This is a genomic window from Jeotgalibacillus terrae (assembly GCF_016908195.1).
Taxonomy (GTDB): domain Bacteria; phylum Bacillota; class Bacilli; order Bacillales; family Jeotgalibacillaceae; genus Jeotgalibacillus; species Jeotgalibacillus terrae.
This window is the reverse complement of the sequence record NZ_JAFBDK010000015.1, coordinates 1-91,949: the sequence shown is the minus strand read 5'-3', so window position 1 is coordinate 91,949 and position 91,949 is coordinate 1. Positions and strand designations below refer to the sequence as shown.

General features: G+C 40.0%; 102 protein-coding genes, 2 riboswitches and 2 other annotated features. Of the genes, 54 read left to right on the top strand and 48 right to left on the bottom strand.

The genetic code is table 11. From position 1 onward, the window contains the following. Nucleotides 1-243: 243 nt before the first annotated feature. On the bottom strand, nucleotides 244-864 hold the full coding sequence (gene lexA, locus JOD21_RS14475; protein WP_041122487.1) for a transcriptional repressor LexA: 621 nt from the start codon (nucleotides 862-864) through the stop codon (nucleotides 244-246). Between the two features lie 159 nt (nucleotides 865-1,023). Between lexA and yneA the strand changes: the two genes are divergently transcribed. The 5 genes from yneA (at nucleotide 1,024) to JOD21_RS14450 (ending at nucleotide 4,851) form a co-directional block, all read left to right on the top strand. After that, nucleotides 1,024-1,356, top strand: coding sequence for a cell division suppressor protein YneA (gene yneA, locus JOD21_RS14470; protein ID WP_204730300.1), 333 nt, complete (start codon nucleotides 1,024-1,026; stop codon nucleotides 1,354-1,356). A 12-nt stretch (nucleotides 1,357-1,368) separates the two neighbouring features. After that, nucleotides 1,369-2,022, top strand: coding sequence for a YneB family resolvase-like protein (locus JOD21_RS14465; RefSeq protein ID WP_204730299.1), 654 nt, complete (start codon nucleotides 1,369-1,371; stop codon nucleotides 2,020-2,022). 67 nt (nucleotides 2,023-2,089) lie between these two features. Further along, nucleotides 2,090-2,323: a DUF896 domain-containing protein gene (locus JOD21_RS14460; protein ID WP_204730298.1), complete on the top strand. Its 234-nt coding sequence runs from the start codon at nucleotides 2,090-2,092 to the stop codon at nucleotides 2,321-2,323. A 120-nt stretch (nucleotides 2,324-2,443) separates the two neighbouring features. After that, nucleotides 2,444-4,450, top strand: a complete 2,007-nt coding sequence (tkt, locus tag JOD21_RS14455; RefSeq protein ID WP_204730297.1) for a transketolase — start codon at nucleotides 2,444-2,446, stop codon at nucleotides 4,448-4,450. A 179-nt stretch (nucleotides 4,451-4,629) separates the two neighbouring features. Further along, nucleotides 4,630-4,851, top strand: a complete 222-nt coding sequence (locus JOD21_RS14450; protein WP_039809078.1) for a YneF family protein — start codon at nucleotides 4,630-4,632, stop codon at nucleotides 4,849-4,851. A 116-nt stretch (nucleotides 4,852-4,967) separates the two neighbouring features. Here JOD21_RS14450 and JOD21_RS14445 read toward each other — a convergent pair whose 3' ends face one another. Next, nucleotides 4,968-5,159 carry an aspartyl-phosphate phosphatase Spo0E family protein gene (locus JOD21_RS14445; protein WP_204730296.1) on the bottom strand — a complete coding sequence of 64 codons (192 nt, stop codon included), beginning with the start codon at nucleotides 5,157-5,159 and terminating at the stop codon, nucleotides 4,968-4,970. A gap of 255 nt (nucleotides 5,160-5,414) precedes the next feature. Between JOD21_RS14445 and JOD21_RS14440 the strand changes: the two genes are divergently transcribed. From JOD21_RS14440 to JOD21_RS14430, 3 genes are all read left to right on the top strand, one after another. Continuing rightward, a complete protein-coding gene (locus JOD21_RS14440) occupies nucleotides 5,415-6,122 on the top strand; it encodes a cytochrome c biogenesis protein CcdA (RefSeq protein ID WP_204730295.1) in 708 nt (235 codons plus the stop codon). Between the two features lie 137 nt (nucleotides 6,123-6,259). Further along, complete coding sequence (locus tag JOD21_RS14435) at nucleotides 6,260-6,622, top strand: response regulator (protein WP_204730294.1); 363 nt, start codon at nucleotides 6,260-6,262, stop codon at nucleotides 6,620-6,622. A gap of 85 nt (nucleotides 6,623-6,707) precedes the next feature. Continuing rightward, on the top strand, nucleotides 6,708-7,190 hold the full coding sequence (locus JOD21_RS14430) for a CcdC family protein (protein WP_204730293.1): 483 nt from the start codon (nucleotides 6,708-6,710) through the stop codon (nucleotides 7,188-7,190). Nucleotides 7,191-7,227: 37 nt separating this feature from the next. On the opposite strand, the gene JOD21_RS14425 is transcribed toward JOD21_RS14430, so the two are convergent. Then, the gene (locus tag JOD21_RS14425) at nucleotides 7,228-7,659 is read right to left on the bottom strand and encodes a DUF2621 family protein (protein WP_204730292.1); all 432 of its coding nucleotides are present in this window, start codon (nucleotides 7,657-7,659) and stop codon (nucleotides 7,228-7,230) included. A gap of 127 nt (nucleotides 7,660-7,786) precedes the next feature. Beyond that, the gene (locus JOD21_RS14420; RefSeq protein WP_204730291.1) at nucleotides 7,787-7,936 is read right to left on the bottom strand and encodes a hypothetical protein; all 150 of its coding nucleotides are present in this window, start codon (nucleotides 7,934-7,936) and stop codon (nucleotides 7,787-7,789) included. 171 nt (nucleotides 7,937-8,107) lie between these two features. On the opposite strand from JOD21_RS14420, the gene JOD21_RS14415 reads away from it, so the two are divergent. From JOD21_RS14415 to JOD21_RS14350, 14 genes are all read left to right on the top strand, one after another. Then, entirely contained in the window at nucleotides 8,108-9,244 is a 1,137-nt protein-coding gene (locus tag JOD21_RS14415; protein ID WP_204730290.1) for an exonuclease SbcCD subunit D, read from the top strand. Next, nucleotides 9,241-12,348: an AAA family ATPase gene (locus tag JOD21_RS14410; protein WP_204730289.1), complete on the top strand. Its 3,108-nt coding sequence runs from the start codon at nucleotides 9,241-9,243 to the stop codon at nucleotides 12,346-12,348. The genes JOD21_RS14415 and JOD21_RS14410 overlap by 4 nt, the downstream gene beginning before the upstream one ends. A gap of 106 nt (nucleotides 12,349-12,454) precedes the next feature. Next, nucleotides 12,455-13,027, top strand: coding sequence for an SCO family protein (locus tag JOD21_RS14405; protein WP_204730288.1), 573 nt, complete (start codon nucleotides 12,455-12,457; stop codon nucleotides 13,025-13,027). 15 nt (nucleotides 13,028-13,042) lie between these two features. Beyond that, entirely contained in the window at nucleotides 13,043-14,473 is a 1,431-nt protein-coding gene (locus JOD21_RS14400; protein WP_204730287.1) for a phospholipase D family protein, read from the top strand. Between the two features lie 16 nt (nucleotides 14,474-14,489). After that, nucleotides 14,490-14,915, top strand: coding sequence for a hypothetical protein (locus JOD21_RS14395; protein ID WP_204730286.1), 426 nt, complete (start codon nucleotides 14,490-14,492; stop codon nucleotides 14,913-14,915). A 213-nt stretch (nucleotides 14,916-15,128) separates the two neighbouring features. After that, entirely contained in the window at nucleotides 15,129-16,664 is a 1,536-nt protein-coding gene (locus JOD21_RS14390; protein WP_204730285.1) for a glycine betaine uptake BCCT transporter, read from the top strand. Between the two features lie 330 nt (nucleotides 16,665-16,994). After that, the gene (locus JOD21_RS14385) at nucleotides 16,995-17,441 is read left to right on the top strand and encodes a MarR family winged helix-turn-helix transcriptional regulator (RefSeq protein WP_204730284.1); all 447 of its coding nucleotides are present in this window, start codon (nucleotides 16,995-16,997) and stop codon (nucleotides 17,439-17,441) included. An 87-nt stretch (nucleotides 17,442-17,528) separates the two neighbouring features. Then, nucleotides 17,529-18,167, top strand: coding sequence for a lytic transglycosylase domain-containing protein (locus JOD21_RS14380; protein WP_239581615.1), 639 nt, complete (start codon nucleotides 17,529-17,531; stop codon nucleotides 18,165-18,167). 12 nt (nucleotides 18,168-18,179) lie between these two features. Then, entirely contained in the window at nucleotides 18,180-18,824 is a 645-nt protein-coding gene (locus JOD21_RS14375) for a thermonuclease family protein (RefSeq protein ID WP_204730283.1), read from the top strand. A 15-nt stretch (nucleotides 18,825-18,839) separates the two neighbouring features. Further along, the gene (locus JOD21_RS14370; protein ID WP_204730282.1) at nucleotides 18,840-20,285 is read left to right on the top strand and encodes an amidase; all 1,446 of its coding nucleotides are present in this window, start codon (nucleotides 18,840-18,842) and stop codon (nucleotides 20,283-20,285) included. 234 nt (nucleotides 20,286-20,519) lie between these two features. Further along, nucleotides 20,520-23,231, top strand: a complete 2,712-nt coding sequence (gene acnA / locus JOD21_RS14365) for an aconitate hydratase AcnA (RefSeq protein ID WP_204730281.1) — start codon at nucleotides 20,520-20,522, stop codon at nucleotides 23,229-23,231. Between the two features lie 121 nt (nucleotides 23,232-23,352). Continuing rightward, the gene (locus tag JOD21_RS14360; protein WP_204730280.1) at nucleotides 23,353-23,487 is read left to right on the top strand and encodes an FbpB family small basic protein; all 135 of its coding nucleotides are present in this window, start codon (nucleotides 23,353-23,355) and stop codon (nucleotides 23,485-23,487) included. Nucleotides 23,488-23,588: 101 nt separating this feature from the next. After that, nucleotides 23,589-24,032: an acyl-CoA thioesterase gene (locus JOD21_RS14355; RefSeq protein ID WP_204730279.1), complete on the top strand. Its 444-nt coding sequence runs from the start codon at nucleotides 23,589-23,591 to the stop codon at nucleotides 24,030-24,032. After that, nucleotides 24,032-24,337, top strand: a complete 306-nt coding sequence (locus JOD21_RS14350) for a hypothetical protein (RefSeq protein ID WP_204730278.1) — start codon at nucleotides 24,032-24,034, stop codon at nucleotides 24,335-24,337. Before JOD21_RS14355 ends, JOD21_RS14350 begins: the two co-directional genes overlap by 1 nt. 19 nt (nucleotides 24,338-24,356) lie before the next feature. On the opposite strand, the gene JOD21_RS14345 is transcribed toward JOD21_RS14350, so the two are convergent. Continuing rightward, on the bottom strand, nucleotides 24,357-24,650 hold the full coding sequence (locus tag JOD21_RS14345; RefSeq protein WP_204730277.1) for a HesB/YadR/YfhF family protein: 294 nt from the start codon (nucleotides 24,648-24,650) through the stop codon (nucleotides 24,357-24,359). A 99-nt stretch (nucleotides 24,651-24,749) separates the two neighbouring features. On the opposite strand from JOD21_RS14345, the gene JOD21_RS14340 reads away from it, so the two are divergent. Beyond that, nucleotides 24,750-24,998 carry a hypothetical protein gene (locus JOD21_RS14340; protein ID WP_204730276.1) on the top strand — a complete coding sequence of 83 codons (249 nt, stop codon included), beginning with the start codon at nucleotides 24,750-24,752 and terminating at the stop codon, nucleotides 24,996-24,998. Nucleotides 24,999-25,028: 30 nt separating this feature from the next. Here JOD21_RS14340 and plsY read toward each other — a convergent pair whose 3' ends face one another. Further along, nucleotides 25,029-25,613 (bottom strand): glycerol-3-phosphate 1-O-acyltransferase PlsY, encoded by a 585-nt coding sequence (plsY, locus tag JOD21_RS14335; protein WP_204730275.1) that lies wholly within the window; start codon nucleotides 25,611-25,613, stop codon nucleotides 25,029-25,031. A 180-nt stretch (nucleotides 25,614-25,793) separates the two neighbouring features. On the opposite strand from plsY, the gene JOD21_RS14330 reads away from it, so the two are divergent. The 7 genes from JOD21_RS14330 (at nucleotide 25,794) to JOD21_RS14300 (ending at nucleotide 34,955) form a co-directional block, all read left to right on the top strand. Beyond that, nucleotides 25,794-26,765 carry an ABC transporter ATP-binding protein gene (locus JOD21_RS14330; RefSeq protein WP_204730274.1) on the top strand — a complete coding sequence of 324 codons (972 nt, stop codon included), beginning with the start codon at nucleotides 25,794-25,796 and terminating at the stop codon, nucleotides 26,763-26,765. Further along, a complete protein-coding gene (locus tag JOD21_RS14325) occupies nucleotides 26,762-27,409 on the top strand; it encodes an ABC transporter permease subunit (RefSeq protein WP_204730273.1) in 648 nt (215 codons plus the stop codon). Before JOD21_RS14330 ends, JOD21_RS14325 begins: the two co-directional genes overlap by 4 nt. Before the next feature lie 14 nt (nucleotides 27,410-27,423). Then, a complete protein-coding gene (locus JOD21_RS14320) occupies nucleotides 27,424-28,338 on the top strand; it encodes a glycine betaine ABC transporter substrate-binding protein (protein WP_204730272.1) in 915 nt (304 codons plus the stop codon). 12 nt (nucleotides 28,339-28,350) lie between these two features. Then, complete coding sequence (locus tag JOD21_RS14315; RefSeq protein ID WP_204730271.1) at nucleotides 28,351-28,761, top strand: CoA-binding protein; 411 nt, start codon at nucleotides 28,351-28,353, stop codon at nucleotides 28,759-28,761. Nucleotides 28,762-28,979: 218 nt separating this feature from the next. Continuing rightward, a complete protein-coding gene (gene parE, locus JOD21_RS14310) occupies nucleotides 28,980-30,932 on the top strand; it encodes a DNA topoisomerase IV subunit B (RefSeq protein ID WP_204730305.1) in 1,953 nt (650 codons plus the stop codon). 3 nt (nucleotides 30,933-30,935) lie between these two features. Next, nucleotides 30,936-33,359: a DNA topoisomerase IV subunit A gene (parC, locus tag JOD21_RS14305; RefSeq protein ID WP_204730270.1), complete on the top strand. Its 2,424-nt coding sequence runs from the start codon at nucleotides 30,936-30,938 to the stop codon at nucleotides 33,357-33,359. A gap of 180 nt (nucleotides 33,360-33,539) precedes the next feature. Further along, complete coding sequence (locus JOD21_RS14300; protein WP_204730304.1) at nucleotides 33,540-34,955, top strand: alanine/glycine:cation symporter family protein; 1,416 nt, start codon at nucleotides 33,540-33,542, stop codon at nucleotides 34,953-34,955. An 85-nt stretch (nucleotides 34,956-35,040) separates the two neighbouring features. On the opposite strand, the gene JOD21_RS14295 is transcribed toward JOD21_RS14300, so the two are convergent. Further along, nucleotides 35,041-35,277, bottom strand: a complete 237-nt coding sequence (locus tag JOD21_RS14295; protein ID WP_204730269.1) for a hypothetical protein — start codon at nucleotides 35,275-35,277, stop codon at nucleotides 35,041-35,043. A 70-nt stretch (nucleotides 35,278-35,347) separates the two neighbouring features. Between JOD21_RS14295 and JOD21_RS14290 the strand changes: the two genes are divergently transcribed. The 4 genes from JOD21_RS14290 to JOD21_RS14275 all read left to right on the top strand — a co-directional run bounded on the left by JOD21_RS14290 (nucleotide 35,348) and on the right by JOD21_RS14275 (nucleotide 39,846). Beyond that, nucleotides 35,348-36,196 (top strand): gamma-glutamylcyclotransferase, encoded by an 849-nt coding sequence (locus JOD21_RS14290; RefSeq protein WP_204730268.1) that lies wholly within the window; start codon nucleotides 35,348-35,350, stop codon nucleotides 36,194-36,196. Between the two features lie 317 nt (nucleotides 36,197-36,513). Then, nucleotides 36,514-37,362: a pyrroline-5-carboxylate reductase gene (proC, locus tag JOD21_RS14285; RefSeq protein ID WP_204730303.1), complete on the top strand. Its 849-nt coding sequence runs from the start codon at nucleotides 36,514-36,516 to the stop codon at nucleotides 37,360-37,362. A gap of 48 nt (nucleotides 37,363-37,410) precedes the next feature. Next, nucleotides 37,411-38,532 carry a glutamate 5-kinase gene (proB, locus tag JOD21_RS14280; protein ID WP_041122572.1) on the top strand — a complete coding sequence of 374 codons (1,122 nt, stop codon included), beginning with the start codon at nucleotides 37,411-37,413 and terminating at the stop codon, nucleotides 38,530-38,532. 54 nt (nucleotides 38,533-38,586) lie between these two features. Continuing rightward, nucleotides 38,587-39,846 carry a glutamate-5-semialdehyde dehydrogenase gene (locus JOD21_RS14275; RefSeq protein ID WP_275579604.1) on the top strand — a complete coding sequence of 420 codons (1,260 nt, stop codon included), beginning with the start codon at nucleotides 38,587-38,589 and terminating at the stop codon, nucleotides 39,844-39,846. Nucleotides 39,847-39,881: 35 nt separating this feature from the next. On the opposite strand, the gene JOD21_RS14270 is transcribed toward JOD21_RS14275, so the two are convergent. The 4 genes from JOD21_RS14270 to JOD21_RS14255 form a co-directional block, all read right to left on the bottom strand. Next, a complete protein-coding gene (locus tag JOD21_RS14270) occupies nucleotides 39,882-41,348 on the bottom strand; it encodes a dihydrolipoyl dehydrogenase family protein (protein WP_204730267.1) in 1,467 nt (488 codons plus the stop codon). After that, on the bottom strand, nucleotides 41,348-41,728 hold the full coding sequence (locus JOD21_RS14265) for a DUF1499 domain-containing protein (RefSeq protein WP_204730266.1): 381 nt from the start codon (nucleotides 41,726-41,728) through the stop codon (nucleotides 41,348-41,350). The genes JOD21_RS14270 and JOD21_RS14265 overlap by 1 nt, the downstream gene beginning before the upstream one ends. Continuing rightward, nucleotides 41,715-42,143 (bottom strand): hypothetical protein, encoded by a 429-nt coding sequence (locus tag JOD21_RS14260; RefSeq protein WP_204730265.1) that lies wholly within the window; start codon nucleotides 42,141-42,143, stop codon nucleotides 41,715-41,717. Before JOD21_RS14260 ends, JOD21_RS14265 begins: the two co-directional genes overlap by 14 nt. Nucleotides 42,144-42,232: 89 nt before the next feature. Further along, nucleotides 42,233-42,553: a hypothetical protein gene (locus JOD21_RS14255; protein WP_204730264.1), complete on the bottom strand. Its 321-nt coding sequence runs from the start codon at nucleotides 42,551-42,553 to the stop codon at nucleotides 42,233-42,235. Between the two features lie 214 nt (nucleotides 42,554-42,767). On the opposite strand from JOD21_RS14255, the gene JOD21_RS14250 reads away from it, so the two are divergent. The 4 genes from JOD21_RS14250 (at nucleotide 42,768) to JOD21_RS14235 (ending at nucleotide 47,011) form a co-directional block, all read left to right on the top strand. Then, complete coding sequence (locus JOD21_RS14250) at nucleotides 42,768-44,066, top strand: homoserine dehydrogenase (protein WP_204730263.1); 1,299 nt, start codon at nucleotides 42,768-42,770, stop codon at nucleotides 44,064-44,066. Then, a complete protein-coding gene (gene thrC, locus JOD21_RS14245) occupies nucleotides 44,066-45,127 on the top strand; it encodes a threonine synthase (protein ID WP_204730262.1) in 1,062 nt (353 codons plus the stop codon). Before JOD21_RS14250 ends, thrC begins: the two co-directional genes overlap by 1 nt. Next, nucleotides 45,124-46,044, top strand: a complete 921-nt coding sequence (gene thrB / locus JOD21_RS14240; protein WP_204730261.1) for a homoserine kinase — start codon at nucleotides 45,124-45,126, stop codon at nucleotides 46,042-46,044. Before thrC ends, thrB begins: the two co-directional genes overlap by 4 nt. 97 nt (nucleotides 46,045-46,141) lie before the next feature. After that, a complete protein-coding gene (locus JOD21_RS14235) occupies nucleotides 46,142-47,011 on the top strand; it encodes an SDR family oxidoreductase (RefSeq protein WP_204730260.1) in 870 nt (289 codons plus the stop codon). A gap of 36 nt (nucleotides 47,012-47,047) precedes the next feature. Here the strand turns inward: JOD21_RS14235 and JOD21_RS14230 are convergent, their stop codons facing one another. Further along, a complete protein-coding gene (locus JOD21_RS14230) occupies nucleotides 47,048-47,209 on the bottom strand; it encodes a hypothetical protein (protein ID WP_204730259.1) in 162 nt (53 codons plus the stop codon). Nucleotides 47,210-47,302: 93 nt separating this feature from the next. Next, the gene (locus tag JOD21_RS14225) at nucleotides 47,303-47,503 is read right to left on the bottom strand and encodes a hypothetical protein (protein ID WP_204730258.1); all 201 of its coding nucleotides are present in this window, start codon (nucleotides 47,501-47,503) and stop codon (nucleotides 47,303-47,305) included. A gap of 146 nt (nucleotides 47,504-47,649) precedes the next feature. Between JOD21_RS14225 and JOD21_RS14220 the strand changes: the two genes are divergently transcribed. The 5 genes from JOD21_RS14220 to queE all read left to right on the top strand — a co-directional run bounded on the left by JOD21_RS14220 (nucleotide 47,650) and on the right by queE (nucleotide 50,459). Next, on the top strand, nucleotides 47,650-47,949 hold the full coding sequence (locus tag JOD21_RS14220; RefSeq protein WP_204730257.1) for a hypothetical protein: 300 nt from the start codon (nucleotides 47,650-47,652) through the stop codon (nucleotides 47,947-47,949). 286 nt (nucleotides 47,950-48,235) lie between these two features. Then, the gene (locus tag JOD21_RS14215) at nucleotides 48,236-48,436 is read left to right on the top strand and encodes a cold-inducible protein YdjO-related protein (RefSeq protein WP_204730256.1); all 201 of its coding nucleotides are present in this window, start codon (nucleotides 48,236-48,238) and stop codon (nucleotides 48,434-48,436) included. Between the two features lie 74 nt (nucleotides 48,437-48,510). Continuing rightward, nucleotides 48,511-48,555, top strand: a riboswitch (PreQ1 riboswitch). An 85-nt stretch (nucleotides 48,556-48,640) separates the two neighbouring features. Next, a complete protein-coding gene (gene queC, locus JOD21_RS14210) occupies nucleotides 48,641-49,294 on the top strand; it encodes a 7-cyano-7-deazaguanine synthase QueC (protein WP_204730255.1) in 654 nt (217 codons plus the stop codon). Then, a complete protein-coding gene (gene queD, locus JOD21_RS14205) occupies nucleotides 49,295-49,738 on the top strand; it encodes a 6-carboxytetrahydropterin synthase QueD (protein ID WP_204730254.1) in 444 nt (147 codons plus the stop codon). It begins immediately after the preceding gene. Then, the gene (queE, locus tag JOD21_RS14200) at nucleotides 49,725-50,459 is read left to right on the top strand and encodes a 7-carboxy-7-deazaguanine synthase QueE (protein ID WP_204730253.1); all 735 of its coding nucleotides are present in this window, start codon (nucleotides 49,725-49,727) and stop codon (nucleotides 50,457-50,459) included. The genes queD and queE overlap by 14 nt, the downstream gene beginning before the upstream one ends. A gap of 210 nt (nucleotides 50,460-50,669) precedes the next feature. Here queE and msrA read toward each other — a convergent pair whose 3' ends face one another. Continuing rightward, on the bottom strand, nucleotides 50,670-51,197 hold the full coding sequence (msrA, locus tag JOD21_RS14195) for a peptide-methionine (S)-S-oxide reductase MsrA (protein ID WP_204730252.1): 528 nt from the start codon (nucleotides 51,195-51,197) through the stop codon (nucleotides 50,670-50,672). A 172-nt stretch (nucleotides 51,198-51,369) separates the two neighbouring features. On the opposite strand from msrA, the gene JOD21_RS14190 reads away from it, so the two are divergent. Next, nucleotides 51,370-52,299, top strand: a complete 930-nt coding sequence (locus JOD21_RS14190) for an LCP family protein (protein ID WP_204730251.1) — start codon at nucleotides 51,370-51,372, stop codon at nucleotides 52,297-52,299. 38 nt (nucleotides 52,300-52,337) lie between these two features. On the opposite strand, the gene JOD21_RS14185 is transcribed toward JOD21_RS14190, so the two are convergent. Continuing rightward, complete coding sequence (locus JOD21_RS14185; protein WP_134379865.1) at nucleotides 52,338-52,493, bottom strand: lmo0937 family membrane protein; 156 nt, start codon at nucleotides 52,491-52,493, stop codon at nucleotides 52,338-52,340. Between the two features lie 169 nt (nucleotides 52,494-52,662). On the opposite strand from JOD21_RS14185, the gene JOD21_RS14180 reads away from it, so the two are divergent. After that, nucleotides 52,663-53,292: a metal-dependent hydrolase gene (locus JOD21_RS14180; protein ID WP_204730250.1), complete on the top strand. Its 630-nt coding sequence runs from the start codon at nucleotides 52,663-52,665 to the stop codon at nucleotides 53,290-53,292. A 106-nt stretch (nucleotides 53,293-53,398) separates the two neighbouring features. Beyond that, entirely contained in the window at nucleotides 53,399-54,235 is an 837-nt protein-coding gene (gene speD / locus JOD21_RS14175; RefSeq protein WP_204730249.1) for an adenosylmethionine decarboxylase, read from the top strand. A gap of 190 nt (nucleotides 54,236-54,425) precedes the next feature. Here the strand turns inward: speD and JOD21_RS14170 are convergent, their stop codons facing one another. The 5 genes from JOD21_RS14170 to JOD21_RS14150 all read right to left on the bottom strand — a co-directional run bounded on the left by JOD21_RS14170 (nucleotide 54,426) and on the right by JOD21_RS14150 (nucleotide 57,153). After that, nucleotides 54,426-54,617, bottom strand: coding sequence for a hypothetical protein (locus JOD21_RS14170; protein ID WP_204730248.1), 192 nt, complete (start codon nucleotides 54,615-54,617; stop codon nucleotides 54,426-54,428). Between the two features lie 14 nt (nucleotides 54,618-54,631). Further along, nucleotides 54,632-55,054: a hypothetical protein gene (locus tag JOD21_RS14165; protein WP_204730247.1), complete on the bottom strand. Its 423-nt coding sequence runs from the start codon at nucleotides 55,052-55,054 to the stop codon at nucleotides 54,632-54,634. Beyond that, the gene (locus JOD21_RS14160) at nucleotides 55,051-55,929 is read right to left on the bottom strand and encodes a CvfB family protein (RefSeq protein ID WP_204730246.1); all 879 of its coding nucleotides are present in this window, start codon (nucleotides 55,927-55,929) and stop codon (nucleotides 55,051-55,053) included. The genes JOD21_RS14165 and JOD21_RS14160 overlap by 4 nt, the downstream gene beginning before the upstream one ends. A 134-nt stretch (nucleotides 55,930-56,063) precedes the next feature. Next, a complete protein-coding gene (locus JOD21_RS14155; protein ID WP_204730245.1) occupies nucleotides 56,064-56,444 on the bottom strand; it encodes a PadR family transcriptional regulator in 381 nt (126 codons plus the stop codon). Nucleotides 56,445-56,553: 109 nt separating this feature from the next. Beyond that, a complete protein-coding gene (locus JOD21_RS14150) occupies nucleotides 56,554-57,153 on the bottom strand; it encodes an alpha/beta hydrolase (protein ID WP_204730244.1) in 600 nt (199 codons plus the stop codon). A 165-nt stretch (nucleotides 57,154-57,318) separates the two neighbouring features. Here JOD21_RS14150 and JOD21_RS14145 point away from each other — a divergent pair, with 165 nt between their 5' ends. After that, nucleotides 57,319-58,923 carry an ABC-F family ATP-binding cassette domain-containing protein gene (locus tag JOD21_RS14145; protein ID WP_204730243.1) on the top strand — a complete coding sequence of 535 codons (1,605 nt, stop codon included), beginning with the start codon at nucleotides 57,319-57,321 and terminating at the stop codon, nucleotides 58,921-58,923. Between the two features lie 39 nt (nucleotides 58,924-58,962). On the opposite strand, the gene JOD21_RS14140 is transcribed toward JOD21_RS14145, so the two are convergent. The 4 genes from JOD21_RS14140 to JOD21_RS14130 form a co-directional block, all read right to left on the bottom strand. Further along, on the bottom strand, nucleotides 58,963-59,415 hold the full coding sequence (locus JOD21_RS14140; protein WP_204730242.1) for a YkvA family protein: 453 nt from the start codon (nucleotides 59,413-59,415) through the stop codon (nucleotides 58,963-58,965). Nucleotides 59,416-59,493: 78 nt separating this feature from the next. Further along, nucleotides 59,494-59,622, bottom strand: coding sequence for a hypothetical protein (locus JOD21_RS19510; RefSeq protein WP_275579603.1), 129 nt, complete (start codon nucleotides 59,620-59,622; stop codon nucleotides 59,494-59,496). Between the two features lie 139 nt (nucleotides 59,623-59,761). Beyond that, nucleotides 59,762-59,962, bottom strand: coding sequence for a cold-shock protein (locus JOD21_RS14135; RefSeq protein WP_039809180.1), 201 nt, complete (start codon nucleotides 59,960-59,962; stop codon nucleotides 59,762-59,764). Between the two features lie 208 nt (nucleotides 59,963-60,170). Then, nucleotides 60,171-60,449 (bottom strand): YkvA family protein, encoded by a 279-nt coding sequence (locus tag JOD21_RS14130; protein ID WP_239581613.1) that lies wholly within the window; start codon nucleotides 60,447-60,449, stop codon nucleotides 60,171-60,173. Between the two features lie 94 nt (nucleotides 60,450-60,543). Here JOD21_RS14130 and JOD21_RS14125 point away from each other — a divergent pair, with 94 nt between their 5' ends. Next, entirely contained in the window at nucleotides 60,544-61,665 is a 1,122-nt protein-coding gene (locus tag JOD21_RS14125; RefSeq protein WP_239581612.1) for an AI-2E family transporter, read from the top strand. A gap of 15 nt (nucleotides 61,666-61,680) precedes the next feature. Here the strand turns inward: JOD21_RS14125 and JOD21_RS14120 are convergent, their stop codons facing one another. Both JOD21_RS14120 and JOD21_RS14115 read right to left on the bottom strand, forming a co-directional pair. Continuing rightward, nucleotides 61,681-62,037, bottom strand: a complete 357-nt coding sequence (locus JOD21_RS14120) for a DUF1033 family protein (protein ID WP_204730239.1) — start codon at nucleotides 62,035-62,037, stop codon at nucleotides 61,681-61,683. A 79-nt stretch (nucleotides 62,038-62,116) separates the two neighbouring features. Then, on the bottom strand, nucleotides 62,117-62,449 hold the full coding sequence (locus JOD21_RS14115; RefSeq protein ID WP_204730238.1) for an ArsR/SmtB family transcription factor: 333 nt from the start codon (nucleotides 62,447-62,449) through the stop codon (nucleotides 62,117-62,119). Nucleotides 62,450-62,716: 267 nt separating this feature from the next. On the opposite strand from JOD21_RS14115, the gene JOD21_RS14110 reads away from it, so the two are divergent. Further along, the gene (locus JOD21_RS14110) at nucleotides 62,717-63,334 is read left to right on the top strand and encodes a 5-bromo-4-chloroindolyl phosphate hydrolysis family protein (protein WP_204730237.1); all 618 of its coding nucleotides are present in this window, start codon (nucleotides 62,717-62,719) and stop codon (nucleotides 63,332-63,334) included. Nucleotides 63,335-63,349: 15 nt separating this feature from the next. Further along, entirely contained in the window at nucleotides 63,350-64,528 is a 1,179-nt protein-coding gene (locus JOD21_RS14105; protein WP_204730236.1) for a toxic anion resistance protein, read from the top strand. Between the two features lie 264 nt (nucleotides 64,529-64,792). Here the strand turns inward: JOD21_RS14105 and JOD21_RS14100 are convergent, their stop codons facing one another. From JOD21_RS14100 to JOD21_RS14080, 5 genes are all read right to left on the bottom strand, one after another. After that, nucleotides 64,793-66,706 (bottom strand): vWA domain-containing protein, encoded by a 1,914-nt coding sequence (locus JOD21_RS14100; RefSeq protein ID WP_204730235.1) that lies wholly within the window; start codon nucleotides 66,704-66,706, stop codon nucleotides 64,793-64,795. A 9-nt stretch (nucleotides 66,707-66,715) separates the two neighbouring features. Then, nucleotides 66,716-67,588: an ATP-binding protein gene (locus tag JOD21_RS14095; RefSeq protein WP_204730234.1), complete on the bottom strand. Its 873-nt coding sequence runs from the start codon at nucleotides 67,586-67,588 to the stop codon at nucleotides 66,716-66,718. Between the two features lie 93 nt (nucleotides 67,589-67,681). Continuing rightward, nucleotides 67,682-68,077 (bottom strand): Rok-like winged helix domain-containing protein, encoded by a 396-nt coding sequence (locus JOD21_RS14090; protein WP_204730233.1) that lies wholly within the window; start codon nucleotides 68,075-68,077, stop codon nucleotides 67,682-67,684. 9 nt (nucleotides 68,078-68,086) lie between these two features. Continuing rightward, a complete protein-coding gene (locus JOD21_RS14085) occupies nucleotides 68,087-68,290 on the bottom strand; it encodes a DUF6501 family protein (RefSeq protein WP_204730232.1) in 204 nt (67 codons plus the stop codon). 58 nt (nucleotides 68,291-68,348) lie between these two features. Then, nucleotides 68,349-69,410, bottom strand: a complete 1,062-nt coding sequence (locus JOD21_RS14080) for a C45 family autoproteolytic acyltransferase/hydrolase (RefSeq protein ID WP_204730231.1) — start codon at nucleotides 69,408-69,410, stop codon at nucleotides 68,349-68,351. 184 nt (nucleotides 69,411-69,594) lie between these two features. Between JOD21_RS14080 and JOD21_RS14075 the strand changes: the two genes are divergently transcribed. Beyond that, the gene (locus tag JOD21_RS14075) at nucleotides 69,595-69,729 is read left to right on the top strand and encodes a sporulation histidine kinase inhibitor Sda (protein WP_204730230.1); all 135 of its coding nucleotides are present in this window, start codon (nucleotides 69,595-69,597) and stop codon (nucleotides 69,727-69,729) included. Nucleotides 69,730-69,819: 90 nt separating this feature from the next. On the opposite strand, the gene odhB is transcribed toward JOD21_RS14075, so the two are convergent. The 12 genes from odhB to dapF form a co-directional block, all read right to left on the bottom strand. Further along, nucleotides 69,820-71,094 carry a 2-oxoglutarate dehydrogenase complex dihydrolipoyllysine-residue succinyltransferase gene (gene odhB / locus JOD21_RS14070; RefSeq protein WP_204730229.1) on the bottom strand — a complete coding sequence of 425 codons (1,275 nt, stop codon included), beginning with the start codon at nucleotides 71,092-71,094 and terminating at the stop codon, nucleotides 69,820-69,822. 14 nt (nucleotides 71,095-71,108) lie between these two features. Continuing rightward, nucleotides 71,109-73,928 carry a 2-oxoglutarate dehydrogenase E1 component gene (locus JOD21_RS14065; protein ID WP_204730228.1) on the bottom strand — a complete coding sequence of 940 codons (2,820 nt, stop codon included), beginning with the start codon at nucleotides 73,926-73,928 and terminating at the stop codon, nucleotides 71,109-71,111. Between the two features lie 209 nt (nucleotides 73,929-74,137). Further along, complete coding sequence (locus tag JOD21_RS14060) at nucleotides 74,138-75,523, bottom strand: HAMP domain-containing sensor histidine kinase (protein WP_204730227.1); 1,386 nt, start codon at nucleotides 75,521-75,523, stop codon at nucleotides 74,138-74,140. Next, nucleotides 75,520-76,191 carry a response regulator transcription factor gene (locus tag JOD21_RS14055; protein ID WP_204730226.1) on the bottom strand — a complete coding sequence of 224 codons (672 nt, stop codon included), beginning with the start codon at nucleotides 76,189-76,191 and terminating at the stop codon, nucleotides 75,520-75,522. The genes JOD21_RS14060 and JOD21_RS14055 overlap by 4 nt, the downstream gene beginning before the upstream one ends. A gap of 83 nt (nucleotides 76,192-76,274) precedes the next feature. Further along, nucleotides 76,275-77,051: a tryptophan synthase subunit alpha gene (gene trpA / locus JOD21_RS14050; RefSeq protein WP_204730225.1), complete on the bottom strand. Its 777-nt coding sequence runs from the start codon at nucleotides 77,049-77,051 to the stop codon at nucleotides 76,275-76,277. Continuing rightward, the gene (gene trpB, locus JOD21_RS14045; protein WP_204730224.1) at nucleotides 77,051-78,250 is read right to left on the bottom strand and encodes a tryptophan synthase subunit beta; all 1,200 of its coding nucleotides are present in this window, start codon (nucleotides 78,248-78,250) and stop codon (nucleotides 77,051-77,053) included. The genes trpA and trpB overlap by 1 nt, the downstream gene beginning before the upstream one ends. A 1-nt stretch (nucleotide 78,251) precedes the next feature. Continuing rightward, entirely contained in the window at nucleotides 78,252-78,851 is a 600-nt protein-coding gene (locus tag JOD21_RS19380) for a phosphoribosylanthranilate isomerase (RefSeq protein ID WP_239581611.1), read from the bottom strand. Continuing rightward, nucleotides 78,841-79,617, bottom strand: a complete 777-nt coding sequence (trpC, locus tag JOD21_RS19375; RefSeq protein WP_239581610.1) for an indole-3-glycerol phosphate synthase TrpC — start codon at nucleotides 79,615-79,617, stop codon at nucleotides 78,841-78,843. The genes JOD21_RS19380 and trpC overlap by 11 nt, the downstream gene beginning before the upstream one ends. Next, nucleotides 79,617-80,636: an anthranilate phosphoribosyltransferase gene (gene trpD, locus JOD21_RS14035; RefSeq protein ID WP_204730223.1), complete on the bottom strand. Its 1,020-nt coding sequence runs from the start codon at nucleotides 80,634-80,636 to the stop codon at nucleotides 79,617-79,619. Before trpD ends, trpC begins: the two co-directional genes overlap by 1 nt. Next, the gene (locus JOD21_RS14030; protein WP_204730222.1) at nucleotides 80,637-81,218 is read right to left on the bottom strand and encodes an aminodeoxychorismate/anthranilate synthase component II; all 582 of its coding nucleotides are present in this window, start codon (nucleotides 81,216-81,218) and stop codon (nucleotides 80,637-80,639) included. After that, nucleotides 81,215-82,591, bottom strand: coding sequence for an anthranilate synthase component I (trpE, locus tag JOD21_RS14025; RefSeq protein WP_204730301.1), 1,377 nt, complete (start codon nucleotides 82,589-82,591; stop codon nucleotides 81,215-81,217). The genes JOD21_RS14030 and trpE overlap by 4 nt, the downstream gene beginning before the upstream one ends. A gap of 66 nt (nucleotides 82,592-82,657) precedes the next feature. Continuing rightward, nucleotides 82,658-82,843: a binding site (T-box leader), on the bottom strand. 25 nt (nucleotides 82,844-82,868) lie between these two features. Beyond that, nucleotides 82,869-83,098, bottom strand: a binding site (T-box leader). Nucleotides 83,099-83,184: 86 nt separating this feature from the next. Continuing rightward, the gene (gene dapF / locus JOD21_RS14020; protein WP_204730221.1) at nucleotides 83,185-84,171 is read right to left on the bottom strand and encodes a diaminopimelate epimerase; all 987 of its coding nucleotides are present in this window, start codon (nucleotides 84,169-84,171) and stop codon (nucleotides 83,185-83,187) included. An 85-nt stretch (nucleotides 84,172-84,256) separates the two neighbouring features. Here dapF and JOD21_RS14015 point away from each other — a divergent pair, with 85 nt between their 5' ends. Further along, nucleotides 84,257-84,535, top strand: a complete 279-nt coding sequence (locus JOD21_RS14015) for a hypothetical protein (protein WP_204730220.1) — start codon at nucleotides 84,257-84,259, stop codon at nucleotides 84,533-84,535. 56 nt (nucleotides 84,536-84,591) lie between these two features. Here the strand turns inward: JOD21_RS14015 and JOD21_RS14010 are convergent, their stop codons facing one another. From JOD21_RS14010 to ribD, 5 genes are all read right to left on the bottom strand, one after another. After that, on the bottom strand, nucleotides 84,592-85,881 hold the full coding sequence (locus JOD21_RS14010; protein ID WP_204730219.1) for an NCS2 family permease: 1,290 nt from the start codon (nucleotides 85,879-85,881) through the stop codon (nucleotides 84,592-84,594). A gap of 159 nt (nucleotides 85,882-86,040) precedes the next feature. After that, the gene (ribH, locus tag JOD21_RS14005; protein ID WP_204730218.1) at nucleotides 86,041-86,511 is read right to left on the bottom strand and encodes a 6,7-dimethyl-8-ribityllumazine synthase; all 471 of its coding nucleotides are present in this window, start codon (nucleotides 86,509-86,511) and stop codon (nucleotides 86,041-86,043) included. A gap of 11 nt (nucleotides 86,512-86,522) precedes the next feature. Further along, a complete protein-coding gene (locus JOD21_RS14000; protein WP_204730217.1) occupies nucleotides 86,523-87,716 on the bottom strand; it encodes a bifunctional 3,4-dihydroxy-2-butanone-4-phosphate synthase/GTP cyclohydrolase II in 1,194 nt (397 codons plus the stop codon). Between the two features lie 19 nt (nucleotides 87,717-87,735). After that, entirely contained in the window at nucleotides 87,736-88,371 is a 636-nt protein-coding gene (gene ribE / locus JOD21_RS13995; protein WP_204730216.1) for a riboflavin synthase, read from the bottom strand. Continuing rightward, the gene (gene ribD, locus JOD21_RS13990) at nucleotides 88,372-89,466 is read right to left on the bottom strand and encodes a bifunctional diaminohydroxyphosphoribosylaminopyrimidine deaminase/5-amino-6-(5-phosphoribosylamino)uracil reductase RibD (protein ID WP_204730215.1); all 1,095 of its coding nucleotides are present in this window, start codon (nucleotides 89,464-89,466) and stop codon (nucleotides 88,372-88,374) included. Nucleotides 89,467-89,586: 120 nt separating this feature from the next. Further along, a riboswitch (FMN riboswitch) is annotated at nucleotides 89,587-89,721 on the bottom strand. Between the two features lie 151 nt (nucleotides 89,722-89,872). Between ribD and JOD21_RS13985 the strand changes: the two genes are divergently transcribed. Both JOD21_RS13985 and JOD21_RS13980 read left to right on the top strand, forming a co-directional pair. After that, nucleotides 89,873-90,994, top strand: a complete 1,122-nt coding sequence (locus JOD21_RS13985; RefSeq protein ID WP_204730214.1) for an amidohydrolase — start codon at nucleotides 89,873-89,875, stop codon at nucleotides 90,992-90,994. 292 nt (nucleotides 90,995-91,286) lie between these two features. Further along, entirely contained in the window at nucleotides 91,287-91,838 is a 552-nt protein-coding gene (locus tag JOD21_RS13980; RefSeq protein ID WP_204730213.1) for a GNAT family N-acetyltransferase, read from the top strand. The last annotated feature ends 111 nt before the right edge of the window (nucleotides 91,839-91,949 follow it).

Here is a 91,949-nt window from a genome sequence, read left to right as displayed (position 1 = left end):
AAGGGTGGATCTCTCTATGGCAGAGGTGGTATAAAAACGTGTCACTAGTGGATCAAAAAGATGGCAAAGGTGGGTCAATCTAATGGCTGTATTCATTCCAACACGCACATGTTCGAAAGTGGGGGGCACATGCTGCCTATCGAAATACCCGATCAGGTTTCAGAATACATAAAATCTGTGCTGAAAAATGATCAGAACAAATGAAAACCGAACATATTGACTCAGTCAATATGTTCGGTTTTTTTAGTGTACCTGTCTATAGACACCTACAACTTTACCCAATATAGATACGTTATTCAGAATGATAGGAGACATTGAAGAATTTTCAGGTTGCAGTCTGACATAATCTTTTTCTTTGAAAAAGCGCTTAACCGTTGCTTCGTCTTCATCTGTCATAGCCACAACGATATCACCGTTATTTGCAGTATTTTGCTGTTTAACAATTACTAGATCTCCGTCTAAAATTCCTGCTTCAATCATAGAATCTCCCATGATCTCCAGCATAAACACTGCGTCATCAGATGAAGCGAGTCTTTCAGGAAGTGGAAAGTATTCTTCCACATTCTCAATGGCTGTAATTGGAGAGCCGGCAGTTACCTTACCGACGAGCGGGACATTTACCACACGCTGGGTTGGGATCTTATCTTCTTCAAGAGAAATGACCTCGATGGCTCTTGGTTTAGTGGGATCTCTTCTGATTAGACCTTTGCTCTCAAGCCGGGCAAGGTGACCATGCACTGTGGAACTTGAAGCGAGTCCGACTGCCAGACCGATTTCACGTACAGACGGTGGATATCCTTTATCCTGAACTTCGCGCTTAATAAAATTCAATATATCAAGCTGACGTTTTGATAATTTCTTCATACTGCAGCACCTCATTTCATATTGAAACTTTTCTAAATTGTAGCACAGAGACTTTAAAAATACAAACATAAGTTCGAGTTTTTACAGTTGACCAAAACAAATGTTCGTATTATACTCAAATTAATAAAAGCGAACGCACATTCTATGGAGGCGATTTTAATGACTGCATTGTGGAGAAAATATTCTTTTGTTATTCTATTTGTGGTAACTGCACTTTGCTTTAGCCTGTTCCTGGTATTTACTAATACCGCTGACAGTCACTCGGAATATGCAGAGGTTACGGTAAGTGAGGGAGATACATTATGGTCATACGCAGAGAAATATGCTGAACATACAGCAATGACACCTGAAAGTTTTATCGAGTGGGTTAGCGAAAATAATGATCTTTCATCTCATCTTATTGTTACGGGTGATACGCTCAGGTTACCGGTTAAAGAAGAAGTTTTCCGTTATAGTGAAGACACGATTCATTTGGCGTCTGATAACGAGTAGGGAGTGAACGTGTTGAAAGTCATTATTTACTGCAGGGTAAGTACTGAAAAAGAATCTCAGGAGTCATCTTTATTAAGGCAGGAAGATGAATTAAGAGCGCTTGCTGATAAAATGAATTATGAAATTGTGTCAGTCATCAGTAAAAAAGAGAGCGGGTTTGAACTTGATCGGGAAGGAGTTTTCGAACTGCTTGAAAATGTCCGGGAATCAGGAGCAGGCGGGATTTTAATACAGGATGAAACCAGAATTGGCAGAGGGAATGCAAAAATCGCGCTGCTTCATACTTTACAAAAAGAAGGGATTAAAATATTTACGATTGCACACGACGGCGAGCTGCAATTGTCTGAATCAGACTCTATGATCCTTCAGATTGTCAGTATGGTGGAAGAGCATCAGAGAAAACTGCATAACCTGAAAATTAAAAGAGGAATGAAGCGGGCTATTGAACAGGGATTCAAGCCTCAGAAAAACCTTAAAAACCGGGGAAACAAAGATGGCAGGGACAAAATTGAAATACCTATAGATGAGATTATACGGCTGCGCAGAAACGGATTAACGTTTAATGAAATATCTTCTGTTCTCAGAGGGCTTGGTCATCCAGTTTCTAAAGCCACTGTTCACAGAAGGTATGTAGAATACATGGCATCCATTTCAGAAAAATCTTAATGCTTGTCAAATTTCTCTCTTTCTTTTAACATACATAGAAGCATACCTGAAAGAGAGGTTGAATAAAATGTTGTCTGAAGACAAGATCAAAAGAATTAATGAATTATCTGCTAAATCGAAGGAAGACTTACTTTCAAGTGAGGAAGCTAAAGAGCAACAGGAACTCAGACAGGAGTACCTGCAGGCATTCCGGGGCTCAATGAAGCAGACGATCGAAAATGTCACAGTCATCGATCCGGAAGGAAAAGACGTGACACCAGATAAGTTAAAAGATGCTAAAAAAAGGAACAAAATGAATTAATATAACATTAAACAGATAAATTAATCAGTAGTTTTGTTTTTTCGGGGGAGATGTTTGTACATCTCCTCTTATTTTTTGTACAATAAGACGTATCACGTGTGAATAGAAAGGATGTATTTGATGTTTAATAAGACAGATGATTTAGCAATTAACACAATCAGAACGCTATCAATTGATGCAATTGATAAAGCGAATTCAGGACACCCGGGCCTTCCAATGGGAGCTGCACCGTTCGCTTATACGTTATGGACTCAATTTATGAACCATAACCCTAAAAATCCTGACTGGTTCGACCGTGACCGATTCGTATTATCAGCAGGGCATGGCTCAATGCTGTTATATAGTCTGCTTCACTTGTCAGGGTATGATCTGAGTCTGGATGAAATTAAAAACTTCAGACAATGGGGATCAAAGACACCAGGTCATCCTGAATATAAACATACTAAAGGTGTAGAAGCAACTACCGGTCCACTTGGTCAGGGGATTGGCATGGCTGTAGGAATGGCCATGGCTGAAAAGCACTTAAGTGCAAAATATAACCGTGAAGGTCATGAAGTGATTGACCATTATACTTATACGCTTTGTGGAGACGGAGACCTGATGGAAGGCGTATCTTCAGAAGCTGCTTCACTTGCAGGACACTTACAGCTCGATAAATTAATTGTACTTTATGACTCAAATGATATTTCTTTAGATGGCGATTTGGATCGCTCATTTTCAGAGAGTGTGAAAAAGAGGTTTGAATCTTATAATTGGCAATATATTCGAGTAGATGATGGCAATGATGTAGCAGAAGTTGCTGAAGCGATTAAAGCAGCAAAAGCTGATTCAAGCCGTCCTGCAATGATTGAAATTAAAACTGTGATCGGATTTGGTTCTCCAAATAGAGCAGGTACTTCAAAAGCGCACGGTGCACCACTGGGCAACGATGAATCAATCCTGGCTAAAGAGGCTTATCAGTGGGAAGCTGAAGAGTCATTCTATGTACCTGACGAAGTTTATCAGCGCTTTGAAGAACTTGTAGGAAAAAACGGTTCTGAAAAAGAAAATGAGTGGAATGAGAAGTTCGAAAACTACAAGAAAGCTTACCCTGAACTGGCTCAGGAGTTATCAGATGCGATCGAAGGCAGGCTTGCTGACGGATGGGATCAGGATCTTCCAGTATATGAAGATGGGAAAACACTTGCCAGCCGTGCTTCTTCCGGGGAAGTATTAAATGCAATTTCGAAAACAGTCCCAACCTTATTTGGAGGTTCTGCAGACCTTGCAGGTTCAAATAATACAATGATGAAAGATGAGGCTGATTTCACGGCAGAAACTCCTGATGGACGAAATATCTGGTTTGGTGTACGTGAATTTGCAATGGGTACTGCACTTAACGGTATGGCTTTACATGGCGGTCTACGTGTCTATGGAGGTACATTCTTTGTATTCAGTGATTATGTACGCCCTGCTATCAGACTGTCAGCATTAATGGGGGTTCCAGTCACTTATGTCTTTACACACGATAGTATTGCTGTCGGAGAAGACGGACCTACGCATGAACCGGTAGAGCAGCTTCCTTCACTTAGAGCAATGCCTGGGCTTTCTGTTGTGCGTCCTGCTGATGGAAATGAAGTCTCAGCAGCATGGAAGCTTTCAATGGAAGCAACTGATCATCCGACTACGCTGGTATTGACGCGTCAGGGACTACCAACGCTTCCTGGAACAGCTGAAACAGCGTATGAAGGAGTTAAAAAAGGTGCTTATACAGTATCTCCTTCTGAAAAAGATGTAGCTGATGTTCTGCTGCTTGCCAGTGGATCAGAAGTAAGTCTTGCATACGAAGCGCAGCAGCTTCTACGTGAAAAAAATATTGACGCTGCAGTAGTATCAATGCCATCATGGGACCGTTTTGAGAAGCAGTCTGCTGAATACAAACAGTCTGTACTACCTGCTAACGTTAAAAAGCGATTTGCTGTTGAAATGGCATCCCCACTTGGTTGGGAACGCTACACTGGTATTGAAGGTGATGTCCTTGGTATTGACACTTTCGGTGCATCAGCACCGGGTGGAACAGTACTGAAAGAGTACGGATTTACACCGGAAAATGTTGTGAAACGTGTTGAAGCTTTGATTAAAGGTTAATTAAATGATAAAACTGGTGGGAATGATATCCCGCCAGTTTTTATGCATTAAAACGCTGTAATAGATATAATCAGAACGAATCAAATGTAAAACAGTGTTTTTATGTAATAAATCATTGTATAATGTTCTGTGTTCTTGTACACTTTTATATGAAAGTAACAAATAGGAGGCAATACGAAATGGAATTATGGCTTGCAATTGTATTAATTGTTGTTGCTTTGCTGGCCGGAGTCGCACTTGGATTTTTCATCGCGCGTAAATATATGATGACTTATCTCAAAAAGAACCCGCCAATTAATGAGCAAATGCTTCGCATGATGATGATGCAGATGGGGATGAAACCGTCGCAGAAGAAAATCAATCAAATGATGAGCGCTATGAATAAGCAACAGGGTAAATGATAAATTGACAGCACTTCTTTAAATAGAAGTGCTTTTATTGTGTATTTTTTTAAAAGAGTTATTTTATTACCAGATTTTCATATAATAAAAAAGACTTCTTGAAACAGAAGTCTTTTTTATTTAGCAGGCATTTCAAAAGCAGCCGATTTGTAAGCATGTACTTTTTCAAATTCGTTTAACAGGTCATCCAATTCCTGAGAATAACGTACAGCAGTAGGAGAGGACAATCCTTCTTTAGCAGCGGTATGAATTAAAACCTGCCGCTTATTCTCAATGGCTTCAAGTAGCTTCTTTTGTTGATCCCCCATTCAGAGTCTACCCTTTCATCAGGATCCTTAAAAGACCCTATACATTATTTGTCATTCTATATACTTAGGGTCTAGTATACAGAAAAATTAGGAGATTGAAAAGAAATTAATCCCTTATTCCAATCTTTTTACAAGTTTATTTGTGTCAGAATTATAACGTTTCTTCAAATGTTACATGAAGAATCTCGATATGGCAATGTGAAACAGCATCCAATTTGTTAAAATAACATTATTGAAACTGATCGGGGTGTTTGAATGACAGATTTAAATATACTTTGGGCAATTGGAGCGGGGTTTCTCAGCTTTATATCTCCCTGTGTTCTGCCGCTATATCCTGCCTTTTTATCTTATATCACAGGAATGTCTGTAGAAGATCTTTCAAAGGGTAGAGGGATGAGACAAAAAGCCAGTCTGCTTCATACTTTATTTTTCTTATTGGGTTTTTTACTGGTGTTTATGGGCCTTGCATTTACGTCAACATGGATAGCGGAAGTATTTGTCCAGTATAAGGATGCAATCCGCCAGGTAGGTTCAATATTAATTGTTGTTTTTGGGTTAATGATAATAGGCGTATTTTCACCGGAGTTTTTAATGAAGGAAAGAAAGGTTAGTTTTAAAAACCGTCCTGCAGGATATGCTGGTTCATTATTTATCGGTCTTGCTTTTGCAGCAGGTTGGACACCATGTTCTGGTCCTATTCTTGGCGTTATTTTTACTCTCTCAGCAACAAATCCAGGTTCAGCTTTTACTTATATGTTTGCTTATTTCCTTGGTTTTGCTTTGCCATTCTTTATTTTATCATTTTTCTTAGGTAAAATTTCCTGGATAAGAAATAAAAGCATGATGATCATGAAGGTTGGCGGATCATTGATGATTGGAATGGGTATTATATTATTTTTTGATGGATTAACATGGATTATTAATTTATTATTGCCTATCTTCGGTGGATTTAAAGGGTTTTAAATTATTGATAGAGCAAATTGCACTTAAACCGGTGGGGTAACTCCACCGGTTTTTTTAAAAGTTTTATGCGTTATTTCTTGAAGGACTTTTAGTTTGGTTGTATAGTTAATATTAACTATAATATAAGGGTGATACATATGACAAAAGTTCTTGTTGTCGATGATGCGAAGTTTATGAGAATGACATTAAAGAATGTATTGGAAAATTCCGCTTTTGAAGTTGTAGGAGAAGCTGAAAATGGTGAAGAAGCTGTAGAGAAGTACAAATCTTTGAATCCAGACCTTGTAACGATGGATATCACAATGCCTGTTTTAGATGGAATTTCCGCTGCTAAAAAGATCCTGAAAGAAGATCCTCGTGCCACAATCATTATGTGCTCAGCGATGGGACAACAGAAAATGGTGATTGAAGCAATTGAAGCAGGCGCAAAAGACTTTATTGTTAAGCCATTTGACAGTAATCGTGTAGTGGAATCTTTAAGCAGAGTCATTAACAAGTAGAAATTCTCCGGCTCCTTTTACAAAACAGGTAATCTCCATTATACTTAGTGGAGGTTTATATGTTTTGATTTAAGGATGGGTGTATATGCTTGTTTATCTTTCAACAATTGCTGCTATTTTTATGGGGGCTGCTGTTTTTATTATCAGGTTAAAGGCTGCTAAAAAGCCTGTAACAGCAAAAAAAATATTTTTACCGCCAATCTTTATGAGTACGGGTGCTTTAATGTTTATATTTCCGTATTTTCGTGTTACTCCTCTTGAAGCATTAGAAGCACTGGTTGTAGGTGCTGTATTTTCGGTTGTACTAATAAAAACTTCAAAGTTTGAACAAAGGGAAGATGGCATATATTTAAAAGCATCTAAAGCTTTTCCGTTCATCTTAATCGGTCTTTTAGTGATCAGAGTGATTATGAAACTTGTTTTGAGTACGAGCATTGATGTCGGTACATTAAGCGGAATGTTCTGGATTCTGGCTTTTGGCATGATCGTTCCATGGAGAAGTGCAATGCTGATTCAGTTCAAAAAAATGGAGAAAAGCGAATCATCACGATCTGCTCAGTTAGTTTAAATCATAAAAAAACATCACTTGAATTGAGTGATGTTTTTTATACTGCAAATAAATCTTCATATTGTGTAATATCAATATTTAATTCGTCCAGTTTTTTTCGTAAAAATTTATGGTCCCGCTTCGGAGTAGCAACGATATAACCCCTGATGATTAAGTCCAGTGTGATTTTACTGGCATTTTCATCAATTGCGATTTTTCCTATATGACCTGCTATTTTCTGCTTAGCCACATCACGGAAAAGGTCAGGAACAGGGGTGACGAGTTCATTTAACAACTCTTTTTCTTCAGGCCCCCAAAGGTGAATTGTTCTGTCTATATAATGTTCTTCCCAATCAAGATCAGACTTCCCATCTTCTTTAGGCATTCTCTTCAGAAACTTTCTGAACATGAAAAATCCGCCGATTGCAAACAAAGAGACAAGTACGACGACCCAAAAAAGAATAAACCATAAAAACCAGCCTTCAAGCACATCAGTCACTCCGTTCAGTTAATCTATAAACATTATAAAGGAGTTTAATGATGGCATCAAGAACCGGCTTTATTTATGGTTAATTGTATATACATTGTATTTATATGTGACAGGAAGGAATCAGTTATCATTTTACCTGACGATAGCCAAGAGAGAGTAGCTGGTGAAGGTTTTCACGGCGGACTTCATAAATATTTTCGTTGTCAGCAGTTACGCGGATATAATCTTCTGATTCAATTTCATGATGTTCAACATATTCTGTTTCAATTTTTCTCATAGCAGGTCCTCCTTTCGGTTGTATATACAATAATATCTGAAAATTCAAATTAATAAATCAGTCAAAAGTATGAATTTTTATTCATTCTGTAAATACTGGAAAAGATTTGGACTTATAACAAACGCCTGTTCTGTTATAATGGTGAGATCAATGATTGACGGGGGAATTAAAATGAAGTTTTTACATACAGCTGACTGGCATTTGGGTAAGCTTGTTCATGGTGTATATATGACAGACGATCAGGCGTATATATTGGATCAGTTTATAGAAATTGCCGATCAGGAAAAGCCTGATGCAATTATTATTGCAGGAGACCTTTATGACCGTTCTGTACCACCGGCAGATGCTGTCAACCTCCTGAACAAAACGTTATATACATTGAATGTTGAAATGAAAATACCGGTTATCGCCATATCAGGAAACCATGACAGCGCTGATAGAATTGCATTCGGTTCCGAGTGGTATAAACATTCAGACCTTCATGTGACAGGAAAATGGGGGCCCGATAAGCTCCCGGTCGAAATAAAGGGTGTAAGATTCCATTCAGTTCCTTATGCAGAACCGGGTGTAATAAGGGAGTTATTAAAAAATGACTCAATTATATCTCATCATGATGCGATGAAAGAAACGATTAAAGTCATTTGCAAGGACAGCGAATTTGGAAAGTGTCCTGAAGTTCTGATTGGCCACTCGTTTGTCAGTGGGGGTATGAGCAGTGACTCTGAGAGAGCTTTATCTGTCGGGGGTGCCGGTACTGTGGGTAAGGAATTATTTGCACCTTTTACTTATACCGCCCTGGGACATCTGCACAGTCCGCATGCGATTAATGACAAAAAAATTCATTATGCAGGTTCTCTTCTAAAGTACTCATTCTCAGAGGCAGGCCATAAGAAAATGGTCAAATGCGTTTCTATTGAAAACGGTGAAGCGACCGTCAAAGAAATCCATTTAAAGCCTGAAAGAGACCTGGTGATTTTGAAGGGTTCTCTGGAGGAAATGCTCCAGGGGGATTTCTATCATAATAAAAATGATTTTATTAAAGCTGTGCTGACTGATGAAGGGTCGCTAATTGATCCGATAAATAAGCTGAGATCTGTGTATCCTAATGTTCTTCACCTTGAAAGGGAAAGAGCAGTCCGTGATAGTAAACGTGAAAAGCAGATCAGGAAGAAACATGATCATTTATCGGATACTGAATTATTTAAGCGTTTCTTTGAGTATGTGACAGAGGCTGACTGGACAGATGAGATGGAAGCTGAATTAATCCGCACGATGGATTTATCTATTAAAGGAAGTGATCAGACGTGAGACCGCTAAAACTCGTTATGCAAGCATTCGGTCCCTATGCAGGTACAGAGACAATTGACTTCAGTGAACTTGGATCAAAAACAATGTTTGTGATTTCCGGTAAAACCGGTGCAGGTAAGACGACAATTTTTGATGCAATCGCTTTTGCTCTTTACGGGAAGACGAGTGGAGAGGAGCGCTCTGCACAGGATTTACGGAGTGATTTTGCTGAAGAAAACCTTCAGACAAGTGTAGATTTTACATTTTTATTAAAAGGTAAAACGTATCGTATACTCAGGTCCCCAATTCAACAAAAGAAGAAATCGAGGGGAGAGGGATTTACAACCATCAATGCAAAAGCTGAATTTTATGAAAGTATTGATGGAGAAGAACAGTTACTCGCCTCAAATATCAGTGAGACTGAAGATCAAGTCAATAGATTAATGCAGCTCGACTTCCATCAGTTTAAACAGATTCTAATGATTCCTCAGGGAGAATTCAGAACCTTATTAACTTCAGACAGCACGGATAAAGAAAGAATTCTTCAGAAATTGTTTCATACCGAATCATACCGTTTTTTTCAGGACTATTTAAAATCAAAGTCTAAGGAACTAAGAAACGATGCAGAAAAATTTTCACATGAAAGAGACCGACTCTATGAATCTATTAATCCGATTGACCATAAAGAACTTGAAGAAGCCTTAAATCAGGAAAACAGACATGTTCAAAAAGTTTATTCACTAGCAAAAAACTTAGTAGTAACTCAGAATGAAAAATTAAATAAACTAAAAAATACCATAACAAAACAAAGAGAAGAATATAAAAATGTATTAATAAAAATTGAAAATGCTCTTTACATTGATCGGGCATTTAAAGAGTATGATCAGGCAGTTAATGATTTAAGAGAACTGGATAATCATAAGGAAGAGATCGCAAAATATAAATCTGACATTTCCGTTGCAAAAGAGGCAGAGGTCATATGGCCATATTTCCAGGAAATCAGTTATAAAAAAGAAGAACTTGCACGAAGGATTCAATTTAAGAATAAAACTGATAATGAGCTTTCAGAGATAAATAAAAAACGTGATCAGTATGAGCAAAATCTTCAGGTTTTATTAAAACAAAAGCCTGAAATTGAATCAAAAGAAAATAAGATGTCCGAGCTGGAGAGTTTTAAAGCTAAAGCCGAATCTTATCAGCTGAAGTCAAAGGAGTTAAACAACCTGGCAAATGATGGGGTAGGGGAAAAAGAAAAACTGGATAAACTGAAAAACGAGCTGAGTGATAACGAGAATAAAATTGAAAAACTTTTGAAAGAGCAGCAGGATTGGCTTGAAGCACAGCGGACATTTTCTGAAAATAAAGTTAAGCTGCATCATGTAAAAGCAATTATTAATTTGTTTAAGAAACTGAACCAATACAAGTCGGCAGAACAGCAGTTGAAAGCAGACTTAATTCAAAAAGAGAAAAATTATTCAGAAGCTGTTGGGAATCAAAAAAAAGAGCAGTCAGCGCTTGATCAGGCGTTAAATGAACAGTCTGCAAATTTTGCAATTGAGCTTTCAAAGCAATTAACACATGATGAACCCTGCCCGGTATGCGGCTCTATACATCACCCTGCACCTGCAGTGACAGGTGGCGATACAAAAGCGGATCCGGCTGCACATCAAAAAAATCTTCAGTCTTTACATTCTGAAGTGATCAGGCTTGAAAGTGCATGTGATCACTTGAAACAAAAGATGGAAGAAATCAGAATGGATATAGATGGAGTATCTCAAGATATTCAGGCCTCAGAAGTTTTTCATGAACAGAAGAGTCTGGATGATTATCAATCGTCTGAAAACCAGCTTGAAAATCAGCAGCTATTATTATCAAAAAAACTGAACGTGGGTGAACCTTCTGCCAGAAGAGAAGCGTTTGAACAGGAAAGGTCTGTTATTAAGCAGCGCATCGAAAGTGCTGAAGTGGCAGTACAGAAAAAGAGGGATGATTATATCAGCTGCAGGAGCCAGGTCACACAATTAAAAAATGAGATACCAGAAAAGTATTTCAATGTGTCTGTGTTGCAAAAAGAGCTCGCGTTATTACAGGAGAGCATTCGTCAGTACAGCACTCAACTGAGTGAAGCAGAAAAGAAGTACTATGAAGCTGAAAATGAATTCAGTGCTTTAACAGAGCGATTAAAAAGTGCAGCAAATGAGGTCGCTGGTGCTCAGGATACATTAGAACATGCAAAGCAGCAGTTTGATACAGCTCTTGAAAATTCCGAATTCAGTCAGCCGGAAGAATTAAAAGCCGCGAGACTCGAACCTCAACAGTTAGCCAGCCTTGAAAATAAGGTGTCTCAATATGAAAAGAAAAAGTATGCACTGCAGGAATATACGGAAAAACTCTCAAACGATCTAAAGGGTGTTTCAAAGCCGGATATAAGCATTTATCATGCTGAGAAAGAAAAAATTGAAAATGATATTGCAGTTTTTGAGGAAAAAGTTTCAACCCTCTCTGGTTATGTTCATCATCATGAACAGATCCTGATGCAACTTGAACAAAATATCTCAGCTTCCTCAGAAATTGAAAAACGTTACAAACTCACTGGCTTTCTATCTGAAATGGCCAACGGGCAGAATGAATTAAAGTTAACGTTTGAACGCTTTGTTCTTGCATATTATTTAGAGGATATTCTTATTGTTGCAAATGAGCGGCTTCTTAAAATGACTTCCGGCCGGTATGAACTTCACCGGAAAGAAGACCGGTCAAAAGGTAATAAGCAGGGGGGGCTTGAACTCCTTGTTATGGATCACTATACCGGGCAGCAGAGACATGTAAAAACACTGTCAGGAGGGGAAGCATTCAAATCTTCACTTGCACTTGCGCTTGGCCTTGCTGACGTTGTTCAATCATATGCAGGGGGAGTATCTCTTGAAACAATGTTTATAGATGAGGGATTCGGTACGCTTGATCCTGAGTCACTTGATCAGGCGATAGAATCTCTTATGGATATTCAGGCAGGCGGACGACTGGTGGGTGTTATTTCTCACGTTCCGGAATTGAAAGAGCGGATTGATGCGAGACTTGAAGTCTTTTCATCAAAAGGGGGAAGCAGTACCAGATTTATTTTAGAATAAAGACTAACTGTCACAATATATACAAGTAAATTGAAAAGGTCTTATTGTAACGGCTCGGGTAGTTTTGTAGCATTAGGATCATAGTGTTATATAAAGGAGTACGGTTATGAGAAAAATGATCTTTCTGATTGCTGCAATCATGCTTATATCAGCATGTTCATCTGATTTTCAAGGTAATATGGAGAGAGAACTTAAAAGTTTTGAATATATAAACCAGGATGGAGAAGAGGTGACGAATAAAGATCTGGAAGGCAGCCCTGTGATTGCCAACTTTATCTTCACAAATTGTGATACAGTATGTCCACCAATGACGTATAATATGACCGGTCTTCAGCAATCCATTGAAGATGAAGGGATCAGTAATTACAAAATCGTGTCATTCAGTGTGGACCCTGAGCAGGATACCGAAAAAGCCTTGAAGGAGTTTATGGGTAGATATGAACTGAATAAAGAAAAGTGGGATTTCTTGACGGGTTATGAATTTGAAGAGGTCAGCGAGCTTGCTCTGGAGTCATTTCAGGGTCTGGTAGTTGATGATCCTAATTCTGATCAGATGAGTCATCCTACAAGTATCTATCTGATCAGCCCGGATGGAACGGTTGTGAAAAGCTATGATGGATATCAGGAAGTCCCTGAGGATGAAATTATTGCTGATCTCAAAGCCCTGGGTGACAGTTAATTCGGAGGAATTCGATTGAAAAAGAAATGGTATAAGAAAAAAAGATGGTATATTCTATCACTTTTACTAATTTATTTCACAATAATGGTCTATCATCAATACAAACCACTTCCGGAAGGGATATCTTACAGAAGTGACAGCATTAAATCGGAATCTGTTACTTTTTACAGAGATCTTACTTATATGGAGGGTGATCAGAGACAGTTGGATCATCAGATTTTTAACAGAGTCTATGAAATGATCGATGAGTCCCGAAAATTTATCGTGATTGATATGTTTATGATGGATGGGAGAGTCAGCGAGGATAAAGGTTATCCTGATATCAGCGGCGAGCTGATGGATAAGCTCGTGGACAAGAAAAATAAAAACCCTGATATGCCAATCATATTTATTACCGATCCTTTTAATACAGGCTACGGTTCATATGAAGGAGCCTGGCTTGAACCAATGAAGGATGCAGGTATTGAAGTGGTTATAACAAACCTTGACCCCCTGAGAGATTCAACACCGATTTACTCGTCAGCTTGGAGGATGGGCCCTAGATATTTGGGACAGGAAGGGACAGGATGGATCATGAATCCATTTGTTGATGGAGGCCCTGAGATGACGCTCAGATCATATTTGTCACTCGCAAATATAAAGGCTAATCACCGAAAGGCTGTTATCACAGATCAGAGTGCCATGATACTTTCAGCAAACGCACACAATGAATCTGGGTTTCACAATAATGTGGCTTATGAAGTGACGGGTCCTATCATCTCAGATATGTTAAAAGCTGAAGAAGCAGTAGCTGACATGTCAGGAAGTGATATTACATTTCCTGAGTATACAGCACATGGTAATCCAAGCGGAGAGCTTGATCTTGTGTATACAACTGAAGGAGAAACCAGGAAACAAGTACTTGATGCCATATCAAAAGCAAAGCCGGGAGATGAGATCTGGCTTGCTATGTTTTATCTTTCGGAACCTGACATTGTTGAAGCTTTAGAAACTGCTGCGATAGAGGGAATTACAGTATCATTTATACTCGATCCAAATGAAACTGCTTTTGGTAATAAAAAGACAGGGCTCCCTAACAGACCGGTTATCAATGAGTTGAATGAAAATACAGATCATGCAATTAATATACGCTGGTACAATGTGGATATAGAACAGTATCACCCTAAAATGATGTTTGTTAAATCAGGGAACGAAGGAATTATTATCTCCGGGTCAGCTAATTTTACCATGAGAAATATGAAAAATTATAATCTGGAAAATAACCTGACGATCTCAGGTCCTTTGAACAGCCAGGTGATGCAGGATACTGAGCAGTACTTTAATCAGCTTTGGACAAATGATGGTGCAGAGTATACAGTACCGCTTGAAGAATTCCAGGGGAGTTTATCGTTTTGGCAAAGAGGAGTTTATTGGATTCAAAAACAATTGAAGCTGACAACTTATTAATCAGAGGAGGATCAATTTGAATCGCAGACAGTGGATATTACTCAGTACAATGTCAACCATGCTGATGATGAGTGCAGTTTTAATTGGTCTAATTATTCTTTCTGATCACAATGACAAATTGCCTGATATGCCTGCTCAAGAACAGGAAAACACACCAGGGACTGAAAATATTTCAGAAACTGAAATTGATGAGGAAGATGATTCAACCGGTACAGTTGCAGAAGAGTTTTCTGAATCAAACACTGATGAAGGTATAGCTGATCAAGACATAGGCCAATATAAAGAGAACAAGCAGCCTTTACCGGATATGAAAAAAGAATCTAAGGATCAGCAGCCTCGAGAAAATGAATCATTATCAAAAGATGAAGGTCAATTTGAAACCGGAATAACCGGTCCAGACATGCCAATCGAGCCGGTTGTCGAAGATTCTTTTGAAAACTAGATATTTTTTCCTAAAACACCTTTTTCCAAAAAAGGTGTTTTTTAAAAACCAATATTACTTGTAACCCATCAGAATAGTATGTTACGATCAAAAACGTGTTTTCAATAGCTTGGTAAGGGTATATATGTATAGTCCCTAGTTACCAGGCAACTATTTCCCTATTTTTTGTAAATACATGTACAGGGGCAATTAAATAAAAGGAAGGAGAGTAAAATGAAAAAAATATCGAGTGTTTTTTGGATTACATTAGCAATTGTACTGGCAGCAGTCATTTACGCAATCGCAGCACCTTCAAGTTTTGAAGAGGCTACTGCTAATTTACAGGCATTTATTTCATCAACCTTTGGTTGGTACTACTTAATTATCGTTACTGGTATGGTTATATTTTGTATTATTTTAGCTGTGACACCAATTGGTCAAATCAGACTTGGGAAACCTGATGAACGCCCTGAATATTCAACTGGTACATGGTTTGCAATGCTGTTTAGTGCTGGAATGGGGATTGGACTTGTTTTCTGGGGGGCAGCTGAACCGATGCTGCACTTCGCAAGTAACCCTCCACTAGCAGAAGCAGGCAGTGATCAGGCATTGAAAGATTCAATGCAATACACATTCTTTCACTGGGGGCTGCATGCATGGGCTATTTATGCTGTAGTAGCTCTTGCGCTTGCATACTTTAAATTCCGTAAAGGTGAACCGGGATTAGTTTCAGCAACTCTGGTACCGCTATTTGGTGAAAAAATGCGCGGTGGTTGGGGTACTGTCGTTGATGTTCTCGCTGTATTTGCTACCGTAGTTGGTGTGGCGACAACATTAGGATTCGGTGCCATTCAAATCAATGGCGGCTTGTCTTATTTAACAGGGATAGAAATCAGTTTTCCTGTTCAAGTAGGAATCATTGCAGTTGTTACAGTGTTATTTATGATTTCAGCATGGAGTGGCATCAGTAAAGGAATCAGATATTTATCTAACACAAATATGGTTCTGGCCCTGGCACTATTAATTATTATGCTAATTCTTGGACCTACAATGCTAATCTTGAATTTATTCACAAATTCTCTTGGAGCATACGCCCAGAATTTCCTTGAAATGAGCTTTAGAATTGCACCGCTTGATCAGGGGAACCGTGACTGGATCAATGCATGGACAATTTTCTATTGGGCATGGTGGATTTCATGGTCACCTTTCGTAGGTATCTTTATCGCACGGGTATCCCGTGGCCGTACGATCAGAGAATTTATGGCAGGCGTTCTTGTATTGCCATCACTCGTAAGTTTCTTCTGGTTTGCAGTGTTTGGTTCAAGTTCAATTAATGTTCAGCAACAGGGGAATGTTGACCTTACCGGACTGCTGACAGAAGAAGTATTATTTGCAGTATTTAACGAATATCAGTTTGGAGTTATTTTATCAGTTATTGCTATTTTATTAATTAGCACTTTCTTTATAACTTCAGCTGACTCAGCTACTTTTGTATTAGGAATGCAGACCACATATGGTTCTTTGACTCCTCCTAATACTGTTAAGCTTACATGGGGTCTTGCCCAGTCTGCTGTAGCAGTTATTCTGTTATCAGCTGATGGCCTGCAGGCACTTCAAAACGCATTAATTGTAGCAGCCTTCCCATTCTCCTTTATTATGATTCTAATGATGATTTCAACCTATAAAGCGTTGAATCAGGAGAGAAAAGAACTTGGGTTAATGATTAAACCGAAGAGACAGAAAAAAGAAGAAAAACAAGTGAATGAATAAACGAAAATCCCCTTTGCGATATAACGCAAAGGGGATTTTTCATTATCAACGCAGCTGTTGATAGGAGCAGAAGCTAAAGACCGAACTTGAAAAAAGCATGACTAGTGAAATTCTGCAGAACATAGCGCAATGAGGGGGGGTGAGGTGTATGAGAACGACTCAATGCTAATTGCGGAAAATGGAGCGGAAATCATCAGTAGAGTTTAAAAGAGCCATCAGATTACATTTATCTTAGCCATGATCAGACAAAGTATCAGGAACTATGATTGATAATAGTTGAATTTGTCGTTATAGTTAAGTTAAGTTCACTTAACTATACAGGAGAATACTATGACGACTACTCACAATGATATAAAAAAGTTACATGCTACAATTGACGAGATGAGTGACTTACTGTCTAAGGAACTCGACACTTTAGAACAATTTAATCTTACAGATCAACAGGAAAACTATTTGATGTTTTGTGTTTCAAACGCCCCTTTAACGGCCAAAGACCTGGTACAGGAATTTCAGGTTTCAAAAAGCGCAATCAGTCAGGTGGTAGCAAAGTTAGAAAAAGAGAGATTTCTTGAAAGGGAAAAAAACCCTTGCAATTTAAGAGAAACGCTAATTTACCTTGGGCCAAAAGGCAGAATGTTTTCAAGAAGACTGGAGGAGTTTAATAGTAAAATCCAGAATGAATATTACGTTCATCTAACTAGCGATGAGATCAAACAGATGATTTCTTCAATTGAAAAACTGAACAAAGTAATAAAAGAAAATAATTCCGGTTCCTGAGTAAGTACAGCCACTTGTAATTTCTGTTCAGCAGAAGTGCGATCCGTTACAATAGAGAAGTGACAGAAAATGAAAGAGGTTAACAGATTGACTAAAAAAAAGAAAAGAAAAGTATTGAAATGGAAAAGAGTAGCTGCATTATTCTTTGCGGTGTTTTCAATTATTATCTTTTCCGCTGCTTTTGTATTGATGAGTGATGACAGTTATATGGGGAAGACGCTGGATCTTTTAGAAGAAAACGGAATGCCGATGGAGCTTGAAATACCAGATGAAAATATTAGTATTTATAAAAAAGCCGGTGAGAAGTATAACATGGATTGGAGGCTTTTAGCTGCACACCACCGTGTGGAAACCCGTTTTTCTACAATGGATACACTTGTATCACCAGTTGGTGCTGAAGGTCATATGCAATTTATGCCATGTACGTTTATCGGCTGGGCGCACCCGAGTTGTGAAGGGCTTGGAGAAGGAAATATTCCTGAGGAAGAATTAACGGATCCTGAAGCTATCGAAATGTATGGCGGTTACGGGGTGGATGCAAACGATGACGGTGTGGCAGACCCTTACGACCTTGAAGATGCTGTTTTTAGTGCTGCTAATTACCTTTCACAAAATGGAGCTTCAGATGGAGAGCTTGAAAAAGCAATATTTCTATATAACCGGAGTGACGAATACGTAGAAGATGTACTCGGTTTTTATGAGAATTATAAAACCAAACACCCTTAAGCAGGAGGCGTTATGAAAAGAGTTGTTTTTTTAGTCATGATTCTGCTGTTATCCGGGTGTCAGGAAAGCAGGCTCACAGGAGAAATAACTTATGTTGTTGATGGGGACACGCTTGACATTCAGTTTGAAGATGGCACTGAAGAGAGAATCAGGCTTCTGCTGATTGACACACCTGAGACCAAACATCCGACCATCGGAGTTGAACCTTTCGGACCTGAAGCTTCTGAATTCACTTCACAATTTGAAGGTGAAAAGGTGGAGCTTGAACTCGATGTATCCGAAAGGGATCGATATGGCAGATTATTAGCTTATGTATGGCTTAATGATCAAATGCTAAATGAAATGATATTGAATGAAGGTCTGGCGAGAGTGTCTGTTTATCCGCCTAATACAAAATACGTTGATCAATTCAGGGAAATCGAGCGCAAAGCGAAGACTGATGAAAAAGGTATATGGTCAGTTGAAAATTATCAAATCGCAGACAAAGATCCGTCTGAAAAACCTGATGAAAGCTGTAATATTAAAGGAAATATTAATTCGCGCGGAGATAAAATTTACCATACCGAATCTTCTGCATACTATGAGCAGACAATACCTGAAGAATGGTTTTGTACTGAAGAAGAAGCAATAGAGGCAGGATTCAGAGCGCCAAGATAGGAGTGAAACCTTCTTATGAAATCTGAAGAGTATACCCGTTTAGATGCAAGTCAACTTGCAGGTTTAATTAAATCAGGTGAAATATCCTCAACAGAAGCAGTAGAAGCAGCTGTAAAGGTGGTTGAAAAAACTAACCCGGACCTGAATGCTGTTACAAACCTGAGAATTGAAAAAGCTTTTGAAGAAGCAAAAAATCCGGATTTTGACTCTCCATTCAGCGGAGTACCAATCTTACTTAAGGATATGTCACAGCAAGTGAAAGGTTCTCCTGCAACCGCCGGATCAAAATTGCTAAAAGGTGTTATTGCACAACGGGACAGCTTTTTTACTGAGTCAGTAAAAAAATCCGGTTTTATCATCCTTGGACATACAAATGCTCCGGAATTCGGATTGAAGAATATTACTGAACCGGAACTGCATGGACCGTCCAGAAACCCTCATCATAAAGATTTTTCTCCGGGTGGCTCAAGTGGAGGAGCAGCTGCAGCAGTTGGATCCGGCATGGTTCCATTAGGCGGAGCAAGTGACGGTGGAGGTTCAATCAGAATACCCGCCTCATTCACAGGATTAATTGGTTTAAAACCTACGAGAGGCAGAATGCCGGTCGGGCCGGGAACAGGCAGGCAATGGCAGGGAGCTGCCATAGACTTTTTTCTGACAAAGTCTATTAGAGATACTGCTGAATTACTTGAAAGTATGCAGGTCTATCAAAGGGAAGCCGCTTTCCATACACCAACATATGAAGAAGGATACATAAAATCACTTAACTCTAAGCATTCATTTACTATTGCATATTCCACAATTTCACCTGTGGGTACGCCGGTAAGTCCCGAAGCTGAGCAGGCGGTCATGAAGACTGTTACAGTACTTGAAGGAATGGGGTTTTCATGTGAAGAAGCAAATCCCGATATTGATGGCATTGAGCTTATGAAACAGTATTATCTGATGAACTCAGGTGAAATGGCATCTATGATCAACCAGCTTGAAACATCATTGAATAAGAAGTTGACAGTCCGCGATATGGAAATTGAATCCTGGGCGCTGTATCAGGCCGGTTTAAAGTGTTCAGCAGGTGAATTCAGCAAAAGTCTCAGTGCGTGGGATCAGGCTTCTGCAATCATGCATCATTTTCATAAGAAATATGATTTGTACATTACACCTGCAACCGCACACACAGCCCCTGAAATAGGCGCGCTTGCTCACGATGGGGATATGGTGAAGCTGCTTGAAAGGATAGGAAGTTTTTCTGCTGAAAAACAGCAGGAGCTGATCTATCAGATGTTTGAGCCGAGCTTAACGTTGACGCCTTTTACACAACTGGCTAATTTAACAGGGCAACCGGCGATCAGCCTGCCACTGTACAATGCAGGTATGCCAATGGGTGTACAGATCATGGCGCCTAAAGGCTGTGAACACTGGCTGCTTAATATCAGTCATTTATTAATGGAAGCGAACAAATAACATTATGCTGATAAAGCACTTAACTTATATTTAAACAATTTAATAAAAATATCATCCGCATGAATTCGGGTTTTTTTAACAGAACAAATCGTAAAATTATTTATTGATAAGTTTTGGTTATCAATCAACATAACTTTATTGATATTTACTTATGAAGCCAGTTGTATTAAGATTGAATTGTGCGAAAAAAGTTACATAACGTCGCTTTACTAATTATTCAGAGGGGGAAAAAAGATGGCTAATCAGGATATTTTTCAATCGAAAAAATCTTTTGAACTTGAAGGTAAACGCTATCATTATTATGAATTAAAAGCACTTGAACAAGAGGGTCTGACAAACATCTCCAAGCTGCCATATTCGATTCGTGTACTTTTAGAATCTGTATTACGTCAGTATGATGGCCGCGTAATTAAAGAAGATCATATTAAAAACTTAGCAAATTGGGGATCAGAGGATGTAAAGGATTCAGAAGTTCCTTTCAAACCGTCCCGTGTTATTCTTCAGGACTTTACCGGTGTGCCGGCAGTTGTTGACCTTGCTTCACTGCGTGATGCTATGTCTAAAATGGGTGGTTCTCCGGATAAAATCAATCCTGAAATCCCAGTTGATCTGGTTATTGACCACTCTGTACAGGTAGATAAGTATGGTACACCTGATGCGCTTCAGGTAAATATGGACCTTGAATTTGAAAGAAACGCTGAGCGTTACCAGTTCCTTTCTTGGGCACAAAAAGCATTTGATAATTATCGTGCAGTACCACCTGCAACAGGTATCGTTCACCAGGTAAACCTTGAGTACCTTGCCAATGTAGTTCATGCAATTGAAAACGCTGAAGGCGAGACGATTGCTTTCCCTGATACACTTGTTGGTACTGATTCTCATACAACAATGATCAACGGTATTGGCGTACTTGGCTGGGGTGTTGGTGGAATTGAAGCTGAAGCAGGCATGCTTGGACAGCCTTCATATTTCCCGATTCCGGAAGTAATTGGCGTACGTCTGACGAATGAGTTGCCTCAAGGTGCTACAGCAACTGACCTTGCACTAAAAGTAACTCAAGTGCTTCGTCAAAAAGGTGTAGTAGGTAAATTTGTCGAGTTCTTTGGCGACGGGGTTGCGAACCTTCCGCTTGCTGACCGTGCAACGATTGCCAATATGGCACCTGAATACGGTGCAACTTGCGGATTCTTCCCGGTAGATGAAGAATCTCTTAACTACATGCGCCTGACTGGCCGTGAAGATAGTGATATTGCAGTAGTGAAAGAGTATCTTCAGCTGAATGATATGTTCTTTACGACTGATAAAGAAGATCCGACTTATACAGATGTTGTTGAGCTTGATTTATCTAAAGTTGAGCCGAATCTTTCAGGTCCTAAGCGTCCTCAGGATTTGATTCCATTATCAGCAATGCAAAAAGAATTCCATAAAGCACTAATAGCTAAAGAAGGTGTACAGGGATTCGGACTTGAAAAAGAAGAAATTAATAAAGAAGCAGTTGTTGAATTCAGCAATGGTGATGTTGCACCTATGAAGACAGGTGCAATTGCAATCGCTGCTATTACAAGCTGTACGAATACATCTAATCCTTATGTTATGCTGGGTGCAGGTTTAGTTGCGCAAAAAGCAGTTGAGCTTGGCATGGAGGTTCCTAAATATGTGAAAACTTCATTAGCACCTGGATCTAAAGTTGTATCAGGATATCTGCGCGATGCGAACCTTCTTGACCCGCTGGCGAGTCTGGGCTTTGATCTTGTAGGTTACGGATGTACAACGTGTATCGGTAACTCAGGTCCGCTTCTTCCTGAAATTGAAAAAACAATTTCAGAAAGTGACCTTCTTGTGTCATCAGTCCTGTCAGGTAACCGTAACTTTGAAGGACGTATCCACCCATTAGTGCGTGCTAACTATCTGGCATCTCCACCGCTGGTTGTTGCTTATGCACTTGCAGGTACAGTAGATATCGATCTTCAGAAAGATCCAATCGGCAAGGGTAAAGACGGACAGGACATTTTCCTTAAAGATATCTGGCCGACTACTGAAGAAGTGAATGAAATTGTTAAATCAACTGTCACACCTGAACTGTTCCGCGAAGAGTATGAGCGTGTGTTTGATAATAACGAAAGATGGAATGAAATTGAGACGAATGATGATGCGCTTTATGCATTCTCAAATGACTCAACTTATATTCAGAATCCTCCTTTCTTTGAAGGATTGACTGAACACCCATCTGCAATTGAAAAGCTTGCTGGTCTGCGCGTAGTTGGGAAGTTCGGGGACTCAGTTACAACTGACCACATTTCTCCGGCTGGTGCGATCGGTAAAGATACACCGGCAGGGAAGTACCTTCGTGAAAACGGTGTTGAAATCCGTGACTTCAACTCATACGGTTCACGACGCGGTAACCATGAAGTAATGATGCGTGGTACATTTGCTAATATCCGTATCCGTAATCAGATTGCTCCTGGAACTGAGGGCGGTTATACAACGTACTGGCCAACCGGTGACGTTATGGCAATCTATGATGCATGTATGAAATATCAGGAAGATAATACCGGACTGGTAGTACTTGCTGGAAAAGACTATGGAATGGGTTCTTCCCGTGACTGGGCTGCAAAAGGTACAAACCTTCTTGGAATTAAGACTGTCATCGCAGAAAGCTATGAGCGTATTCACCGTTCAAACCTTGTGTTTATGGGCGTTCTGCCACTTCAGTTCAAGAAGGGTGACAGTGCTGAATCACTTGGATTAACAGGTAAAGAAACGATTTCTGTTAATATTACAGATGACGTTAAACCGCGTGATATTCTGACAGTAACTGCAACTGATGAAGATGGAAAAGTAACAGAATTTGAAGTACTTGCCCGTTTTGATTCAGATGTGGAAGTTGATTATTATCGTCACGGCGGAATTCTGAGAATGGTTCTTCGTGATAAATTAACTGTATAATGACTAAATCCGACAGTGTAACAGCTGTCGGATTTTTTTCTGCAAAATAATTATAAAATTTAAATAATTCAGTTTAAATGAAGTTGTATTGTGACATACTGATAGTAGGAGGTGAAATTGAATGAGAGTGAAAGGAAAGTCATTTCAGGAATTGCTGGCTGAGAATCGATCTGACATTAAAAAGGATCCTGTGAAAATGGATCGGATTGAGGAAAGATTGGAGAAAAGATGGATTACATGGACTGAAAAAAGTTAATCAGATCGCATTCTGTCCAGTCAGGATAGGGTGCTTTTATTTTTGATCTCTTCATTTTTTCGTTATAATAAAAGAATATACAGATGAAATGAGGGTTCTGCATGCTCGTTGCACAAAAAGAAATAGAAGTACGCTATGCTGAAACAGATCAAATGGGTGTTGTCTATCATGCTAATTATTTAGTATGGATGGAAATTGGACGAACATCATTAATTGAAGAAATGGGATTTAAATACACTGATATGGAAGAAGAAGGGATTCTGGCGCCTGTCATGGATATCAATATTTCCTACAAGAGTCCTGCAAAATATGGAGACGATGTCACTGTACATACATGGATTGATCATTATGATGGATTGCGGACACATTACGGGTATGAAATCCTTTTGGCAGATGGAAAGGTTGCTGCTACGGGATTAAGTAAACACGTTTGTGTTAAAAAAGATAACTTCAGACCGGTATTAATCAGAAAGTATTTTCCTGAGTGGCATGAAGCATGTAAAAAATATAAAAAGCTGTCTGATATGCAGGAGACCAGACCTTAATGGCATTCGGACTTAAAAGACAGGAGCTTATTCAGTGGAAAAAGGATATTGATAGAGGAAAGGTTGCTTTTATCACGCACTATTGGCTGGATGATCGTTTTGGCGACATGAAGACAGTAACAAAGGTTGGAGCTAAAGATCTTGGAAAACTCTATGACTGGGGCAGGCAGTATGGTTTAAAAAAAGAATGGATTCACATCCGTGAAGATGGCTACTCCCATTATGACCTTATTGGCAGGGTTCAAGTTGAAATTTTAAAGGCAGAAGGAATGCAGGAGCAGATGAATCGGTTCAATATAAAATAAAAAACCGCATTTCTGCGGTTTAAGACTTTTTATATTCATATTCAGGTCCTTCGAGTTTTTCATCATATGTTACATGAAGATCATGCCCGTCAAAGTACCATAAGTCACTTTCTTCAACGAAAAAATGTATCCCGTCTTTTTCAGTTTCAGCAGCAGGTTCGCCAGGTTCATCTTTGGCTACGCCAAGTGAGAATCCTTCCTGTACAGCACTGGATCCGCCATATTTCGCAAAGAACCTGACATGGGCACCTTCTTCAATCAGCATTTCATTTTTAAACCATTCAAGCGCATCGTCTGTTACGATTATATTCATCGGAAAATTCTCCTTTCGGGGCTGTTATCACTTAACAGCTGTTAGGTTTGTCCCTATTATAGATGAGAAAATTTCCTGTGACAAAGAAAGGGTGTTATCATGGAAAAAAATCTTTTTACGTGGATTGGTTTATTTATTTTTGGAGGACTTGTATTACAGGTTTTTATTCAGCTTGAATCAAAATATTATGTGGAGGCGCTGATTTCACTTGCTGCAGGTGCTCTTATATACTCCGGCCTCATCATGTTAAGCCGTAAAAATCGCAAGGCCTGGCTGTTGAGTACAAGTGTACTTGCCGGTGCAGCAATTGTCATGATTTTTTTATCACCGCATTTATTTTCTCATTAGTAAAACCGCGACACAGTTGTCGCGGTTTTACTACATCCATTTTATTTTTGGTTCAGTTTTATTTTTGATTCGTGCGATATTGTCTTTATGTCTTATCACAATAAAAATTGACATTACACCAACAATTAGTGTTAAAAACAGGTCATTAGTAAAAACAAGGCAATAAATGATTCCGAATAATGCTGCTGACATGGATGAAAGTGAAACGTATTTTGAAAGCTTCAGGACGATTAAAAATACGAGCACTACCAGTACAAATAAAATTGGTGCGTATCCAAGGACTACACCTGAAGAAGTGGCTACCGCTTTACCGCCTTTAAAACCGGCGAATACTGGAAAGATATGACCAATGACTGAAGCAACCCCTGCAATCAGCATTAAATCCGGCAGTCCTGCTAGGAGAGGCAGCAGTGTAGCAGCCGTTCCTTTTAAAATGTCAATCACAGTAACAACAATTCCCGCTTTTTTACCTAATGTTCTGAAAGTGTTGGTTGCACCAAGGTTTCCGCTGCCGTAGTTTCTGATATCTTTTTTATAAAACATTTTCCCAATCCAGAGACCGGACGGAATAGAACCGAGTATGTAAGCAGCTATAAGTATAAGACCAATTTCCATAATAAATTCTCCTTATAATATGTATGAATACTATTATATTATCATGAAAATACATTGAGAAAATAAACTTTTCGTCATTCTCAGCTTTTGACTGCAAATAATTCGACAGATCCTGACTTAAAAGAGTTTATGAAATTTGGACCAGGGAATGTAATAATAGATATAGGAAGGGGTAGATCTATGATAGTTTTTAAAAATGTATCAAAAACATTTCCGGACGGAACGGAAGCAATCAAAGACATGAACTTACATATTAAAGAAGGTCAGCTGGTTGCACTTATCGGTCCAAGCGGATGCGGCAAGACAACGACGATGAAAATGATTAATAGACTGATCAGCATCACATCCGGGACGATTGAGATAGATGGCAAAGACACAGCTGATGTAAAAGAAGTTGAACTCAGAAGAAGTATAGGCTATGTCATTCAGCGTATCGGATTATTCCCGCATATGACAATTGAAGAAAATGTAGGATTGATACCTAAGCTGAAAGGTAAAAAGAAAGCTGAATATCAGGACAGAGTTAATGAGCTGTTAAACCTTGTAGGGCTTGATCCTGATACTTATAAAAAGAGGTATCCATTAGAGTTAAGCGGAGGCCAGCAGCAGCGCGTAGGAGTTGTCAGAGCACTTGCTGACGAGCCGCCTATTATACTGATGGATGAACCATTCAGTGCACTTGATCCGATCAGCCGTGAGCAGCTTCAGGATGAATTAAAGCAGCTTCAGCTGAAAATCAAAAAGACCATTGTTTTTGTAACACATGATATGGATGAAGCACTAAAAATCGCTGATGAAATTGTTTTATTAAGAGACGGTGTAATCCAGCAGATTGCTTCACCTGAACAACTGTTGCGCGAACCTGCAAACGATTTTGTCAGATCATTTATTGGAGAAGAACGGATACAGACATACCTCAGTGATCATTCCAGACAAAGTATCCACGCTTACATTGACAGAACCACAGAACCTCATCAGTCTGAGTACACAATTGATGCATCTTCATCGATCAAAGAAACTGTCAGATATCTGATTGCCAACAAAACAGACTCAGCTGCTGTAATTGAAAACGATAAAATTACTGGTTCTGTTCATAAAGATCGATTGCTTGCCGCACTCGCCGGTATCGATGAAGAGGAGGCGCTGCAGTGAATTTTTTTCAGACATTTATTGACACTGTGACTTCCCGTCAGGATCTGATCGTGGAAGCAACGCTTGAGCATTTATATTTATCGTTTACTGCTATTTTCATTGCCATAATAATCAGTCTTCCTCTTGGAATATTTATTTCCAGAAAGCAGAAAGTTGCAGAATTCTATATTGGTGTAACCGCAGTATTTCAAACCATACCGAGTCTTGCATTATTTGGTTTTTTAGTGCCGATTATGGGGATAGGTTTTGAAACAGCTCTGATTGCACTGATCATTTACGCATTACTGCCTATCCTGCGGAATACTTATACAGGCATTACAGGAGTAGATCAGGCAGTCATTGAAGCAGGCAAAGGAATGGGAATGACGGACCGTCAGATACTATTTAAAATAGAACTGCCATTATCCTTACCGTTTTTGATGGCAGGTATCAGAACTGCAACTGTTCTGACTGTAGGTGTGGCTACACTTGCAACTTTCGTTGGCGCAGGTGGACTTGGTGATGTGATCTGGAGAGGTCTTCAGTCTTATAACAACAGCCTTGTACTGGCTGGTGCAATACCGGTAGCACTGCTGGCACTGCTATTTGACTTTATTTTAAAAACGTTAGAGAAAAAGACGACACCTAAAGGGTTAAAATCATAATGAGGAGTGACAATATGAAACAGAAAAAAATGATCGCAGGAGCATCACTAATTGCCCTGTCAGGCATACTTGGTGCATGTGGAAGTGACAGCAGTTCAGGAGAGAGCAGTGAACCGATTATCGTTGCCGGAAAGCCATGGACAGAACAATATATTCTTCCACACATTATGGAACTATATATTGAGGGGAATTCTGATTACGAGGTAGAGCTTGAAGAAGGGCTTGGGGAAGTATCAATTCTTACACCGTCTTTAGAAAACGGCGATATTGATATGTACATTGAATACACAGGTACCGGACTTGAAGCGGTCTTAAATGAAAAAGCTGAGCAGGGGGAAAGTAGTGACTCTGTTCTTGAACGGGTTAGAGAAGGCTATGAAGAGCGTTTTGATGTGACATGGCTGGAACCATTGGGATTTGAAAACAGTTATACAATGGCATATAGAAAGGGCGAAGGTATCGATGCATCGACATACAGTGAATTAGCTGAAATCAGCAGCGACTTAACTTTCGGTGCTCCTCACCCATTTTATGAAAGAGAAGCTGACGGATATGATGCCCTTGTTGAAGCTTACGGCTTTGAATTTGAATCCGCTGAAAGCTTTGATCCAAGTATCATGTACGATGCTGTCAGAACAGGAGAAATTGATGTGATTCCGGCATTCACTACTGATGGTCGTGTCGAACGCTTTGATCTGGCCACTACCGAAGATGATAAAGGGTTTTTCCCTAAGTATGATGCTGTGCCGGTTGTAAGACAGGAAATTCTTGATAATTATCCTGAGCTTGAAGAGGTATTAAGTGGATTATATGGACAAATTTCAGCAGAAGAAATGCAGGAAATGAACGCAAAAGTAGACATTGATGGAGAAGATTACAGAACTGTAGCGGAAGAATTTCTAACAGGTAAAGGACTTATTGAAGAATAAGGAGTGTTTACAATGGAAAATCCTGATCGCAATGAAATCAGATCGATTCTGCAGCAGTCAAAGAAAATAGCTGTTGTAGGGCTCAGTGATAATCCGGCAAGAACGTCTTATAGCGTGTCAAAAGCCATGCAGGACGCCGGTTATGAAATTATCCCTGTGAACCCTATGATCAAAGAGGCACTTGGCGTTGAGGCGGTTTCAAGCCTTAAGGATCTGCCAGAGTCAGTGGATATCGTAAATGTATTCAGACGTTCAGAGTTTTTAAAAGAGCTCGCCGATGACTATCTTGAGACAGATGCACCGGTGTTCTGGACACAGCTTGATGTGATTGATGAAGAAGTTTTTCAGAAATTGACTGAAAAAGGTAGAAAAGTGATTATGGACCGGTGTATTAAAGTAGAACACAGTATTACACGTCCCTGATATGTGAGGCACTGCTTAATTGCAGTGCTTTTTTCTGTTATTTAACAAATAAATTTAAAAATAATACGGGTTGACATAATGAATTTATCTGATTGCATTTGAAAAGCCTGATAAAATAAGTATAGAATATGATGGGTACAATATTTATATGATATAATAAAGAAAAACGAACACCTGTTTGTATAGTTGGAAGGGGAATTTTAGTGGCTAAAAAAGCAATGATGGAATATAACGATGATGCCATCCAGGTGTTAGAGGGCTTAGACGCAGTCCGGAAAAGACCCGGTATGTATATTGGCTCTACTGATGCACGCGGCCTTCATCACCTTGTTTATGAGATCGTTGACAACTCTGTAGATGAAGCGCTAGGCGGATTTGGCAGACAGATCGATGTGAAAATACATGAAGATAACAGTATATCTGTTCGCGATTACGGGAGGGGTATGCCTACAGGGATGCACAGATCCGGTAAGCCTACACCTGAAGTAATCTTTACGGTACTGCATGCTGGAGGAAAATTTGGTCAGGGTGGCTACAAGACAAGCGGAGGTCTGCATGGCGTAGGTGCATCAGTTGTGAATGCACTTTCCGAATGGCTGGATGTCACGATTTACCGTGATGGCTCTGTTTTTAAACAGCGTTTTGAAAATGGAGGCAAACCGGTAACAACGCTTGAAAAGAAAGGTTCAACGAAAGAAACAGGAACGCTGATTCATTTTAAACCGGACCCTTCAATATTCAGTACAACTCACTTTAATTATGAGACGTTGAGTGAAAGACTGAGAGAAAGTGCTTTTTTGTTAAAAGGATTTGCGATTGAAATAGCAGATCTCCGTGATGATAAAAAAGAAGTGTTTCAGTTTGACACAGGTATTGAAGCTTTTGTTTCATACTTGAACGAAGAAAAAGATATTCTTCATCCGGTCGTATCATTTGAAGGGGAACAGGCTGACATAGAAGTCGAGTTTGCATTCCAATTTAATGACGGATTCTCTGAAACCATTCTTTCTTTTGTAAATAACGTCAGAACAAAGGATGGCGGAACGCATGAGGCAGGGGCTAAAACTGCAGTAACCCGGGTATTTAATGAATATGCAAGAAAAGTCAGTCTGTTAAAAGACAAAGATAAAAACCTTGAAGGCAGCGATATACGGGAAGGTTTTGCAAGTATTGTTTCGATCAGGGTTCCTGAACAGATCCTTCAGTTCGAAGGCCAGACAAAAGGGAAACTTGGCACATCGGAAGCTCGTTCTGCTGTTGATGGAGTGGTTGCAGGAAAACTGCTCTATTTCTTAGAGGAGAATCCTGATATCAGTTCAATGCTCATTAAAAAAGCAATCAGAGCGCAGCAGGCAAGAGAAGCAGCAAGAAAGGCTAGGGAAGATGCCAGAAACGGAAAAAAGAGAAAAAAATCTGATACGATTCTTTCCGGAAAGCTTACACCTGCCCAATCAAAAAATGCTGCAAAAAATGAACTCTACCTGGTTGAGGGGGACTCAGCAGGCGGTTCAGCCAAGCAGGGACGCGACCGTAAGTTCCAGGCGGTATTGCCGCTGCGTGGTAAGGTTGTTAATACAGAAAAAGCAAAGCTTGCTGATATTTTTAAGAATGAAGAGATCAATACAATCATTCATGCGATTGGTGCAGGCGTGGGACCAGACTTTAATCTTGATGATGTGCAGTATGACAAAATCGTGATTATGACTGATGCTGATACTGATGGTGCACATATACAGGTACTTCTGCTGACTTTCTTTTACCGTTACATGAAGCCGCTCGTGGAAGCAGGGAGAGTTTATATTGCCCTTCCGCCACTTTATAAAGTAAGTAAAGGCTCAGGTAAGAAAGAAGTCATTGAATATGCGTGGACTGATGATGAACTGGGCAGTGTAACCCAAAAAGTTGGTAAAGGATATACGCTCCAGCGCTATAAAGGTTTAGGGGAGATGAACCCTTCACAGCTCTGGGAAACAACGATGGACCCTGAAACCAGAACATTAATCAGAGTCCGGATTGATGACGGTGCTCGAGCGGAACGAAGAGTAACTACACTGATGGGAGATAAAGTAGAGCCCAGAAGAAAGTGGATTGAAGCTCACGTAGAGTTTGGCCTTGAAGAGAATGAAAATATTCTTGAAAATGAACAAATGATGACATCAGAGGAGGAATAATTAATGACAGCGACAGAACGCTTTCAGGATCTTCCTCTTGAAGAAGTGTTAGGGGACAGATTTGGCCGTTACAGTAAATATATTATTCAGGAAAGAGCATTGCCTGATGCGCGGGACGGTCTAAAGCCCGTTCAGCGCAGAATTCTCTATGCGATGCATATGGAAGGTAATACACACTTAAAAGGATTCAGAAAATCTGCAAAAACAGTCGGGAATGTGATTGGTAATTACCACCCTCATGGAGATTCCTCTGTTTATGAAGCCATGGTGAGAATGAGTCAGAGCTGGAAAGTAAGAAACCTTCTTGTTGAGATGCATGGTAATAACGGAAGTATTGATGGAGATCCCGCTGCAGCGATGAGATATACAGAGGCAAGACTCTCAGCTATATCAACTGAACTGTTAAGAGACATTGAATCAGATACAGTGGATCATATTTCAAACTTCGATGATACTTCTGAAGAGCCGGTTGTGCTTCCTGCTAGATACCCGAACCTGCTGGTAAACGGCTCTACTGGTATCTCAGCCGGTTATGCGACTGAAATTCCACCACACCATCTGGGCGAAGTAATTGATGCTGCTGTAATGAGAATTGAAAAACCTGACTCGACTGTTGAAGATCTCATGACAGTTATAAAGGGTCCGGATTTCCCCGGCGGAGGTATTATTCAGGGTGTTGATGGAATTAAAAACGCCTATGAAACTGGAAAAGGGAAAATTGTCATTCGTGGAAAAGTGGATATTGAAGATATCCGTGGTGCGAAACAGCAGCTGGTGATTACAGAATTACCCTATGAAGTAAATAAAGCCGTTCTAGTAAAGAGAATGGATGAATACCGTGCCGATAAGAAGGTGGAAGGTATCGCCGAAGTAAGAGATGAAACGGATCGTACAGGTCTCAGAATCGTAGTTGAGTTAAAAAAAGAAGCAGATACAAGTGGTGTGCTTAATTTTCTTTACAAAAATACAGATCTCCAGGTTCACTATAATTTCAATATGGTCGCTATTCATAAAAAACGCCCAATGCTAATGGGGCTTCGTGATCTGCTGGACGCATATATTGGACATCAAAAAGAAGTAGTTACGAGAAGAACAAAGTATGACTATGACAAAGCGATGAAGCGCAAGCATATTGTTGAAGGATTAATAAAAGCACTTTCAATTCTTGATCAGGTGATCGAAACAATCCGTGGATCAAAAGATAAAAAAGATGCGAAAAATAATCTTGAACAGCAATACGCATTTACTGAAGCGCAGGCTGAAGCGATCGTATCCCTTCAGCTATACCGCCTGACAAATACTGATGTAACCGCACTTCAAAAGGAATCTGATGAACTTGATAAAAAGATCAGTCAGCTTGATGCAATTCTGACAAGTGACTCAAAACTGATGTCAGTCATCAAAAAAGAGCTTAAGGGTATCAAAAAGCAGTACGAAGATAACAGACGCTCTGTAATTGAAGACAAGATTGAAGAATTGAAAATTAATATGGAGGTCCTGGTTGCGAGTGAAGACGTAGTAGTGTCAGTCACAAAAGATGGTTATATTAAGCGTACATCACAACGATCCTACGCAGCGTCTAATGGGCAGGACCTTGCGATGAAAGAAACTGATAAGCTTCTGTCACTGCTGAATATTAATACGACTGATTCGTTGCTCTTATTTACTAATAAAGGAAACTATATTCATTTTCCTGTGCATACACTGCCTGAAATCAGGTGGAAGGATCTCGGTCAGCATTTTTCTTCAATCGTTTCTTCAGATAAGGATGAAGAAATTGTTCATGCTGAAGGCGTAAAAAGCTTCGAGCATGATTCACTGATTTTTATTACCAAAAAGGGAATGGTGAAAAAGTCAGAATTGAAACTGTACAATGCGCAAAGAACAGCGAGAGCGCTTGTTGGTTTGAATGTGAAAAAAGACGATGAACTCATCGCTGTACACAGAACTGATGGGAATCGTACATTGATGCTTGGCACGCATTATGGATACGGACTACGCTTTAAGGAAGAAGAAGTGAGCATGGTGGGTCAGCGTGCTGCAGGCGTAAAGGGTATAAAATTAAAAGATGGTGATTATGTAGTATCGGCTTTTATTGCAGAAGACGATGATCATCTTCTTGCGGTAACTCAGCGAGGAGCCGTGAAAAAGATGTCAGCTAAAGAGTTTGATCTGGGAACTAGAGCAAACAGAGGGCTGATTATGCTGAGGGAACTGAAGAAAAACCCTCACAGACTTGTGCAACTGTTTAAAATCGATGTGGATGATGAATATATGCTTGAGACTGACAGGGGAATACGCACGTCTGTCACACCGGTAAAGCTGCGTCCAAATGACAGATATTCAAATGGTTCATTTATCATTGATGAGGCAGAAAAGGGAACTGTGATAAAGACATGGAAAACGGCCGCTGCCATAGATGTTTAAAATACGGTTAATATTGGGAATGGAAGAGGGACTAGCCTTCTTCTATTCCGTTTTTATTTGTAAAACTTTAGCTGTGTTATAGGTAAAGTTGTTTTCGTACAGCCGGAGTGTAAATTTACAGCAAACTTTAACAAAGAAATTACTTTAAAAGGGGGAATCCATTTGGAGACGCTTCATTTTATTTCTATTATTGACAATGCAGCGACAGCGATTAACGGTATTTTATGGGACTACATATTAATTATTGTATTAATTGGCTGCGGACTTTACTTTACAATCAGAGGGCGCTTCTTACAATTCACCTCATTTGGTGACATGCTCAAACTGCTAACAGAAAAGACCACGATCTCTTCTAAAGGGAGAAAAGGAATATCTTCTTTTAAAGCATTCACAATTTCGACTGCATCCCGCGTTGGTACTGGAAACCTGGCCGGTGTAGCAACCGCTATCGCTCTTGGCGGACCGGGAGCAGTGTTCTGGATGTGGATCATCGCACTGGTTGGTTCTGCTACAGCATTTGTGGAATCTACTTTAGCACAGGTTTATAAAGTGGATGACGAGAAGGATGGATTTCGTGGCGGTCCGGCTTATTACATGGAAAAAGGACTCAATGCAAGATGGTTAGGTATTATATTTGCTATAATCATTTCCATCACATTCGGACTGGTATTTAATTCAGTCCAGTCCAACACAATTTCTCTGGCTTTAGAGGGCTCATTTGGATGGGATAGACAGATCGTAGGACTTGTGCTTGTTGTACTTACTGCAATTGTTATATTTGGCGGGGTTAAACGTGTAGCCGCAGTAACTAGTATTGTTGTACCGATTATGGCCATTCTTTATATATTGCTAGCATTGTTTGTTCTTGTTACGAATCTGGATCTTGTATTCCCAATGTTCCAGATCATTTTCAGTAATGCTTTTGGTTTTACTGAAATTGTTTCAGGTGGTATTGGTGCAGCGATCCTGAACGGAGTTAAAAGAGGGCTTTTCTCTAATGAAGCAGGTATGGGTAGTGCACCGAATGCTGCTGCAACAGCAGGGGTTACACACCCTGCCAAGCAGGGACTGATTCAGGCACTTGGTGTTTTTGTTGATACAATTATCATTTGTACCGCTACAGCTTTAATCATCATTATGTCTAATGAATATCTGAATGGCAGTGATGGTATTCAGTTAACTCAGGATGCGCTTGCTTATCATGTAGGGGACTGGGCAGCAGGATTCATCAGTGTTGCAATTTTCCTCTTTGCATTCAGTTCAATTGTAGGGAACTATTATTACGGTGAAACAAATATCGAATTTATCCGTAATAATATGCTGTATGTTAATATCTATCGATTCATCGTGGTCGGTATGGTCTATTTTGGAGCGGTTCAGGAGTTTGGGGTTGTATGGAATCTTGCTGATGTATCAATGGGTACGATGGCGCTGATTAACTTAATTGCGATCTCAATAATGGCACCGCTCGCTTTCAAGGTCTTACAGGATTACAATAGGCAAAAGAAACAGGGACTCGATCCGGTATTTTATAAAAACAGTATTCCTAATTTGAAAAATACTGAATGCTGGGATGACGGTCCTGAAAAAGAATAAAATTAAATCGGCCCGACCTTCGCTTGTAATGAAGGTCGGGCCGATTTTTATGAGTCTGGACCTGTAAAAGAAAAATATTAATGAATTAAAATTTACTTGATTCCTTATTTATCGTAAACTCATCTGCAAGGGCTTCATTGACTGAGTGCTCAAAGCCCTGAAGGTCACTGCGCTCGACAACAGGATCAAGTTGATTCCAATCAACATATCTTACAAAATATTTTTTGCGGATTCGTGACAGGTACACAATAGAGTGAGGGAATTCTTCAAAATAAGCCCTTACTCTTCCGCGCCCTGCATAACTCCAGCGAATAAGATTCATGTTCATCACCATTCATAGTGTAGCACGAACAAGTGTACGAATGAAGAGGAAATGTAAAGGAGCGTTTTTAATGAGTGAATTATTTTTTGTATATGGTACGTTAAGAAAACATGGAAGCAGAGATGCTATTTTGAAAGATGAACAGCTGGTTGCTTCCCAGGCATGGACAAAAGGAAAATTGTTTTTAGCCGGTAATCTCGATCCAATTTTGAAAATAGAAGAAGATGAACGTTCTTATGGGGAATTATATGAAGTCAGCTCTCAGAAGAGTGAAGAATTAAAAAAATTATTCTCATTGAGTGGTGATCTGATGAAAATTACAGTCATTACTGACCACCTCGGTGAACAGACCGCATATACCCATATAGCAGATCATCAGACTGAACTGAAAGAGGAAATCCGTTTTAATGACTGGCTGATACACATGGAGATGGACCGTCCGATTCAATATTATTTTGCCTATGGCTCATGCATGGATGATGAACGGTTCCGGCTTGCGAAGGTAGACCATCTATTTTTGAACAAAATAGGCGGCGGGAAAGTAGACAGACTGGAAATGAATTATTCATTGAGTGTTCATGATGGCGGAAGAGCAAATATCATTGAAACAGGTGGACAGGGTGAAGGTGTCTTATATAAAGTAAACCAGAATGCTGTGGAATATTTATTTAAACGTGAAGGAGTCGACAGTGGGATGTACCGTCCTGCAATGGTTGATGTAACGGTTGATGGGATTCATTATCACAAATGTATTACCTTTATCGTACTTGATCCAGTTGATGAAGCTGCACCACCACTGCATTATGCCACTGAAATTATCAGAGGTTCAAAAGGTGTAGTCAGTGATGAATATCATAGCAAGCTTATGAATGACTTGATGAAGAAGTTTAACCTTGAAATTAAGCTGGACAAAAGCTGATAGTAAGCCCCTGTAAATGCTCAAAGCATTTACAGGGGCTTTTTATATAAATTTATAATTTATATAGGAAAGAACTAAACTCTTACATTTAAATATCCCGATATTCCGTGTTCTGCTCTGTTGAGAAGGCAAAATTCGGATTTATACGAAATCTCACCCCTTTGATAACGCTTTCACTCCCTTTATCTGCTTCTAACTCACTACCTTCAAGTTTTCCCTTGCGTGTATATCCCTACGTGTTACGATAATACTCGTGATTAAAAAAGCGAACAAAAAACCGAACAATACATTTGAAAATAAACGTGAAAACAAAGGAGATGGGCACATTGAGTAAAGATTTAAGAGTCGCATTTATCGGAGCAGGAAATATGGCAGAGGCAATGATTTCAGGGATTGTTAAAACTGGAACATTAGAGCCTCGTCAGGTAACTGCAACAAACAGAAGTAATGCGGACCGTTTACTTGAACTTCACAATGAGTACGGCATTCAGGGAATTATGAGGGATAAATTACAGCTTTCTTCATATGATGTGATCTTTATGGCGATGAAGCCAAAGGACGCTGAAACTTCATTAAGATCAATTAAAGATCATATCAGACCTGATCAGGTTGTGATGAGCGTACTTGCCGGCATCTCTACTGAATTTATGGAAGATAATCTGAACGAAGGACAACAGGTCATCCGGGTAATGCCGAATACGTCAAGTATGCTGAGAGAATCTGCTACAGCGATCTCACCCGGACAAAACGTGACGATGAAAAACGTAAAGCTGGCTAAAAGCTTACTTTCGTCAATCGGTGAAGTCTATGTGATAGAAGAAGATCAGATGGATCTATTCACAGGAATCGCCGGTAGCGGACCAGCTTACTTCTACTATTTAATGGAGCATATTGAAAAAACTGCTGAAGCGAATGGAATGGATGTTAAGCAGGCACGTGAAATTGGTGCCCAAACGATTCTTGGCGCAGCGAAAATGATGATTGAACGTGAAGAAACACCAACAGAATTAAGACAAAATGTAACATCACCAAACGGTACAACTGCTGCTGGTCTGGATGCACTGAATGAAAATGGCGGTGGCAATGCGATTAAAGCAGCAATTGAAGGTGCAATGAACCGTTCAAAAGAGATAACAGAACAAATGGCTAAAGTAACAGTACAGTAAATGTAACGACCAAATAGATATTGAAATCTTTAAATCAGGAGTGATAGCATGACATCGGATAATCAAAAGAGAGTCGTAATTAAAATTGGAAGCAGTTCATTGACAAGTTCATCAGGTGATATCAGCCGCAGAAAGATTCAGCGTATTACAGATCAGGTAGCTGAACTGAAAGATGACGGGCATGAAGTTGTATTAGTATCTTCAGGTGCAGTCGCAGCGGGATACAGAACGCTTGGGTTTGTTAACCGCCCATCATCTTTACCTGAAAAACAGGCAGCGGCAGCTATCGGACAGGGCCGTCTGATTGAAACGTATTCTGAGTTATTTACTTCTCACGGATACGCAGCTTCACAAATCTTAATTACACGCAGTGATTTCTCCGATGAAACACGCTATAACAATGTCAGAAATACAATTAACGTGCTGCTCGAGCGTGGTATTGTTCCGATTGTAAACGAAAATGACACTGTGACAACTGACAGATTAAGATTTGGAGATAATGATACATTATCAGCAAAAGTTGCAGGGCTTGTGGATTCAGATCAGTTAGTGATTTTATCTGATATTGACGGGCTTTATAACGATGACCCACGTAAAAACCCTGATGCTGAATTGCTGAAAGAAGTAACTGAAATCACACCTCAAATTGAGGATATGGCTGGTGAACCAGGTTCAGCTGTCGGCACTGGCGGTATGCGATCTAAAATTGACGCATTTAAAATCTCCATGGCATCAGGAATTCCATCATTCCTGGGTAAAGCCGGTGTGAAAAACATCATCGTGGAAGCAGTCAATGAAACTGCACGCGGAACGTATTTTGAACTTGAAAAGATCGATATCAATCTTGACCGTAAACGCCAGTGGATTGCATTTAATTCAGGGCCTGAAGGTGAAATTCTGATTGACAAAAATGCTAAGGATGTAATTGTGAATGAAAAAGGCAATCTGCAGCCTAGTCAGATCTATCAGATCAACGGATATTTTAAAAAGGGAAGCGTCGTACGCATCCTTGATACTGACAATAATAAACTTGGTCTTGGAGTAGTAAATTATTCATCTAAAGATCTTGAACAATTCCAGCTTGAACAGACTAATCAAAACGCTGAAGCAGCCATTAACAGTGAATCCTTTGTATGTGAACTTGATGTAGCGATTCCACTTGGCGTCTAAAATGAATAAATGAATCAGATAAATCGAAATAAAAAACTCTCAAGGAGTGGTTAGATGACTACAATGACAAAAGTGAATGTAAAACAACAGGCACAGGCAGCTCAGAAAGCATCTAAAGAACTTGGACTACTATCTACTGAAACAAAAAATAAAGCGCTTCTCACAATTGCAGACCATCTTGAAAATCATACAGCGGCAATTCAAGAAGCAAATGAAAAAGACCTTTCTAATGGGCGTGAAGCAGGCTATGATGCAGCTTATATGGACCGTCTTGCACTCGATGAGAATCGTGTAAAAGATTTTGCTGAAGGGCTGCGCCAGGTAGCTAAGCTTGAAGATCCTTCAGGTGAAGTTACAGATGAGTGGACGCTTGAAAACGGACTGAATGTTCAAACCATACGAGTGCCGCTTGGAGTGATCGGAATGATTTATGAAGCCCGTCCAAATGTAACTGCTGATGCAACAGGTCTGGCACTTAAATCAGGTAATGCAATTGTGTTAAAAGGCGGTTCTTCTGCAATCAATTCAAACCGTCAGATTGTCAGCGTAATGAAAAAAGCACTTGATGAAACTGAAATTTCTTCTGATGCTGTTCAATTTATCGACAGCACTGATCGTTCAGCTACTGAAGAGCTGTTTACAATGAAGGCACACATTGATGTATTAATTCCACGCGGAGGCGGGAAACTGATCTCAGCAGTCGTGAATAATGCGACAGTCCCTGTACTTGAAACAGGAGTAGGGAACTGCCACATTTATATTGATAAGGATGCGGATGCTAAAAAAGCAATGGCAATTTTAGTGAATGCGAAGACTGACAGACCTGCAGTATGTAATGCAGCAGAAACAGTGATTATTCATGAATCATTTTTTAAAGCTAATCAGGATTTAATCATTGATACGTTAAAAGAAAATCAGATCAGTGTATATGGTGATGATGCAGCTGTTTCAGCTGTACCTGGTGCCAAAAAAGCTGAGCATGACCAGTGGGCGAATGAATTTTTAAGTCTTGATATCGCGATGAAAATCGTTTCAGATGTAGACGAAGCAATTGCTCATATCGATGAGTATGGCACAAAGCATTCTGAAGCCATTGTTACTGAGAATGAGGAAACAGCTAAGCGATTTAAAGGCATGGTGGATGCTGCAGCAATTTATCAGAATGCATCTACACGTTTCACTGATGGAAGTGCCCTTGGATTCGGCGCAGAGATCGGCATATCTACTCAGAAGCTCCATGCACGTGGACCAATGGGGCTGCCGGCATTAACAACAATTAAATATGTGATGACAGGTAACGGTCAGATCCGGTAATACAAATAAAAAAGCAGCCACAGCGGCTGCTTTTTTTAATGCTCGTATTGTTCTTCCTGTTTCCCCGAATTCGTCAACTTGTATTTCAGTTCAAACAGCTTTTTCGTCAGCTTAGGAACCGGTCCATCAAAGAGCTTTTCTCTCCAGTATACATCAGCGGCTTTTTGGACTGCACCGGCTTTAACAGGATAGGTATAAACCATTCTGGACAATGTACCGACTTTCATCTTATTCTTCTTCGCAAATACAGCGAGCTGCATCCATTCACCCGCATCTGTACCTGCAGCGTGAGCCCCTAGAATATAGCCCTTTTTATCAGTAATAAATTTTACAAAACCTCTAGTTTCGTGTGCTGTAATAAAACGGTCAACTTTATTCAGATGAGCTCTGAAAACTTTATAATCGATATTCTGATCTTTTGCTTCCTGTTCTGTCATACCCAGATGAAATACTTCAGGAACAGTAAAGGTTACCCATGGTGTATTGCTGTGGTCAAGCTTGTTCCTTAGGCCGAATAACACGTTAGATACAACTGTTTTTGCCTCTTCACCGGCAGCATGTGTGAATGGAAGTGTATTAATTGTATCCCCAACAGCAAAAATATGCGGTCTGGAAGTTCTGAAGGTGGCATCAGTATGAATAAAACCTTTTACTTTTTCAACTCCTGCATTTTCGAGGTTAAGAGAATCGATCGCAGGTTTTCTCCCGGCAGCAACCAGGATCACATCAAATTCGTAATCTGTTTTCTGACCCTTTTGTTCTACTGTAAGAACGGATTTTTCACTCTGGTAGGCTGCGGTGATAACTTTCGCATTTAATTTTATTTCAAGTTCTTTTGATATTTCATTTTCCATGAACCTCGAAATATCCTGATCTTCCTTTGAAAACAACTTATCTGCTCCTTCAAAAACAGTGACCTCAGAGCCGAGTCTTGAAAATGCCTGAGCCATTTCAAGTCCAACTGTACCACCTCCAATAACGCCGAGCTTACCTGGCAGGGAAGGTAACTCAAAAATCGATTCATTTGTGACATAAGGAACTGTCTCAATCCCGTCAATAGGTGGAATAACAGGTTTTGATCCGGTTGCGATGACTACTTTATCTGCATAAATGGATGTTTCATTATCAATATTAATGATATGGTCTGACTCAAAAGAAGCTTCCCCGAAATATACGTCAGCTCCAAGTTCAGTAAACCGGTCACTTCTGTCGTGAGACTGTATGGTGTCTCTTGCGTTATCAATGCGCTGCTTTACTTTTTCAAAGCTTAACTCACCGCTGATTGACAGTCCAAGCAGATCAGCTGCTTCATACATATCATGACTCATATTGGCTGTTTTAATTAAAGCTTTAGACGGGACACACCCAAAGTGAAGGCAGTCTCCTCCGAGTGAATCTCTTTTTTCAATTAATGCTACTTTTGCGCCGAGTGATGCCATACCGGAAGCTGCAGTCATTCCTGCAGACCCTCCTCCTATAATGACTGCCTGATACCTTTCCATCAAATCTCCTCCATATACAATTCGCGAATGGTGTTCATCCGCTTTTTATTAACGCCCATATCTGAATAGCCCACACGTGAAGCTGAACGGTAGTGAATCACCTTTTCTTCATCTGAAAACAGAAAATCAATGTCATCCTTAAACTTGAAAAATGATGAGGTTGCAATCGCATAGACCATGTGATCATTCTCATTCTTAATAACGATGTTGTTCATTGATTCAAGAATGGATTTAATTCTCTTTTTTGATTCTTCTTTTGAGCCTCTGTAAGGGAAGGGCTCCATCCGTTTATCGTCATGATCTGTCTGCGTTGATACATTGTTTGGTTTATCTTTCAGAGGTAAAAGCTTTCCGCTTTCTAATCTGTCATTCAGGTTCATTTGTCTCTCTCCTTGTATTATAATGTTGACCTAAAAAGAAATAGCCTCTCTGATGAACGATCGGCAGGTCATAGATTGAAAATGCAGCCCCATTTAAATGTTTTGGAATATGAAAACGCAAAAGCTCTTTTCGAGGACCACTTTTAATTTCAAATGTATAGGTTAAATCCCCTATAAAACCGTTTTTTGGGACATGTTCAATTTCTACTACATACTTAGGGTTTAATTCACCAAGTGCTCTTGTCTCTTCAGCTGTGATTGGCTGATGATATGCTTCTATCTGTCCTGAAACAGTATAAGAAAGCTGGTCGATTTTACTATCAGACTGATTGATAAAGCAGACGCTGTAACGATATCCTTCATAGTTGCTCGGCCTTGTGTCGAGTACAGCCATGAACCATGGGTCATTGACCATTATTTTGTGCCTCCTCGCGTGCGCTTCTAACCTGCTATACCCTGTAAGAATCAAACAAAAACAGCACACTACCTAATGTGCTGTTTTTGTCATATTAAATATTCATAGTATGCCACAAATATTGCTGCAAGTGAGAGTGCAGTATAGACAAGGCTGGTTCCTTCGATTAATTTCGGATAAAGATATTTTGTTTTATCTCCAAACTGAACAGTCGTTAAAGATGACTGAGTAGGCTGACGGTTCGCCTTAGCGTAATTACCGGGTGAAGTAAAGAACCTGATGACAACGATACTCAGAATTCCTGCAAAAAAAGACACTTCAATAAAACCGGCATTCAATATGAACATAAGAACTACATTAACTAATAGGATACTGATTGCTGTAATTGACAGATTCAAAAATTTGATCAACTTGTTCACTCCCAGACGATTCTTTTACTAGTTTCTCACATTAAAGTGCTGTCTTCCACAGTAAAGTGACAGATGTAAGCGTTTGCTTATCAGATTAGTGAAAAAGTTCAGATTAATGGGTTGTCAGCTCCTGATCTCACAGCTATAATTGTCCGTATATCAAAAACAAATGTCTTTTTATCTCGTACAATGTATTGAAAGCAGGTGCTTATTTATGGAGAAACAAATTAATGTAGGAATGCTTGGATTCGGAACAGTCGGCAGCGGGGTCGCAACGATCATCAAAGAAAATGAAAAACAGCTGTCTCAGAAGCTGGGAGCTGACGTGAAAATAAAGAAAATTGCAGTAAGAGACCCTGAAAAATACCGTGATATTGATACTAATGGCAGTGAACTGACAACCGTCGTAGATGATGTAGTTAATGATGAATCAATCAAAGTCATTGTCGAAGTGATGGGTGGTATTGAAGAAGCGCATCAGGCGATCGAGCAATCACTCAGGGCAGGTAAAGCGGTCATCACTGCCAATAAAGATCTGATGGCACTGCATGGCCACTCTTTATTGAAGTTAGCTGAAGAACATCATGCAGATCTTTATTATGAAGCAAGTGTTGCAGGTGGAATTCCGATTATCCGAACACTTGAAGATGGACTGGCATCAGACCGCATTTCTACTATAATGGGTATCGTAAATGGCACAACAAACTATATTCTTACAAAAATGAAAGAAGAAGGCTGGAGTTATGAAGATGCACTGAAAGAAGCACAGGCTCTCGGATTTGCTGAAAGTGATCCTACTTCAGATGTAGAAGGGCTCGACGCTGCACGAAAAATGGCGATCCTTGCTACGCTGGCTTTTTCAATGGAAGTATATCTCGATGATGTCGAAGTAACCGGCATGACGAATATTACAGCTGAAGATATGTCACTTGCTGAACAATTCGGATACAGCGTGAAAATGCTCGGATTTGCCGAGAAGGATGAAGAAGGCGTAGATGTTGCAGTAGAACCTGTCTTCCTGAAATCATCCCATCCGCTTGCTGCAGTCAGGAATGAATATAACGCTGTGTATGTTTATGGAGATGCAGTAGGAGAAACGATGTTCTATGGACCGGGTGCCGGATCAATGCCTACAGCTACTTCAGTCGTATCAGATGTCATTGCTGCGTGCCGTAACATTTTACTCGGTGTTGCAGGAGCACGACATATTGATTATGTAAATGAACGGAAAATTAAGCAGGAAGACCAGCAGCATGCACAGTTCTTTCACCGCTTACTTGTAAAGGATAAGATCGGAGTATTTTCAGCACTCACTGATATCTATGGCAAGTACGAAGCGAGCTTAAGTTCAATTATTCAGCGTCCCGGGGAACAGGAAGGAGAAGCTGAGGTTATCTTAATTACTCATCCTGTCTCAAGAAAAAATCATCATAAAATTGTAGAAGAATTGAAACAGTCTGATGTTGTGAAAAACATCATCAGTCAATATAGAGTGGAAGGGGGAGACCGTTAATGAGATGGCTTGGATTAATTGAACAATATAAAGAATGGCTCCCTGTAACAGACCAGACACCAAAGCTGAGCCTGAATGAAGGAAATACTCCATTGATCTTTATGGAAAACCTTTCTGAAGAATGGGGTATTAACTTATATGTAAAGACTGAAGGGACAAATCCTACCGGGTCTTTTAAAGACCGGGGAATGGTAATGGCTGTAGCTAAAGCAAAAGAAGAAGGAAGTAAAGCGATCATCTGTGCTTCTACAGGTAATACTTCAGCAGCTGCAGCAGCATATGGAGCGAGAGCGGGCTTGAGAACGATTGTTGTTATACCAGAAGGAAAAATCGCCCTTGGAAAACTGGCTCAGGCACGTATGTACGGTGCTGAAATCATTTCAATTGAAGGAAATTTCGATGAAGCTCTGAATCTTGTAAGAAAAATCAGTGAAGAAGAGGATATTACTTTAGTTAATTCAGTAAATCCATATAGACTTGAAGGGCAGAAAACTGCTGCGCTTGAACTGATTGATCAGTTAGGACAGGCTCCGGATATTCTTGCGCTGCCGGTTGGTAATGCAGGTAATATCTCAGCTTACTGGAAGGGATTCAGTGAGTATCATGCAAAGCACGGGGGCAGCAAACCAAAACTTCTAGGTGCCCAGGCTTCCGGAGCGGCTCCGATCGTGCATGGACGCGTATTCGACAAACCTGAAACTGTAGCTACAGCAATCCGCATCGGACATCCGGCAAGCTGGCAGCTCGCATTGAATGCATTAGAAGAGTCAAATGGTCATATATTAGAGGTTACTGATGAAGAGATTCTAAAGGCTTATCAATTAATTGCAAAACGTGAAGGTGTATTTGCAGAACCAGCATCCTGTGCACCGATTGCTTCAATTATGAAACGCCTTGAAGCAGGAGAAATAGAAAAAGGTTCAACTATCACTGCTGTTCTGACAGGTAACGGTTTAAAAGATCCCGAAACTGCTATTAACGTTTCTGACCTCGAACCGCTTGTTATTAAACCTGATATTGAAGCGCTTAGAAATGAGTTGAAAGGGGAAGTGAAGTTGTGACTTTCTCACCTTTTACAGTAAAAACACCTGCTTCGACTGCAAATCTGGGACCGGGTTTTGATTCTATTGGTCTTGCACTCCCGATCTATCAAAAAATTGATGTACAACCGGATCATCAATGGAACGTGTCGTATGAGCAGGAAGACTTTCAGGATCTTCCAACTGATCAGTCAAACCTGATCTTAAAGACGATTAATAAAGTTGCGGCTGCTGTAGGGATAGAGTGTCCATATGCTGCTCTATCTATCAGTTCTGATATCCCATTGTCCAAAGGGTTAGGAAGCAGTGCCGCAGCTATATCAGCCGGCGTATCAATTGCAAACAGGCTGATGGATCTCAGCTTAACAGGGGATGAACAGATCAGACTAGCTTCACATATAGAAGGACACCCGGATAATGTCTCTGCTTCTATCGCAGGAGGGCTGACTGTTTCAAGGTTTGCTAATGGTGAAGTGACAACTGTATCTATTCCTGTCGGGGGATTTTCTGTTGTGATTATGGCTCCTGATGCTGAGCTTGAAACAAAAAAATCCCGCGGTGTACTTCCCGATCATCTGCCATATAGAGATGCTGTGTTATCAAGTGCAGCGGCTAATGTGATGGTTGCCGCTTTTGCAGTCAAAGACTTCAAAAAAGCTGGACAGGTTATGATGAAAGACGCTTTTCATGAACCTTTCAGAGAAGACTTTTTTCCCGACCTGGCTGATATAAAAAAGGATGCGTGTGACGCAGGAGCATTTGCTGTAACAATCAGTGGAGCAGGTCCGTGTATTTCAATTTTCACAGAGGATACTCAACTGACTGAAGTAGTTGATCGATTATCTGAAAAATATAGCAGCTATCAATTATTAACGTTAAAACCCGTTAATCAGGGGACATTTATAACTGAACATCAATCAAACCGCCTGTCAGTGTAACAGGCGGTTTTCATTTGGCAAGAGGTTTCAGCTGGAGCTTTTTGGTTAATACATGTACTAGAAGATGATAGAGAATGATGGAAAAGGAGTAGATATAATGGAGTTTTCAAAAGTACAGAAAAATGGTCAGCCGGCCCAGCATCAGGAAAAGCAGCCCGGTGAGATTCCTGCTATGAATCCTGAACCAATTCATGATGACAAGAATTATAAAGGTAGCGGCAAGCTTGAAGGAAAAACGGCACTAATAACAGGTGGTGACAGCGGCATAGGAAAAGCAGCTGCAATTGCCTATGCAAAAGAAGGTGCTAATGTAGCAATTGTTTATCTTGATGAACATGATGATGCGAAAAAAACAAAAGAAGAAGTACAGGCGTATGGAGCAAAGTGCCTGATATTGAGCGGCGACGTTGGAAATGAAGAGTTCTGCAAACTGGCCATTTCTTCAACCGTAAAAGAATTTGCAGGACTTGATATCCTGGTTAATAATGCAGCGGAACAGCATCCGCAGTATTCAATTGAAGACATTTCAGCTGTGCAGCTTGAAAAAACATTTAAAACAAACATTTTCTCAATGTTTCATCTGGTGAAAGCAGCATTACCTCATTTAAAAGAGGGCAGCTGTATTATTAATACGAGTTCTGTTACCGCGTATGCCGGCAATGAGCAGTTAATTGATTATTCGGCAACAAAAGGTGCAATTACAAGTTTTACTAGGTCTCTGGCTAAATCTCTTACTAAAAAGAAGATCAGAGTAAATGCAGTTGCCCCAGGACCAATCTGGACACCATTAATCCCTTCAACGTTTGAGAGTGACAAGGTGGCTGAGTTTGGAGCTGAAAACCCGCAGGAAAGACCTGGTCAACCTGCAGAACTTGCGCCTGCATATGTATTGCTTGCGTCAAATGACAGCTCATACATGACAGGTCAGACTATTCATATCAATGGGGGAACATTCGTATCAAGTTAACATAAAATCGCCTCAGTCACTGACTGAGGCGATTTCTTAATATTCTTCGTCTACATATTCCCAACCATCATCACGGTATTCATAAATTTCCTGGACCTCATCTTCACGCAAGCCTGTTAAAAGTAACTGATCTGCTTCTACGTGTACTGTTTCCTCCGGCTGATCGACTCTTAAAAGTTCATCTCGGTTTCGCTTCATAGTTAAGACACCTCCATGAAAAATATGTTCATCAATTGACTAGAGGAATACTACATTTGTAGTTTAACACAATTCAGTTTATTTATACAAAGGTCATTTTTCTGTATCAAGCAGACCTTCAGAAGAGGAGTCAGACTGTGTATTACGTTTCTTTTTCTCATTTTTCTGATCAATTTTCTGATCTTCTACCGGGACAGGATCAGTGTGCTTCTCATCTTCATGTTTATCTAAAATATTCTCCTTATTACTTTTAACGCGATCAGGCTGGTCATGGTGTTTCTTATTTTCAGCCATGATGACACCTCCTTAAACATTGTACTTTAACAATTCCCTTTATTTTCAACAACAAAACTTACTTAGTAGCAACTCCGAATAAAAAATGTTTTAAAATCTAAAAAGAAGGTAATAAATAAAATATGATTAAATAGGAGGTTTTTATCATGGGACTTAAACGTTTTGCATTACTAGGGTTAGGTGCAGCAGGTGCTGCATATTTTAAGAAAAAAGAAAACAGAGATAAAGCAAAAGCAGCTTTTGAAGATTCAAAAGTTAGAGTAAGCCAGATGGTAGATGACGCAAAAAAATCTTATGACAATTATAAGACAGGCGAGAAATCATCTGATTATTCTCATGAAGATGATAAAATGATGTCTGAAGGTGCTCAGACTTCAGTTCAATACTATAATGAACAGCAGGAAGATCAGGAAGGCAAGCCGCCTCGGCCGGGTACTCCAGAATAATCAAAGACATATTGTATGTATAAATTAAAATGAAAAATAATATAGCGCCAGATGGCATCATTCTGACCATAGGCTATAATTTGTTTTAAAAAAGACTGAGACATGAAAAATTGTCCAGTCTTTTTTTTATAGAGAAAATCGTTTAATTGAGGTTCAAGCAAAGAATCAAAAAATAGTGTATAATAGTAAATGTATAATGATATACTGTAAGATAAAACATTACAAGATCCCTTTTTATCTGTAACCAGATAAAACCGATTTTGTAACCTAAGGGGGACAATCAGTGATGTTTCAAAGAAAACCGACTGAAGAAATTCAGAAAGAACAGACTGACGTATGGGAATGTTCATCTGAAAGCTGCAATGTATGGATGCGTGACAATTTCTCTGTAAGAGGGCAGGAAGATCATAAATGCCCAATCTGTGGCAGTGAAATGGTAAAAGGAAGCAGAAATATTGAAGTCGTACCAAACCCTCAAAGTTTTTAATAGCTGAGCCGCAAGTACGCTTGCGGCTTTTAAGAGGTACGTACGTGTGGTACACTTATAATACAGTATGAATAGGTAAAGAGGTTCGCGACCATCCCTCTATAAAAAACTAGGACACATGCAGGGGAAACCTGCTTTTTTAGTGAACTCGTGAACACTCTTACTTCTTTCATGAACAGCATGAAAAGGAGAGGAGCTTTTTTTATGAATAAAAATAAAGCAATAGTGGTTTTCAGTGGTGGACAAGATAGTACCACCTGCTTATTTTGGGCAATGAAAAATTTTGATTCAGTTGAGGCTGTGACGTTTTCCTATGGTCAAAGGCATGCTACAGAGATCGAAGCTGCTAAAGAAATTGCATCCGATCTCGGTATCAGGCATCATATTCTCGATATGAGCCTGCTTAACCAGCTTTCTCCATCAGCTTTAACCCGTGATGAGGAAATCGTTGAAAAAGAAGGGGAATTACCTTCCACATTTGTTCCGGGAAGAAATCTGATGTTCTTATCCTTTGCATCCGTTCTGGCACACCAGCGAGATGCAAAGCATATTGTGACCGGCGTTTGTGAGACAGATTTCAGTGGCTATCCTGATTGCCGGGATGCATTTGTGAAATCACTCAATGTCTCAGTTAATCTATCAATGGATAAAGACTTTGTTTTCCATACGCCTTTAATGTGGCTCGATAAGAAAGAGACATGGGCACTTGCAGATCAACTGGAACAATTCGATTTTATCAGAAACCGTACAATTACCTGTTATAACGGTGTAAAAGGAGACGGCTGCGGTGAATGCCCGGCATGCAAGTTACGCCTTAAAGGGATGAATGAATATTTAAGTGAAAGGGAGGGGTCTTAAATGATGCAGCAAATCTATCCCGCTCCCGCACACAATTTTTCATATGAATTAAATAAAGATTTTCATTTCTCTGCTGCACACGCTATTCCTTCAGAAGACGCAGGGAAATGCCGTCATGTTCATGGTCACACGTATTATGTCAATATTACAGTGGCCGGTGATGAGCTCGACCATGCCGGGTTTTTAATTAACTTCAAGAAAATTAAAGAGCTGATCCATGACCGTTTTGATCATTCTCTTTTGAACGATGACCAACTTTTTTCACAAGTTGACCCGGATTACTTCCCTACAACAGAAGTTGTAGCAAGATCAATCTGGGAGATTATTGAACAGCATCTAGAACAAACCGATAACAAGCCGACCTGCCTTCAGGTGTTTTTACGTGAGACACCAACAAGCTATGTGCTCTACCGGCCAAAGGGGAATCGTCATGGAAAAAGCTAAAAAAAAGTTTCCGGTACTCGAGATCTTTGGTCCTACCGTGCAGGGTGAAGGAATGGTCATAGGACAGAAAACAATGTTTGTCAGAACTGCAGGATGTGATTACAGCTGCTCCTGGTGTGACTCTGCATTTACCTGGGATGGAAGTGCAAAGGATGAGATCCGGCGTTTGACTGCAGAAGAAATTCTGGATGAGTTAAAGACTGCAGGAGGAAACTTATTCGAACATGTGACAATCTCAGGAGGTAATCCTGCTCTATTGAGAAATCTTTCTGAACTTGTTGATCTCCTCCACTCTGAAGGCATAAGGGTTGCGCTTGAAACTCAAGGGAGCATCTGGCAGGACTGGTTTATGGATATTGATGATCTTACGCTTTCACCAAAACCGCCTAGTTCCGGAATGAAGCCGAATATGGGTATCCTGGATGACATTATTGAAAAACTCAGTAAAAGTCAGTATGATCATTCTCTGAAAGTTGTGATTTTTGATGAAGAGGATTTAAAATTTGCAGAAGATCTGCATACAAGATATCCGAAAGTTCCATTTTATCTTCAGACGGGTAATGATCAGGTGCATGAGGAAAAAGACGAACGTCTAATACCAAACCTGATTGCACGATACGAGTGGCTGATTGATAAAGTGATGGAAAATAGCAGACTGAACCAGGTACGCGTATTGCCTCAGCTTCACACGTATGTGTGGGGGAATAAAAGAGGGGTGTAGTGATGTTGACAGGTTTGATACTGTTGATTGTTTTCAGTTCTTTATTCTTTTTACAAATGAAGAAGCAACACGCTGACCGTAATGTCGTAATTTTGTTTTTATCACTCGCCGGCATTATAACAGGGCTATGGTTTGTTTTTGATTCTTTAGTAGTTAATTTTCTTATATAACTGCAAAAAAAGTGAAGGCGCATTAGACGCCTTCACTTTTTTATTTACGATCCCAGTGGGCTTCAATGAACTCATCTCTGCCAGATTGCGATCTGTCTTCTTTATATGCATCCGGGTCTTTTTTATAAAAATCCTGATGATACTCTTCAGCTTCATAAAATACAGAAGCAGGCTCAATTGGTGTAATGACAGGTTTTTTAAAAAGTCCTGATTCAGCCAGTTTTTTTTTGGATTTTTCTGCTTTATCTTTCTGATCCTCGTTATGATAAAAGATGGTCGCACGATATGATTCTCCGCGGTCCTGAAACTGACCTTCATCATCAGTCGGGTCAACCTGCTGCCAGTAAATCTCTAGCAATTGATCATAAGAAAAAACGTCCGGATCAAATGTAATCTGTACAGCTTCCCGATGTCCGGAAGTTCCGGATTTTACATCTTCATATGATGGGTTTTCTACATGTCCACCCGTATATCCTGAAACGACTTTTTCAATTCCGTCAAACTGATCAAATGGCTTAACCATGCACCAGAAACATCCGCCTGCAAAAGTTGCTTTTTCTAATTTCATCTATAAAACCTCCAATAATGAATAATTCATTTTACCATTCTATTATCTGATTTTCCCGAAATATGGTTTGATTTTTATAAAAAGAGGGTTTACAGTGTAACGGACGGTCACTCAAAACGTCTAATTATGTATACTTTAAAGTTAGTAAGTGTGAAGGCACTTAGGAGGCATTATGGAAACAAGAGTGAATAGAAGAAAAAAGAAACTTAGAAAAGGCAGAGTTTTTCTTACATTATTGATCATATCCTTTCTTGCTGTTGCAGGTTATGCAGGCAGCCAATATTGGTTAGGCTACCAGTCAGCACAAGGTTCTGCTCAAGCGATGCACCAGGGTGAAGAGTTTGAACGTTCTACACCTGACAATGGAAAGAGGAATATTTTATTAATCGGTGTAGACAGCAGAGGAGAAGAACAGTCAAGATCTGATACAATGATGATTGCGCAGTGGGATCATGAAACGGATACAATTAAACTTGTCTCTTTGATGCGAGACATCTATGCAGAAATTCCGGGTTACGGTCCATATAAATTAAATACAGCTTTTTACCTCGATGGTCCGGAACTTTTAAGAAAGACGATTGATACTAATTTTGATATTCCCATTCATGATTATATGATCGTAGATTTTAAAGCGTTTGAAACGGCTGTAGATACGATCGCGCCAGATGGTGTTCCGATCAATGTCGAAAAAGCAATGTCTGAGAAAATTGGTGTGTCTTTAGAAGCTGGAGAACAGCAATTAAACGGTCAGGAGCTTTTGGGTTATGCAAGATTCAGAGCCGACAGTGAGGGTGACTTTGGAAGAGTCGACCGTCAGCAGCAGGTCATTGAAGCGCTGATTGACCATTCTCTCAGCGTATCTTCAATCACAAGAGCACCTAAAACGATCGGCTCCGTTCAGCCATATCTTGAAACCAGTCTGTCAGAGACAGCAAAATTAAAATTGTTCTCAAGCGTACTCTTTAGTGGTGGAGTAGAAGTTGAGAGATTAACAGTTCCCGTTGAAGGCACGTACTCAACGCCAAGATATGAAGGCGCAGGTGCAGTGCTCGAACTGGACTGGGCAGCAAATCAGGAAGCTATTAAGAACTTTCTACAATAGAAAAACGCAGTGCCACCTTACAGGCACTGCGTTTTTATCTATAACTTTTTCCTGCCGGTAATGAGGTTGTAGATGATTAAGATGACTGCGATAATAATTAAAACATGTATAATACCACCTGCGATATCCAATAGCAGTCCAACAAGCCATACTACAATCAAAATAACGATAATCCACCATAATATTCTCATCATGTGCTGTCACCCCTTTCATATGTTAATCGTTTACAATCATTATTTACCCTGAGAGTGCTCTGCTAATCCATTATGTGAAAAAATAATTAAAATATGCGGTTTTATGGCAGTGAGATCATATGTTCGGTATAATGGATTGATACTGAGACAGAGAAAAGGATGAAACGTTATGAAGGGTGCATCACACGCGCTTGTTGGCACAGCAATCGGACTCGGAACTGCTGTTTATTATAATATGGAGCCTGCAGTAACCGGACTTGCTATGCTGCTCGGCAGTACAGCAGCACTTGCGCCGGATCTCGATACAAACGGGAGGTTATCGAACAGGATTTCCCTACATCGCAAATGGCTTTGGTATACACTGTCTGCAATTGGTGTGTTAATTGGAATATACAGCCTGATTTCATTATCAGGGCTATTTAAAGCAGGAGGAATCATTACCGCGCTGACATTAATCATTGCACCAAGATATTTAATTAAGCAGCGATTTATGGTGATGCTTTCCGGACTGACAGTAGGATTGCTTGGATGGTTTTACACAGAGTACTGGCTTATTTACTTCGGATTGTTTACTATCGCCAGTTCATTGCTGCCTCACAGAGGGCTGACACACTCTGCTGCCGGTCTGCTGGTATTTACATATATTGCGCATACACTGGAAGTAAGGCTGCATATAGAAGGGGTCACTGCAGTCTGCGCACTGGCTTATCTGAGTCATTTATTACTCGATATGAAGATGCTTCCCTTTAATAAGAAAGGGGTCAAATGGCTGCTTCCGTTTTACAGCAAGGAGTTTTAACGTTTATTAAAGTGGTAAGCAGTGGTAAACTGTTACCATAAACCGTTTCAGATTGAAGTGCTTTGGGTATGAACATTAATACTCGCATGTTAAAAGGAGTTTGATTATGACACTATCACAGGAAAAAAGAATACAATTGCATGAATTTAACAATTTAACGAAGTCACTGAGCTTTAATATGTATGATGTATGCTATACAAAGTCAAAAGAGGAAAGAGAAGCATACATTGCCTATATTGACGAACAATATAACGCAGACAGACTGACAAAAATACTCACAAATGTAGCAGATATTATAGGTGCACACGTATTGAACGTAGCTAAACAGGATTATGTACCACAGGGAGCCAGTGTGACCATTCTGGTTTCAGAAGGGCCGATCGTTGAAGTGCCCACTGAAAACTTTGAGGAATCTCCAGGGCCGCTGCCATCAACAGCAGCACTGCACTTAGATAAAAGTCATATTACTGTCCATACGTATCCTGAATACCATCCTCACGAAGGGATCAGTACGTTCAGAGCTGACATTGATGTATCAACATGCGGTGAAATTTCGCCATTAAAAGCACTGAATTACCTGATTCATTCATTTGACACTGATATTATGACAATGGACTATAGAGTACGCGGCTTCACACGTGACGTTGATGGTCATAAACTGTTTATTGATCATGACATTAATTCAATTCAAAACTTTATCCCAGCCGGTATTAAAGAAGATTATGACATGATTGATGTAAATGTATATCCTGAAAATATTTTTCATACGAAGTGTAAACTGAAAGATTTTGATCTGAATAACTATTTATTCGGTTATAAAAAAGATTCATTAACTCAAGATGAAGCTTCAGATATTACTGATAAACTTAAAATAGAAATGGATGAAATCTTTTATGGTAAAAATATGCGTGCGCATCCGAGAGATCCGTCCAGAAATGAATAACCCGCGATTTGCGGGTTATTTTTCTGCATAGAGGGGAGATGTTTCACATTGTACATTTTATTTTAATTTTCTAGTTTACATAATATATATTATAGGAAGTTAACTAAAAACAGATTATCATGTCTCATATCTTAAGTTTACTATTAATAGTGAGACAAAATAGAAAAAATAAAAAGTGCGTAGACACTTTTTATTTTGTTTCTTCATGCATTCGTGCGATCTTATATCTGCGCAAAGCAATAAAACCATTTACTGAGCTGATGAAAATTAGAAATAAACCTAAAGCAAAATCACTTTCCAGAAATCTTCTTATGCTCCACACTGCGAAAAATACCGCAAAAATAAGGTTTAGTGCAATCATTGCCGGCTGTACCTTCATCAATAGCATTTCCCCCTTTACTTAACAGTAAGCGCAGATAATCCTTTTCCCTGTATAAGCTGATGGTATTTCTCTTCCAGTTCAATTAACGTTTCAATTGCATTGTCTTCAGACACATTTCCGCTCTTAATTTCTTTTTCAAGATCATTCCTTGCAAGAACCGCTGCGATTTGGTCCTCGAGTATTGCATTTTCATAATTTCTAAGATGTACTGATTCCTCAGACTCCATTGTAAGCGATGGCATGAACACCCCATCATGCTGCTCGATCAGGTCATCACATTCAAATGTCTGATAATTTGAATAAAGCTTCTGTTCAGCATCAATAAAAGACTTGCTGTGATCTTTTGTTTCTTTCATAGAATGCTTGACCATATCTGCAAGGTAAACCGCTCTGAGAAGTTCACGGTATTGTTCTTTTGTCAGATCCAGCTTCATCATTTTTGATCTCCGTTATGCTGAACGAGATGCGTTTCACCATCTTTTTGAATGATTTTCTTTTCTTTATAAAGTCTTCCGAGTGCACGTTTGAAAGATCCTTTACTCATATTAAAAATCATTTTAATTTCATCAGGTGTACTTTTATCTCCAAATGGCATAGTCCCCCCACGGCTGAGCAGATAATCAAAAACCACTTCTGAATCTTCATCCATCTTATCCTGTTTACGGGGAAGTAATGAACCGTTTAAAGTGCCATCGTCTTTTACACCAATAATTCGTACAGTGATATCCTGCCCAAGTCTCGGCTCGCTTTTTCTTTCACTTTCATGTACAAAGCAGCGATAGCCTTCTTCTGTCAGTACAAATGTTCCAACTCTGAGCAGACGATATGGTCTTCCCTTCAGTTCCTTATTATGGAGGTCCTCATCAGCACGCTCTGACAGTACCTGTACGACTTCTTCAGTAGCAAGTCTTCCGAACATTTGACCGGATAGATCAGTTCTCAATGTGATATAGAGATAATCGCCCGCTTCAGGCCAAACGTGTTCAACTGCCGGAAGATCTTCAGGCAGCACAGTTACTTCACGTGAAATACCGATATCAAGTGCCGCTCCATCGCGATCATTTACTTTTATGACTTTGGCCCATCCATATACACCTTTCCGGATTTCCGGGATCATTGTAGATGCAGTCAGTCTGCCTCTTCTGTCAGGGTATACAAAGAACTCTCTCGTATCGCCTTCATGTATTTCTTCATGGATCTCAGAATCATTGATTGGGATCTCTTCATCGCCTCTTAATAAATAAAAACCAAATGATGTTTTACTTCCTACTGTTAACTTTTGTACTGTTCCACCTATTGATTGCTCGCTCATATAAATGCCTCCTGAAATCTAAAATAACTGATTAACTGTACCACAAATGTTAGTCCTGTTACAGGTAAGTATAGCGTTGTTAGATTCTTTTTAACAGAAAGAACTCAGAAAAAAGCACCGGCAATGAACCGGTGCTACTTAAAAACTGTATTCAGGATATTCTGTATAATCTGCTTCTGTTCTTCAAATAACGGAAGAAACTGCTTTTTCATCACTTCAAACGCGTCTTTTCCCTGGTCAGTGAGCGTATACCAGTATACTTTCTGCCGCTTGCGTTCATGGGATTTGTAATCTTCGCGTCTATTTAAGAGGCCTTCTTCAGCCATATCATGCAGTGCGTCTAACAGCGTGCTTGGGGCAGGTTCCCAGTTACCGCCGATCTTTCGGAATTCCGCTTTGAAATGTTCACTGATCATACCGGAGTGTCTAATGGATAACAAATGTAATATGTAGAACTTGGTAAACTGTGAAGCGCTCATATTTAATGCAAACTTTTTAGGGTTATGCTTACTCATCCAATTCCTCCTGTCTCAAGTGTGAAAAATGCCTTTTTTAACACTTGCGATCATATGTTTGCTTTTATTATACAATAAAAGCCCGCATGATTGCAGGCTTTTACCAGGACTATAACGATTCATACCACTTTTTAGCGTCACTCACTTCTTCTTCGATGAGCTGGTGCCCGCGGTTGTACCATTTTGTATCTACTTGAGCCCCTGCTCCCTTAAGCAGTTCCGTTAAGTCTTTGGTTTCCTCCGGCGGACATATCGGATCGTTTTCTCCCGCTCCAATAAATACGCTGATCTTACTTAAGTCAGGCAGTTCCTTATCTCTTAACGGAACCATCGGATGGTGCAGGCTCGCAGCTTTAAGAGAATCACTGTAATGAAACAGCAGGCTTCCGGCGATATTTGCTCCATTGGAATAACCGATTGCTATCACGTTTTTACGGTCAAATGAATATTTTATTGCTGCATCATTTAAAAACTCGTGCAGCTCTTGTGTCCTGTGCTTCAGGTCTTCTATATCAAAAACACCTTCACTTAACCTTTTAAAGAAGCGTGGCATTCCGTTTTCACTTACATTCCCTCTAACACTGAGGATACTTGCTTCAGGATCAATCATATCAGCGATCGGTAACAGGTCCTGCTCAGTACCTCCAGTACCGTGTAATAAGAGTAATACAGGTTTTCCGGGCTTTCCTTCATGATAAATATGATGCATAACCATCTCCGCCTTTCAATTCATTGCTTATGATCCATTCTATCTCACATGAAAAGATTATTTCAAATTTAAGACTCTTGAACTGAGTGTAATTCGGATATGCATTTCCAAGCAGGTCAAGAAGTGCTATAATGTATTGATATGTTTTCTTGGAGGGATTATTAAATGATACAAGTATCAGATGTCAGTCTTCGTTTTGGAGACCGCAAACTGTTTGAAGATGTGAATATTAAATTTAACCCGGGTAACTGCTACGGATTAATTGGTGCAAACGGCGCTGGAAAATCAACATTCCTGAAAATTCTTTCAGGTGAGCTCGAAGCGCAGACAGGTCACGTGTCTATGGGACCTGATGAACGTCTTGCTGTGCTGAAGCAGAACCATTTTGAATATGAAGAAGAAGAAGTACTGAATGTCGTGCTTATGGGGCATACACGTCTGTATGAAGTCATGCAGGAAAAAAATGCAATCTATATGAAAGAAGATTTTTCAGATGAAGATGGCATTAAAGCTGCTGAGCTTGAAGGTGAATTCGGTGAAATGAACGGTTGGGAAGCTGAGTCTGATGCAGCTATTTTACTTCAGGGTCTTGGACTCGGTGAAGATTATTTCAATAAAAAAATGTCTGAACTGACAGGTTCTGAAAAAATTAAAGTGCTGCTTGCTCAGGCACTGTTTGGCAAGCCGGATGTTCTTTTACTTGATGAGCCGACTAACGGTCTTGATATTCAAGCGACCCTATGGCTTGAAGACTTCCTCATTAATTTCGAGAACACTGTGATTGTTGTCTCACACGACCGTCACTTCCTGAACACAGTATGTACGCATATTGCTGACCTTGATTTCAGTAAAATTCAGATTTATATGGGTAACTATGATTTCTGGTATGAATCAAGTCAGCTTGCACAAAGACTTGTTTCTGATCAAAACCGCAAGAAGGAAGAGAAGATTAAAGAACTTCAGGCGTTCGTAGCAAGATTCAGTGCAAATGCATCTAAATCCAAACAGGCAACATCACGTAAGAAAATGCTCGAGAAAATTACACTCGATGATATAAAACCGTCATCACGTAAATATCCTTTCGTGCAATTCGAAATGGAACGTGAAATCGGTAATGATGTACTGCAGGTAAAAGATATCTCTAAGACAATCGATGGGGTTAAAATACTCGATAATGTCAGCTTTACAATGAACAAAGATGATAAAATTGCGCTTGCAGGTACTGATGAAATTGCTAAAACGACGCTGATGCGTATTCTGATGGGAGAAATTGAGCCTGACAGTGGCAGCTTCAAGTGGGGCGTGACAACGACACAGTCATACTTCCCTCATGATAACTCTTCATACTTCGAAGGTCAGGAATCAGACCTAGTTGACTGGTTAAGACAGTACAGTCCTGAAGATGAAAGTGAAACGTTCCTGAGAGGCTTCCTTGGACGTATGCTATTCTCCGGTGAAGAAGTGAAGAAAAAGCCTTCCGTTCTTTCAGGTGGAGAAAAGGTACGCTGTATGCTGTCAAGAATGATGCTGAAAAAAGCCAATGTTCTGCTTCTTGATGAGCCTACGAATCACTTAGACCTAGAATCAATCACAGCATTGAACAATGGGCTGATCAATTATAAAGGCGCGATGATCTTCACTTCACATGACCATCAGTTCGTTCAGACAATTGCTAACCGTATTATTGATATTACAGATGGCCAGATTACGGACAAGCAGCTGACTTATGATGAATTTTTAGAGTGGAATAAAGAACGCGTATCATCTTGATGTGATGATATGAAAAAACTGCCGGATAACCGGCAGTTTTTATTTTTGAAATTTTTTAAGCAATGCAGGCAATGTACCTTTTTTCAGCACTTTATCTGAAAGCCCTGCAATTTTATTGATGACACTCAGTCCGTCTTCATCACCTGCCCAGTGATCTCTGATAATATCAGGTGACAGGTTATTGACAATCGTTTGTAAAACAAAAGACGCAACAACCAGATCATCGATATATCCGCCAGGACCGATCAGTCCTTCTGGAATTAAATCCAGGGGGAGTATAAAATAACTGATCGCGCCTGCAACCATCGCTTTATCCTTACCTGAAACTCTCTTATCTCTGACAACCTGAATCAACAGGTAGAAGATATCCGGTGCAAATAACAGGTACTTTGCATACTTATGATTTCTTCCTGTCTTGTCTTTTAAAAAGTTGTCAATCTTATTTCTTAGCTTAAAATAAAAGTTTTCCTGTTCTTCACGGGTTTGTTCCAAAGCTGACTCCTCCTTCTGCACGGCAAATGTTCTATGTAACCGGCTCCTATTTCTATCATAAGACAGCCGGTATATAAATTACCACCAATATGGTTTTGACTTTGACTCTTCTTTCTTTCCGCTGCGTTCTGATTTTTTTCTCTGGAATTCCCAAAAAGAATCAAAAGGATGCGGTTTTGAGGACTTAATCGGTTCTTTATCTTTCATCTCTATTCCCCCCTGCTATTAGACTATGCCTGGTAAGCCTGAACGTATAGGCACTTATATTAGCTCTTGGGACTTAGTCAGACAAAAAGGATATGAAAAAAACCGCTCTCAGTTAAGAGAGCGGTTTTTATATCAACAATTACAGTTTTACAACGTTAGCTGCTTGTGGTCCGCGGTTACCTTCAACCACTTCGAATTCAACCTGCTGGCCTTCGTCAAGAGACTTGAAGCCTTCGCCTGTGATAGCTGAGAAGTGTACGAATACGTCGTTTTCTCCTTCAACTTCGATAAATCCGAAACCTTTTTCTGCGTTAAACCATTTTACTGTACCAGTTTTCATAATGAAAAACCTCCAAAAAATAAATTGACAATATGCAACTTTCCGTAAATAGAAAAATTCACATATTACAAAAAGTACCGTGCTTTCCGATCACTCTTTGTAATATGTGAATCTTGTCATGCAGGTATCATTGCTTATTGACTTGTTACCCTTATTATACAGCCTTTAAGTTGAATGTCAAATTAATTAGTTAAAATTTTGCTGAAAATTATTTAATGTGCAGCTGATGCTTCTCTGCAAGCTCGGGCGGAGCCATCTTTACAGCCAGTTGCAGCATGAATGCCGTAAAAGCAATATCATCTGTTATGCCGATTAAAAACAAATAATCAGGCAGTATATCTGCCGGCATGACAGCATAAGCAACAATTAATCCAGCGGTCATAACTTTTTTTAACGGGTGTACAGCTGATGAAGTAAAAAAATCTTTAATAAACGGCAGTGACTTTCTAAAATGAAAAACGAATTGAATTCTCTTGATAAATTTCATCAAACGACTCCTTCGGTTTGAATATTTTGTTAGCATAATGGTGCTGTGTAGGTTATGATATTGTCAATTATACATACATATGGAGGGAAAAGTATTGAATGAATTAGCAAAGTCAAAATGGTTCCGTTTCGGTTTTGGCTTAATTACCATTTTGATTATTATTTATTTATTGTCATTGGTGGACTATATTTTCACACCAATTGTCATTATCGTGACAACCCTTTTTGCACCAATCGCAATTGCCGGGGTACTTTATTATCTGCTGAGGCCAATTGTAAATTTTGCTGCAAAATATCTGCCCCGTGGTATTTCAATATTATTGATCTACCTTGCAGGAATCGGACTGATTACAGGTCTTATCTTCTTAGTCGGACCTCCATTATCACGCCAGTTCAATGCTTTGGTTGAAAACATTCCGACTATATTCAATGAACTTTCTGCGATGACTTTGAATTTAGTTCAGTCTGACTGGTTTAAAAGTATTCAGCAGCAGCAGGACTTTTCCATTCAGGATATCACTGAGCGGGTAGCAAGTACGCTGCAGGGCTCACTTGATGCAATCGGTTCTAACCTGATGTCTATCATTGGCGTGATCACAAATATTGCGATCGTGATTGTCACCATCCCGTTTGTTTTATTTTATATGTTAAAAGACGGCCAGAAACTGCCTGAGCAATTTCTCCGTTTTACACCGGAAGAATTTCGTCCTGAAGGCAGAAAAGTTCTTCAGGATATGGATGTTGCACTCAGCTCTTATATTCAGGGACAGCTGATTGTCAGCTTTTGTGTAGGTGTGCTTCTTTATATAGGGTATTTAATCATCGGTCTCGAATATTCGATAGTTCTGGCGCTGGTTGCCATGCTGACAAATGTTATTCCTTTTGTCGGACCTTTCATTGGTACGATTCCGGCTTTGGTTGTTGGATTCATACAGTCACCTTTAATTGCGCTGCTGGTCATAGTTGTTGTTATCGTTGCCCAGCAAATTGAGAGTAACCTGATCTCTCCTCAGGTAATGGGTAAAAAACTTCAGGTCCATCCCCTTACAATTATTTTCCTGCTGCTTGTAGCCGGAAGTTTTGGAGGATTGCTCGGTCTTATTATGGCTGTCCCGACTTATGCAGTCGGTAAAGCGATCGTAGTTAATGCTTACCGCTTTATTACGATCCGCAAGCGATATGATGATCAGCGTATGAAAAAGAGTAAAATGGTATAAAAAAGAGGCCTTTGATCAGGCCTCTTTTTTTTGTGTGAAAATAGATTCAAAAAACCTTTTTTCATCATCCGTCATATGATCTTTCGTAAATGGTATCTGCTGCTGAAATAAAATAAAGCCGTGGTATACCTGCAGGTCTTCATCACAATCATCACAAAAGAAAAATTCATCAGGATCCCAAAAGGCAGATTGTGTCCCTCTTTTCACCCGCACTTTTTCATAGTGCAGCAGTTGTTTCTCCATTAATTCTTTATAAAAAGTAAAGCTGTCTTTTTTCGTATCAAAAGTCCATTCTTTTACGATATCTGATTCCCATCCATCTAAAAACCACCATGGTTCTGCATCACTTTTCAGCTGTACAATACGCCACAAAAGCAGCACCGCCTTTCTTTAGTGTGCTGCTTTTAGTGTACTGGACATAGACCTGAAATGAAAAGAATCTGCTCAGGTTCTATACATTTACAGTTTCATAATTCATTGCTTTTTCCGCTTCTTTTTCTTTAAGCGGATGGATAATTTTCATTACCAGATCATAGTGTTCAGCCTGTTCATTCAATTTGTATAAAATTCTTTTACCCTGACGCTGCTCGGTAATTAAATCTGCAGTTTTCAGTTTTTTTATATGCTGACTGACAAGAGGCTGACTGATGCTGAACAATTGGACGAATTCAGACACTGTCCATTCTTCTTCTGACATCTTTTTTGCCATGATTAATCTTGTCCGGTCGCCAAATAATCGATATAGATCTGCTAATTCATGTGAGTACTCAATCTGTTGACTCATCTCTAGCCCCTCGCTTCCAAAAAATAAACCCAATGGCTCATAAATAGTACCTTCGAATTATATTATACCCTGATAGATTTATAAAAAGCTACTCATAATGGTATTTATTTCGTTTTTAATAGTCTTTAAGTCTATCAGTGTTAGTTAGCGCCGCTTTGCTTGCTTACTGGTGATGAATATTAGACAATAGATAGAGAATAAATAAATGAAACTAATCATCGTCTCAGCCGTATAAGATACTATAAGTCCTATAAGGAGAAGATGGCTATGAAACAGATATTGAACTTTCTCACCCGTCTCGGTGTATCACTGCCAATCGCTGTGATTACATGGATTACAGCCCTGTTTATGATGGACATGTCCTTCATCACCTCTATGCTTACAGGTGTAGTGGGAGGCATACTCCCTTTTTACGCAATTAAATGGTTTCAAAGAAGATCATTAATTAAATCATATGGATTAACTAAAAGTGAATTTCAGTATATTCAAAGCAATTTAAAAGAGGCCCAGCAAAAACTGTCGCGGCTTCAGGCTAAACAATTTCAAATCAGATCAATCTCTGCAATGAGACAGCTGAATGATATGATCAAATTCTCGAGAAGAATTTTTACGATCGTTAAAAAAGATCCAAAACGGTTTTATGCTTCAGAGAGATTTTTCTTTTATCATCTTGACCATGCAGTGGAACTGACTGAAAAATACACAATGCTTGTGACTCAGCCGGTAAAAAATAAAGAAGTACTTGTTTCTCTTGAAGATACGAGACAAACCCTTCACGAGCTGAACCGGTCGCTTGAAGAAGATCTGATGAAGGTGCTTTCAAATGATCTTGATACACTGCGCATTGAATTGGATATGGCAAAAAATACGATAGAGCAGAAATAGCGGGAGGTTATATGTATGCAGGACAATCAATATGTTAAAACGGACACGCAGTCATCAAAACTTGATGACTTACTCGCCAACCCATTTGGTGATAATGAAATGACGACCATACAGCAGGAACAGACCGCATCCACTCCTAAGCGTCTTGTGGATGTGATTCCTGAAGAAGACCGCAGACAGGCTGAGCAGTTATCTAAACAGATTGATCCGGCAGATCATCAATCGATTTTGCAATACGGAACAGCTGCACAGTCCAAGCTTTCGAACTTTTCACATGCGATGTTAGATCATGTTCAGCGGAAAGATGTTGGACCCATTGGTGATATATTAAAAGAACTGATGAACCGGTTAGAGCAGATTGATCCTGATGAGCTGTCTGATCAAAAGAAAAATGTAATATCTAAGCTGTTCAGCAGAGTAAACCGCTCAGTGAATGAAATTTTATCAAAGTATCAAAAGGTCGGCGCACAGGTTGACAGAATCAGTGTGAAGCTGGATCACTCAAAAAAATCATTACTGGATGATATTCACATGCTCGACCAGTTATACAACGAAAATAAAGAATATTTCCAGGCTTTAAATATTTATATTGCAGCTGCTGAACTGAAACGTGAAGACCTTGAGAATAACGTAATCCCTGCTCTTCGCGATAAAGCTGAAAAAAGCAGTGACCAGATGGCTTATCAGGAAGTTAATGATATGATGCAGTTTTTAGACAGACTCGATAAAAGAATTCATGACTTACAGTTAAGCAGACAGATCACTATTCAGAGTGCACCTCAGATCAGAATGATCCAGAATATTAATCAGGCCCTGGCTGAGAAGATTCAGGCTTCGATCCTGACAGCTATACCGCTTTGGAAGAATCAGATTGCAATCGCTCTCACGCTGTTTAGACAGCAGCGTGCAGTTGAGGCACAAAAGCAGGTTACAAAAACAACAAATGAGCTTCTGCTGAAAAACTCTGAAATGCTGAAAACTAACAGTATTGAAACCGCAAAAGAGAATGAGCGTGGAATCGTAGATATCGAAACATTAAAAACAACTCAGTCGAATCTAGTAACAACGCTTGAAGAAACGCTGCGAATTCAGGAAGAAGGCCGTCAAAAGAGAAGACAGGCTGAAGGTGAGATTCAGGCGATGGAAGCTGAATTGAAACAGCAATTACTTCAGCTGAAGAATAAACGGGGATAAGAAAAAACCGCTGTGGTCACATACACAGCGGTTTTTACATTTTTCTCATCCAATTGAATGCTTTTCGTTTTGTTGCTTTCCATTGGTTTTTATTCACTTTTTCGTTATGACGGCTGAATTCTTCTAGCCGTGCCTGATGATTTGTATTCATACTTTTCATCTCCTCTTTATTTGCTACTCTTAGTGTAGTCAATTAAAGAGAATCAGAAACGGTAACAGAGCATGAAATTTGCTCCGTCTGAAGGATGATATGATATTCAGCCTTTATATGCTTTTATGAAGCAGCCTTTTCAAAAGTGGAAATAGAACATCCGGAAGCTCATCAATATCCTGAAGGAACAAACTGAACCGTCCGTATATATTTTGAATGACTTCCTTCTGACTCTCGGGAATCTCTGTAGTGGATAGAAAGACATTCATTACTTCGATTCCTCTTTTTCTTGCTTCAAGTACAGCATCATGAGTATCAACAATCCCATTTTGTTCATAATCCGCTGCAGCCGGTTCACCATCAGAAAATACTAGTAGAAACTTCTGCTTTTCACTTCTTCTTTCAAGTCTTTCCGTCATATGTCTGATCGCATAGCCATCTCTATTATCTTCTTCAGGTTCAAGCTGCATAATTTCTGCTGCATCCTGCTGATACAGGCTGCTGTCAAATGGTATTACAGTCTTAAAATGATTGGGTTGTCCGTTCTGTCCGGCTTTCGGAGCATTTTCCCAAAAGCCTGTTATTTCGTGCGGCACCTGAACTGACTTCAAGGCTTCATGGAACAGTACGAGGCCTTTTTTCGTTTCATTCATTTTGTCATACATAGAAGCTGAGCAATCGAGCAGTAATTCAAATGCAGCATCAATTTTAGGAGACTCTTTATCTTTTTTATAGAAAACTCTCGGCTTTTCATCAGTAAATAACGGCATAAGATTTTTACTGAGCCTTCCCTTCATAAGATGTGTTCTCGGACTGGTTTTTTTATGATCAAGCGTTTTCTCAATAATTTTCTGAAGCTTTTTCTGATAAAGAGATACTTCTTTTTTATATTGCTCATACAGGTTTTTTTCCTCAGGCTTAACAGGCTTAATTTCTTCGAATACAGGAAAGGCATTTTCATTTTCTTTACCGTACTTTGAGCTGCCGCCTTTATTCTCTTCATCTGATCTTCTATCTGTATCTTCCTGATCAAAATCGCTTCTGTTTGCTTTTTTAGAACTGCCCTGTACGCTTGCCAGCGCCTGTTCCTGCTCGTCCCCTTCTCTGGCTGCTTCTGTATCTATAGACGTTTTAGTCCCGGCCTCCAGCTCAAATTGAAGAAATGACTCACCCTTTTCTTTTGACTCACGGTGCCAGGCTTTAAACTCCTCATCTTCAACCTCTTCATCACCTGATTTTTCTTTTTCAGTATCATCGTTGATCAAGGAGTCTTTTCGCTTCAGGTCTTCAAATGTCAGCCCTTCCGCCCAGTTTTCAATTGTTTTCTCGGGAAGATGAAAATATTCGTTCAGCATATCTTTTTTAAACAGCTCATCCGTTACGTCACACAAAGCTTTACAGATCTTAACGGAGTCTGCCGTTGAGGATGTTTCATGTACTTTTTCAATCTGCTGTGTGATAAAGGGCTTTGCGAGATTCAGTTCCGGCTGAATAGAAGGCCAGTCATCGATCGGTGATTTGGCAAAGATCAATAAATAAATCAGATTAAAAAAGGCATCCGTTGTTACACCTTTTACCTGATGCACATTTAATTGAGACTCAAAATACTTTTCATATATGTTTCTTCTCGTATTAAATGCAGTTTTAGTCCCCGGCCTCTTTTTCTTAACAATTTCCTCAAGTCTTGCATCCTCTATCAGCATAAATAGCTGTTTTGCAAATGATGGATGGTCAAGTGTATGTGTATACCGGATAAATTGTCTGATGACCTCAGGCTCTGAATGCTTATATGCACCTTCAGCTCTTAAGAATATATCAGTAATCAGTCCGTGCCACTCTTCAATTTCAGGACGATGATCCCAAAAATGACTGACAAATACCGTGTTTTCAGAAACGTCAAGGTAATTCATCGGACTGTATTCAACGTTCATTTCTTTTTGTCCGGTAAGGGTCTTAGCCAGATCAATCAATTGCATTAAGCGGAATGAGTTAACCTGTTCGTCATTGAATTGAATAAAGCGCTGCATATCATCACCTCACTCAAAAATAGTTTCAGCGATATTTTTGACGGCAGATTTTTCTCTATCATCCTCAAGTTTGTCAATAATACCTCTTTGAATGGCACGTTTAGGAGGCAAGTAGACTGACAGATCACAAGTATCGAGCAGTGCTCTGATCGATGCAGCTTCTTCTGATACCTGTCCATTTTGTACTTGTGTAAAAAGATCAGCTGATAATTGTACATATTGGTCAATCAGACGCTCATCCTGAAGAGTACTTTGAGATTGTAAAACGGTTTTCAGCGTTTCTCCTTTAATATAAGGAACATCTACAACGATGAATCTGTTTTTTAAGGCCTCATTTAAAGGTACGGTTCCGATATAACCTTCATTGATAGCCGCGATCACTTTAAACCCTTCTGCGGCCGTAATGACCTCATTTGTGAACGGATTGGTAATTGTCCGTCGGTAATCCAGTACGCCGTTTAAAATAGGCAGTGTTTCAGGCTTTGCCATATTGATTTCATCGATATAAAGAATATGCCCTTTTTTCATTGCCTGAATGACAGGTCCTTCAATAAAGGTGATTGATGATTTGCCATCAATTTGTTCAATTGTTTTAAATCCGAGCATCGCTTCAGTGTCGAGGTCAACAGAACAGTTAATACTATACATTGGCTGATTAAAAGTATAGCTGACAGTTTCTGCGAGCTTTGTTTTTCCTGACCCTGTCGGTCCTTTCAGCAGAATATTTTTTTGTAATGACAGACTGACCAGTACATCATGTAAAACTGATTGGTCATCAGCAGTATATCCCCCTGTCCCGATTCTGCCTGCGGGATCTGTTTCTCCCTTAGGACTATTTTCAATTAATTCCCTGATATTTTCAGGCAGTGTATTTAATTTCATTTCAATCATCCTTTTCATTTAACATCAATGACTTATTGTACCGTTCTTTAGGCTGGATGTTCAACTAATCAAAAAGAGTAAGGGGGATATCCCTTACTCTTTTTCATATATATACAACCCCCGGTCAAGCTTTCTGACCTGAGGAAAATGACGCTGGATGGTTTTCATAAAGGTTGTAATATTGGCTACGCGGAATCCAGTGGTTTCTTCTACGTAGAACTGAATATCTGTACCTTTCACCGGTTCTAGTTTCTTTTTCAGAACTTCGATCGCAGCAGCGTGCATTTTTTTTGATTTTCCGGTATTAACGGGTTTAGTCTGCTGAGAAGCGGATGAAGCTGAGCCTTTTTCTGCAGCCTCAGACTGATCTAATTCCCGTAATCTTTGAAGAATTTTTTCCCGTTCATCTCTGAACTCCTGCAAAATCCTGATCTCTGAATCTTCCATTTGTTCAAGACGGATTTTTAAAGCTGCACGTTCATTAAACATGTTGAGCTCCTATACCTCTTCAAAGTAGTCTTTATAGAAGCCGCCTACTTTACCTGAATTATCAATAATAAAAATAAATTCTTCAGTTTCATTTTTAACATCGTACGTTTTACCAACAGTTAATACATTGTTTACGACATATTTTGCTGCATTGTCGTGTATACATTTAACTTGTTTTATTGTTTCCCGGTTTTCCCAGTCTAAGTGAAGCATGGATCAAAACCCCTTTCAATAATCTTTATCGTTAGTATATCGTTAATTTCAGTGAATGTTAATAGCCTGTATTCACATGACTGAATTGTTCTCCTGTATCAACGCTACCGAAAATCCTTGTTACCGGATACCTCTGTCCTGAGAGCCAGTCTTTAAAATTTATATAAAGCGGGACGGCATTCTCTCCTGCACCAAAAAGGACAGACAGATCATCAGGGTTATAGACAACTGTATGAATGGTTCCTGACCAGCTGCCGTAATTCTTTTTGAAAATTCCGTATGATGGATCATTAAACAGATAAAATGCACTGAGCGGATCAGTGGTTGTAGCAGATTGCTCATTAATTGTGCTGAGTCTTGATTTTGACTCTTTCAGTTGATACCGGTTTTCAGAAAGTTTTTCAGGCGTTTCGAAATGATTGGTACATGCGATATCATTTTTCTGGCGTCTTTCAGAGACTCCGAGAGCAGATGCTTCAACGATGGCATGCTGACCTGATGCATCGTAAAGCGTGTAATTAAACGCGTGTCTATGGGGGATAGCTTTAAGCATTGCTACAGCTTCCCGGACATTTGCGCAGCTATCAAGTAAGAATCGCGCGATTACTGAACAGGTAAACCCTTCTCCTGGATTTTTTCTGTTAACAAAATGAAAGCCCACACATAACCCTTTTTCATTCATGCCGTCTATCCGGCCAATCATCCGGCCGGCTACACCAATTGATGCATAGGCATTATCAGGCTGCCAGATCATGAGTCTGCCTTCATATGTTTTTGGATGAAAATCGTAGTTTCTTGCAAAAAAATTCTGTTTCATTAGTACTGAGCAGCCTGATTTTTTCCAATCCTGCTGCCAGCCTGAATATTCATGTACAGTATTTTCCAGTCCCCATCCGAGCTCAGTGCTCAATCCATTTAATTCATCCCATATTCCCGGAGCAAAAGATTTTATGTGCTCTTCTGCTTTTTTCATATCCAGCTGATATGATCTTTTGGATTTTTCGCGTCTGTTTACATGAGTTTGATATAAAGGAGTCTGTTTGAAAAGCGCTCCTGCTTTTAGCCCAAGATCATAATAAGACCCTTTTCCTTTAATCACATCTATATGAAACCGCTGCATAGCATCATGTCCTTTTTCATTCATTATGATTCAAATTTTCTTTTCTTTCCACTTTTAATACGGTTATATAACATTTAGATAACAACCCGAATTACCGGTTGAAGACAAGATATCTTCATCGTATAATGACGTTAATGGAAAGTTAAGAATATTCCATTAACAATCACTAAGGAGGTTCTATCCATTGAAAATCTTAAGTAATGAACAGCTTTTATCTGCTTACCGCGACGCTGAGAAACATGGAGAACACGATACACAGGTGATTTTAAAAAGGGAAATTCAAAAAAGAGGTATTCACGCCGGCCGACATCGGAAATAATGTTTAAAAAGCACGCAGTGATCTACTGTGTGCTTTTATTATGAACGTAACAGGGCCAGTCCAACAATTGGACTGGCCCTGTCTTTTTAGTTACCCTTCAAGTAACAGGTCTTCCGGATTTTCAAGCAGCTCTTTAACCATTTTAAGGAATCCTACTGCTTCTTTTCCATCAATGATTCTATGATCATAAGACATCGCAATATACATCATAGGACGGTTTTCGCTTCTTTCGGCATCAATTGCTACCGGACGCAGCTGAATGGTATGCATGCCAAGAATACCAACCTGTGGTCCATTTAAAATTGGGGTAGAAAGCAGTGAGCCGAATACACCACCGTTAGTGATCGTAAATGATCCACCCTGAAGATCACTCAATTGAAGCTTCTTGTTTTTAGCTTTTTCAGCCAGATTGACAATTTCCTGTTCAATCTCAGCGAAGTTCTTTCTATCACAGTCTCTTACGATAGGCACTACAAGTCCGTCAGCAGTAGACACAGCGACACCTACATCATAATAATGCTTCAGGATTACTTCGTCTCCGTCGATCTCAGCATTAACATAAGGGTACTTCTTAAGTGCTGCTACTACGGCTTTTGTAAAGAATGACATGAAGCCAAGTCTCACATCATGTGTTTCATGGAACTTATCTTTTTTACGCTTTCTAAGATCCATCACGTGTGTCATATCAATTTCATTAAACGTAGTCAGCATTGCAGCTGTCTGTTGTACTTCTACAAGACGGTTAGCGATTGTCTGACGGCGGCGGGACATTTTTTCTCTTGTTACCGGTTTGCCATCATCTTTTTTCGCTGCAGGTGTTTCCTGCTTCTTCGGCGCATCCTGTTTCTTTTCCTGCTTCTGTGAATCAGTTCCGTGTGCTTCTACATCCTGCTTTCTCACACGTCCCATTGGATCAGCTGTCTGGATTTTGGAAAGGTCAATACCTTTTTCTCTAGCAAGCTTGCGAGCGGCAGGAGAAGCAATTGTACGTTCTTTTTTATCTGAGCTTTCCTGTTTTTCAACGTTTTCATCAGCATTCTTTTCTTCTTTTTCCTCAGGCTTGGCTTCTTCAGATTTATCTTCAGAAGACTCGTTATCTGATTCATCTGAAGAACTGCTGCCTCCGCCTTCACCAGCTTCAACAATTGCGATTACCTGTCCAACTTCAACAGTGTCGCCTTCTTCAGCTTTCAGCTCTTTAATTACACCTGCTTCTTCAGAAATGACTTCAACATTTACCTTATCAGTTTCAAGTTCTACAATGTATTCGCCTTTTTCTACTTCATCTCCAGGCTGCTTAAGCCATTGTGCGATTGTACCTTCTGTAATTGATTCTGCTAATTCCGGAACTTTAATTTCTGCCACTGTGTCTTCCTCCTCTATTCTTTCCCTTTAACTACTGATTTTTCAAGAATACGCTGCTGTTCTTTTTTGTGTACTGTCGGATCGCCTTCAGCTGGACTGCTTCGGCGGCGTCTGCCGATATAAGATACTTCAGATCCTTCAGGTGAAAGTTCTTTCAGACGGGGTTCAACAAACGTCCATGCACCCATGTTCTTAGGCTCTTCCTGAACCCAGATAATTTCTTTTAAGTTCTTATAACGGCTGAATACTTCTTTAAGTTGTTCCATTGGGAATGGATAGAGTTCTTCAACACGTACCAGGTGCAGCCAGTCATTATTTTCTTCTTTCTCTGCTCTTTCAATCAGGTCAATACCAACTTTACCTGATGACAGGACGATTCTTTCTACTGCTTCTTCATTTTTACCAAGCTCTGGATGCTCGATAATTGGTGAGAAGGCTCCTTCAGACAACTCTTCAGCACTTCTCGATACAACCGGATGTCTGAGAAGACTCTTAGGTGTCATAATAACGAGCGGACGTACCTCTTCTTTTTTCAGAATTGCCGCCTGTCTTCGAAGGATATGGAAATACTGAGCAGAACTTGTCAGGTTTGCAACTGTCCAGTTATTTTCAGCTGCTAGTGTCAGGAATCTCTCCATTCTTGCTGAAGAGTGTTCAGGACCCTGTCCTTCATAACCATGCGGTAATAGCATGACAAGACCTGACTTCTGTCCCCACTTTGCACGGCTTGAAGAAACAAACTGGTCAAACATGACCTGAGCCATATTTGCAAAATCCCCATATTGCGCTTCCCACAGAACAAGCGTTTCTTTTGAAAAGACATTATATCCATATTCAAATCCGACTACAGCTGCTTCAGTTAGCGGACTGTTATACACACAGAAAGATGCATTTGCATCAGAAATATGATGTAACGGTGTGTATTCTTCTCCCGTTTTTTCGTCGTGAAGGACAAGGTGACGGTGAGCAAATGTTCCACGCTGAGAATCCTGACCTGTCAGACGGATTGGTGTCCCGTCCTGAATAATGCTGCCGAATGCGAGTGTTTCAGCATGTGCCCAGTCGACTTTTCCATCTTTTTCGAAAGGATCATTTCTTCTCTGAAGTATTTTCTCAAGCTTTTTAAATACGTTAAATTCTTCAGGGAAATTTAATAAATCTTCATTCAGTCTCTTCAGCCTGTCATATTCAACAGCAGTCGTAATATGTTCGAGCTTTGATTGAACGTCTTCAGGCGGATTCATATCAGTATCAGGATCCTTTTCAGATTTTGGTACTGTATCATACGCTTTTTGAAGCTTGGCTGTGTTTTCTTCAATCATTTTTTCAGCTTCTTCAGCTGACACTGTCTCATTGGATACGAGCTTATCCTGATATAGCTTACGCACGTTATCCTGATTTTTAATATATTGATATAAATCCGGATTTGTCACCATTGGTTCATCCATTTCGTTATGACCAAAACGTCTGTAACCAATAAGATCAATCACAAAGTCTTTGCCAAATTCAGCACGGTACTCGCTGGCCATAATCGCTGCAGCAAGGCACGCTTCAGGATCATCAGCATTTACGTGTAAGATCGGAACTTCAAAACCTTTAGCAGTATCTGAAGCATACTTTGTAGATCTTGAATCAAATGATTCAGTCGTAAACCCGATCATATTATTCGCAATAATATGAATAGAACCGCCTGTATGATACCCTCTCAGTTGGCTCATGTTAAGTGTTTCAGCTACCACGCCCTGCCCTGGGAATGCTGCATCTCCATGAATCATAATGGCAAGTGACGCCTGCTCTTTTAAATCGGGAATTCCAGGATTCGAACGTGTTTCCTGTGCTGCTCTTGTGTAACCGGCAACAATCGGACTGACTACTTCAAGGTGACTCGGGTTATTCGCAAGTGTTACGCGTGTTTTCGCTTCATCTTTGCTCACATTGCGGTCAGCACCAAGGTGATACTTAACATCACCAGTCCACCCGTAAGTAATACCCGTAGAGCCTTCAGAAGGTATAAGGTCTTTGCTTGGTGCATGCTGGAACTCAGCGAAGATCATTTCATACGGTTTTTCAAGAACATGTGCAAGTACATTCAGACGTCCACGGTGTGCCATGCCGATATTAATAGAGGAAGCACCCTTCTCAACTGTTGACTGAATAATTTCATCTAACAGCGGAACCATCGTGTCAAGTCCTTCAATCGAAAAGCGCTTTTGTCCGACAAATGTTTTATGGACAAAGTTCTCAAACCCTTCAACCTGCATGAGTCTTTTTAGAATACTTTTTTTCTTTTCATCTTCAATTTTTGCATCAAGTGAACCAGATTCAATGTAATTTTTCAGCCATTTCTTCTCTTTACGGTCATGGACATGTGAATATTCGAAAGCAATTGTCTTTGTGTACATTTTTCTTAAATATTCAATGGCTTCATATCCATTTGTTACTTCATCTGTAGAATTTTCAATCAGAATATCGACAGGAATCTTTTCAAGATCTTCCTTAGTCAGATTGTGAGTTTCCAGATCAATTCTTTCACTGTCTTTTTCTTTGTCATGGAGCGGATTGATATCTGCAGCAAGATGTCCATAAGTGCGGATATTCTCTGCAAGTTGAACTGCAGCAATCACTTTGCTGTAATCAGTTCCTTCAATCGCTACTTCAGTCTGTTTGGACTTCTCTTTGTACGGAGAGCCATTTTCTTTGAAATACTGCTGTAATTCTTCATCAACAAGAGACGGGTCTTCTTGATAAAGGTCGTACATTTCCATCATATAGCCCAGGTTTGGACCAGAAAAAGTTAATACTGATGGATCCTGCTGCTCCGACTGTTTTCTCATTTTGAAAACCTCCAACGTATTGGACAAATCACTTTAAGAGTCATAGAGTGATTTGCTATGTAAATATAGTAATTATGGTGAGCTAAAACGCTTACAGAGCCATTTTATCACTGTAAAGGAATGAGATAAAGCTTTTAGATCGATTTTTTCAAAATTTTATGCAATAAAAAATGAATACAAATTCAATAGTAGCGTGCTTTTGTCAGCCTTTATTCCAAAGGCAGAATGATTTTTATAACTGTATGACCAGGTTCGCTGGAAATGTCAATTTCAGCACGGTACACTTCAAGCAGTCTTTTGGCAATTGAAAGGCCAAGGCCATTACCGCCCAGTTCTCTGCTTCTCGACTTTTCAACTCTGTAAAACCTGTCAAAAATAAAAGGCAGATTTTCTTCAGGGATTCCTTCTCCGAAATCCTCAACGCTTACTTCATAATGCGCAGAATAAACAGTTCCGGAAACGATTACTCGATCATCAGAGTATTTAAGTGCATTCTCGATCAGGATAATCAGTACCTGCTCAAGATGGTCCTTTTCAATCAGCGCATTTCCCTGTTCAATATTTGTTTTAAGCGTACGGTGCTGGTGGAGCGACTGCATTTTTTCTATGGTTTTTTCAATGACTGCAGCACAATCTGACGGAGTTATCTCACTTGCCTTGACATCCCTGTCAGCTCTTGAAAGCATTAGCAGATCATTAACCAGTTTTTTCATCCTGATTATTTCCTGCATTGAGATCTGGAGAGATTCCTCAAGGACCTCAGGATCCTTTTTACCCCATCTGTTAATAAGATTTAAATGTCCTTCCATAATCTGAAGAGGAGTCCTCATTTCATGTGAGGCATCTTCTGTAAACTGTTTCTGTTTGACAAAGTTTTTCTCAAGCTCCGTCATCATGTCATTAAAAATTTCAATTAATCCGCCGATTTCATCCTGATATTCAGGTTCCGGAAGCTGATGCTGAAACCCTTCTTTCTGTGTCTTTTTCATCGTTTCCCCTAGCCTTGTGATAGGTCTTATGAAATTACCTGATAATAAAAATGCTGCATACGAACTGAAGAATAATGCAGCTACTAGCAGGATGACTGACAGGAAGATCATATAGTTCAATTGTGCAGTATAAGCACTGAGCGGGTGGATAATCTCAATATATCCTCTGAAACTGTTTGTAACCACAGGAGTCCGTCCAACCAGAACAGCACTCCCATCAAGCCTGTTCCTTTCAATTTCAGTCTCACTTACCGGCTTAAATGGAACAGAAAGCGATGAGTCATTACGCTGGATCTGATAAATTTCAAATCCATCTTCATTATAAAAATGAATAATCTGACCTCTCTCATAAATCTGCTCAGCAAGGTCTCTTCCTTCTTCAATATCATTATTCGTTATGACCGGATTACGATTTTCATAGAAATCTTTCAGATCTGTTAACACTTCTGTCAGCGTATTTCTTTCCTCCTGTATCATCCACTGGCTCATGGCTACGATCAGAATGATACTGAAGCATGTAAACGCCAGAAAAATCGTTGCTGAAGCAGATAGCATCCATTTCCATCTGATGGACAGACGGTTCCATTTTATTTTCAGACTTGTCATGACCGGATCACATACCCGGTTCCGCGCACAGTTTCGATATAAGCTGAAGGCTGATCAGGGTCAATTTTATTTCTCAGGTGCCTGATATACACATCCACAACATTCGTCTCAGCTTCAGCGTCATATCCCCACACTTTCTCAATAATTCTGTCTCTCGTCAGTACAATGTCTTTGTTTTCTAATAACATTTTGAGAAGGTTGAACTCTTTATTGGTTAAGATAATTTCCTGACCGTTTTTTTCCACTTTATACGATTTTGTCATTAAAGAAAGGTCTTTATGATTCAGTGTATCCTGTGAATCACTTCCTGTTCTTCTCATGAGCGCTCTCATTCGAGCAAGCAATTCTTCAATGGCAAAAGGCTTCACGATGTAATCATCTGCCCCACTGTCAAGACCTGAAACCCGGTCCATTACGCCGTCTTTTGCAGTTATCATGATAATGGGCAGATCTTCAGCCTGTCTAATCCTTCTGCAGATCTCCATTCCGCTAAGAGAAGGCAGCATCAGATCAAGCAAAATCAGGTCAAAAGCTTCACTGAGTGCCCTATTCAGTCCATCGCGGCCGTCATGTTCTGTTACAACCTCATAGCCTTCATACTGTAATTCCAGTTCAATGAATCTGGCCAGGTTTTTTTCATCTTCGATTACCAATATTCTATTTTTCATCGTTTCGCCACCTTATAAACATAGGTTATCTCTTATTCTATAACAAAAACCGGTTTCCTGCGGAGGAAACCGGTTTTTGTAGATTATTTCACTGCAGCATGTATCAGTGATTCAATGTCTTTTTGCTGATTTTTATATTGAAGGTCCACAATTTTACTTCCTACAATGACGCCATCGCCGTAAGATGACACTTCTTTTACCTGTTCAGGTGTAGATATTCCAAAGCCTGCAAGAACCGGTACTTTACTGTATTCTTTCAATTGTTTGATAAAACTTTCAAGTCTGTCACTGATATTCGAACGTTCTCCAGTAATTCCAGTTACTGAGACTGCGTATAAAAAGCCTTCAGAAGCTTCTGCAAGCATTTTAATTCTTGAATCAGGACTTGTCAGTGTTACAAGTTGAATCAATGCAAGATCTGTCTGCTTGATATATGGACTGATCAGCGCATTTTGTTCATAAGGTAAATCAGGAATAATCAAACCGGATACACCTGATTTTTCTATATCGTTGAATACTCTATCCAGACCATATTTGTATAAAGGGTTAATATACGTCATCAGTACAATTGGAACAGTCACTTCGTCTTTTATCTCCTGCAGGGCGCTTAACACAGCAGGTAAAGAAGCACCATTCTTTAATGCTCTTTTCCCTGCTTCCTGAATAACTGGACCGTCAGCTGCCGGGTCTGAAAACGGAATCCCGAGTTCAATGACTGTTGCCCCGCTGTTTTGCAGGAAAAGGAGCTGATCCTTTAGTGCATCTATTGTTGGATCTCCTGCCATAATATATGGAACGAAAGCTTTTGATCCGTTTTGATTAACTGTCTCAATTGCCTGACTGATCTCATGTTTTCCCATTATTCTTCACCTTCCAGTGCTGCTTTTACAGTATTCACATCTTTATCCCCACGCCCTGACAGGCAAATCACAATGATGTCATCTGCGTTGCCTTTCTCTGCTCTTTTAACGGCCTCTGAAACGGCATGGGCGCTTTCTAGAGCGGGAATAATCCCTTCAGTTTTAGAGAGTAGCTGCAGGGCTTCGAGTGCTTCATCATCTGTAATTGAGATATATGATACCCGCTTAATTTCGTGCAGATAACTATGTTCAGGTCCGACTCCTGGATAGTCGAGGCCTGCTGAGATAGAGTGTGCTTCCTGAATCTGCCCATCCTCATTCTGGAGCAGATACATAAGTGATCCATGGAGAATACCGACTTCACCGGCAGTCAGTGTAGCTGCATGTTTATCAGTATGAATACCTGACCCTGCTGCTTCCACACCGGTCAGCAAAACATCTGAATCGTCTATAAATGGATAAAACATACCGATTGCATTACTTCCTCCGCCTATGCAGGCAATAATTTCATCAGGAAGACGTCCTTCCTTTTCAATGATTTGAGCTTTCGTTTCATGTCCAATTACACTTTGGAAGTCCCGCACCATTTCAGGGAATGGATGTGGCCCTAGTACAGAACCGATGATGTAATGTGTATCTTCCACGTTTGCAACCCAGTACCTCATCGCTTCATTCACGGCATCTTTTAGTGTTCCACTGCCCTGTGATACAGATTCAACCTTAGCCCCAAGCAATTCCATCCGGAACACATTCAGTTCCTGTCTTCTGATATCTTCTTCACCCATAAAAATAACGCATTCCAGATTTAACAGCGCACATACTGTTGCAGTTGCAACACCATGCTGCCCGGCACCAGTTTCTGCGACAATTTTTCTTTTACCCATGCGCACTGCAAGAAGCGCCTGCCCAATTGTATTATTGATTTTATGGGCGCCTGTATGATTGAGATCTTCTCTTTTCAGATAGATTTTCGAACCGCCGACTTTTTTTGTCAGGTTTTCTGCGAAATAAAGAGGCGTTTCTCTTCCAACATAATCTTTGAGATAATGATTGAGCTCTTTTTGAAAGTCAGGATCTTCTTTTGCTTCTCTATATGCTTTCTCAAGGTCAATGACAGATTGCATAAGTGTCTCAGGGACAAATCTGCCGCCAAACTGACCGAATTGACCATTTAAATCGGGTTGTGTATAGGTTGTCATATTAACAGCTCCTTTTAGCTTCTTTAATAAACGAATGAATTTTTAAATGATCTTTCTTCCCATCCGTTTCCACACCGCTTGATACATCTACACCGACAGGAGAGGTTTCGCGGATTGCTGCTGACACATTTTCAGGGGTCAGGCCTCCTGCCAGAAAGATCTCAGCAGAACCCCCTTTAAGCACTGTCCAGTCAAAGGTATGACCGCTCCCGCCGCGATATTTCCCTCCTGGTGCATCTGTCAGAATATGCTTTACATCATACTCTTCAAACTTGTTGAGATCTGAATTGCTGCTGATGCTGAATGCCTTGATGACAGGCTTTGGCATATCAAGACAGAATTCAGGTGATTCTTCGCCATGAAGCTGAATAAGATCAAGTTTTGCAACACGTACTGTTTCCTCAACTTCTTCCTTTGTGGAGTTAACAAATACCCCAACCTTACGGACATGTCCAGGCACATCCTTACTGATTCGCGCAGCATGTTCTGGTGTTACCCGCCGCTTACTGTCAGCGAATACGAAGCCCAGATAATCGGCTCCGCTGTCTACTGCTGCAGTGACGTCCTGTTTGTTCATTAATCCGCAGATTTTAACGAGCATGTGTATCACTCTTTAATGGAACCTGAAGCGACTGTAATAGTTCGCCCGGGGCATCTGTTCTCATTAATGCTTCTCCAACAAGAACAGCTGATGCTCCTGTCTCAGCTGCTGCAATAGCATCTTTTTCCGAAGAAATGCCGCTTTCACTGACAAAGGACAACCCGTTTTGAATGATTGTTTGACCAAGCGTGCCGCTAATACCTAAATCCACTTCAAATGTCTTCAGGTTACGGTTATTCACTCCGATTAATTCTGCATTTATATGAAGAGCGCGCTGCAACTCCTCTTCATTATGCACTTCTGTCAGAACAGTCAATTTCAGACTTTTTGCATATTGATATAGCTCATTCATTAAGTCATCAGACAATGCTGCTGCAATCAGCAGAATCATTGACGCGCCTGCGTTTGCTGCTTTATCAATCTGTCTTTTATCGATCATAAAATCTTTACATAATACAGGTATAGAAACAGCTTCAGCTACTTTTTTCAGGTCATCAATTGATCCCTGGAAAAATGATTCATCTGTCAGAACAGAGATGGCAGAAGCACCATTTTCCTCATACAGTTTCGCACGTGATACAGGATCTATATCAGGGTTGATCAGTCCTTTTGAAGGTGAAGCCCTTTTAATTTCTGCAATGATACTCATTTTTTCGTGCTGGCCAATTCGAAACGGCAGTGGTTTAATTCCTACAGTTGAATAAATGGCAGTATCAGCTTTCAGTTCTTCTTTTTTCTTTTCAATAATTTTATCCAGGATTGTCATTAGACCACCGCTTTCTTCTGGCTGAATTCTATGAGTTTATTTAACTTGTTTAAAGCTGCTTTTGAATCAATACTTTTTTCTGCTTCTTTGATTCCATCTTTGATTGAAGATGTTCTACCTGATGCAAATAATGCAATACCTGCATTCAATACAACTGTCTGACGGTACACTGAATCTTCACCGGATAAAACTGAAAGCAGAATTTTTGCATTCTCTACAGAATCTCCACCTTTAATATCTTCATTAGGAACAACAGATAACCCAAGCTCTTCAGGATGAAGCGTAAATTCTTTAATTTGATCATCTTCTAGAAGAGCGAGATAATTCGTTCCTGCTAGTGAAGCCTCATCCATGTGTCCTGCACCGTTAAGTACGACACCTCTATTACGACCTGTTTTTTTCATTGCCAGTGCCATCGTATGAATCATGTCTCTTTTATAAATACCAATCATTTGTGATGATAATTGTACCGGGTTTGTAAGAGGCCCAATCAGGTTGAATATCGTAGGCACACCCAGTGCTTTTCTCGCTTTCATGACATTTTTAATGCCGCTATGCACATGTGGAGCAAATAAAAAAGTGATGTGGTGCTTATCAAGTAATTCCTTCATTTCATCTTTAGTAAAGTCCAGTCTGACACCAAGGTGCTCAAGTACGTCAGCGCTGCCGGTTTTACTTGAAATACTGCGGTTGCCGTGTTTTGCTACCGGAACTCCTGCACCGGAGATTACAAAAGCTGCACAGGTGCTGATATTAAAACTCTGTGAACCGTCTCCGCCAGTACCGCAATTATCAATAATATTTTCAGCCGTCGTTTCATAAGTTCCCGCAATTTCTTTTACAGCTCTGACAAGACCGCTGATCTCATCAGAAGTTTCTCCTTTTTCTTTTAACGCCAGCAAAAACTGCTGAATCTCTTCCTGGGATGTTTCTGTATCAAACATACATCTACCAGCCTCAGTCATTTCCGCTTCTGTTAAATGAATTCTCTGCTCAGCTAACTCAATATACTTTCTCATCTAGACTCTCTCCTTCGCTGTAATAAAATCAGTGCACTGCTTTAGCAGTTCCTTGCCTTCCTCAGTACCGATTGATTCCGGATGAAATTGCAATCCGAGTACAGGATGCTCGTTATGAATAACGCCCATAATTTCATAATCATCATCAGAGTAGGCAATTGGCTCCAGACAGTCAGGAAGACTGTTTTTTTCAATGACCAGTGAATGATATCTCATCACACTGATCTGTTTTTTATCACCGAAAATATCTGCTCTTGAATGATTGATCAGTGATTCTTTTGCATGCATAATATTTTTTGCCCTGATGACGTTGCCTCCATAGGCTGCGCCTATCGCCTGATGACCAAGGCAGATTCCGATAATCGGAATATCTCTTCCCAGCTCCTGAATGACCTCTATGCATTTCCCTGCATCATCCGGATGGCCTGGACCCGGGGAAATCACGATACAATCAGGATTCATTACTCTCAGCTCTTCTATTGTAAATGCATCATTTCTTAAAACATTTACCTCGTCATATTCATTTAAATACTGATAAAGGTTATAAGTGAACGAATCATAATTATCAATTAGTACAATCATCGTCCCACCTCCAGCAGTGATTTTGCTTTATTAATCGTTTCTTCATATTCATTTTCAGGAATCGAATCATAGACTATACCTGCTCCAGCCTGAACGTGTGCGGTCTGGTCTTTAATGACCATTGTTCTGATGGCAAGTGCGAAATCCATTGAGCCATTGAAGCCGGCATAACCTACTGCACCGGCATATACGCCTCTTTTAACCGGCTCGAATTGATTGATCAGCTGCATCGCACGGATCTTGGGTGCGCCGGACACGGTTCCTGCTGGCAGTGCTGCTACTAATGCATCTAATGGGTCAATTTCCGACTTTAGCGTACCTTTTACTTCGGAGACAATATGCATCACATGCTGATATCTTTCGATTACCATGAACTTAGAAAGAGAAATGGATCCCGTCTCACATACTCTGCCAAGGTCATTTCTGCCAAGGTCTACAAGCATTTTATGTTCGGCACACTCTTTTTCATCACTCAGCAGTTCTTCTGCAAGACTGATATCTTCCTGTTCAGTACGTCCACGTTTACGCGTTCCTGCAATAGGATTAGTCGTGACTGTGCTGCCATCCACTTTAATCAGACTTTCCGGTGAGGCACCGAGGACAATGTAATCTTCAAAATCGATATAAAACATATATGGTGAAGGGTTATCTTTTCTAAGGTTTCTGTAAAAAGAAAAGGGTGATCCATTAAAAGGTGCGCTTAACCTCTGCGAAAGAACAACCTGAAAGATATCACCTGCACGGATATATTCCTTTGCTTCTTCGACGTACTTTTCGTATAATTTCCGGTCCATATTCGACTCATACTGCAAAACTTCTGTCTGATCCGGCTGAGGGGTAATACTGCTGAAGTCAAATATCTGGCTGATCACCTCATCAATTTTACTTTCAAGCGCTGAATGTGACATTTTACGCTCAGGGTCAAATTTAAAAACGGTTATTTCATGTTTCTTGTGGTCATAACTGATGATCGTACTGTAAAACATCAGGTGTGTATCAGGCATAGCGAGCTGATCATCAGGTGTCTGCCCGATATTTTCATAAGATGCTGCTTCATCATATCCGATATAACCAATTGCTCCGCCGGCCACCGGACTTTCTTCAGTCTGTATATGATACGTTTTTAATAATTCCTTCAGGTGTGCAATCGGCTTTTGAGCCACATCCTGGACACTATTTTCAGCTGTTACGACTGTTTCACCGTTTATTCCTTTCAGCTCTGCGAACGGATCTGCAGCAATAAAGGAATATCGTCCTGATTCCTCATGCTTTAAAGAGCTCTCAAGCAGACATTTTTTTCTTCCTTTTACACTTTGAAAAATCGAAATAGGGGTCAATGAATCTCCCATTACTTTTTTTACTGCATAACTCATCTCTTCTGTTCTCAACTCTCTCACCTCTTTTAAATATAAAAAAACTCCGCACAGAAATGGTTCTGTACGGAGGACGGTATGATACCGCGGTGCCACCTCAGTTGGAGCAATGCTCCCTCTTCATGATGCTGTAACGGGCATTAGCCGGACTCACTCCCAGGTCCATTCTGTCAGTGCTACAGTCCTGCTCTCACCACCCGCAGGCTCTCTTAACTGTGCTCACTGCATACTCTTCCTGTTCAACGTTTTTCCATATAAAAAAGCTTCCTGTCCTGTAAAAAAGGACGGGAAGCCCGTGGTACCACCTTCATTGATTTCATTAAGAAACCCACTCATTGCGCGACAAACTGTCTGCGCCGTCAGCTATCGGTGACGAACCGCCTGATCCTACTGAACTTTCAGACCGGTGCTCCGGAGTCCATTCACACTGATTCTTTACTGGTTTTCACCTGCCACCAGCTCTCTTGAAAAGAATGAAGTGTTACTACTCTCCTTCATTGCGTTAAATTGTTATTGTTGATGATATTAAATGGTATTGGAAAAAAAGTCAACAGTTTAACTTTAATTTTTTTAACAACTCTGATAATAGCAGATTATCTGAGTTTTAGATCTGGAGCAACTTTCTTTAGGTAATCTTTTGCAGCTTCCGACATTTGCTCATAGATTTTATCTTCACCTGTTTCAACAGTTTTTTCAATCAAAGCGTCTCCATTTTCTTTCAACTGAAGCGTCAAACGATGTGTGAATGTTGCATTCCCGATCAGGTCAATATGATCAAATTCGTCATTTTTTTTGTGAACCATACACTTTACCCTGCCGCCATCGTTAAAAATATTTAATGGTTCACCGGCTTTCCACTTGCCTGCAATGACCTGTACAAGGCTCGATGATGACATCGCTGTTCCACAGGCATTCGTGAAACCGACCCCGCGCTCGTAGGTTCTGACAAAAAATTCACCCTCAGAAAGCTCCACTACATAACTGACATTTACACCATCAGAAAACCATGGATTTTCTTTGTTAAAAGATGATGCCAATTCTTCCTGACTGTCTGAATTGATCTGGTCTACTGTTACATTTGTGATGATATGCGGGTTAGGAACAGCAAGGGCTGTAAATGAAAGGTCTTTGTCCCAGTCAGAGACAGCCTCAAGCACCAGTTTTGTTTTTTCGTTCAGTGATAACGGAAGAGAATCAAGGTTAAATAGAATAGGTGAGATTTCTACTGAATAAGTAGGGATATTTCCATACAATTCGTCTACCTGTTCAACCTGTAAAACCGCCTTCATCGTTTCCACTTTAAATGACTGAATCTGGTCTCTTTCAGCGATATACCTTGCTGCACATCTCAAGCCATTTCCACACATGGAAGCTTCGGAACCATCTGAATTAAATACTCTCATTTTTGCGTATGCTGCTTCACTTTCAGAAATATATAATATGCCGTCTGTCTGTGTTTTTTGACATAGACTTAACGCCCACTGCTTTCTTAAATGATCATGAATATCGATTGAGGCCTCATTTTCATCTATTATGATAAAATGATTTTTAGAGCCGTGAGACAAAATAGCTGATACCATTTGTACCTCTCCTTAAATAAACTTTGTTTTAAATACAATGCCATAAATACTGTTTTCGTGCAATCAGACTGTCAGGGGGTAATTTATGAATCAGGAAGATGTGAAGTTCAGGTTCGATGTGCTGGAGGTGTCTAAATCAGACAGTGGTTATATGATTACCGTTCATGTACAAGTCAGGTGGTTAAAAGAGGTAGTATATGAAGGTCCTGTCGAGATCAGCATGAATGACATTGGCATTTTCCCTTCACCTGCACATATTGCAGCTGCTACGCCTTATAAAGGTGTACGTGGAAAACTGGGGGCTGAACTGAAAAGATATATAAAAATCCAGAAAAAGTTTATTCCGGAACTGGCTGAAGAATGAATCTATTAAAAAAGAGGACTGTCAATTGACGGTCCTCTTTAACGTTCAGTGTATAGTTATACCCCAGGCATAAAGTGAAGAACAAAATATACAAGGAATAAAATTGATATAATTAAGAGTGGTGCCGTTACTTCTTTCCAGCGGCCGGTTACAAATTTCATCAACGGATAGAGTATAAATCCGATCGCTATGCCGTCTGCAATACTGTAAGTAAACGGGATCATCACAATCAGCATGATAGATGGAATAGATTCTGTGAAATCTTCCATATTCATATGCCTCATCTGCTGAATCATTAAGATACCGATAATAATTAAGATCGGAGCAATCGCATGGTCTGGAATATAACCCATATACGGAATAAAAGCAGCCGAAATGATAAATAAAACACCGACTGTCAGTGAAGTTAAGCCAGTACGTCCACCGGCAGCCATTGCGGCAGTTGATTCAACAGTCGAAACTGTCGGACTTGATCCGAGAAGTCCCGAGCTGAATGCTGAAATTGCATTTGCTCTCAGTGCACCTGAATATTTCTCCGGCCTTTTAATAAACGCAGTGTGTCCATGAACCAGCCCGATATTCTCAAATACCAGTACCATTGTCATCGAGAACACACCGATCCAGAATGGAATCTGGAGCCAGGAATCAAATGAAAGCTGAAACCAGACAGCAGAATCTGCGGTAATCGCTGAGTTGCCTGCAGTGTCAGGTGTAATCCCCATTACAAAAGCCAGTGCTGTTCCAAAAAGAATGGTCCATAAAAAATGACCCGGCACGTTTTTAATGAATAGAACGAGCGCAAATATTAGCGTCAGGATCGTTGCCAATGCCTGTGGCTCATTAAAATGCCCGATTGCCAGTATTGAATTTTCCCCCTGTATAACCAATGAACCTTTTTCAAGTCCTATAAGCAACAGGAAAAAGCCAAGTCCTACTGTAATGGCATCTTTCAGTGACTGAGGAATTGCTTCACTCAGTACACCTGACAATTTTGTAAAAGCAACTACCACAAACAGTAAACCTGAAATCGTGACGATGGTTAATGCTTCCTGCCATGTAAACCCCATTGATTGCACCAAAGTATAGGTGAACATCGCATTAATACCCATTCCAGGAACGAGTATGATTGGTGCTTTACCAATCACCGCCATCAATATACATCCCAAAGCACTCACCGCAATGGTTGCAATGACAGCTCCTTCAAATGGCATACCGGATTCTGACAGGATCAATGCATTGACTGCTACAATGTACACGATCGTAAAAAAGCCGATAATGCCTGCGGTTACCTCTTTTTTAACTGAAGTACCATGTTGTTCTAATTCAAAAAATCCTCCTGATTTCATTATATAGCCTGCCTTTGCAAGCGCCCTCTCCCTACCCGCTCATACCGGAATCCGGCGAGCCACAAGAGTTTATTATACGACGAACTTTACATTCTGTCATCCTTTGAGATCAAAAAAGAGACCGGGATATTTATCCCGGCCTTCCTTTTAATACGGTTTTTATACGTCCATTCTTTTAAACAGACTGGCCATTTCAATGGCTGCAGTTGCAGCTTCCCAGCCTTTGTTTCCTGCTTTTGTACCTGCTCTTTCAATCGCCTGCTCAATTGTATCTGTTGTTAATACGCCGAAGATGACCGGCATACCTTCATCAAGAGCAATTTTAGCGACTCCTTTAGATACTTCGCTGCTGACGTATTCAAAGTGAGGTGTTGCACCTCTGATCACTGTGCCAAGCGTGATGACTGCATCATATTTACCCGATCTTGCAAGGCGTTGTGTAACTACAGGAATTTCAAAAACACCCGGTACCCACGCTACTGATACATTCGCCTCTTCTACACCATGTCTTTTTAGTGCGTCTTCTGCCCCACTTAGCAGTTTCCCTGTAATAAATTCATTGAATCTGCTAACAACAATTGCAACTTTTAATCCTGATCCTGATAAATGTCCTTCAAATACTTTTTTCATGTTAATTCCCCCTATAAATTCAGCATGTGTCCGAGTTTGGATTTTTTTGTTTCAAGATATTTAGCATTTTGTTCTTTTGTAGGCATCTGAATTGCCACTCTGTCTGTCACTTCAAGACCGTAACCTCTGACACCGGCAATTTTTCTCGGGTTATTTGTGAGCAGACGCATTTTAGTAACACCAAGGTCTTTTAAGATCTGGGCACCGATTCCATAATCTCTCAAATCAGCTGCAAATCCGAGCTTATGGTTTGCTTCAACAGTGTCAAGTCCCTCTTCCTGAAGCTTATAGGCTTTCAGCTTATTGACGAGGCCTATTCCTCGGCCTTCCTGTCTCATATAAAGCAATATTCCATTGCCTTCCCGTTCAATCTGTGACAAAGCTGCATATAACTGAGGTCCACAGTCACATCGGTTTGATCCGAATACATCTCCGGTCAGACATTCAGAGTGCACTCTGACCAGAACAGGTTCACCGGGTTTAATATCACCTTTAACAAGGGCAACGTGTTCCTGACCTGTTAAAATTTCAGTATAAGCAACTGCATTAAATTCACCAAATTCTGTCGGCATGAATGTCTCAACCTCTTTTTTGACCAGCTGCTCTTTCGTTCTTCTAAAAGCAATTAAATCTTCAATTGTAATCAATTTCAGGTCAAATTTCTTCGCGATTTCCTGTAATTCAGGTACCCTTGCCATTGTGCCATCATCATTAATGATTTCACAGATCACTCCTGAGGGTTTAGAGCCACTTAACATTGCAAGATCAACTGCAGCTTCTGTGTGTCCTGCTCTTTTCAAAACTCCGCCTTTTTTTGCAACAAGCGGGAAGATATGACCAGGACGCTTAAAATCAGCTGCTGAGGCATTATCATTGATCAACTCTCTTACGGTTAAAGCACGTTCAGGTGCACTGATCCCTGTTGTTGTATCTTTATGGTCAACACTTACTGTAAAAGCTGTCCCATGGGAATCAGTATTAGTGTCAGTCATCGGTTTTAACTGCAGCTCATCTGCACGTTCTTCTGTAATCGGCACACAGACAAGGCCGCGTCCTTCAGTAATCATAAAGTTAATCATTTCAGGGGTTGCTTTTTCTGAAAGTCCTATAAAGTCACCTTCATTTTCTCTGTCTTCATCATCAACTACAATGACCGGCTTGCCATTTCTAAGATCTTCTAATGCTTCTTCAATTTTATTAAACATTGCTCATGCCTCCTGTTCGTCACATAAAACCGTTTTCTCTTAAGTATGATTCATCTATTCCCTTTTGCTCAGGCTGAATCAGGTTTTGTACATATTTTGCGATCATATCACATTCTATATTTACCTTGCTTCCAGGTGACTTTGAAGCAATGATGGTGTCATCAGCAGTTTGGGGTATCAGAGAAATCATAAATGCATCTCTTGTTACATCAAACACAGTCAGAGATGTACCATCAACGGCTACTGACCCTTTCATCATAAAGTACTTCATGAGATCTGACGGTACCTGAATATAGATATAGATTGCATTTTCTTCTTTTTTCATTGACTGTATCGTACCTGTTCCGTCAACGTGCCCTGATACAAAATGGCCGCCAAATCGTCCTCCGGCTGCCATTGCTCTCTCAAGGTTTACTTTAGAACCTTTTTTCAGCTCATGCAGCGTAGTAGATTTCATGGTTTCAGGCATAACGTCTACTGAAAACTGTTTTCCAGCTCTTTCCGTGACAGTCAGACAAACGCCATTAATTGAAATACTGTCACCGATTTTTGCATCTTCAATGACTTTTGCACAGTCAATCGTCAGTATCATTGAATTTTTACCTTTTTGAAGGTTATGGACAGTTCCAACTTCCTCAATTAATCCGGTAAACATTCATCCATCTCCCTTCGGTACTGTTGTAATCTTGATGTCATGTCCTATCATTTCAACTTTTTCAATTGTCATTCCAAAAGCTTCATCCATATAGGCAATACCTTCTCCGCCGGTTACACCCTTAGCAAGTTTTCCAGTGATGAGCTTTGGAGCTATATACGTAATCATCCGGTTTACTGCTTTTTCTCTGATGAAGGAAGCATGAATTTCGCTACCGCCTTCAACATATACGGAATGAATATCCAGTTTGTTTAATTCTTTCAACACGCTTTCAATTTCGATGGTTTCCGTATTGAGCCTTAACACATTTACTTTATTCAATGAAGAGAGATGCTCTTCTTTTGCTTTATCAGCATTTATCCCGCAAATGATCAAAACTGGTGCTTCGCCATCATGTAAAAGTCCTGCTTCACTTGGGATCGACAGCTGTGTATCAAGAATAATCCGATGAGGTGATATACCACCTTCAGCCAGCCTGACTGTAAGGGATGGATTGTCATGAACAACAGTGTTCACCCCGATCAGAATTGCATCATGCAGATGTCGGTCAAGGTGTACATCTTCTCTCGCCTCAGGGCCGGTAACCCACTTGCTGTGGCCATTTTTAGTAGCAGTTTTACCATCGAGGGACATCGCTGTTTTTAAGGTTACAAAAGGCTTATTATTCATCATTGAATGAAAGAAATATTCATTCATGCTGTCAGTCTCCGCGCTGCATATCCCGGTTATCACTTCTATGCCGGCCTGCTGGAGCTTGCGAATCCCATTACCTGATACTTTAGGATTTGGATCCAAACTTCCGATCACTGCTTTTTTAATTTTTTTCTCAATAATTAAGTCAGCACAAGGTGGCGTTTTCCCATAATGTGAGCATGGCTCGAGTGTGACATAAATGGTTGCACCTTCTGTCTCGGCTCCCGCCATATTAAGTGCTGTTACTTCTGCATGGGCGTCGCCTGCTTTGAGGTGTGCACCCATTCCAATCACTCTGCCATCTTTAACGACTACACTGCCCACAGCAGGGTTAGGAGAAGTCTGACCCCGTGCTGCAGCAGCAAGACTAATTGCAGTTTTCATCCATTTTTCATACATCATTACTCATCTCCTGTAGCCGGATCCCTGGACTGTAGATTGTCTATACAATAAAAAAACTCCCGTGATCAACGGGAGTTTTGTCATGACGAAATAAACGTTTAATGCTATGCATTTAAACGCGATTCCTTTCTCCCATCCAGACTATAACTGTCGGCTTTGGAATTTCACCAAATCCACCGGTAACACCGGGTCACGGACTAAGAGCATCAGCTCATCACCGCCGGTAGGGAATTTCACCCTGCCCCGAAAGGTACGATATGCGATTGTCTTACTATTATGTCGGAAATGACTTCAGTTTGTAAAGGAAACAGTGTTCATTTGACTCAAAGTTTCTGAAAATTCTTTTCTCCTGTAAAATCTTAAAGTAAAATTAGATTATAAATATATTAGCGAGGGGGCTGCTTTCATGAAAATCTTATTAAAAGATGCAGTCGTATATCCAATCACTTCACAAATGATTCAATATGGAGATGTCTTAATTGAAAATGGCATCATAAAAGAAGTTAGTGAAACCATTAAGGGGCACGAGGATGCAAAAATAATTGATTGCTCAGGACAGCACTTAACGCCGGGTTTAATTGATGTTCATACTCATCTCGGACTTTACGATGAGGGAACCGGCTGGGCAGGTAATGATGCAAATGAATCGATTGAACCAATGACGCCTCATATCCGGGCAATTGATGGTGTATACCCATTAGATGAAGGATTTTTCAATGCGAGGTCTCATGGCGTAACGACTGTTAATATTCTTCCTGGGAGTGCAAATGTGATCGGCGGCATCACAGCGATTATCAAGACTAATGGTAAGACCGTCCAGTCGATGATTGTAAATCCTGAGTCCGGATTAAAAATGGCCTTAGGTGAAAACCCTAAAAGAATGCACTCGAACGGATCTAATGATTCAATTACAAGAATGGGTATTATGGGAATGTTGAGAGAGCAGCTTTATCTGGCAAAGAATTTTGATGGCACGAATGATTTAAGGCTCAGCGCCTTACAAAAAGCACTCAGCAGAGAAATCCCTGTCAGAATTCACGCTCACCGTGCAGATGATATTGTGACAGCGATCAGGCTTGCTGAAGAATTTAACCTCGATTTGCGGATCGAACACTGCACAGAGGGTCACTTAATTACTGAAGAAGTAAAAAGATCCGGAGCAAAAGTATGTGTGGGTCCGACATTTACCAGAAAATCTAAAGTGGAGTTAAGAAATAAATCGTGGAAGACCTACCAGATTCTATCTGATGCCGGAGTGGAAGTATCTATCACTACTGATCATCCTTATACACCGATTCAGTATTTAAACGTCTGCGCAGCGATTGCTGTCCGTGAAGGTTTGTCGATTCAGGCTGCACTCGAAGCCATTACGATTAACCCAGCACGCAACCTGGGGATGGAACAAAAACTTGGCAGTATTGAGCCGGGTAAGGATGCTGATCTGGTCCTGTGGAGTGAGCATCCGCTTCATTTTATGGCCTCTCCTGCGTTTACGATGATTAAGGGTGAAATCGTCTATCAAAAGTAAAAAAATATTTTTTTAAATAAGGCAAAAAAACTATTCTCAAAGTGCTTATAATTTTGTATGATTTAATTGCAAAGATGTAGACGTAACTGAATAAGTTTACAATACAATGATGCCATAAGACTGTCATATGAGTCTTTTATGGAGGGAAGGCAAATGGTGCGCCACCAGCGTCAGGCTGGTTCTAGTGGGTTCGATTCCCACCCCGAAATTTTTTATGAACGCAATGAAAAATTTCGAGGGTGGTGTTCTTCAGGTCCTGCCAGGATACTGCCCTTTTGAGGAGGGCACTACCATGATTAAAAAGCGTGACGTACATGAAAGCCAGGCGCTGTTTGACCTAATGACGCATCCCGAAGTATACCCATATGTGAGACAAAAGGCATCTTCTTCAGAAGAGCTAATGTTTATGATTAAACAAATGATTGAAGCCGAAGAGCGTGGAGAAGTCATTTCACGTACAATTATTGATGAATGGGGAAACCCTGCTGGAACGATCAGCTTATTTGACGTGCAAAATAATAGTGGTTTTCTTGGTACCTGGCTCGGCAAGCCATATCACGGCCTCGGGTATAATCAATCTGCAAAAGAAGCTTTTTTTGATGAGCTTTTTTATGAACTTGGTATTGAAAATGTTTACCTGAGAATCCGCAAGACAAATTTGCGCTCACAAAAAGCGGCAGAAAAACTGCCTTATGTTGTCTCAGCAAATGAAACAAATCAATCACTCTATGAAGAAATTAATAAAGACGAAAATGTTTTTAATCTATATGTGATTTCAAAAGATTTATATACACTTGTCCATATGCGCCAGCACAATGAAGCTGAAGATGCATTAGAAGCATAAAAAGTCCGGATCAATGTGATATGCTCCCTCCATAGTAGACAGAGAAATAATAAAAATTCTCTACTACTATGAAGGGGGCATTTTTGTGTCTAAAAGGACGACTGGCCATAC

Excerpts from the sequence above, each read along its gene's own strand:
- JOD21_RS14390 (WP_204730285.1), top strand. The coding sequence starts at position 15,129 with ATGAAAAAAATATCGAGTGTTTTTTGGATTACATTAGCAATTGTACTG.
- JOD21_RS14220 (WP_204730257.1), top strand. The coding sequence starts at position 47,650 with ATGGGACTTAAACGTTTTGCATTACTAGGGTTAGGTGCAGCAGGTGCT.
- parC (WP_204730270.1), top strand. The coding sequence starts at position 30,936 with ATGACAGCGACAGAACGCTTTCAGGATCTTCCTCTTGAAGAAGTGTTA.
- JOD21_RS14370 (WP_204730282.1), top strand. The coding sequence starts at position 18,840 with ATGAAATCTGAAGAGTATACCCGTTTAGATGCAAGTCAACTTGCAGGT.
- JOD21_RS14130 (WP_239581613.1), bottom strand. The coding sequence starts at position 60,449 with ATGAAATTTATCAAGAGAATTCAATTCGTTTTTCATTTTAGAAAGTCA.
- msrA (WP_204730252.1), bottom strand. The coding sequence starts at position 51,197 with ATGAAATTAGAAAAAGCAACTTTTGCAGGCGGATGTTTCTGGTGCATG.
- JOD21_RS14340 (WP_204730276.1), top strand. The coding sequence starts at position 24,750 with ATGGAAAAAAATCTTTTTACGTGGATTGGTTTATTTATTTTTGGAGGA.
- JOD21_RS14150 (WP_204730244.1), bottom strand. The coding sequence starts at position 57,153 with ATGCATCATATTTATCATGAAGGAAAGCCCGGAAAACCTGTATTACTC.
- JOD21_RS13985 (WP_204730214.1), top strand. The coding sequence starts at position 89,873 with ATGAAAATCTTATTAAAAGATGCAGTCGTATATCCAATCACTTCACAA.
- JOD21_RS14160 (WP_204730246.1), bottom strand. The coding sequence starts at position 55,929 with ATGAGCGAGCAATCAATAGGTGGAACAGTACAAAAGTTAACAGTAGGA.
- JOD21_RS19380 (WP_239581611.1), bottom strand. The coding sequence starts at position 78,851 with ATGCTCGTTAAAATCTGCGGATTAATGAACAAACAGGACGTCACTGCA.
- trpD (WP_204730223.1), bottom strand. The coding sequence starts at position 80,636 with ATGAGAAAGTATATTGAGTTAGCTGAGCAGAGAATTCATTTAACAGAA.
- speD (WP_204730249.1), top strand. The coding sequence starts at position 53,399 with ATGACACTATCACAGGAAAAAAGAATACAATTGCATGAATTTAACAAT.
- JOD21_RS14085 (WP_204730232.1), bottom strand. The coding sequence starts at position 68,290 with ATGCTTCACTTAGACTGGGAAAACCGGGAAACAATAAAACAAGTTAAA.
- JOD21_RS14440 (WP_204730295.1), top strand. The coding sequence starts at position 5,415 with ATGACAGATTTAAATATACTTTGGGCAATTGGAGCGGGGTTTCTCAGC.
- JOD21_RS14155 (WP_204730245.1), bottom strand. The coding sequence starts at position 56,444 with ATGAGTAAGCATAACCCTAAAAAGTTTGCATTAAATATGAGCGCTTCA.
- JOD21_RS14225 (WP_204730258.1), bottom strand. The coding sequence starts at position 47,503 with ATGGCTGAAAATAAGAAACACCATGACCAGCCTGATCGCGTTAAAAGT.
- JOD21_RS14435 (WP_204730294.1), top strand. The coding sequence starts at position 6,260 with ATGACAAAAGTTCTTGTTGTCGATGATGCGAAGTTTATGAGAATGACA.
- JOD21_RS14065 (WP_204730228.1), bottom strand. The coding sequence starts at position 73,928 with ATGAGAAAACAGTCGGAGCAGCAGGATCCATCAGTATTAACTTTTTCT.
- JOD21_RS14215 (WP_204730256.1), top strand. The coding sequence starts at position 48,236 with ATGTTTCAAAGAAAACCGACTGAAGAAATTCAGAAAGAACAGACTGAC.
- JOD21_RS14105 (WP_204730236.1), top strand. The coding sequence starts at position 63,350 with ATGCAGGACAATCAATATGTTAAAACGGACACGCAGTCATCAAAACTT.
- JOD21_RS14360 (WP_204730280.1), top strand. The coding sequence starts at position 23,353 with ATGAGAGTGAAAGGAAAGTCATTTCAGGAATTGCTGGCTGAGAATCGA.
- JOD21_RS14230 (WP_204730259.1), bottom strand. The coding sequence starts at position 47,209 with ATGAAGCGAAACCGAGATGAACTTTTAAGAGTCGATCAGCCGGAGGAA.
- queC (WP_204730255.1), top strand. The coding sequence starts at position 48,641 with ATGAATAAAAATAAAGCAATAGTGGTTTTCAGTGGTGGACAAGATAGT.
- JOD21_RS14385 (WP_204730284.1), top strand. The coding sequence starts at position 16,995 with ATGACGACTACTCACAATGATATAAAAAAGTTACATGCTACAATTGAC.
- JOD21_RS14060 (WP_204730227.1), bottom strand. The coding sequence starts at position 75,523 with ATGACAAGTCTGAAAATAAAATGGAACCGTCTGTCCATCAGATGGAAA.
- acnA (WP_204730281.1), top strand. The coding sequence starts at position 20,520 with ATGGCTAATCAGGATATTTTTCAATCGAAAAAATCTTTTGAACTTGAA.
- JOD21_RS14320 (WP_204730272.1), top strand. The coding sequence starts at position 27,424 with ATGAAACAGAAAAAAATGATCGCAGGAGCATCACTAATTGCCCTGTCA.
- JOD21_RS14110 (WP_204730237.1), top strand. The coding sequence starts at position 62,717 with ATGAAACAGATATTGAACTTTCTCACCCGTCTCGGTGTATCACTGCCA.
- JOD21_RS14100 (WP_204730235.1), bottom strand. The coding sequence starts at position 66,706 with ATGCAGCGCTTTATTCAATTCAATGACGAACAGGTTAACTCATTCCGC.
- JOD21_RS14375 (WP_204730283.1), top strand. The coding sequence starts at position 18,180 with ATGAAAAGAGTTGTTTTTTTAGTCATGATTCTGCTGTTATCCGGGTGT.
- JOD21_RS14010 (WP_204730219.1), bottom strand. The coding sequence starts at position 85,881 with ATGAAATCAGGAGGATTTTTTGAATTAGAACAACATGGTACTTCAGTT.
- trpC (WP_239581610.1), bottom strand. The coding sequence starts at position 79,617 with ATGACAATCCTGGATAAAATTATTGAAAAGAAAAAAGAAGAACTGAAA.
- JOD21_RS14115 (WP_204730238.1), bottom strand. The coding sequence starts at position 62,449 with ATGAGTCAACAGATTGAGTACTCACATGAATTAGCAGATCTATATCGA.
- ribD (WP_204730215.1), bottom strand. The coding sequence starts at position 89,466 with ATGATGTATGAAAAATGGATGAAAACTGCAATTAGTCTTGCTGCTGCA.
- proB (WP_041122572.1), top strand. The coding sequence starts at position 37,411 with ATGACATCGGATAATCAAAAGAGAGTCGTAATTAAAATTGGAAGCAGT.
- JOD21_RS14250 (WP_204730263.1), top strand. The coding sequence starts at position 42,768 with ATGGAGAAACAAATTAATGTAGGAATGCTTGGATTCGGAACAGTCGGC.
- JOD21_RS14000 (WP_204730217.1), bottom strand. The coding sequence starts at position 87,716 with ATGTTTAATAAAATTGAAGAAGCATTAGAAGATCTTAGAAATGGCAAG.
- JOD21_RS14030 (WP_204730222.1), bottom strand. The coding sequence starts at position 81,218 with ATGATTGTACTAATTGATAATTATGATTCGTTCACTTATAACCTTTAT.
- thrC (WP_204730262.1), top strand. The coding sequence starts at position 44,066 with ATGAGATGGCTTGGATTAATTGAACAATATAAAGAATGGCTCCCTGTA.
- proC (WP_204730303.1), top strand. The coding sequence starts at position 36,514 with ATGGGCACATTGAGTAAAGATTTAAGAGTCGCATTTATCGGAGCAGGA.
- lexA (WP_041122487.1), bottom strand. The coding sequence starts at position 864 with ATGAAGAAATTATCAAAACGTCAGCTTGATATATTGAATTTTATTAAG.
- JOD21_RS14135 (WP_039809180.1), bottom strand. The coding sequence starts at position 59,962 with ATGAAAACTGGTACAGTAAAATGGTTTAACGCAGAAAAAGGTTTCGGA.
- dapF (WP_204730221.1), bottom strand. The coding sequence starts at position 84,171 with ATGGTATCAGCTATTTTGTCTCACGGCTCTAAAAATCATTTTATCATA.
- JOD21_RS14260 (WP_204730265.1), bottom strand. The coding sequence starts at position 42,143 with ATGGTCAATGACCCATGGTTCATGGCTGTACTCGACACAAGGCCGAGC.
- plsY (WP_204730275.1), bottom strand. The coding sequence starts at position 25,613 with ATGGAAATTGGTCTTATACTTATAGCTGCTTACATACTCGGTTCTATT.
- JOD21_RS14055 (WP_204730226.1), bottom strand. The coding sequence starts at position 76,191 with ATGAAAAATAGAATATTGGTAATCGAAGATGAAAAAAACCTGGCCAGA.
- JOD21_RS14270 (WP_204730267.1), bottom strand. The coding sequence starts at position 41,348 with ATGGAAAGGTATCAGGCAGTCATTATAGGAGGAGGGTCTGCAGGAATG.
- queD (WP_204730254.1), top strand. The coding sequence starts at position 49,295 with ATGATGCAGCAAATCTATCCCGCTCCCGCACACAATTTTTCATATGAA.
- trpA (WP_204730225.1), bottom strand. The coding sequence starts at position 77,051 with ATGGGAAAACATGAGATCAGTCAGGCAATTGAGACAGTTAATCAAAAC.
- JOD21_RS14355 (WP_204730279.1), top strand. The coding sequence starts at position 23,589 with ATGCTCGTTGCACAAAAAGAAATAGAAGTACGCTATGCTGAAACAGAT.
- JOD21_RS14430 (WP_204730293.1), top strand. The coding sequence starts at position 6,708 with ATGCTTGTTTATCTTTCAACAATTGCTGCTATTTTTATGGGGGCTGCT.
- JOD21_RS14080 (WP_204730231.1), bottom strand. The coding sequence starts at position 69,410 with ATGCAGCGGTTTCATATAGATGTGATTAAAGGAAAAGGGTCTTATTAT.
- JOD21_RS14185 (WP_134379865.1), bottom strand. The coding sequence starts at position 52,493 with ATGATGAGAATATTATGGTGGATTATCGTTATTTTGATTGTAGTATGG.
- JOD21_RS14450 (WP_039809078.1), top strand. The coding sequence starts at position 4,630 with ATGGAATTATGGCTTGCAATTGTATTAATTGTTGTTGCTTTGCTGGCC.
- JOD21_RS14345 (WP_204730277.1), bottom strand. The coding sequence starts at position 24,650 with ATGAATATAATCGTAACAGACGATGCGCTTGAATGGTTTAAAAATGAA.
- JOD21_RS14180 (WP_204730250.1), top strand. The coding sequence starts at position 52,663 with ATGAAGGGTGCATCACACGCGCTTGTTGGCACAGCAATCGGACTCGGA.
- JOD21_RS14090 (WP_204730233.1), bottom strand. The coding sequence starts at position 68,077 with ATGTTTAATGAACGTGCAGCTTTAAAAATCCGTCTTGAACAAATGGAA.
- queE (WP_204730253.1), top strand. The coding sequence starts at position 49,725 with ATGGAAAAAGCTAAAAAAAAGTTTCCGGTACTCGAGATCTTTGGTCCT.
- parE (WP_204730305.1), top strand. The coding sequence starts at position 28,980 with ATGATGGAATATAACGATGATGCCATCCAGGTGTTAGAGGGCTTAGAC.
- JOD21_RS14265 (WP_204730266.1), bottom strand. The coding sequence starts at position 41,728 with ATGAACCTGAATGACAGATTAGAAAGCGGAAAGCTTTTACCTCTGAAA.
- JOD21_RS14235 (WP_204730260.1), top strand. The coding sequence starts at position 46,142 with ATGGAGTTTTCAAAAGTACAGAAAAATGGTCAGCCGGCCCAGCATCAG.
- JOD21_RS13980 (WP_204730213.1), top strand. The coding sequence starts at position 91,287 with ATGATTAAAAAGCGTGACGTACATGAAAGCCAGGCGCTGTTTGACCTA.
- JOD21_RS14095 (WP_204730234.1), bottom strand. The coding sequence starts at position 67,588 with ATGAAATTAAATACACTGCCTGAAAATATCAGGGAATTAATTGAAAAT.
- JOD21_RS14415 (WP_204730290.1), top strand. The coding sequence starts at position 8,108 with ATGAAGTTTTTACATACAGCTGACTGGCATTTGGGTAAGCTTGTTCAT.
- JOD21_RS14165 (WP_204730247.1), bottom strand. The coding sequence starts at position 55,054 with ATGATGAAGCTGGATCTGACAAAAGAACAATACCGTGAACTTCTCAGA.
- JOD21_RS14290 (WP_204730268.1), top strand. The coding sequence starts at position 35,348 with ATGAGTGAATTATTTTTTGTATATGGTACGTTAAGAAAACATGGAAGC.
- JOD21_RS14330 (WP_204730274.1), top strand. The coding sequence starts at position 25,794 with ATGATAGTTTTTAAAAATGTATCAAAAACATTTCCGGACGGAACGGAA.
- JOD21_RS14350 (WP_204730278.1), top strand. The coding sequence starts at position 24,032 with ATGGCATTCGGACTTAAAAGACAGGAGCTTATTCAGTGGAAAAAGGAT.
- JOD21_RS14015 (WP_204730220.1), top strand. The coding sequence starts at position 84,257 with ATGAATCAGGAAGATGTGAAGTTCAGGTTCGATGTGCTGGAGGTGTCT.
- JOD21_RS14445 (WP_204730296.1), bottom strand. The coding sequence starts at position 5,159 with ATGGGGGATCAACAAAAGAAGCTACTTGAAGCCATTGAGAATAAGCGG.
- JOD21_RS14275 (WP_275579604.1), top strand. The coding sequence starts at position 38,587 with ATGACTACAATGACAAAAGTGAATGTAAAACAACAGGCACAGGCAGCT.
- ribE (WP_204730216.1), bottom strand. The coding sequence starts at position 88,371 with ATGTTTACCGGATTAATTGAGGAAGTTGGAACTGTCCATAACCTTCAA.
- JOD21_RS14405 (WP_204730288.1), top strand. The coding sequence starts at position 12,455 with ATGAGAAAAATGATCTTTCTGATTGCTGCAATCATGCTTATATCAGCA.
- trpE (WP_204730301.1), bottom strand. The coding sequence starts at position 82,591 with ATGAGTTATGCAGTAAAAAAAGTAATGGGAGATTCATTGACCCCTATT.
- JOD21_RS14460 (WP_204730298.1), top strand. The coding sequence starts at position 2,090 with ATGTTGTCTGAAGACAAGATCAAAAGAATTAATGAATTATCTGCTAAA.
- JOD21_RS14295 (WP_204730269.1), bottom strand. The coding sequence starts at position 35,277 with ATGAATCTTATTCGCTGGAGTTATGCAGGGCGCGGAAGAGTAAGGGCT.
- trpB (WP_204730224.1), bottom strand. The coding sequence starts at position 78,250 with ATGACAACCTATACACAACCCGATTTAAATGGTCAATTCGGTCAGTTT.
- yneA (WP_204730300.1), top strand. The coding sequence starts at position 1,024 with ATGACTGCATTGTGGAGAAAATATTCTTTTGTTATTCTATTTGTGGTA.
- JOD21_RS14420 (WP_204730291.1), bottom strand. The coding sequence starts at position 7,936 with ATGAGAAAAATTGAAACAGAATATGTTGAACATCATGAAATTGAATCA.
- JOD21_RS14190 (WP_204730251.1), top strand. The coding sequence starts at position 51,370 with ATGGAAACAAGAGTGAATAGAAGAAAAAAGAAACTTAGAAAAGGCAGA.
- tkt (WP_204730297.1), top strand. The coding sequence starts at position 2,444 with ATGTTTAATAAGACAGATGATTTAGCAATTAACACAATCAGAACGCTA.
- JOD21_RS19510 (WP_275579603.1), bottom strand. The coding sequence starts at position 59,622 with ATGAAAGATAAAGAACCGATTAAGTCCTCAAAACCGCATCCTTTTGAT.
- JOD21_RS14315 (WP_204730271.1), top strand. The coding sequence starts at position 28,351 with ATGGAAAATCCTGATCGCAATGAAATCAGATCGATTCTGCAGCAGTCA.
- ribH (WP_204730218.1), bottom strand. The coding sequence starts at position 86,511 with ATGAAAAAAGTATTTGAAGGACATTTATCAGGATCAGGATTAAAAGTT.
- JOD21_RS14145 (WP_204730243.1), top strand. The coding sequence starts at position 57,319 with ATGATACAAGTATCAGATGTCAGTCTTCGTTTTGGAGACCGCAAACTG.